Source organism: Thalassospira sp. CH_XMU1448-2 (assembly GCF_037027285.1).
GTDB lineage: Bacteria > Pseudomonadota > Alphaproteobacteria > Rhodospirillales > Thalassospiraceae > Thalassospira > Thalassospira profundimaris_C.
Window position 1 is genome coordinate 1 of sequence record NZ_JAYMEA010000006.1, and the last position, 115,343, is coordinate 115,343.

Annotated in this window: 112 protein-coding genes and 5 tRNA genes (1 of these 117 running past the window's edge); 53 read left to right on the forward strand and 64 right to left on the reverse strand. The window is 54.1% G+C overall.

All coding sequences use genetic code 11. The features are described 5' to 3' along the window. The 3 genes from WA318_RS17930 to WA318_RS17940 all read right to left on the reverse strand — a co-directional run. A partial coding sequence (locus WA318_RS17930; protein ID WP_336083349.1) for a GTP-binding protein occupies positions 1-400 on the reverse strand: 400 nt, incomplete at its 3' end. Positions 401-477: 77 nt separating this feature from the next. Continuing rightward, a tRNA-Gly gene (locus tag WA318_RS17935) sits at positions 478-551 on the reverse strand. A 37-nt stretch (positions 552-588) separates the two neighbouring features. Next, positions 589-673: transfer RNA gene (locus WA318_RS17940), tRNA-Tyr, on the reverse strand. Positions 674-869: 196 nt separating this feature from the next. Between WA318_RS17940 and rlmB the strand changes: the two genes are divergently transcribed. After that, positions 870-1,742, forward strand: coding sequence for a 23S rRNA (guanosine(2251)-2'-O)-methyltransferase RlmB (gene rlmB, locus WA318_RS17945; RefSeq protein WP_336083351.1), 873 nt, complete (start codon positions 870-872; stop codon positions 1,740-1,742). A 98-nt stretch (positions 1,743-1,840) separates the two neighbouring features. Next, a tRNA-Thr gene (locus tag WA318_RS17950) sits at positions 1,841-1,917 on the forward strand. Between the two features lie 62 nt (positions 1,918-1,979). Here WA318_RS17950 and WA318_RS17955 read toward each other — a convergent pair. The 8 genes from WA318_RS17955 to WA318_RS17990 all read right to left on the reverse strand — a co-directional run bounded on the left by WA318_RS17955 (position 1,980) and on the right by WA318_RS17990 (position 8,482). After that, positions 1,980-2,387 (reverse strand): GFA family protein, encoded by a 408-nt coding sequence (locus tag WA318_RS17955; protein WP_114099349.1) that lies wholly within the window; start codon positions 2,385-2,387, stop codon positions 1,980-1,982. Positions 2,388-2,650: 263 nt separating this feature from the next. Continuing rightward, positions 2,651-3,523, reverse strand: coding sequence for an isocitrate lyase/PEP mutase family protein (locus WA318_RS17960; protein WP_181850367.1), 873 nt, complete (start codon positions 3,521-3,523; stop codon positions 2,651-2,653). A gap of 18 nt (positions 3,524-3,541) precedes the next feature. Beyond that, positions 3,542-4,813 (reverse strand): TRAP transporter large permease, encoded by a 1,272-nt coding sequence (locus WA318_RS17965; RefSeq protein WP_114099348.1) that lies wholly within the window; start codon positions 4,811-4,813, stop codon positions 3,542-3,544. Beyond that, positions 4,810-5,298 (reverse strand): TRAP transporter small permease, encoded by a 489-nt coding sequence (locus tag WA318_RS17970; RefSeq protein ID WP_336083354.1) that lies wholly within the window; start codon positions 5,296-5,298, stop codon positions 4,810-4,812. The genes WA318_RS17965 and WA318_RS17970 overlap by 4 nt, the downstream gene beginning before the upstream one ends. A gap of 222 nt (positions 5,299-5,520) precedes the next feature. Then, a complete protein-coding gene (locus WA318_RS17975) occupies positions 5,521-6,510 on the reverse strand; it encodes a TRAP transporter substrate-binding protein (protein ID WP_114099346.1) in 990 nt (329 codons plus the stop codon). A 300-nt stretch (positions 6,511-6,810) separates the two neighbouring features. Beyond that, positions 6,811-7,362 carry a GNAT family N-acetyltransferase gene (locus WA318_RS17980; RefSeq protein ID WP_336083356.1) on the reverse strand — a complete coding sequence of 184 codons (552 nt, stop codon included), beginning with the start codon at positions 7,360-7,362 and terminating at the stop codon, positions 6,811-6,813. Between the two features lie 21 nt (positions 7,363-7,383). Next, positions 7,384-7,938 (reverse strand): helix-turn-helix domain-containing protein, encoded by a 555-nt coding sequence (locus WA318_RS17985; protein WP_114099344.1) that lies wholly within the window; start codon positions 7,936-7,938, stop codon positions 7,384-7,386. Positions 7,939-8,077: 139 nt separating this feature from the next. After that, positions 8,078-8,482: a RidA family protein gene (locus WA318_RS17990; protein ID WP_336083359.1), complete on the reverse strand. Its 405-nt coding sequence runs from the start codon at positions 8,480-8,482 to the stop codon at positions 8,078-8,080. Between the two features lie 143 nt (positions 8,483-8,625). On the opposite strand from WA318_RS17990, the gene WA318_RS17995 reads away from it, so the two are divergent. Next, a complete protein-coding gene (locus WA318_RS17995; RefSeq protein ID WP_336083361.1) occupies positions 8,626-9,228 on the forward strand; it encodes a TetR/AcrR family transcriptional regulator in 603 nt (200 codons plus the stop codon). A gap of 79 nt (positions 9,229-9,307) precedes the next feature. Here WA318_RS17995 and WA318_RS18000 read toward each other — a convergent pair whose 3' ends face one another. Then, positions 9,308-9,646, reverse strand: coding sequence for a rhodanese-like domain-containing protein (locus WA318_RS18000; RefSeq protein ID WP_336083363.1), 339 nt, complete (start codon positions 9,644-9,646; stop codon positions 9,308-9,310). A gap of 604 nt (positions 9,647-10,250) precedes the next feature. On the opposite strand from WA318_RS18000, the gene WA318_RS18005 reads away from it, so the two are divergent. The 3 genes from WA318_RS18005 to WA318_RS18015 all read left to right on the forward strand — a co-directional run bounded on the left by WA318_RS18005 (position 10,251) and on the right by WA318_RS18015 (position 15,318). Beyond that, positions 10,251-12,197 (forward strand): PrkA family serine protein kinase, encoded by a 1,947-nt coding sequence (locus tag WA318_RS18005; RefSeq protein WP_114099340.1) that lies wholly within the window; start codon positions 10,251-10,253, stop codon positions 12,195-12,197. A 194-nt stretch (positions 12,198-12,391) separates the two neighbouring features. Beyond that, positions 12,392-13,729 (forward strand): YeaH/YhbH family protein, encoded by a 1,338-nt coding sequence (locus WA318_RS18010; protein WP_336083366.1) that lies wholly within the window; start codon positions 12,392-12,394, stop codon positions 13,727-13,729. Then, positions 13,726-15,318, forward strand: coding sequence for a SpoVR family protein (locus WA318_RS18015; protein WP_336083368.1), 1,593 nt, complete (start codon positions 13,726-13,728; stop codon positions 15,316-15,318). The genes WA318_RS18010 and WA318_RS18015 overlap by 4 nt, the downstream gene beginning before the upstream one ends. Positions 15,319-15,400: 82 nt before the next feature. On the opposite strand, the gene WA318_RS18020 is transcribed toward WA318_RS18015, so the two are convergent. Then, positions 15,401-16,237, reverse strand: a complete 837-nt coding sequence (locus WA318_RS18020) for a transporter substrate-binding domain-containing protein (protein WP_114099337.1) — start codon at positions 16,235-16,237, stop codon at positions 15,401-15,403. A gap of 90 nt (positions 16,238-16,327) precedes the next feature. Between WA318_RS18020 and WA318_RS18025 the strand changes: the two genes are divergently transcribed. The 10 genes from WA318_RS18025 (at position 16,328) to WA318_RS18070 (ending at position 26,588) form a co-directional block, all read left to right on the forward strand. Beyond that, a complete protein-coding gene (locus WA318_RS18025; protein ID WP_336083734.1) occupies positions 16,328-17,278 on the forward strand; it encodes an amino acid ABC transporter permease in 951 nt (316 codons plus the stop codon). A gap of 409 nt (positions 17,279-17,687) precedes the next feature. Continuing rightward, positions 17,688-19,220, forward strand: coding sequence for a multicopper oxidase family protein (locus tag WA318_RS18030; protein ID WP_336083371.1), 1,533 nt, complete (start codon positions 17,688-17,690; stop codon positions 19,218-19,220). Continuing rightward, entirely contained in the window at positions 19,220-19,561 is a 342-nt protein-coding gene (locus tag WA318_RS18035) for a c-type cytochrome (RefSeq protein ID WP_336083373.1), read from the forward strand. The genes WA318_RS18030 and WA318_RS18035 overlap by 1 nt, the downstream gene beginning before the upstream one ends. Continuing rightward, the gene (locus WA318_RS18040) at positions 19,561-20,256 is read left to right on the forward strand and encodes a phytochelatin synthase family protein (protein ID WP_336083375.1); all 696 of its coding nucleotides are present in this window, start codon (positions 19,561-19,563) and stop codon (positions 20,254-20,256) included. Before WA318_RS18035 ends, WA318_RS18040 begins: the two co-directional genes overlap by 1 nt. Then, positions 20,253-20,711 (forward strand): hypothetical protein, encoded by a 459-nt coding sequence (locus WA318_RS18045; RefSeq protein ID WP_114099332.1) that lies wholly within the window; start codon positions 20,253-20,255, stop codon positions 20,709-20,711. The genes WA318_RS18040 and WA318_RS18045 overlap by 4 nt, the downstream gene beginning before the upstream one ends. Continuing rightward, complete coding sequence (locus tag WA318_RS18050; RefSeq protein ID WP_336083378.1) at positions 20,711-22,315, forward strand: GMC family oxidoreductase; 1,605 nt, start codon at positions 20,711-20,713, stop codon at positions 22,313-22,315. Before WA318_RS18045 ends, WA318_RS18050 begins: the two co-directional genes overlap by 1 nt. Further along, a complete protein-coding gene (locus tag WA318_RS18055; protein WP_336083380.1) occupies positions 22,312-23,736 on the forward strand; it encodes a hypothetical protein in 1,425 nt (474 codons plus the stop codon). The genes WA318_RS18050 and WA318_RS18055 overlap by 4 nt, the downstream gene beginning before the upstream one ends. A 150-nt stretch (positions 23,737-23,886) precedes the next feature. After that, the gene (gene znuA / locus WA318_RS18060; protein WP_336083382.1) at positions 23,887-24,951 is read left to right on the forward strand and encodes a zinc ABC transporter substrate-binding protein ZnuA; all 1,065 of its coding nucleotides are present in this window, start codon (positions 23,887-23,889) and stop codon (positions 24,949-24,951) included. After that, positions 24,911-25,606: a DUF1007 family protein gene (locus tag WA318_RS18065; RefSeq protein ID WP_336083384.1), complete on the forward strand. Its 696-nt coding sequence runs from the start codon at positions 24,911-24,913 to the stop codon at positions 25,604-25,606. Before znuA ends, WA318_RS18065 begins: the two co-directional genes overlap by 41 nt. Further along, complete coding sequence (locus WA318_RS18070; RefSeq protein WP_336083386.1) at positions 25,554-26,588, forward strand: nickel/cobalt transporter; 1,035 nt, start codon at positions 25,554-25,556, stop codon at positions 26,586-26,588. Before WA318_RS18065 ends, WA318_RS18070 begins: the two co-directional genes overlap by 53 nt. Positions 26,589-26,647: 59 nt before the next feature. Here WA318_RS18070 and WA318_RS18075 read toward each other — a convergent pair whose 3' ends face one another. The 4 genes from WA318_RS18075 to WA318_RS18090 form a co-directional block, all read right to left on the reverse strand. Then, a complete protein-coding gene (locus tag WA318_RS18075) occupies positions 26,648-27,082 on the reverse strand; it encodes a DUF7282 domain-containing protein (RefSeq protein WP_336083388.1) in 435 nt (144 codons plus the stop codon). Between the two features lie 119 nt (positions 27,083-27,201). Next, a complete protein-coding gene (locus WA318_RS18080) occupies positions 27,202-27,930 on the reverse strand; it encodes an anti-sigma factor (RefSeq protein WP_336083390.1) in 729 nt (242 codons plus the stop codon). Continuing rightward, positions 27,927-28,469 carry a sigma-70 family RNA polymerase sigma factor gene (locus WA318_RS18085; RefSeq protein WP_336083392.1) on the reverse strand — a complete coding sequence of 181 codons (543 nt, stop codon included), beginning with the start codon at positions 28,467-28,469 and terminating at the stop codon, positions 27,927-27,929. Before WA318_RS18085 ends, WA318_RS18080 begins: the two co-directional genes overlap by 4 nt. A gap of 136 nt (positions 28,470-28,605) precedes the next feature. After that, on the reverse strand, positions 28,606-29,475 hold the full coding sequence (locus WA318_RS18090; protein WP_336083395.1) for a LysR family transcriptional regulator: 870 nt from the start codon (positions 29,473-29,475) through the stop codon (positions 28,606-28,608). Positions 29,476-29,662: 187 nt separating this feature from the next. Here WA318_RS18090 and WA318_RS18095 point away from each other — a divergent pair, with 187 nt between their 5' ends. Continuing rightward, positions 29,663-29,941 (forward strand): DUF1127 domain-containing protein, encoded by a 279-nt coding sequence (locus tag WA318_RS18095; protein WP_336083397.1) that lies wholly within the window; start codon positions 29,663-29,665, stop codon positions 29,939-29,941. Between the two features lie 190 nt (positions 29,942-30,131). Here the strand turns inward: WA318_RS18095 and WA318_RS18100 are convergent, their stop codons facing one another. Next, on the reverse strand, positions 30,132-31,001 hold the full coding sequence (locus tag WA318_RS18100) for a LysR family transcriptional regulator (protein WP_336083399.1): 870 nt from the start codon (positions 30,999-31,001) through the stop codon (positions 30,132-30,134). Between the two features lie 147 nt (positions 31,002-31,148). Here WA318_RS18100 and WA318_RS18105 point away from each other — a divergent pair, with 147 nt between their 5' ends. Then, complete coding sequence (locus WA318_RS18105) at positions 31,149-31,409, forward strand: DUF1127 domain-containing protein (protein ID WP_114099324.1); 261 nt, start codon at positions 31,149-31,151, stop codon at positions 31,407-31,409. Positions 31,410-31,509: 100 nt separating this feature from the next. Beyond that, positions 31,510-32,307, forward strand: coding sequence for a hypothetical protein (locus tag WA318_RS18110; protein WP_336083402.1), 798 nt, complete (start codon positions 31,510-31,512; stop codon positions 32,305-32,307). 110 nt (positions 32,308-32,417) lie between these two features. Here WA318_RS18110 and WA318_RS18115 read toward each other — a convergent pair whose 3' ends face one another. From WA318_RS18115 to WA318_RS18140, 6 genes are all read right to left on the reverse strand, one after another. After that, positions 32,418-33,059, reverse strand: coding sequence for a bifunctional 4-hydroxy-2-oxoglutarate aldolase/2-dehydro-3-deoxy-phosphogluconate aldolase (locus tag WA318_RS18115; RefSeq protein WP_336083404.1), 642 nt, complete (start codon positions 33,057-33,059; stop codon positions 32,418-32,420). 23 nt (positions 33,060-33,082) lie between these two features. Next, positions 33,083-34,021 carry a glucokinase gene (gene glk, locus WA318_RS18120; RefSeq protein ID WP_336083406.1) on the reverse strand — a complete coding sequence of 313 codons (939 nt, stop codon included), beginning with the start codon at positions 34,019-34,021 and terminating at the stop codon, positions 33,083-33,085. After that, complete coding sequence (edd, locus tag WA318_RS18125; RefSeq protein WP_336083408.1) at positions 34,021-35,853, reverse strand: phosphogluconate dehydratase; 1,833 nt, start codon at positions 35,851-35,853, stop codon at positions 34,021-34,023. The genes glk and edd overlap by 1 nt, the downstream gene beginning before the upstream one ends. A gap of 5 nt (positions 35,854-35,858) precedes the next feature. Next, positions 35,859-36,578, reverse strand: coding sequence for a 6-phosphogluconolactonase (gene pgl / locus WA318_RS18130; RefSeq protein WP_114099320.1), 720 nt, complete (start codon positions 36,576-36,578; stop codon positions 35,859-35,861). 70 nt (positions 36,579-36,648) lie between these two features. After that, entirely contained in the window at positions 36,649-38,136 is a 1,488-nt protein-coding gene (gene zwf / locus WA318_RS18135) for a glucose-6-phosphate dehydrogenase (protein WP_114099319.1), read from the reverse strand. A gap of 550 nt (positions 38,137-38,686) precedes the next feature. After that, the gene (locus WA318_RS18140; protein WP_114099317.1) at positions 38,687-39,154 is read right to left on the reverse strand and encodes a hypothetical protein; all 468 of its coding nucleotides are present in this window, start codon (positions 39,152-39,154) and stop codon (positions 38,687-38,689) included. Positions 39,155-39,517: 363 nt separating this feature from the next. On the opposite strand from WA318_RS18140, the gene WA318_RS18145 reads away from it, so the two are divergent. The 4 genes from WA318_RS18145 (at position 39,518) to WA318_RS18160 (ending at position 44,584) form a co-directional block, all read left to right on the forward strand. Beyond that, positions 39,518-39,649 (forward strand): hypothetical protein, encoded by a 132-nt coding sequence (locus WA318_RS18145; RefSeq protein ID WP_255355705.1) that lies wholly within the window; start codon positions 39,518-39,520, stop codon positions 39,647-39,649. A 719-nt stretch (positions 39,650-40,368) separates the two neighbouring features. Beyond that, positions 40,369-41,658 carry a polyhydroxyalkanoate depolymerase gene (locus WA318_RS18150; protein WP_114099316.1) on the forward strand — a complete coding sequence of 430 codons (1,290 nt, stop codon included), beginning with the start codon at positions 40,369-40,371 and terminating at the stop codon, positions 41,656-41,658. Between the two features lie 201 nt (positions 41,659-41,859). Next, positions 41,860-43,710 (forward strand): monovalent cation:proton antiporter-2 (CPA2) family protein, encoded by a 1,851-nt coding sequence (locus tag WA318_RS18155; protein ID WP_336083416.1) that lies wholly within the window; start codon positions 41,860-41,862, stop codon positions 43,708-43,710. 133 nt (positions 43,711-43,843) lie between these two features. Further along, the gene (locus WA318_RS18160; protein WP_336083418.1) at positions 43,844-44,584 is read left to right on the forward strand and encodes an SDR family NAD(P)-dependent oxidoreductase; all 741 of its coding nucleotides are present in this window, start codon (positions 43,844-43,846) and stop codon (positions 44,582-44,584) included. 8 nt (positions 44,585-44,592) lie between these two features. Here the strand turns inward: WA318_RS18160 and WA318_RS18165 are convergent, their stop codons facing one another. The 4 genes from WA318_RS18165 to WA318_RS18180 form a co-directional block, all read right to left on the reverse strand. Then, entirely contained in the window at positions 44,593-45,207 is a 615-nt protein-coding gene (locus WA318_RS18165; RefSeq protein ID WP_336083420.1) for an NUDIX domain-containing protein, read from the reverse strand. 21 nt (positions 45,208-45,228) lie between these two features. Next, positions 45,229-46,017, reverse strand: coding sequence for an alpha/beta fold hydrolase (locus WA318_RS18170; RefSeq protein ID WP_336083422.1), 789 nt, complete (start codon positions 46,015-46,017; stop codon positions 45,229-45,231). Positions 46,018-46,180: 163 nt separating this feature from the next. Beyond that, on the reverse strand, positions 46,181-46,342 hold the full coding sequence (locus tag WA318_RS18175) for an RSP_7527 family protein (protein ID WP_181850366.1): 162 nt from the start codon (positions 46,340-46,342) through the stop codon (positions 46,181-46,183). A 509-nt stretch (positions 46,343-46,851) separates the two neighbouring features. Beyond that, the gene (locus tag WA318_RS18180; RefSeq protein ID WP_336083425.1) at positions 46,852-48,369 is read right to left on the reverse strand and encodes an NAD-dependent succinate-semialdehyde dehydrogenase; all 1,518 of its coding nucleotides are present in this window, start codon (positions 48,367-48,369) and stop codon (positions 46,852-46,854) included. A gap of 194 nt (positions 48,370-48,563) precedes the next feature. Between WA318_RS18180 and WA318_RS18185 the strand changes: the two genes are divergently transcribed. Further along, positions 48,564-49,028: a c-type cytochrome gene (locus WA318_RS18185; protein WP_336083427.1), complete on the forward strand. Its 465-nt coding sequence runs from the start codon at positions 48,564-48,566 to the stop codon at positions 49,026-49,028. Positions 49,029-49,196: 168 nt separating this feature from the next. On the opposite strand, the gene WA318_RS18190 is transcribed toward WA318_RS18185, so the two are convergent. Then, positions 49,197-49,898 (reverse strand): cytochrome b/b6 domain-containing protein, encoded by a 702-nt coding sequence (locus tag WA318_RS18190; protein WP_336083429.1) that lies wholly within the window; start codon positions 49,896-49,898, stop codon positions 49,197-49,199. Between the two features lie 303 nt (positions 49,899-50,201). On the opposite strand from WA318_RS18190, the gene WA318_RS18195 reads away from it, so the two are divergent. From WA318_RS18195 to WA318_RS18210, 4 genes are all read left to right on the forward strand, one after another. Then, positions 50,202-51,470 (forward strand): imelysin family protein, encoded by a 1,269-nt coding sequence (locus WA318_RS18195; protein WP_114099308.1) that lies wholly within the window; start codon positions 50,202-50,204, stop codon positions 51,468-51,470. A 97-nt stretch (positions 51,471-51,567) separates the two neighbouring features. Further along, positions 51,568-53,031 carry a di-heme oxidoreductase family protein gene (locus WA318_RS18200; RefSeq protein WP_336083432.1) on the forward strand — a complete coding sequence of 488 codons (1,464 nt, stop codon included), beginning with the start codon at positions 51,568-51,570 and terminating at the stop codon, positions 53,029-53,031. 45 nt (positions 53,032-53,076) lie between these two features. Then, a complete protein-coding gene (locus WA318_RS18205; RefSeq protein WP_336083434.1) occupies positions 53,077-54,204 on the forward strand; it encodes an imelysin family protein in 1,128 nt (375 codons plus the stop codon). A 36-nt stretch (positions 54,205-54,240) separates the two neighbouring features. Beyond that, positions 54,241-55,380: a DUF1513 domain-containing protein gene (locus WA318_RS18210; protein WP_336083436.1), complete on the forward strand. Its 1,140-nt coding sequence runs from the start codon at positions 54,241-54,243 to the stop codon at positions 55,378-55,380. A 432-nt stretch (positions 55,381-55,812) separates the two neighbouring features. Here the strand turns inward: WA318_RS18210 and WA318_RS18215 are convergent, their stop codons facing one another. The 8 genes from WA318_RS18215 to WA318_RS18250 all read right to left on the reverse strand — a co-directional run bounded on the left by WA318_RS18215 (position 55,813) and on the right by WA318_RS18250 (position 63,325). Next, entirely contained in the window at positions 55,813-56,571 is a 759-nt protein-coding gene (locus tag WA318_RS18215; protein WP_114099305.1) for an IclR family transcriptional regulator, read from the reverse strand. A gap of 45 nt (positions 56,572-56,616) precedes the next feature. Next, positions 56,617-57,003: a RidA family protein gene (locus tag WA318_RS18220; RefSeq protein WP_114099304.1), complete on the reverse strand. Its 387-nt coding sequence runs from the start codon at positions 57,001-57,003 to the stop codon at positions 56,617-56,619. Between the two features lie 15 nt (positions 57,004-57,018). Further along, complete coding sequence (locus WA318_RS18225; RefSeq protein WP_114099303.1) at positions 57,019-57,786, reverse strand: amino acid ABC transporter ATP-binding protein; 768 nt, start codon at positions 57,784-57,786, stop codon at positions 57,019-57,021. Positions 57,787-57,796: 10 nt separating this feature from the next. Then, a complete protein-coding gene (locus tag WA318_RS18230) occupies positions 57,797-58,414 on the reverse strand; it encodes an amino acid ABC transporter permease (protein WP_336083442.1) in 618 nt (205 codons plus the stop codon). A 53-nt stretch (positions 58,415-58,467) separates the two neighbouring features. Beyond that, entirely contained in the window at positions 58,468-59,130 is a 663-nt protein-coding gene (locus WA318_RS18235) for an amino acid ABC transporter permease (protein WP_114099302.1), read from the reverse strand. A 27-nt stretch (positions 59,131-59,157) separates the two neighbouring features. Beyond that, a complete protein-coding gene (locus tag WA318_RS18240) occupies positions 59,158-59,994 on the reverse strand; it encodes a transporter substrate-binding domain-containing protein (protein ID WP_114099301.1) in 837 nt (278 codons plus the stop codon). Positions 59,995-60,272: 278 nt separating this feature from the next. Beyond that, complete coding sequence (locus WA318_RS18245; protein WP_336083444.1) at positions 60,273-62,696, reverse strand: heavy metal translocating P-type ATPase; 2,424 nt, start codon at positions 62,694-62,696, stop codon at positions 60,273-60,275. Positions 62,697-62,884: 188 nt separating this feature from the next. Beyond that, a complete protein-coding gene (locus tag WA318_RS18250) occupies positions 62,885-63,325 on the reverse strand; it encodes an ArsR/SmtB family transcription factor (protein ID WP_114099364.1) in 441 nt (146 codons plus the stop codon). A gap of 180 nt (positions 63,326-63,505) precedes the next feature. Between WA318_RS18250 and WA318_RS18255 the strand changes: the two genes are divergently transcribed. The 5 genes from WA318_RS18255 to WA318_RS18275 all read left to right on the forward strand — a co-directional run bounded on the left by WA318_RS18255 (position 63,506) and on the right by WA318_RS18275 (position 65,818). Further along, the gene (locus WA318_RS18255) at positions 63,506-64,060 is read left to right on the forward strand and encodes a DUF2975 domain-containing protein (protein WP_336083447.1); all 555 of its coding nucleotides are present in this window, start codon (positions 63,506-63,508) and stop codon (positions 64,058-64,060) included. Beyond that, entirely contained in the window at positions 64,060-64,269 is a 210-nt protein-coding gene (locus tag WA318_RS18260; protein ID WP_114099298.1) for a helix-turn-helix domain-containing protein, read from the forward strand. The genes WA318_RS18255 and WA318_RS18260 overlap by 1 nt, the downstream gene beginning before the upstream one ends. Before the next feature lie 105 nt (positions 64,270-64,374). After that, positions 64,375-64,791, forward strand: coding sequence for an MAPEG family protein (locus WA318_RS18265; protein WP_336083450.1), 417 nt, complete (start codon positions 64,375-64,377; stop codon positions 64,789-64,791). 105 nt (positions 64,792-64,896) lie between these two features. Continuing rightward, positions 64,897-65,652, forward strand: coding sequence for an SDR family NAD(P)-dependent oxidoreductase (locus WA318_RS18270; RefSeq protein WP_336083452.1), 756 nt, complete (start codon positions 64,897-64,899; stop codon positions 65,650-65,652). A gap of 13 nt (positions 65,653-65,665) precedes the next feature. Further along, a complete protein-coding gene (locus tag WA318_RS18275) occupies positions 65,666-65,818 on the forward strand; it encodes a hypothetical protein (protein WP_336083454.1) in 153 nt (50 codons plus the stop codon). Between the two features lie 61 nt (positions 65,819-65,879). Here the strand turns inward: WA318_RS18275 and guaA are convergent, their stop codons facing one another. Continuing rightward, a complete protein-coding gene (gene guaA, locus WA318_RS18280) occupies positions 65,880-67,433 on the reverse strand; it encodes a glutamine-hydrolyzing GMP synthase (protein ID WP_336083456.1) in 1,554 nt (517 codons plus the stop codon). Positions 67,434-67,723: 290 nt separating this feature from the next. On the opposite strand from guaA, the gene WA318_RS18285 reads away from it, so the two are divergent. Next, on the forward strand, positions 67,724-68,041 hold the full coding sequence (locus WA318_RS18285; RefSeq protein ID WP_336083458.1) for a hypothetical protein: 318 nt from the start codon (positions 67,724-67,726) through the stop codon (positions 68,039-68,041). 203 nt (positions 68,042-68,244) lie between these two features. On the opposite strand, the gene WA318_RS18290 is transcribed toward WA318_RS18285, so the two are convergent. The 6 genes from WA318_RS18290 to WA318_RS18315 all read right to left on the reverse strand — a co-directional run bounded on the left by WA318_RS18290 (position 68,245) and on the right by WA318_RS18315 (position 75,587). Beyond that, positions 68,245-69,582, reverse strand: coding sequence for an RsmB/NOP family class I SAM-dependent RNA methyltransferase (locus tag WA318_RS18290; protein WP_114099362.1), 1,338 nt, complete (start codon positions 69,580-69,582; stop codon positions 68,245-68,247). A gap of 212 nt (positions 69,583-69,794) precedes the next feature. Continuing rightward, on the reverse strand, positions 69,795-71,261 hold the full coding sequence (gene guaB, locus WA318_RS18295) for an IMP dehydrogenase (RefSeq protein WP_336083460.1): 1,467 nt from the start codon (positions 71,259-71,261) through the stop codon (positions 69,795-69,797). Between the two features lie 252 nt (positions 71,262-71,513). Further along, positions 71,514-72,851: a methyl-accepting chemotaxis protein gene (locus tag WA318_RS18300; RefSeq protein WP_181850362.1), complete on the reverse strand. Its 1,338-nt coding sequence runs from the start codon at positions 72,849-72,851 to the stop codon at positions 71,514-71,516. Continuing rightward, positions 72,826-73,350: a PAS domain-containing protein gene (locus WA318_RS18305; RefSeq protein WP_336083463.1), complete on the reverse strand. Its 525-nt coding sequence runs from the start codon at positions 73,348-73,350 to the stop codon at positions 72,826-72,828. Before WA318_RS18305 ends, WA318_RS18300 begins: the two co-directional genes overlap by 26 nt. 176 nt (positions 73,351-73,526) lie before the next feature. Continuing rightward, positions 73,527-74,333 carry an RlmE family RNA methyltransferase gene (locus tag WA318_RS18310; RefSeq protein WP_114099287.1) on the reverse strand — a complete coding sequence of 269 codons (807 nt, stop codon included), beginning with the start codon at positions 74,331-74,333 and terminating at the stop codon, positions 73,527-73,529. Between the two features lie 63 nt (positions 74,334-74,396). Further along, on the reverse strand, positions 74,397-75,587 hold the full coding sequence (locus WA318_RS18315) for a Ppx/GppA phosphatase family protein (RefSeq protein WP_336083465.1): 1,191 nt from the start codon (positions 75,585-75,587) through the stop codon (positions 74,397-74,399). Positions 75,588-75,830: 243 nt separating this feature from the next. Between WA318_RS18315 and WA318_RS18320 the strand changes: the two genes are divergently transcribed. The 3 genes from WA318_RS18320 (at position 75,831) to WA318_RS18330 (ending at position 76,568) form a co-directional block, all read left to right on the forward strand. Continuing rightward, positions 75,831-75,904: transfer RNA gene (locus WA318_RS18320), tRNA-Gln, on the forward strand. A gap of 81 nt (positions 75,905-75,985) precedes the next feature. After that, positions 75,986-76,059, forward strand: a tRNA-Gln gene (locus tag WA318_RS18325). A gap of 116 nt (positions 76,060-76,175) precedes the next feature. Beyond that, complete coding sequence (locus WA318_RS18330) at positions 76,176-76,568, forward strand: GFA family protein (protein WP_114099286.1); 393 nt, start codon at positions 76,176-76,178, stop codon at positions 76,566-76,568. A gap of 12 nt (positions 76,569-76,580) precedes the next feature. Here the strand turns inward: WA318_RS18330 and WA318_RS18335 are convergent, their stop codons facing one another. The 3 genes from WA318_RS18335 to WA318_RS18345 form a co-directional block, all read right to left on the reverse strand. Next, a complete protein-coding gene (locus tag WA318_RS18335) occupies positions 76,581-77,252 on the reverse strand; it encodes a 5-formyltetrahydrofolate cyclo-ligase (protein ID WP_336083466.1) in 672 nt (223 codons plus the stop codon). A 129-nt stretch (positions 77,253-77,381) separates the two neighbouring features. Next, positions 77,382-77,588: a cold-shock protein gene (locus WA318_RS18340; protein WP_008892097.1), complete on the reverse strand. Its 207-nt coding sequence runs from the start codon at positions 77,586-77,588 to the stop codon at positions 77,382-77,384. A 360-nt stretch (positions 77,589-77,948) separates the two neighbouring features. Next, complete coding sequence (locus WA318_RS18345; protein WP_336083470.1) at positions 77,949-78,734, reverse strand: hypothetical protein; 786 nt, start codon at positions 78,732-78,734, stop codon at positions 77,949-77,951. 271 nt (positions 78,735-79,005) lie between these two features. On the opposite strand from WA318_RS18345, the gene WA318_RS18350 reads away from it, so the two are divergent. Both WA318_RS18350 and WA318_RS18355 read left to right on the forward strand, forming a co-directional pair. Beyond that, positions 79,006-80,031: a GGDEF domain-containing protein gene (locus WA318_RS18350; protein WP_336083472.1), complete on the forward strand. Its 1,026-nt coding sequence runs from the start codon at positions 79,006-79,008 to the stop codon at positions 80,029-80,031. Positions 80,032-80,234: 203 nt separating this feature from the next. Then, entirely contained in the window at positions 80,235-81,269 is a 1,035-nt protein-coding gene (locus tag WA318_RS18355; RefSeq protein WP_114099282.1) for a hypothetical protein, read from the forward strand. A gap of 90 nt (positions 81,270-81,359) precedes the next feature. On the opposite strand, the gene WA318_RS18360 is transcribed toward WA318_RS18355, so the two are convergent. Both WA318_RS18360 and WA318_RS18365 read right to left on the reverse strand, forming a co-directional pair. Continuing rightward, positions 81,360-81,683: a hypothetical protein gene (locus tag WA318_RS18360; protein WP_336083475.1), complete on the reverse strand. Its 324-nt coding sequence runs from the start codon at positions 81,681-81,683 to the stop codon at positions 81,360-81,362. 118 nt (positions 81,684-81,801) lie between these two features. Continuing rightward, the gene (locus tag WA318_RS18365; protein WP_114099280.1) at positions 81,802-82,425 is read right to left on the reverse strand and encodes a LysE family translocator; all 624 of its coding nucleotides are present in this window, start codon (positions 82,423-82,425) and stop codon (positions 81,802-81,804) included. A gap of 627 nt (positions 82,426-83,052) precedes the next feature. Here WA318_RS18365 and WA318_RS18370 point away from each other — a divergent pair. Further along, a complete protein-coding gene (locus WA318_RS18370) occupies positions 83,053-84,603 on the forward strand; it encodes a 2-isopropylmalate synthase (RefSeq protein ID WP_336083478.1) in 1,551 nt (516 codons plus the stop codon). A gap of 85 nt (positions 84,604-84,688) precedes the next feature. Here WA318_RS18370 and WA318_RS18375 read toward each other — a convergent pair whose 3' ends face one another. Further along, the gene (locus WA318_RS18375; protein WP_114099278.1) at positions 84,689-85,537 is read right to left on the reverse strand and encodes a LysR family transcriptional regulator; all 849 of its coding nucleotides are present in this window, start codon (positions 85,535-85,537) and stop codon (positions 84,689-84,691) included. 134 nt (positions 85,538-85,671) lie between these two features. Here WA318_RS18375 and WA318_RS18380 point away from each other — a divergent pair, with 134 nt between their 5' ends. The 7 genes from WA318_RS18380 to rodA all read left to right on the forward strand — a co-directional run bounded on the left by WA318_RS18380 (position 85,672) and on the right by rodA (position 93,715). Next, on the forward strand, positions 85,672-86,601 hold the full coding sequence (locus tag WA318_RS18380; protein WP_336083480.1) for an MBL fold metallo-hydrolase: 930 nt from the start codon (positions 85,672-85,674) through the stop codon (positions 86,599-86,601). A gap of 92 nt (positions 86,602-86,693) precedes the next feature. Next, positions 86,694-87,608 (forward strand): alpha/beta hydrolase family protein, encoded by a 915-nt coding sequence (locus WA318_RS18385; protein ID WP_114099276.1) that lies wholly within the window; start codon positions 86,694-86,696, stop codon positions 87,606-87,608. 182 nt (positions 87,609-87,790) lie between these two features. After that, positions 87,791-88,831: a rod shape-determining protein gene (locus WA318_RS18390; protein ID WP_008892088.1), complete on the forward strand. Its 1,041-nt coding sequence runs from the start codon at positions 87,791-87,793 to the stop codon at positions 88,829-88,831. Between the two features lie 122 nt (positions 88,832-88,953). Then, entirely contained in the window at positions 88,954-89,952 is a 999-nt protein-coding gene (gene mreC, locus WA318_RS18395) for a rod shape-determining protein MreC (RefSeq protein WP_336083485.1), read from the forward strand. Next, positions 89,949-90,464 (forward strand): rod shape-determining protein MreD, encoded by a 516-nt coding sequence (gene mreD / locus WA318_RS18400; RefSeq protein ID WP_114099274.1) that lies wholly within the window; start codon positions 89,949-89,951, stop codon positions 90,462-90,464. Before mreC ends, mreD begins: the two co-directional genes overlap by 4 nt. 167 nt (positions 90,465-90,631) lie before the next feature. Further along, complete coding sequence (mrdA, locus tag WA318_RS18405; RefSeq protein ID WP_114099273.1) at positions 90,632-92,548, forward strand: penicillin-binding protein 2; 1,917 nt, start codon at positions 90,632-90,634, stop codon at positions 92,546-92,548. A 3-nt stretch (positions 92,549-92,551) separates the two neighbouring features. Next, a complete protein-coding gene (gene rodA, locus WA318_RS18410; RefSeq protein ID WP_114099272.1) occupies positions 92,552-93,715 on the forward strand; it encodes a rod shape-determining protein RodA in 1,164 nt (387 codons plus the stop codon). Positions 93,716-93,728: 13 nt separating this feature from the next. On the opposite strand, the gene WA318_RS18415 is transcribed toward rodA, so the two are convergent. The 3 genes from WA318_RS18415 to WA318_RS18425 form a co-directional block, all read right to left on the reverse strand. Then, positions 93,729-95,180: a GGDEF domain-containing protein gene (locus WA318_RS18415; RefSeq protein WP_336083488.1), complete on the reverse strand. Its 1,452-nt coding sequence runs from the start codon at positions 95,178-95,180 to the stop codon at positions 93,729-93,731. 52 nt (positions 95,181-95,232) lie between these two features. Continuing rightward, entirely contained in the window at positions 95,233-96,315 is a 1,083-nt protein-coding gene (locus WA318_RS18420) for an ABC transporter substrate-binding protein (protein WP_336083490.1), read from the reverse strand. 348 nt (positions 96,316-96,663) lie between these two features. Continuing rightward, entirely contained in the window at positions 96,664-96,864 is a 201-nt protein-coding gene (locus WA318_RS18425; protein WP_114099358.1) for a hypothetical protein, read from the reverse strand. Between the two features lie 305 nt (positions 96,865-97,169). Between WA318_RS18425 and WA318_RS18430 the strand changes: the two genes are divergently transcribed. Then, positions 97,170-98,321: a M24 family metallopeptidase gene (locus tag WA318_RS18430; protein ID WP_336083493.1), complete on the forward strand. Its 1,152-nt coding sequence runs from the start codon at positions 97,170-97,172 to the stop codon at positions 98,319-98,321. 67 nt (positions 98,322-98,388) lie between these two features. Here WA318_RS18430 and WA318_RS18435 read toward each other — a convergent pair whose 3' ends face one another. Further along, positions 98,389-98,724: an Hpt domain-containing protein gene (locus tag WA318_RS18435; protein WP_336083495.1), complete on the reverse strand. Its 336-nt coding sequence runs from the start codon at positions 98,722-98,724 to the stop codon at positions 98,389-98,391. An 80-nt stretch (positions 98,725-98,804) separates the two neighbouring features. Then, positions 98,805-99,839 carry a phytanoyl-CoA dioxygenase family protein gene (locus tag WA318_RS18440; RefSeq protein WP_336083497.1) on the reverse strand — a complete coding sequence of 345 codons (1,035 nt, stop codon included), beginning with the start codon at positions 99,837-99,839 and terminating at the stop codon, positions 98,805-98,807. Here WA318_RS18440 and cobD point away from each other — a divergent pair. Next, complete coding sequence (cobD, locus tag WA318_RS18445) at positions 99,826-100,920, forward strand: threonine-phosphate decarboxylase CobD (protein WP_336083499.1); 1,095 nt, start codon at positions 99,826-99,828, stop codon at positions 100,918-100,920. The genes WA318_RS18440 and cobD overlap by 14 nt on opposite strands. A 6-nt stretch (positions 100,921-100,926) precedes the next feature. Here cobD and WA318_RS18450 read toward each other — a convergent pair whose 3' ends face one another. After that, complete coding sequence (locus tag WA318_RS18450) at positions 100,927-102,525, reverse strand: sigma-54-dependent transcriptional regulator (protein WP_336083501.1); 1,599 nt, start codon at positions 102,523-102,525, stop codon at positions 100,927-100,929. A 168-nt stretch (positions 102,526-102,693) separates the two neighbouring features. Here WA318_RS18450 and WA318_RS18455 point away from each other — a divergent pair, with 168 nt between their 5' ends. Continuing rightward, positions 102,694-102,999 (forward strand): STAS domain-containing protein, encoded by a 306-nt coding sequence (locus WA318_RS18455; RefSeq protein WP_336083503.1) that lies wholly within the window; start codon positions 102,694-102,696, stop codon positions 102,997-102,999. 3 nt (positions 103,000-103,002) lie between these two features. Further along, on the forward strand, positions 103,003-105,066 hold the full coding sequence (locus WA318_RS18460; protein ID WP_336083505.1) for a SpoIIE family protein phosphatase: 2,064 nt from the start codon (positions 103,003-103,005) through the stop codon (positions 105,064-105,066). A 17-nt stretch (positions 105,067-105,083) separates the two neighbouring features. Here WA318_RS18460 and WA318_RS18465 read toward each other — a convergent pair whose 3' ends face one another. The 4 genes from WA318_RS18465 to WA318_RS18480 all read right to left on the reverse strand — a co-directional run bounded on the left by WA318_RS18465 (position 105,084) and on the right by WA318_RS18480 (position 109,055). Then, positions 105,084-105,695 carry a hypothetical protein gene (locus WA318_RS18465; RefSeq protein ID WP_336083508.1) on the reverse strand — a complete coding sequence of 204 codons (612 nt, stop codon included), beginning with the start codon at positions 105,693-105,695 and terminating at the stop codon, positions 105,084-105,086. Between the two features lie 163 nt (positions 105,696-105,858). Next, complete coding sequence (locus tag WA318_RS18470) at positions 105,859-107,811, reverse strand: putative bifunctional diguanylate cyclase/phosphodiesterase (RefSeq protein WP_336083510.1); 1,953 nt, start codon at positions 107,809-107,811, stop codon at positions 105,859-105,861. 166 nt (positions 107,812-107,977) lie between these two features. Next, positions 107,978-108,367 carry a TfoX/Sxy family protein gene (locus WA318_RS18475; RefSeq protein WP_336083512.1) on the reverse strand — a complete coding sequence of 130 codons (390 nt, stop codon included), beginning with the start codon at positions 108,365-108,367 and terminating at the stop codon, positions 107,978-107,980. Continuing rightward, positions 108,351-109,055: a helix-turn-helix transcriptional regulator gene (locus WA318_RS18480; protein WP_114099263.1), complete on the reverse strand. Its 705-nt coding sequence runs from the start codon at positions 109,053-109,055 to the stop codon at positions 108,351-108,353. Before WA318_RS18480 ends, WA318_RS18475 begins: the two co-directional genes overlap by 17 nt. 125 nt (positions 109,056-109,180) lie before the next feature. Between WA318_RS18480 and WA318_RS18485 the strand changes: the two genes are divergently transcribed. Continuing rightward, on the forward strand, positions 109,181-109,618 hold the full coding sequence (locus tag WA318_RS18485; RefSeq protein ID WP_114099262.1) for a VOC family protein: 438 nt from the start codon (positions 109,181-109,183) through the stop codon (positions 109,616-109,618). A 75-nt stretch (positions 109,619-109,693) separates the two neighbouring features. Here WA318_RS18485 and WA318_RS18490 read toward each other — a convergent pair whose 3' ends face one another. Next, positions 109,694-110,326, reverse strand: a complete 633-nt coding sequence (locus WA318_RS18490) for an alpha/beta family hydrolase (RefSeq protein ID WP_336083515.1) — start codon at positions 110,324-110,326, stop codon at positions 109,694-109,696. Positions 110,327-110,651: 325 nt separating this feature from the next. Here WA318_RS18490 and WA318_RS18495 point away from each other — a divergent pair, with 325 nt between their 5' ends. Next, a complete protein-coding gene (locus WA318_RS18495) occupies positions 110,652-111,698 on the forward strand; it encodes an AbrB family transcriptional regulator (RefSeq protein ID WP_336083516.1) in 1,047 nt (348 codons plus the stop codon). Positions 111,699-111,703: 5 nt separating this feature from the next. Here the strand turns inward: WA318_RS18495 and WA318_RS18500 are convergent, their stop codons facing one another. From WA318_RS18500 to WA318_RS18510, 3 genes are all read right to left on the reverse strand, one after another. Further along, positions 111,704-113,137 (reverse strand): methyl-accepting chemotaxis protein, encoded by a 1,434-nt coding sequence (locus WA318_RS18500; protein WP_336083518.1) that lies wholly within the window; start codon positions 113,135-113,137, stop codon positions 111,704-111,706. Positions 113,138-113,369: 232 nt separating this feature from the next. Continuing rightward, positions 113,370-114,290, reverse strand: a complete 921-nt coding sequence (locus WA318_RS18505) for a DMT family transporter (RefSeq protein WP_336083519.1) — start codon at positions 114,288-114,290, stop codon at positions 113,370-113,372. A gap of 165 nt (positions 114,291-114,455) precedes the next feature. After that, a protein-coding gene (locus WA318_RS18510; protein ID WP_336083521.1) for a fumarate hydratase crosses the window boundary here: on the reverse strand, positions 114,456-115,343 show its 3' portion. It continues 729 nt past the right edge of the window; the window shows 888 of its 1,617 coding nt (coding positions 730-1,617); its start codon lies beyond the right edge, outside the window; the stop codon is at positions 114,456-114,458.

Sequence of the window (115,343 nt, forward strand, 5' to 3'; positions counted from 1 at the left end):
ACACGACCAGTGCCGGAACGCCAACCTGACGTGCAAGCAGGATGTGCTCGCGGGTCTGCGGCATCGGGCCATCTGCTGCCGAAACAACCAGGATGCCACCGTCCATCTGTGCCGCACCAGTGATCATGTTCTTGACATAGTCAGCGTGGCCCGGGCAGTCGACGTGCGCATAGTGGCGGTTTTCGGTTTCATATTCGACGTGCGCGGTCGAGATCGTGATACCACGAGCTTTCTCTTCCGGTGCCTTGTCGATCATGCTGTAGTCCTGGAACGAAGCGCCACCCTGTTCTGCAAGAACTTTGGTGATCGCTGCGGTCAGCGTGGTTTTACCGTGGTCAACGTGGCCGACGGTGCCAACGTTAACGTGCGGTTTTGTACGCTCAAACTTTTCCTTGGCCATTGCCCTCAGATCCTATATCCGAACCAAAAAAACACGTAGTAACCCACCGCACGAGCCGACGGGTTGCATAATAAAATTGGAGCGGGTGAAGGGAATCGAACCCTCGTCGTAAGCTTGGAAGGCTTCTGCTCTACCATTGAGCTACACCCGCATATTTCTATCTGCGAGCTCTCGCGAGGGCGAGAGAGTGGTGGAGGGGGCAGGATTCGAACCTGCGTAGACTAAGTCGGCGGATTTACAGTCCGCTGCATTTGACCGCTCTGCCACCCCTCCATCAGGGTCTTAACGCCGTCCGGGTTTTGAGCCCGGCCTCGTTGCGGCGAGGGAGGGAATACGGTGGAGGGGCATGTGTTGTCAACAGCAAAAAAAACACGAAATCGTATTTCCTTTCCTATATGTTCCCCAAGCTCTGCTTTCAGAGTCAAACAAAGTGCATTCAGTTCCTTACGGCCCGGAGGTTTCCGCCATTATGTCGCGTCGCAACAAATCACGTTCAGGAAATCGTCACCCCGGTGACGTCGGGCAGGACAACCTCCCGCAAAGCGATGAAAACCGCGAAGGTAATTCGCGCCGTGGACGAAAGCGCGGTCGCGACAGCGGACCGTCGGGCGGAAATTCACGCCTGATTCTCTTCGGCCGCCACCCGGTAATGATGGCAATTGCCAATCCGCAACGCACGATTCACAAAATCTGGGCGACCGAAAATGTGCGCGACGAGATTAACGCAGCCCTCGCCGATGCCGAACGCACCGACGTCGCCGTTGATTCCGCCGGGCGTACCGACCTTGACGAGATGTTGCCGCCGGGCACCGTCCATCAGGGCATGGCCATTCATTGTGCCCCCCTGCCCCAGCTGTCGGTCGAAGAACTGATCGCTGACCACCGGGATTCGGAACAGTGTACGGTACTTATCCTTGATCAGGTAACCGACCCGCATAACGTGGGCGCGATTCTTCGAAGTGCAGCCGCCTTTGGCGCGTCAGCCGTTATCGTACCGGACCGTCACGCACCGCCTGAAACCGGTGTCCTCGCCAAGTCGGCCAGTGGTGCACTTGAAACCGTTCCCTATATTCACGCAGGCAACCTCAACCAGACGCTTGAAAAACTTAAAGCAGCCCATTTCTGGCTTGCCGGGATGGACGGATATGCCGAACAGACTCTGGCCGAGGCCAAGCTTCGTGGTCGCGTGGGAATCGTCATGGGGTCCGAGGGTGAAGGCCTGCGTCGTCTGACGCGCGAAAGCTGTGACTTCCTGGTCAAGCTTCCGATGTCTGATCGCATCGAAAGTCTCAACGTTTCCAACGCCGCCGCGGTTGCCCTTTACGAGCTTTATCGCAAGTAAACAGCACCCCGATTTGCCCCGAAGCAGGGGGATGTAAATTTCCCTGCTTCAAAGTCTTGCAATCATCTGCGGCCCGGATTATGTTTCGCGCCGCTCGAGCCGGCATAGCTATAATTGGTAGAGCAGCTGATTTGTAATCAGAAGGTTGGGAGTTCGAGTCTCTCTGCCGGCACCATTTAAAGAAAACCCCGCAAGCCGATGGCTGCGGGGTTTTCTTTTGGCTTCGATAAATCTCAGCTATCCGGGCATTCCCGCCACCTTTGTGACCCGTTCAAGCCCATCATCCCAGTTGGCCTTGCTGCCCGTCATGATGTGCGCATCAGGCACATTGGTGACCGGGGTATCAAGGCTTCCTGCTGGCACTACAACCAGTTTGCCGCCCATCTGTTCGCCTGGAACCGCAGAGCCACACGCCGAACAGAATGATTTCGCATGACGGGTTCCGGGCAAGGTGAAGGATGTAACCTTGTCTTTTCCGGTAAGCCAGCTGAGCTTCGCGCCTTGTGAAAACAGGTTGGCCGCATGCGCGGAACCCGTGTCTTTCTGGCAATATTTACAGTGGCACAGGAAAAAGGCATCAAAAGTGCCTGTTACCTCAAATGTCACCTGCCCGCACAGGCAGCTTCCGCTGTGTTTCTCGCTCATGATTTCCCTGCTTCGATCTGCCCTGCCCAATAGCCACAGGGTTGTTCTTTTCTTGTCGCCAACAACAACCGGTGATCGACATTTTAAGACATCACTTAGTGACTTGGTATCCCCTTCCCCTGCCCGCTATGCGGCAAGAAAGACCGTTCCAGTCATAAGTGTGCTCCGGATTCGTTAAAACGGCGCTGGCGGTCCATACAAACGCTCAGGGCGACGCAATCCTTCCGGTGCGTCGCCCTGAAACATTCATTCAGTCTGCGTGCCTAACCGTCGCGACGCGACGAAGCATAGCGTTCCGATTCTTCATAATATTCGTCGAACCCGATACGATTGCGCAGATCAGCCCAGTTCATCAGCTTGTCATCACGCGGTTGCCCTGCCTTCATGGTCTGCAAGGTTTCAACCATCGCCTTCATCGCTGCTGCCATCAAAGACAGAGGATAAGCCGCGATCTGATACCCGATTTCCTTAAGCTCTGCGGGTGACAGATCCGGGGTTTCTCCACCTTCGACGATATTGGCCATTTTCGGCCCCGGTAGCTCGGCGCAAAGGGTACGCATTTCATCAACAGTCTTCGGCGCTTCGACAAACAGAATGTCGGCCCCCAGTTCCTTGAACTTTGCCGCACGGTCAATTGCCTCGGACAGGCCGTGCTGATGACGGGCATCGGTGCGCGCAAGGATCAGGATATCTGCCCCGGCTTCGCGGGCATCAACGGCGGCACGAATCCGGTCGAACGCCTCGTCACGGCCGACCACTTCCTTGCCCTTGGTATGACCGCAGCGTTTTGGAGCCAGTTGATCCTCGATCATCACCGCGGCACAGCCTGCCTTGGCAAAGCCGGTAACCGTGCGTCTGACATTCATGGCATTGCCATAACCGGTATCGCCATCGCCAATCAGCGGAATCGAGATGGCATCAGTAATGTTGCGGGCCTGGTCAAGAACCTCGCCATAGGACATCAGGCCAAGGTCGGGCGCACCGATCCGGGCCGCAGATGTCGCGAATCCTGACATGAAGGTCAGAGCAAACCCTTCCTGTTCGATCAGCTTGGCAGAAAGCGCATCAAAACAGCATGGCATGGTGATCAGATCGCCGGTGGCCAGCAGCGCACGCAAACGATCCGCAGGTGTCATTATATGTGTCATCAGTCTTTACAGTTTGAACGGAATATAGAGTGCAAGGTCGTGCCAGACATAAAGAATGGCCGCACACAGGAACATCAGCATCAGGAACGGTGCCACACCACTCGCGACCTCACCCAAGCGGGCCTTGGCCACAGACTGGATGACATAAAGATTCAGGCCGACGGGCGGTGTAATCAGGGCACATTCGACCATGATCACCATATAGACGCCAAACCAGATCGGATCGAAACCAAGCGCAAGGGCCGCTGGCAACAGAACCGGCGTCATGATCAGAACCATTGATAATGCTTCGAACACAAGCCCCATCACCAGAAGAACAGCAGTTACAACCAGAATGAAGCCAAGGTCGGTATCTATGCCCTGCGTGATCATCATCGAGATGTCTTGAGGGATTCGATAGAGCGTGATCGCCTTGCCAAAGATTTTTGCCCCGGCAATGATCAGAATGATCGCAACCGTGGTTGCCATACTGTCAAACACTGCCTTTTTAAGCGCATCCCATGTCAGAACCCGCATGATCGGGCCGGTAATGATCAGCGACGCGGCAAATCCGATTGCGGCGGCTTCGGTTGGCGTAAAGGCGCCTGAATAGATCCCCGAAATAATCAGAACCGCAAGAATGACAGACGGCAAAGCCTTAAGCGTTGCACGACGACGTTCTGCCCAGCCCTGTTTGGGTTCGCTTTCCTGTCCGCCCATACGGGCATAGATCATCGAGAAAATAATAAAGAAGACCAGCAACGCGATCCCCGGCCCGATTCCGGCAAGGAACAGCGAGATCACCGATTCTTCGGTCACAAAACCATAAATGATCATCGGAATCGATGGCGGGATCAGAATGCCAAGCGTGCCACCCGCAGCCAGAAGACCATAAACGAACTTCTTGTTGTAGCCGCGATTGATCATTTCCGGAATGGCGACCGTCCCGATGGTCGCAGCGGTCGCAACCGACGAGCCCGAAATAGCCGCAAACACGCCACAAGACAGAATGGTTGCAACCGCAAGCCCGCCCGGCCAATGCCCAACCCAGGCACTCACCGCCGCAAACAGGTCATTGCCGACCCCCGCACGCAGCAGGATGTTCGACATCAACAGAAACAGCGGCACCGCCAGAAGGATAAAGCCATCAAGGGTGGAAAGAACGGCTTGCGGGGCCATCAGTGGCGAAAAGCCGCCCAGCAGCAACATCGCAAGACCAAGGCCGCCAAGGGCAAAGGCAACAGGCACGCGCATCAGCAAAAGCGCGAACATTGCTGCAAGGGTCAGAAGAATGGTCATTCATGTGCCCCTTTCGGAATTTCCTTGCCGCGCAGAAGGCCGACAATTTCAATAACGGACTGCACTGCGAGTAACGCAAATCCAAGTGCCACCGGCAGCTCTGCCACCCAAGCCGGAAGATCAAGCATCGTGCCACTGGTCCGGCCGCGCTCGTAACTTTCGTAAAAGATTTCCCAGCCCTTGAAAGTCACCATTACCGAAAAGGCAAAGATGCAGGCCATGGCGGCAATTTCGATGCCACGCTGAACCGGTTCGGAAAACAGTCGGGTGACAGCATCCACCGAAATATGGCGACGTGCTGCCAAGGCCCAGGGCATACCAAGCAACGCGCCCCAGATCAGGCAAAGTTGCGAAAGCTCTGCCGCCCAGATCGTCGGACGGACAAAGAAATAGCGCGCAATAACTTCATAGGTCAGCATGCAGCCAGCCAGCACAAACAGGATGGCCGCGACCCATGCCAGACACAGCATTAATCGATCAAACATCTTAAAAACGAATGCCGTTGCTCAGGTGCAAATGATTGTGCGGCCCGACAACAGTCATCTCCTGATCTCAAAGGGGGCGGAAAATCATCATCGTCCCAACCGGCCGGGCGACACTTGGCCGGAAATATGGCCTTGAAGCCCGGGATCAGGACGATGATGCGATCAGATCAAAGGCGATCATCGGGTCATCACACGTCAAACCTGTGATGACCCTTTTGATGATCAGAATTTCTGGGCAGCTTCGAAGACCTGTTTGCCGAGGTCACCGGTATGGGCAAGGAATGCCTCGTAAACCGGTTTGGCAGCTTCGCGCCACGCAGCCATTTCTTCCGCAGTCGGATTGTAAATGGTCATGCCGTTCGCTTTGGCTTCTTCATATGCAGCAGCCTCAATTGCCGTCATGCGATCACGAACATCATTTTCGGCATTCACTGCCGCGGTCGAGATGATGTCACGCTGTGCATCGGTCAGGCCGTTCCAGAAATCGGTATTCACAACCACGATGAATTCAATGTCAGCGTCGTTGGTGGTGGTGACGGTGTCCATGACTTCCCAAAGCTGACGGGATTTGACACCCGACATGCCGGTCATGCCAACATCAACCGTGCCGCGCTGATAAGCGATATACTGCTCGGATCCGGAAATCAGGGTCGGTGCACCGCCAGCTGCAGAGATGAAATCACCCTGCGTTTTGGAGAAGACGCGAACTTTTTGACCTTTAAGGCCATCCGGGCCTTTGATCGGGCCGCCATTCGACAGCATGATCGACCCGCCATAAGCCTGCCACCACAAAACCGTCGCACCGGTTTCAGCAATCGCGGCATCAAGCGGCGCGCGGACCGGAGAATCCGGGGAAACGGCCTTGCGGACCTTTTCTTCGTTATCAAGAAGGAACGGCTGATAGAAAACGTCAACAGCCGGAACATCACCAACATAGCGGGTCAGCGACGCCACACCCATTTCAATGGCACCCGAACCGACAGCAGCGGGCACTTCCTTGTCTTTGTAAAGCTGGGCTGAGTCGTAAATCTGAACTTCGATGTCGCCGTTCGATTTCTGCTCGACCTCGTTCTTGAACATCAAAAGGTTCTGGCCAAGGTGGCTTTTCATTGGCAGCTGCAGCGAAATGCGCAGGGTCAGATCAGCCGCGTGAACCGCACCGGAAAAGCCGACAGCCGTCATCAGGGCCGCCGCAAGGGCAAATTTCTTCATAATGAGCTTCCTCCAGGAACTTTTATTCTAATTCTTTATGCCGGACGGCAAAGATGCGCCTATTTTCCGTTGGCATTCAACATCTTTTGCGTTCGACAGTGCTCCTATCAGAAAACCCTTAGTGCAACGCACAAGACCCTGAAGCATGGGAATTAAAAGGAATATCGGGAAAGAATTCAGAAATTTGTCGCAATGCAAAATTGCGAATTCTACCGGCAACTTACCTGCATCCTTTGGCCCTGGCATGCCAGAACCGGCATATTGGATACAATTTCGGGAATCGCCCGTAGTATCAAAAGGCTAGTCTTTCAGGCGCTTAAACATAATTGTGGTTGCGCTGAGCTTGTCGGAAAACGGATCGCGGGCATAGTCCGGGATCACCCCGGCAGTTTCAAAACCAAGGGACGTATAAAGCCGTTCGGCACTGTCCCCTGTGCGGGTGTCGAGTGTCAGCAAACTGCGTCCCAGCTCCCGGGCACGATCTTCTGCCGCCAGCATCAATTCCCTCGCGATCCCGCGACGCCGGCAATCGGGGCGCACCATCAATTTGCTGATATCGCCACGATGGGCCTGATTGGGCATGGTGTCGCAGTCAAGCTGTACGGTGCCGACAATCCGGTCATCGTCAAGGGCCGCAAAAAGTGTTCGTCTGCCACCGGCCATGGCCGGAAGAGTCCGGTAGCGCCAGAACGCCACGGCTTCGCTGATCGGGAACGGCTCAATAAAGCCGATACTCGCCCCGTCATGAACGCAGGCATGGAGCATCTCGCCAAACTGATCAAGACGAGCCTCAAGCGTGTCTGCATTCAGGCGCACAATCAACGGGGCATCAGTAATTTCAGATTTGGTCATGGTGGCGGACTTCCCGGATGGTCATTCGACAATAAACAGGTGATAGCGGGCACCGGAATGCCTGGGGGTCTGGAACACATTGCCACCGCGCAACTGATAGCGCAGGCAATCCCCGGCCTCCAGATTGTGGCTCTGGTGATTGACCTCCATGATCAATTGGCCCTCAAGCATCACCAAATGATGTTCCAGCCCGTCACGTGGCGTCCCGGCATATTCGATCCGCGTATCCGCATCGATTTCGACTTCAAGCACCTCGCCCGACAGATTGCGCGATGTGGGTGAAACCAGACGGCGACGATATCCGGTTTCCGGATCGGTCCAGACCTCCTGACGGGCGCGTGTGATCAGCGGGATAAAATCCTCTTCGACCATTTGCATCAATCGCGACAGAGTGACACCAAAGGCAACGCAAAGCTTGCCAAGAACACTTGCCGTCGGACTGACCTCGCCATTTTCGATGCGTGATAGACTGGCACGGCTAACGCTGCTGCGTTTTGCCAGCTCATCAAGCGACCATCCCCGTTCCGAGCGCAGGGATGACAGGCGTGCGGCAAGTCGTTTTTCGATGTCGTCCATCTTTCATCTTTGATCTCAATAACGGGATATTTTTCCATTTACGAGAAATCGTCAAGGTAAAAAAACCGGCCCCGCCTTATCAATACGGGGCCGGTTCACGCATTGGTCCGTCTTGTTTCGATGCAGTCAGATTGCCCAATCAGGCATTTGACGCGGGAATGCGGGCGATCACCTTGATTTCGAAATCAAAGCCGGCAAGCCAGTTCACGCCAACTGCCGTCCAGTTCGGATACGGGGCCTTGTCAAAGACAGCCCCTTTTACATCCATGATATCTGCAAACTGGTTTTCCGGATCGGTATGAAAGCTTGTGACATCAATGATGTCCGCAAGACCGCATCCGGCAGCGGCAAGGATGGCCTTGAGGTTTTCAAATGCCAGCGCGACCTGTTTTTTAAAATCGGGCTCAGGCGTGCCGTCTTCACGACTGCCAACCTGACCCGAGACGAAAAGCAAGTCACCGGATCGGATGGCCGGGGAATAACCGTGTGCGTCGTAAAGCGCATGACAGTTTGGCGGAAAGATTGCTTCATTTGCGAGGGTCATGAGGACCTCCTTTTCAGGAAAATTCAGAGTGTATGGTGTTTTGATCTCATTTCAGATACGCTACGTATGTGAAATGAGAGATACTCACATACGCAGCGTATGTCAATTAATATACGCCGCGTATGTCAAACTCGGAGTGCCTGATGGCTGCCAAAACCCGTGCTGAAAAAATGGAAGAAACCCGCGTCAAGCTGATCGCCGCAGGACGCAAGGCCTTTGCCGAAAAGGGATATGTGAGCGCATCAATGGATGAACTGACTGCAACGGCCGGTCTGACGCGTGGCGCGCTTTATCATAATTTTGGGGACAAGCTCGGACTGCTTGGGGCCGTGGTCGATGAAATAGACTCGGCCATGGCCCAAAAGGCCAAGGACGCGGGTGAAGCAGCAGGTGGCGGCTGGAACGGGCTTATTGCCGAAGGCCGCACCTATATTGAATTGGCACTTGATCCCGAAATACAGCGCATCGTTCTTCGCGATGGCCCGGCGTTTCTGGGGGATCCGTCACAGTGGCCAAGCCAAAACCGCTGTTTGCAGGCAACAATCAAAACCCTGAACGAGCTGGCAAAGAACGGCGCAATCAAACCGGTTGATATAGAAGCACTCGCCAGACTGCTGAATGGCGTTGCTCTTAATGCTGCACTTTGGGTCGGGACAAGCGAAGATCCGCAAGACACACTTCACAAGGCCATTGCGGCCTTTGAGTGCCTTGCATCAGGTGTCTTGGTAAAGCCTGCCTCAGAATGACGCCGGCCTGAAACGGGGCGGGAAATTCGGGGCGGTCACGTCACATTCCACCCCCTGCCCCGTCAAAAGAACGGCAGGCTTATTTGCCGCCCTCAAGATCAAACCCGGCACGCACCCAACTTTGAATGCCCCCCTTAAGGTTGCTGACCGCGCAATCGACATGGGCCAGAACGGCATTGGCCGCCCCAAACGAGCGTTGCCCCACCGCGCAGACAAAAACCAGATCGGTGTCCTGTTCGTCGGTCAGATCAACAAGGGCCGCAATATCAAAATTCGAGGTCGGCATATTGATTGCGGTTTCGATATGGCCGGTTGCAAATTCATCGGGCTCACGGACATCGATCACGGTCACACTTTCCTGCCCGATCATAAGATCGAGTTCATGCGGTTCGACAAACTTTACGGCACCGTCGGTCATTTCATTTTCCCTGTCTGGCGGTCCTCGCCGCCACTGTTCTGACATTCCTGATCAGGGGCAGTGATAGCGCCGGGCAATCGGCTTGTGCAAATGCAAAATAATTTTGCCTCCGCGCATGACGGGCAAGCTCCTTGCTGACAGCCTGCCTTGGTCACTCAACCGTGATCAATCTGGCGGAAATTCCTTGGATAATACTTATGTCTTACCTTGCGGAACCGATTGCAGCTTCCCAAGTCAATTATAAGAACATTTTACAGTGGCGACGATCATGGTCATCCCGACAGGTTGGCGCCCGTTCAGGTCTTAAGTTGATCGAAAGGGTTGCCGCAACGGGGCCCAAATACCGCAACCCAAAGTAGCAAATATTCAATTGTGAAATGGCAAAGACAACAGCTTCAAACTCTTGGCATCTTCTGCCGCACATTAACCTTAAGCTAAATACAGTTCGTTAGAATATTTACTGTCAGGCAAATGCATCGAAACGACTTTTGCTGACGTACACAGAATCAGGCGGCCGCAATCAGGTCTGCTGCACCGCAAAACACGCAGGACAGGAAACGATAGTTCGACACCAGAGAGATAACGTTTGAAAGGAGACCGCGCCATGGCTGAAGAGAAGGATATCTTCGAGCTGTATGCGGAAGGATATGACGGAAAGCAAGAAACCGAACTGACCATCCGTGACTACCTCAATCTCTGTCGCGAAGATCCAACGGCCTATGCCTCGGCCGCTGAACGCATGATCGCAGCGATTGGCGAGCCGGAACTGATCGACACGTCGACAGATTCCCGTCTTGGCCGCATTTTCCTAAACCGAACCATCAAACGTTACCCGGCTTTTGCCGATTTCTTCGGAATGGAAGAAACGGTCGAACGCATTGTCGGATTCTTTAAATACGCGGCCCAGGGGCTTGAGGAACGCAAACAGGTTCTCTATCTGCTTGGCCCGGTTGGCGGGGGCAAAAGTTCACTGGCCGAACGTCTCAAGGAACTGATGGAACGAGAACCCATCTATGTTTTGAAGGCCGGTGATCAGATCAGCCCGGTTTTCGAAAGCCCGCTTGGCCTGTTCAACCCCGCAAAAATGGGCGATGCCATCGAAGACAAATACGGCATTCCCAAACGTCGCCTCACGGGGCTTATGTCGCCCTGGGCTGTTAAGCGCCTTGACGAATTTGGCGGTGATTTGACCAAATTCTCGGTCGTCAAACTGATCCCGTCACGTCTGCGCCAGATTGCCATCGCCAAAACCGAACCGGGTGATGAAAACAATCAGGATATCTCGTCGCTGGTCGGCAAGGTCGACATCCGCAAGCTTGAATATTACAGCCAAAATGACCCGGATGCGTATAGCTATTCCGGTGGTTTGAACCGCGCCAACCAGGGCATTCTTGAATTCGTCGAGATGTTCAAGGCGCCGATCAAAATGCTGCATCCATTGCTGACTGCAACGCAGGAAAGCAACTATATCGGCACGGAAAACCTCGGCGCGATCCCCTTCCAGGGTCTTATCCTTGCGCACTCAAACGAATCAGAATGGCAGACATTCAAGGCCAACAAGAATAACGAGGCCTTCATTGACCGTATCTCGGTGATCAAGGTGCCCTATTGCCTGCGGGTCACCGAAGAAACCATGATCTATGAGAAGCTGCTTCAGGGATCAGAGCTTGAACAAGGGGCCTGTGCGCCCGGAACGCTCAAGATGCTGGCACAGTTTTCCGTCCTGTCGCGGTTGCAGGAACATGAAAACTCGAACCTTTATTCCAAGATGCGTGTCTATGACGGCGAAACATTGAAAGATGTCGACCCCAAAGCCAAATCCATGCAGGAATACCGCGATACGGCCGGTGTGGATGAAGGCATGGATGGTATTTCAACCCGCTTTGCCTTCAAGGTGCTTTCGGAAACCTTCAACCATGACACCCTTGAGGTCGCAGCCGACCCCGTCCATCTGATGTATGTCCTTGAACAGGCGATCCGGCGTGAACAATATCCGGAAGAACGTGAAAAGGACTATATGGACTTCATCAAGTCCGAACTGGCCCCGCGTTATGCCGAGTTTATCGGGGCGGAAATCCAGAAGGCCTATCTCGAAAGCTATTCCGATTACGGGCAGAACCTGTTTGATCGTTACGTATCCTATGCTGATGCATGGATCGAGGATCAGGACTTCAAGGATCCCGATACGGGTCAGCTTCTTGATCGCAAGATCATTGATCAGGAACTTTCGAAAATCGAAAAACCGGCGGGCATCGCCAATCCGAAGGACTTCCGTAACGAGGTCGTCAAATTTGCCCTGCGCGCACGCGCCAATAACAAGGGCAAAAACCCGGCATGGACGTCTTATGAAAAACTGCGCGATGTCATCGAAAAACGCATGTTCAGTCAGGTCGAAGACCTGCTGCCGGTGATTTCGTTCGGCTCGAAAAAAGACAGCGATACCGAAAAGAAACACAACGAGTTCGTCAAACGCATGATCGATCGGAGCTATACCGAACGTCAGACCCGTCGTCTGGTTGAATGGTATATGCGCGTGAACAAGGCCGGATAAGCCACGCCCTCGGCTTTCCGACCCTGCCGGGCGGTTTCTCCCTTGTCCGCCCGGTCTTTATCCCGTCACAGGATGGGCAAAACCGGCCCACCCTGTGACGCCCAAGGCCCGGACGACCTGCATTTTGCACCATAAAACCCGTTGCAGGGATGCGCCCCGGTCCATGGACGAGATCGCCAAGGATGTGACTGCCCATGCTTTATATCGTTGACCGCCGCAAGAACCCGACAGGCAAAAGTCTTGGCAACCGACAGCGTTTCATGCGCCGGGCCAAGGCTCAGATCAAAAAAGCTGTCGAAAACACCATCCGGTCGCGTGGCATTACCGATATCACCAGCGGCGATCAGGTCACCATTCCCGGAAAGACCCTTAAGGAACCCGGTTTCCACCATGCCGGACGTGGCGGCAATCGCAACTATGTCCTGCCCGGTAACAAGAAATTCGTTCAGGGCGATCGCATTGCGCGCCCGCAAGGCGGGGATTCCGGGGCTGGCGGATCGCAGGCAAGCCCGGATGGCGATGGCGAGGATGATTTCCAGTTCACACTTACCCGTGACGAGTTCCTTGATATCTTTTTCGAAGACCTCGAACTGCCGGACCTTTTGAAAAAGAGCCTGAAACAGACCACCGCATTTCGCAATGCGCGCGCGGGATTTTCGGTCGAAGGAACCCCGGCCAATCTCAGCCTTGTGCGCACCATGCGCAATTCACTTGCCCGGCGGATTGGCCTGAGACGCCCCAAAACTGCCGAAGTCCGCGAACTGGAAGAAAAGATTTCCGCCCTTCAGGACAAGGCCGAAAAGCGCCCCTCAGGCAAACTGACCAAGGCTGATGAAGATACATTGCATGGATTGCTGGCCGATCTGGAAGAAGCCAAACGCCGCATGAAGGCAATCCCGTTCATTGATCCCATCGACACCCGCTATAATCAGTTTCAGCAAATCCCCGATCCCAACACGCAGGCTGTGATGTTCTGTTTGATGGATGTTTCGGGTTCGATGTCCGAACAGATGAAGGAACTGGCAAAGCGGTTCTTCATGCTGCTGCATCTGTTCCTGCATCGCCGCTATGAACATGTCGAAGTGGTGTTCATTCGCCATACATCGCGCGCGTCCGAGGTGGACGAGGAAACGTTTTTCTATTCGCGCGAAACCGGCGGCACCATCGTTTCCACCGCGCTGGAAGAAATGAAAAAGGTCCTTAAGGATCGCTATCCGACCGATCAATGGAACATCTATGCCGCACAGGCATCCGATGGTGACAACTATTCCAATGACGGGGTGAAATGCACCACCCTGCTGGCCGAAGACCTTCTGCCGAAATGCCAGTATTACGCCTATATCGAAATCACTGACGAACGCGAGGCCGAGATTTTCGCTGCCGCCGAAGGCGAAACCGCGCTTTGGAAGGCCTATGCCCCGCTTGCCAGTCACAATCCGCGCTTTGCACTTAAGCGCGTGACCAAGGCATCCGACATCTTCCCGGTATTTCGGGAACTCTTTGCCAAAAACCGCACGGAGGCCCGGGTATGAGCACCAAAGCCAAAACCAACGACACCCCGGCACCAGATACCAGCAAACTTCTCTTCACCAGTGCGGACTGGGATTTCGAAACGCTGAAATCGACCTATGACGCGATCGAGGAAATCGCGCTGAGTGAACTCAAACTGGATGTCTATCCCAATCAGGTCGAAGTCATCACATCCGAACAGATGTTGGATGCCTATTCATCGATTGGCATGCCGCTGATGTATCACCACTGGTCATTTGGCAAACGGTTCGTGCGCGATGATGTCATGTATCGCAAGGGTTATCAGGGACTGGCCTATGAGATCGTGATCAATTCCAATCCCTGCATTTCCTACGTGATGGAAGAAAACACCATCGTCATGCAGGCTTTGGTCATCGCCCATGCCGCGTTCGGGCATAACCACTTCTTCAAGAACAACTATCTGTTCAAACAATGGACCGATGCTGAAGGCATTCTGGATTACCTGCAATTTGCCAAGAGCTATATCGCCAAATGCGAGGACCGTTATGGCTTTGATGCGGTCGAGCGGGTTCTTGATGCAGCCCACGCCCTGATGGAACAGGGTGTGAACCGCTATTCGCACCCGGAAAAACCCAATCTTGCGGTCGAGCTTGAACGCGAACGCGAACGGGCGAAATACGAAGACGAGACCTATAACGATCTGTGGCGCACTCTGCCCCAGCCTGATCAGGGCGATCAGGATATGGACGAGCTCAAACGCAAAATGCGGATCGAGGAACGGCGTGCGCAGTTCGGCCTGCCGGAAGAAAACCTTTTATATTTCCTCGAAAAGAACGCGCCGTCCCTGCATGCGTGGGAACGTGAAATCATCCGCATCGTGCGCAATATCGGCCAGTATTTCTATCCGCAGAAACAGACCAAGATGATGAATGAAGGCTGCGCGTGCTATGTGCATTACGCGATCATGAACAGCCTGTATGACAAGGGCCTGATTTCCGAGGGTGCTATGATGGAATTCATCGACTATCATTCCCGCGTGGTGTTTCAGGCCGATTTTGACGATCCGCGCTATTCGGGTTTCAACCCCTATGCGCTGGGCTTTGCCATGATGCAGGATATCCACCGCATCTGCATTGACCCGACCGAGGAAGATCGTAAATGGTTCCCCGATATTGCGGGCAATAATGAACCTGTGGAAACGCTCAAGGAAGCCTGGGCGCATTACCGCGATGAAAGCTTCATCCTTCAATTCCTCTCGCCCAAGCTGATGCGTGACATGCGGATGTTCATGATCGACGATCAGAACACCACGCCGCATCTGGAAGTCGCCGCCATCCATGATGACAATGGCTATCGCAAGGTCCGCCGGTCGCTTGCCAGAATGCATGACATTTCAGTGCGCGAACCCGACATGCAGGTTGTCGATGTTGATATTCGCGGCAACCGCCAACTTTATATCCAGCACACCGAGCATGACGGCATCCGTCTTGAAAAATCCGACGCCCAGATGACGCTTGGCTATATCGGGCAGCTTTGGGGATATGGTGTTACCCTTCAGGCGGTCGATTACGAAACCGGCGAAATCCTTCATGAGATGAGTTACACACCAGAAGATCTGGCCGGTAACTGATATTCGTCTTTCACACAGCTCAAACGAAAAGAGCCGCCCTTGGGCGGCTCTTGGTCATTGAAAACGGCGTCTCTGGATGTGATCACTTCACGGTGGTCAAATCCACACCAAACCATTTCTCCGAAAGCACCTTAAGCGTTCCATCGGTCCGCATGGCATCAACAATCTCGGTAATTTTTGCGGAAAATTCCGGGTCGCCCTTGTCCACTGCAACTGCCAGCGGTTCATAAACAAGCGGTTCGCCCACCATACGGAACGGCATGTTGTTTTCAATCGCCGCCGTTGCGGTCGGAATGTTCGAAAGAACCGCATCGACACGCACCCCATCGCCAAGACGCAAATCGTCAAAGGCCATGCCATCAGACTCATAGGTCTGAATACGACCCGGCGTGACTTCATATTCGAACGGTGGCACACCTTCGACATCCATCACCAGCTTGTGGTTCAGATAGTCTTCATAGGAACAGGCTGCACAAGCGCCAACAACCTTGCCGTCAAGATCCGATGCCTTCTGGTAGGTGGCATTGTCCTTGTGCGCGACGAGGATGGCCGGGGTGTAATAATAGACCGCCGGGAAATCGAGAACTTCGGCGCGGGCCTTGGTCGGGGTCATAGAACCAACTGCAATATCCCAACGACCGGCCCAGTTACCGGCAACCTGTGCTTCCCATGACGGCGTGACAGGTTTGAATTCCGCGCCAAGCCGTTTGGCAATTTCGCGGGCAACTTCGACATCAAAACCGGTCAGCTGGTTATTTTCATCGGTAAAGGCGACTGGCGGGTAACCGTCTGCCGTTGCACCGATCAGTGTTTTGGTTTCCATGACCCGGTCAAGCGTTTCACCGGCATGCGCAGGTACAAGCGGTGCCACAACCATCGCCATTCCTGCCAGAAGCATCTTTGTTGCGTTAAAGTTCATTTCACTTGGCTCACTTTTTGTGTAGTTCTGTCGATCTTGTATACAATTTAATGAAATTTGTCAGCGCCGATGAATATGCCCGTGTCCGAAATGCAACCGACCCCGCCGATGCCCCATAAACCGGGCTGGCCGCTTGGCCTGTTTTCGGGAATATGTGCCACAATCCTTCTTTCGGCGCGCCCCGGCCTGTGGTTCGGCTTCGACAGCTACGGGGCAGATATCGCACTTGCCATCGTGGGCGGCATCATTCTGTGGACGCATTTCAGGCTTTTGCACCGCCTTAACTTCAAGCTGCAAACAACCATCATCTGGGCAGAGCTGCTGGCACTTTTCGCCACCTTCTTTCTAAGCTTCGATCTCAGCTTTGAGTTCATCGGGTCGCGCATTCCCTATTTGCTTGGCTTGCAACTTCAGGGGGATTTCATTCAGGGCGCGGTCCTGACCCTGTTCATTTCCCTGATTTCAATTTTCTGCGCCACCCTGCTTGCGCTGTTTGCAGCGCTTGGCAGATTGTCAAAAAGTGGTGTGTTTTTTGGTCTTTCGACCTTTTACACCTCGTTCTTTCGCGGAACGCCGCTGTTGCTTCAGGTCATGCTGATCTATCTTGGCCTGCCACAGATCGGGATTGTCCTGTCGGCGGTGCCTGCAGGCATCATTGCGCTGTCGTTATGTTATGGCGCCTATATGGCCGAAATTTTCCGCGCCGGCATCGAAAGTGTCCCCGAAGGCCAGACAGAAGCAGCCCTGTCACTGGGATTGAAGCCCTGGCAGGTGATGCGTCTGGTTGTTTTGCCACAGGCCTTGCGCCTTGTGATCCCGCCCACCGGCAACCAGTTCATTTCGATGCTGAAAGATTCCTCGCTCGTCTCTATCATGGGTGTTTGGGAGCTGATGTATCTTGCTCGCACCCACGGACGATCCGAATTCAAATATATGGAAATGCTGATTTCGGCAGCCATAATCTATTGGGCTATGTCGGGAATATTTGAGTATATCCAAAGCCGGATCGAGAAAAAACTGGGCAAGGGTGTGCGCGTCTAACCCGCTGTTTGATCCGTGATGGTCATCCGGAAATCCGCATCAACTACAGTCGCGGATTTTTCGTTACGCATGCGGAATTCATCTATTGCGGTCAGACGATTATCCCTAATTGGATCAAACTACCGTCTCGCAGGTCGCCTGTTCGCTCTGAAATGGTAGGCGAGATATAAACTTAACAAACAAACCCCAACCATTGATTGATAGATTGACCAAAATGGCTAAAATGTTTTTGGTTCGATTTTAAGAATAATTGTTCTAAATCAGCCCGCTGTGACAGCTGCCACAGCGCACAACAGCGAAGGTTTATATCTTCGTACAAGAACCAGCCCTCAATCGCAGGGCCAAGAATAATTCGGGCATGAAGCAAACCGGTTCCCGAATACAGCCGGCTTGTTGAGGGAGACAATAAATGGTCACGCGTCGCGGACTCTTGAAGGGGTCGGCCGCAGCAACCCTTGCTGCTGGCATTGGACCTTTGCCATGGCTGGTATCGCCATCCAGCGCCATGGAAACAGTTACAAGCAAATCACCAGTCGGCATTTCGGATGATCTGGCAAATCCGATGGAAATTCATTCGGTTAATGGCCGCCTGAAAGCCGATTTTTATATGGAGGCAACCGATTACACGTTGCCCAGCGGCCCGACCAAACTTCGCATATTCAATGCATCCCTGCCCGGTCCTACCTTGCGTCTTAAACCGGGCGATACTTTGGAGCTGGCATTTGAAAACCGCATGCCGCCCAACAAGGATGCCCGCAAACCGGTCGTAACCAATGTGCCCAACCGGTTCAACACAACCAATGTCCATTATCACGGTTTCCATGTCAGTCCGCGCGGGAACAGTGACAATGTCTATCTTCAGATTGAACCGGGTCAGAGCTTCAACTATGTCGTTCAGCTACCGGTCGATCATCCTGCCGGTAACTACTGGTATCATCCTCACCGCCATGGATCGGTTTCAGCCCAGATCGCATCGGGTGCAGCGGGCATGGCCATCATCACCGGAACCCTTGATGATGTGCCCGAAATTGCCGATGCCATTGAACGTGTTTTGGTGCTTCAGGCGCCAATCGCCGGAATTGACGGATTGCTTGAAAGCGAAAAGCCGATCTGGCCGCTTGATGCCGAACGTGATTTTCTGGTCAATGGCCAATACCGTCCGAAAATCTATATCCGCGAAGGTGAAGTTCAGCATTGGCGCATCCTTAATGCCGGGGATGCGCAGTTCATACCTTTGCGAGCGGACGGACTAGAAATGCATCTGGTCGGCCTTGATGGCAATCCATTGCCAATGGCCCAACAGACCGATGAATTCACCCTTGCACCGGGCAACCGCGCCAACCTTTTGATCAAGGCCCCCAAGACAGGCACCTACGCCCTTAAACGCCCAGCCTTCATGCAGGGCAAGGCCAGCCTGCCAGAAGAACATCTTGCCGATATCATTGTTGTTGCCGCAAACGATCCGCGCATCGCACCGGGCATCAAATTCGGCAAGGAGATTCCAACCGGCGAACTGCCCAAAAATGAAATCCTGACGGATATCAGTGCCGATGAAGTCACCGTGAAGCGGAAATTCGTTCTGGGTGTCAAGGATGTCTCGGGCTTCTTTGATGACACCGAATTTACCATCAATGGTCGGGGATTTGATCCGCGCCGTGACGATGTGGTGGCAAAACTGGGCGCGGTCGAAGAATGGACTTTGATCAATACAACGCCCTTCCCCCACCCGCTGCACATTCACGTCAATCCGTTTCAGGTCATCGACATCAACGGCGAACCCGATACCCGCAAACCGTGGATGGATACGATTGCCGTGCCTGCGGCAGGCACCGTTACCTTCCGCACCCGGTTTGTCGATTTCACCGGGCGCTATGTCATGCATTGCCACATCCTGCCCCATGAAGACACCGGCATGATGATCAACGTCAATATCGAGGTATGATGATGCGATCCCTTATTCACCGCACCAAAGGTGCAGCAGCCATCGTGATCGCATGCTCGGTCTTTGGCATCACATCGGCCAAAGCCGATGACAGCAAGAAAGCCGAAATGCCGGTGGCGGCGTCACAATGCCTGTCGTGCCATGGCACCAATGGCAACCCGGCACTCAAGGATGTTCCGATCCTTCTCGGCCAGCAGCCGCTTTATCTCGAAAACGCCATTCGCGCCTATCAGGAAGGCCGCCGCACCGGTGGTCAGGCGCTGGTTATGCATGAAATCGTAAAAGATCTGAGCGATGCCGATGTAAAGGCCATCGCAACCTGGTTCGGAGGGACTCAATAATGAAACGCGTTATTCTGCCTGCCCTTGCGGGCCTCATGATGATCACCCCGCTGGCATTTGCCAATGCAGACGAACTGATCTATCTGACCGATGCCAAGGGCACCGAGATTTTCAAGGATGCCGAATTCACTGGTCCTTATTTCGAACTGGCAAGCTATCTTGAAAGCGAACATATCCTGACTTTCTGTGGCCCGGCGAGTATCGCTGCCACCATGAACAGTCTGGGTGTTAAGCGTCCGCAGCCCTATCGCCTTTATCCTTGGGGCTTCTTTACGCAGGAAACGGTTTTCACCCCTGAAAACCAGAAGGTCAAATCCTATGCCATGGTCGAACATGACGGCCTGATCCTGAGCCAGATTGCGACCTTCTTCGAAAATCTTGGCGTGAAGGCCAAATACCACCACGCCAATAATTTCGACGAAGCATGGCTGCGCGATACGATCAAGGCAACGCTTGCCGATCCAAACAAGCGTCTGGTTGCCAACTATTCACGCAAACCGATCGGTCAGGTCGGTGACGGTCATGTATCGCCGATTGCCGCCTATGACGAAGACACCGACCGTGCACTGGTACTGGATGTTGCCAAATATAAATATCCGCCCGTCTGGATGACGATTGCTGATCTGCGCACCGCGATGGCAACGATTGACGATGGCTCCAACAAGGCCCGTGGTCTGGTCGTGGTAAGCAAATGAATATTTCGCGCCGCGCCCTGCTGGGATCGATTTCGTTGCTGCCTCTTGCGCCGGTTGCCGCCCGCGCGCAAGGGTTCGGTGGCAATGCAGCCTTTTATGACATCGTCCGTCAGATCGGCGGGATTGCCGATATCTCCGACCATCTGATGGACGCTGCCAATACCGAGTTTGTCGCAACTTACGGTGAACTTGCGCAGCGTAACTTTGTCTATGCCCTGCGCACCGGTTCGGTTTCTGATCGCATCAAACAGGCAAGTCCTGCAATTCAGGAACAGGCCGCCTTCATCGCCCGCCTGCTTTATACCGGCGAAGTCATGCGCGATGGTGCCTATAAGGCGGTTTATTATCCGTGGTGTCTTGGATGGAAGTCCCTGACATTTGCCACCGCACCGGGAACGTGCGGCGGACCGGCCTTTGGTCACTGGGCCCATCATCCGGTTGCGGGGGACATGTGATGGAAGCAACTGTCGTCATTATCGGATCGGGCATGGCAGGATCGCATCTGGCCTTTAGCCTTGTGCAGAAAGGCATTGATGTCATCATGCTTGAGGCCGGGCCTAAACGCAGCCGGGCCGAAAACCTCAAGACCTTCTATGAAAACCCGGTCAAGGGGCCGCAATCGCCCTATCCGTCACAGCCTTATGCGCCACACCCCGAAGACGGGAAATATAACGATTTCTACGTTCAGGGCGGACCCGATCAGTTCATCGGGGCCTATTTGCGCCTGTTTGGCGGGACGACCTGGCACTGGACCGGCTTTGCCGACCGCCTGCGCCCGCATGACTTCAAGATGAAATCGACCTATGGCGTGTCACGTGACTGGCCGATTGATTACGATCTTCTGGTTCCCTATTACGTCGAGGCTGAAAAACGCTGGGGCGTTGCGGGCGATCCGGATTATCCATGGGGTGCTCCGCGCGATGGTGCGCCCTATCAGATGCAGCCGATCCCGATGAGCTATATGGATCAACAGGTCACAAAGGCGCTTGATAAGCTGGGACTGCATTCCGCACCGTTTTCCCATGCCCGCAATTCCGAGATTTATGACAATCGACCGGTGTGTTGTGGCAACAATACTTGCGTTCCGATCTGTCCGATTGGCGCAAAATATGATGCATCTGTTCATGCTCAAAAGGCCGAGGACCTTGGCGTACGCGTCGAGACAGAAGCCCTTGTGACCTTTATCGAGGTTGGCGCGAACAAGAAAATCACCCGCGTAAAAGTCCGCAAACCGGACGGATCGGAATTCTGGGTCAGTGGCAAATATTTTGCCGTCTGCTGCCACGCAATTGAAAACCCGCGTCTTCTTTTGAATTCGGCACAGGAAACAGCCCCCAACGGGGTTGCCAACAGTTCCGATGCGGTTGGCCGCAATCTTTTGACACAGGCCAATCAGGACAGTTGGGGCATTCTTGATGAACCGATTTTCCCCTATCGCGGCCCGCAACAGACCGGTGGTCTGGTGGAACTGCGCGACGGTGCATTCCGGTCGGACTATGCTGCGGTTGGTACCAGCTTCATGAATGATGGCTGGTCGGGTAATTCCGATGCGACCAATCTGGCCAAGGATCTGATCAAGAAAGGCATGTTTGGTCAGGAACTGGCCAAAACCATTAATGACCAGATATCGCGTCACTTGCGTCTTAACAGCTCGGCCGAGGTGCTGGCCAACTGGAACAACCGGGTTGAACTGGCCGATGAAAAGGACAGTTCGGGTATTCCACGCCCCAAAGTCACTTTCACGTTGGATGACTATACCAAAAAGGGTCTGGCAAACGCGCTTGAGGTCAACCGCAAGATTTTTGCAGCCCTTGGCGTGAATGACATGCAAACCGATACGCCGTATCTGTCCAACGCGATTATTGGCGGCACCACGATCATGGGAACCGATCCGAAGACCTCGGTCGTATCGCCCGATCTGGTGACCTATGATCACGACAATCTCTATATCATCGGGACAAGTACCCATGTCACAACCCCGGTCAATGCTCCGTCCTTGACCATCGCGGCACTGGCAATCCGTGCTGCCGATCATATGGCCGACGCATTGACCAAATGACTTCACCACTCAAGCAACTGGTACTGATTGAAACGGCACTTCTGGGCCTTTTCATTCTTCTGGGTAACGGACTTCGGTCCGTTGCTACCATGACGGTTTCTGTTTCTCAGGGCGAATTTGCCAGCTTCCTGAACATATCGGTCGAACGCACCGACATCCTGATCGAGGTTCTGATTGGCGGGGCGGTCATGGCGCTTGCCATTGCCCCGTTTGTAATCAGCAGCAAGACCGCACGTCGCGTTTGCATTGCGACAGCTTCGCTGGCAAGTGCCTGCTATGCCGCCGTCGGTTTGACCATGCATTGGGACCCGACACTATCGGTGCGCGAGATCATTATTCTTGCAAGCTTCTGTCTGGGCGGCTTTGCCATTTCGTTCTTCGCCCCGCTGGCACAGCTTGCCATCAGTCAGGCGAAAACCGACCGGGAAAAGTCCCTGCTGACAACAATCTGGACTGCGGCCCAGCCGATTGCCTTTTTGATCGCCCCGCAGCTTGTCAAATATGTCGCCTTTGATGTCGGAACCGGAAACTATTTCCTGATCCTTGCGGCATTACCCATGCTGTTCCTTGTCATCATGCCCGTCGTGATGAAGGCGGCAGATCATCATGCGCCAGACGAAACCACGCCAAAGCCCAAGACAAACTGGAAACCGGTTATCCTGTTTCTGCTTGTAGTGATTTCGTTCGAAGCCTGGACAACAGCCAACAGCTTTGCCGGTGTCGAGAGCATGCTGGGTCTTGGCCTTATGGCTGTATTCCTTGCCTTTGCCATCTGTCTTTATCTCGGCGCACGTTCATGGATCCCGCGCGATGCCAATCTGCCCTCGGATGCAATTTTCCTGCTGGCGGTTTTGTTCATTCTCGAAATCCCGACCACCGGCGTCTATGACACCGCCTATCTTGTCCGGCATCTGTGCACGTCATCACTGATTGATGACCGCGCCACACTCGGTGCTGCAAGTCAGGTATTGATGGTTTTTGGGGCCGGGGCCTTGATTGCACGCAATCCGCATTGGCGGGAACGGCTTTGGCTGATTGCCATTCCATGTCTGATCATCTCGTCGATTGCGACAATCTTCTATCCTTATCCGGCAACCGATGCGCTTCTGTTTTATTGGACCAAGATGCTTTCGAGCATCGGCATAGGGATTGCCACCACGCTTGTCGTCAGTGCCGTGATTGCATCGGCGAATGGTAACAAGCTGATCACCCTGGCTCCGGCCTTTGTGATCATGTTCGGAACCGAAGTCGGGATCGAACTTCTGGAAATCACCTTCCAGGTTTCAAAGCTTGCCGGACTTGATGTCACCAAAGCCTATCAGATGGTGTTTGTCGTACAGGTCGCTGCCGTGTTGCTGGCAACGGTTCTATTGATCTGGCGGCACTTTGCGCCCATGACCAGACCGGCGGCTGCCGCCTGATACATCTTGGTATTGGTTCATTTCGGTCGATGATTATGGCCGGGCTTGGCGGAAAAAGTCGCCACCCGGTCATTTTCCCCTTGACCAAATGTTATGATATAACATAACAAACATTAACTCATCCCTCCTGCAATGAACCGGATTGAACACATGCCCTCCTTCCCCCTTGCGCTTCGTCGTTTCCTTTTGGCTGCCCCGCTGATTGCGGCCGCCCCGATGGCAATGACCTATATCCCGTCTGCTGCGGCTCATGGCGATGACGCGCCAAAGGTTGTGACATCCATCAAACCGATCCACGCCATCACCAGCGCCATCATGAAAGATATTGGCGAGCCGCTTCTTCTTCTTGATGGTGCATCCTCTCCGCATTCCTATTCCCTGCGCCCAAGCGAGGCCCGAGCACTGAGCGAGGCCGATCTGGTGGTTTATGTTTCTCACAGCCTTGAAGGTTTCCTGGAAAAACCGCTTGAGACTCTTTCAAAGAACAGCCATCAGCTTGAACTGATTGCGACCGAGGGCCTTGCCCTTCGCAAGATGCGTGAAGGCGGCACGTGGGAAAATCATGGTCATGACGATCACGACGAAGATCACGGCCATGACGACGATCATGGTCACGATGAACATGCACATGATGAAGACCACGATCAGGATCACGATGCGCACGGTGAAGAAGATCACCATCATGAACATGGTGGTATTGATCCGCATATCTGGATGGATCCAGCCAATGGTGCAAGCATTGCAACGGCAATTACAGATGAACTTGCCGAAATCGATCCCGAGCATGCCGATGACTATCGTGCCAATCTGAAAACGTTACTTGCAAGCCTGACGTCACTTGGCAATGATCTACGCCAACAGATCGCCCCGATCCAGAGCAAGCCCTATGTCGTGTTTCATGATGCCTATCAGTATCTCGAAACCGGATTTGGCTTGAATGCGGTCGGGTCGATCACGGTATCGCCTGATCAGAAGCCCGGAGCCAAGCGCCTGCATGAAATCGAAGACAAAATCCGTGACACCGGTGCCGTCTGCATCTTTGCCGAACCGCAATTCCGCCCGGCAGTTGTGCAGGCCGTTGTTTCCGATACCGGTATTCGCAGCGGAACCCTTGACCCGCTTGGCGCGGAAATTGCTGCCGGACCCGATGCCTATCAGGAAATCCTTCGTCAGAATGTCGGCGCCCTTGTCGACTGCCTTGGCAACGCTTCGTAAATCCTGCGCGACAGTGCTGGTTGCCGGCTTCGCTTTGCTGGCAACCAGCGTTTCGGCGTTTGCCCATCCCCATGTCTGGATTGATGCCAGCGCCGAATTCCTGTTCGAGAAAGACCAGATCACAGGCATTCGCATTCATTGGGTGTTTGATGATCTGTTCAGCATGACGCTGATGGACGAGTTCGACCAGAACCACGACACGCGGTTCTTTGGCGATGAAAACACCAATCTGCGCGATAATGCCTTTGCCGCACTGGCAGAAGTTTCCTGGCTGACACATCTGCGCCGCAATGAAGAGCTGGTGCCATTTTCCGGCGCATCGGACTTCAAGGCCGATGTTACCGATGACCGGCGTGTCAGCTATGACTTCAAGCTGGACCTTGAAAGCCCGCTTGATCCGAAAAAGGACACAATCAGCCTGTCTGTCTATGACGCTGAATATTATATTGATGTCGCTTTCACACAGGTCGACCCCATCCTGTTTTCCGGGGTCAAGAATCTCTCCTGCCATTTCGAGATGAGCGAAGATGAAAAGAATCGCATCTATTTTGACCTTGTTGCGCCGATCCGCGCCGATCTTGTTTGCGCGGGCAAGGTGGCAGATGGCGGCAATGCTGGCAGCCTTGCTCCTGGTGATTTCGTTCGGGTCGATTAATCCGGCCAATGCGCAGTCGGCCAATCTTCTGGGTCGCGGCAGCAATGATAGCACCAACACAGCTCAAAACCCGTCATCTCCCGCGCAAGATGAAAGCCTGATTTCCCTGCCCGGCTGGCTGTCTGATCTTGTTGGTCAGACAATTGTCATTCAGACCAAACTCAACCGCGAAATCACCGCCACCCTGCGTGATGCCAAATCTGATCGCAGTATCTGGCCGGGACTGATGATCATTGCCCTTTCCTTTGCCTATGGCGTGTTTCACGCCGCGGGGCCCGGTCATGGCAAGATGATTACCACCACCTATTTCCTGTCACGCGATGCCGGATGGAGACAGGGGGTTGCCATGGGCAGTCTTATCGCAGGCGTACAGGCGGTAACCGCCATCGTGCTGGTTGGTGGCTTGACCCTGATCCTTAATCTTGGCCCGGCGGCAATCACCCAAAACGGTCTGGTCCTTGAGGCTGTTTCATATGCCCTGATTGCGGGTCTTGGCGCGTTGATGTGCCTGCGCATTCTGCAGGGACGGGATGATTGCTGTGATCACGGCGAACACACCCACCATGACCATCATCACCACGCGCATGAACATCAGCACGATCATCAAGACACCGGGCACCATCATGCCCACAGCACCGCTGCACCGGCTCAAACGCGCTGGCAGATGATTGCAAGCGGGATCGTTGTTGGCCTGCGCCCCTGCACGGGCTCTATACTTGTGCTGCTCTTTACGATGGCAAACGGGATGTTTCTGATCGGCATCGGGTCGGCCTTCGCCATGGCCCTTGGCGTTGCCCTTACCATCAGCCTGATCGGACTTGCCGCCATTGGCATCCGGACCGGAACCCGGCATCTGTTTCATCTTTCTGACGGGGCAGCGGGGATCATCCGGCGCGCCGTCGGCTTTGGCGGGGCTTTGATGATCACATTGTTCGGGGTGATGCTGTTGCTGGCATCAGCAAGGCAACTGGGCTGGCTTTAAACGATAACAGCCCGCACGGTTGACACCATGCGGGCTGCTGGCATTCCTGAGCGGATGCGTTACCGGGCGCTGACAACCTTCATCACCAGTTTGCCGTCCGGCTTGATCGGCCCATCTTCCTTCGCACCGAGGGTATATTCAAACACACCGGTTTTCATGCCACCGGCCTCGGAATGAACCATCAGCATCAGCATCTCGCCGGATTTGACCGGCTCCTGCAGAATGGCCGCGACGTCCATATTCTCGCCCTTCTTGATCGGGGCATAACCCACAACCGGTCCCGGCTTCATGTCGCTATCGGTGCGGTGAACAACCAGCCAGCCATTTTCACCAGCCATGATTTTTGACGCGGTGACAGTGCCGCCCGACATGTCCTGATCCATGGCATCGACCATCGGCCCCATCGCAAATGCTGCCGAACTTCCGGCAAAAACAACCCCGGCACCAAGCAGCATGGCACCAGCAAACCCCGTCGCCTTACGTTTGAACGTCATGTGAAGTCTCCTTTGCTTTTGAATGTGAACACGCCTTTTGCGGTTCGCTCGTCTGGTGCGTTGATCGCACACACAAGAAGCTACGCAGACAATTCAATCGGGTTTCAAAAAGGTGATTTTTAATGCGCGACCGGGATCAGATGTCCGTGAATGGCCGGTCCGGTCGGAAGTCCGGTCGGCGATCCCCCGACCGGTTCAAGACTGATCCCGAAGGTCGCCTTGCGCAGCATCGCCGGGGCGAACTGACCAAGTTGCTTGGTGGTCGGGTTTGCAACATTTTCCAGAAGTCCAAGCGATTGTGGCTGTGGCCCGGTTTCATCGGTAACGATCCACAGCTGATAGGTTTTGCCCTCGGGAACGGTTGCCTCGACCGGACGAATGGTGACCTCGCGGGTATCAAGATCGACACTCATGACAAAGGCCGGCTGGGTGTCATCACGATGGAACACGGCGACAAACTTGCCATCGGCAACGGGCAAGACCGGATCGGATGTGAACACCGTTATCAGAAGCCCGGCTGCTATCGCAGCAGAACCCAAAGCACCGAGACGCCAGATCGCAAGTTTGCGTTTAAGAGCCGCGAAATCGGCAATCCCCGGCACAGTTCGGGCAATCTCAATCCCCTCTGCATCAATCCGGCTTCGAATATTCGCAAACAAATTTGCCGAGGGTGCGACAGCTTCGTAATGGGTGTTAAGTGGTGACAACCGGCTTTCCCAAGCAATAATTGCCGCCTCAAGATCAGGTTCATTGCCCCGGCGCGCATTCACGGCATCGCGTTGCCGGGCGTCAAGCGTCCCGAGCACATATTCCGCCGCCAGCATGTCCTTGTCTTCGTGATCGGTCATGATCCGAGGCATTCCTTTAATTGTCGCAGGCTGCGATGCAGCCAGGTCTTGATCGTTCCCACTGGCTGGGCAAACCGTTCAGCAAGTTCGGCGCGCGACCAGCCTTCAAGATAAGCCAGTTTGACCATTTGCTGACGATCATCTTCCAAGCCGCCCAGACAATGTTCAAGTCGACGGACTTCACCGGCCCGCGCGACTTCTTCAAAAACGGTATCTGTCGAAGCAAGTGTATCAACATCCACTTCGTCAATGTCGGCTTCCGGACGTTGGCGCCTGACAATATCAATTGCCCGATTGCGGGCAATCGTCGCCATCCATGTGATCACCGATGCGCGTCCCGGTTCAAAGTCGCCCGCCTTCTGCCAGATGCGGACATAAATATCCTGAAGAGCATCCTCGCTTTGGGCGCGGTTTCTCAAGATACGCAGAACGATGCCAAAAAGTTTCGCGGAGGTGGCATGATAAAGCTGCTCGAAAGCATCCCTGTCGCCATTAAACGACAGCTTAAGGAGGTTTTCCAGATCCCGGGTTGTCGTCATAACCACCCCCTGCAACATGCGATAGACCGGATCTCAACGCATGATCAAAGACAAACCGGGACAAAATCCCGGAACTGCCTTGTCTTACGCTGATTTGCAGGAACCTGATCAATTCAGGCAGGAACAAACTTGATCTTCAGGATTTAAACTCTGCCGGGATGTTTTCGGTTGCCCTGATGAGGGCATCCATCACCATGCGAACGCCGGGCGATCTGCGCATATCGGGATGTACCACAAGCCAGACCGGCTTGCTGACTTCACCCAGTTTGTCGTCAAAGATCATCTCAAGGCGATCATCAGAATCGGCCATATAGCGCGGCAACAATCCAAGGCCGTGCCCCGCAGCCACAAAGGCAAGGACTGTTTGCGTGTCATCAGCCTTTACACGCATGGGAAGCTTGGCATCAATCGTTTCCCAGACCCAGCCTTGCTGATAATCGCCAAAGGTATTGCGCCCGTCACTGCAAAATTCCCAATCCTTGCGGGCGACCCGGCTCGTATAGCCCTTGGCAGCGTAAATGGCAAAACGCAGATTTGTCAGCTTGCGCACGATCAGGCCACTTTGGTCGGGCGTTGCCATGCGGACCGCCACATCGGCCTCACGCCGGGCCAGATTGGCAATCACGCTGGATCCCAGAATTTCATATTCGAGATTTTTTTGATCGCGCAGCAATTCGGCCAGGCGCGGCGCAAACAATAGCCTTCCGGCCGCTGGCGGCACCGCAATCCGGACCACACCATGTGCGGTTTCATCCCCGCGTGCCTGACGTTCAAAGGCCAGAACATCTTCCTCGATGCGGCCAGCCACGGGGACAAGGTTTTCCCCGGCATCGGTCAATTGCCAGCCGGTAGCCAAACGGTCGAAAAGACGGGCACCAAGATCGGCTTCAAGGGCCTCGATCCGTCGGGCGACGGTTGTGTGATCCTTCCCCAGACGGCGTGCTGCCCCGGAAAGGGTGCCAGCCTGCGCAACGGCGACAAAAAACCGCAAGTCGTTCCAGTTCATTTATCACCCCTTACAAGCAGTCAATCGAACAATCTCACGCATGACCGCCTTCCCTATCGCCCGGAGAGCATCAGAACAACTGCGCAAATTTGCACAACTATAGCGCATTTTATCGGAGTTCCATCGCGTTTTTGCGCATGCCATTGTCACTTCATCAAAACAGCCCACACGATCAAGGAGCGTCAGAATGGCTATTTCAAACCAGATCGATTGCAATCCCGTCGTTGGTTGCGTTTCGACAAAATCCATGCCCGAGATGACGGCGCAATGCCACACATCCCCGTCCTCGCGCCCCAACACCACCAAGGGTATTGGCGCTATCATCCGGAGCATTCTTGATGCCGTCATATCATCCTACAAACGCCATCAGAGCCGGGCGGACCTGAACCGTCTGAGCGACGATCAACTGCGCGATATCGGTTTGGAACGCGAGCATGATGGCCATATCATCCAGTCGCGTTTCTAAGCAGATCAAAGCGGCCAAAGGTCCGATCCCTGGTAATTACTTGCTAGTTCCCGGGTGTTTCCCTGGCAATCGACACGCTTTGATAACCGTCATCATGCCGATAGGGGTATCGACATGATGACATGTGCCTCCCTCAGGCATGAAAAGGCTCCCGTCCTGCGGGGGCCTTTTACCTGTTTGATCCGGATGACTAGACCTGAAATTCTTCGGATATTTCGTCAGCGGCCTTGATCAGCGCATCCATCACAAGCCGCACCCCCGGCGATCTGCGCATATCAGGATGAACCACCATCCAGCCGGTTTCACGGCTTTTACCATCAATATCGGCATGGATCAGTTCAAGTTGTTGATCCCTGTCGCCAAGATATCTGGGCAAAACGCCAACGCCGTGACCCGCAGCAATAAACTGGCGAACTGTTTCGGTATCATCTGCGCGAAACCGGCATGGTAATTCCCGGCCCAGAACATGGCGTACCCATTCCTTTTTCGAGGCGCCATAAGCGGTATCCTCATAGCCACAGAATTCCCAGTCACGCTTGGGAACCCGGTCGCGATAACCCACGGCGCCATAAAGCCCGACACCAAGTTCCACCAGTTTGCGGGTGATCAATCCCGGTTCGCGCGGGGTGACCATGCGTACGGCAATATCGGCTTCACGCCGGGCAAGGTTGACGATATTGGCCGCCCCGATGATTTCAAATTCCAGACCCTTATGCGCTGTTAGCAGCCGGGCAAGACGCGGGGCAAACAACACACGCCCTGCAACCGGCGGCACCGATATGCGCACCACCCCGTGGGCAGCTTCATCGCCTTTGGCCTGTCGTTCAAAGGCAAGAGCCTCTTCCTCGACCCGTTCGGCAACCGGCACAAGGTTCTGTCCCGCTGTTGTCAGTTGCCAGCCGCGCGGCAGCCGGTCAAACAGTTTGGTTCCAACATCAAGCTCAAGGGCCTCGATCCGGCGGGCAACGGTCGTATGTTCCTTACGCAACCGGCGTGCCGCCCCGGAAAGACTGCCCTCGTCGGCAAGAACAAGGAAATAGCGCAGATCATTCCAGTTCATCTTTGCACCTTATCTGTCGTCGGCTTTTGAGTTCTGATTATTTTTGCACATTAAATCTGCAAAACAACCGAATTCCTGTTTTATTTTGCATATGACAGGATCGAACCATCAAAGATGCAACTCAACCAGAAATATCAGGAGGCCATCATGGCTCATCAGATTTCTGCACATTCTGCCCGGTTCGATATTGCAACAGACCCCATTGCCAAACGGATGCCGTTCGGCGCGCTGTTCAACCGGATTGTCAAATATTCGGTTGAAGCCCGCAAACGCAAGAACCAGCGCGAAGTTCTCAGCACCCTGAGTGATGCACAGCTTCTTGATGTCGGTCTGGAACGCAAATTTGATGGTGAACGCTGGTATGTTGACCGGATTTCAAAAGAGCTCCCCGCCCGCAAAATCCGCTAACCGCCTCGCTGCCACCAGCAAAAAAAGGGACCCGTTCGGGTCCCTTTTTATGTGTATAATTTAGATCAAACTATGCAGAAAAAACAATCAGGGGAAAAATTTGAACACCGTAGATTTATCCGTACCTCAGTACGACGAAGTAGTCGAAAAACACAACATCGAAATTTTAAAGGCACCTGGAGACCTCGTCGTCAGGAATGGAGACCTAGCAACTACGGCTTGGGGTGACCTAATGTTGAACAACGAATACTACAGTTCATATTTCAAGTTTGTTCAAGAATGGAGATTTAATTACCCAACTCAACGCCTTTTATTTTCAAACGTTATCTCTACCACTGAGACGGAAAACATAGAAAAGCAACTTGAGTCCGCCCTTCACGATATCCATCAGGCAAAAAGAGCCAACAGATTTGCAGAGGATATCAAATATGACAAATGGCACAGCACTTCAGAGATGCAAACTGCATTGTTTGCTTCGAGAAACATATATGCGGGAGCGATCATCCTTTCATTGGATAAGTTCTTACAAGCGTTACGTAAAAATATTAATGCGACCTACTATGAATGGGTAACATCTGGACCACAATTCAACGGCCACTCGATTGGAGAAGCATTTCAAGCTTCTGCTAATAACTTAAGGCACAATGAGGAATGGCAGGTAACTCGACCGCCAACCAACCGGCAACTTACATCCATAAAAATTTTGTCTGATATACTGCAAGAACCGCTAAACGAGGAGAATGGTTATCAGCACCGCCTTAGTCGAGACATATCTTCTGAGATACTTTTGACTGTCAGTGAAGGAGATTTCGACATATTGGAACAGCATCTCTTCTCGTTCACCAATCAGCTTGTCGACAACGCTTATCAGCGCAATCTCAGCGATGAAAAGGCCTAGCTATTAATATCCAAACGGCAAGCAAAGCGATCAACTAAGAACCACCCTCCGACAAAAAAGGGCCCCCTGATTAGAGCCCCTTTCTAAGATATCTGTACTGGTATCAGAAATCACCCGCGCAGGGCATTGACTCGGTCGGTTGCTTCCTGCGCCAGCCGGGTGATGGTTGCCCAGTCACCGGCCTTGACCGCATCCTTGGGCGCGACCCACGAACCGCCCACCGTGATGATGTTTGGCAGGGCCAGATAATCGGCCAGATTGGACAGCGACACACCACCGGTCGGGCAGAATTTAACCTGTGGCAGCGGACCTGAAATCGCCTTGAGCATTGAAACACCGCCCTGCTGTTCTGCCGGGAAGAACTTCAATGTGTCATAGCCATGATCCATCAGGTTCATGATTTCGGACGGCGTCCCGGCACCGGGAAGCAACGGACATCCGGTATCCGCAGCAGCCTTGAGCAAGCTTTCCGTATGGCCCGGCGAAACAGCAAAGGCACAACCGATTTCGGCCATGCGTTCCATCTGTTTGGCATTGACCACGGTTCCGGCACCGGTGATGGCATCAGGGACTTCGGCGATGATGCGTTTTATGCTTTCCTCGGCTGCGTCGGAACGCAAGGTGATTTCAAGCACCGGCAGACCACCGCCAACCAGTGCCTTGGCGAGCGGCACGGCATCGTTAACATCTTCGATCACCAGAACCGGCACCACCGGGGCTTTGGACAGAATTTCACGCGATGAAAGGCTCATAAACTATTCCTCCAGTTTCCCGGTCAGGCCGTCAAAATCTTGGCGCAACCGAGCAGGGCCGGGTATTTCGCCGTCATCAGGCGCACCGGCACATCATTCATCAAATCATGGAAACGGCCCTTGGCGATCATGCGCTCTTTCAGGCCGCTTTGTTTCATATAGTCGGCAATGCGCGGGCCGATGCCGCCACCGATAAAGACCCCGTCAAAGGCACCAAGCGTCAGGACAAGATCCCCTGCAACCCCGCCCATGAACAGGCAGAACCGTTCCAGCACCTTAAGGCAAAGCGGGTCACCATCCATAAGCGCACCATCGACAACCTCGGCTGCGGTTTTGGGGACCACCGTAACACCATCAATCGCCGCCAATGCACGATACAGGTTTTCAATCCCCATGCCCGACAGGATACGTTCGGCCGACACACGGCCCAGTTCCCCGGTCAGGAATTTGACGATCTCATAATCAAGATCGTCAACCGCAGGCAGGGACACATGTCCGCCTTCGCCCTGAATTGGCAACCAGTGCCCTTCATGGGGCAGCAATCCCGACACACCAAGCCCGGTTCCGGCCCCGATCACTGCCAATGGTAATCCCGGGCGTCCGGGGCCATCAAACAGCGTGATCAGGTCTTCGTCGCCCAGATACGGTACCGACATGGCAAGACCGGTGAAATCATTGACCACAACAAGGCGGTCCAGATTGAATTCGGCCTTGAGTGCCTTTTTGGAAAACACCCACGGGTTATTGGTGAACTTGATCGTATCGGCCATGGCAGGGCATGCCACCGCGACAGCAAATTCACGCAAATCCGAACAGTCGGTCTTGACCATAAAGTCCCGCATGGCATCGCCGATGGTTGCATATTCGCGCACCGGCAATGTCATCGGTGTATGGGGATTGCCGGCCTCGTCCAGCCAGGCAAAGCGGGCATTGGTCCCGCCGATATCACCAACCAGCATCATTACGCGACTTCAGCCTCCCCCGGGAAGGCGGCACTGGCACCCAATTCTGCCAGACCAACATGTTCGCGGAACACACCGAACATTTCACGGCCAAAGCCGTCCTGATGTTCGGCCTTGTTGTCAAAGGTCGCGAAATCACGCTTTGCCAATTCGGCCTCGGTCACGTTCAAAAGCAACTCGCCGGTTTCAGCATCCAGACGGATGATATCGCCGTCTTTGACCTTGGCAATCGGGCCATTCATCATGGCTTCGGGCGTCACATGAATGGCAGCCGGAACTTTGCCCGATGCACCAGACATACGGCCATCGGTAACCAGAGCCACCTTGTAGCCAAGATCCTGAAGCACGCCCAGCGGCGGGGTGAGTTTATGCAGTTCCGGCATACCATTGGCTTTCGGCCCCTGGAAACGCACGACACAAACCACGTCACGATGCAGCTTACCTTCCTTGAAGGCATCCATCATCGCTTCCTGGGATGTGAACACCGCTGCTGGCGCTTCGATCACGCGGTTTTCCGGCTTAACAGCAGATACCTTGATCACCGAACGGCCAAGATTGCCCGAAAGCATACGCAGACCGCCATCGGCACTGAATGCCTTTTCGGTCGGACGCAGGATTTCTTCATCATGGCTGTTTGCCGGGGCATCTCGCCATGCAAGCTTGCCATTATCAAGATACGGCTCGGTCCCATATGCGGCCATGCCACCGTTATGGATGGTTTCGAGATCCGGATGCAGGATGCCGTTTTTCAGAAGATCGGAAATCACAAAGCCCATGCCACCCGCAGCGTGGAAATGGTTCACATCGGCCTGACCGTTCGGATAAACACGGCACAGAAGCGGCACAATACGTGACAGTTCGTCAAAATCGTCCCAGCGCAGTTCGATACCGGCCGCCCGCGCCATGGCGGGCAGATGCAGGGTATGGTTGGTCGAACCACCGGTCGCAAGCAGACCGACGATGCCGTTCACAAAGGCCTTTTCGTCAAGAATCTTGCCAATCGGGCGGTAATCGTTGCCAAGCTTGGTGATCTGAAGGGCGCGACGTGCGGCCTCTTCGGTAAGCGCATCACGCAGTTCGGTATTCGGATTGACAAATGCCGCACCGGGAAGATGCAAGCCCATGACTTCCATCAGCATCTGGTTGGAGTTTGCCGTACCATAGAAAGTACAGGTGCCCGGGCTGTGATAGGATGCGGTTTCGGCCTCCAACAGTTCCTTGCGACCAACCTTGCCCTGAGCATAAAGCTGACGAATGCGGGCCTTTTCATTGTTTGGAAGCCCCGATGGCATCGGACCGGCCGGGACAAACACCGCCGGAATATGGCCATAGGAAAGCGCGCCCATGACAAGCCCCGGCACGATCTTGTCGCAAACACCAAGATACAGCGCGCCATCAAAGACGTCGTGAGACAGGGAAACCGCCGTCGACATCGCGATCACGTCGCGCGAGAACAGGCTAAGTTCCATGCCCGGACGGCCCTGTGTCACGCCGTCACACATGGCCGGAACGCCACCGGCAACCTGTGCGGTTGCGCCAGCTTCAAACACGGCCTTTTTGATCAGGTCCGGATAGACACCAAGCGGCTGATGGGCCGAAAGCATGTCATTATAGGACGTCACGATACCAAGATTGGCACCCTCGTCCCCATTGATGCGGGCCTTTTCCGCCGCACCACAGCCTGCCGAGGCATGGGCAAGGTTACCACAAGACAGCGAAGAGCGATGCGGGCGATCAGAAGCTGCTGCTTCGATCTTGGCAAGATAGGCTTCGCGGGTTGGTTTGGAACGCTCGATAATGCGTTTTGTAATCTGTTCTATTTCACGTTTCATGGGGCTCAGCCTTTCGGGTTCTCGGCGCTCCACCACAGATCGACGGGGACGTCAGTCTGCTGCAAAATTGCGCGAACTGGCATCTCTTCGATATCTGTGCCGTTTTTCGCGGTTTCAAAGGTCGACCATTTGGACTGTCCGGTAATATGGATACCTATATACCGGGCGTTAAGGATGGCGGGTAAAGTCATGCTGATGCGCGGGACCGGGGATACGGTCGGGCGTGCCGCAGCGACCACCTCGCCATGTTCGGGATAAAGCCCCTTGCGCAGGGCTTCGGGCGTTGAGGACGGGAAAAGTGATGCGGTATGACCGTCGTCCCCCATCCCCAAAAAGACAATATCAAGCGGCCAGTGCATTTCGGTGCGCAGACGGGCGCTAACCGTTGCAATTGCGTCTTCGGGGTTGCTGTCGGATGTTTTCAGCGACACAAAGCGCGCATTCTGGGCTTCGTTGATAAACAGGTTATCGCGCACCAGCTTCTCATTGGACTGGTCATCGTCAAGCCCCACCCAGCGATCATCGCCAAGGGTGACGGTTACCTTTGACCAGTCAAGGCGCGCGGTTGAAAGGGTCTGGAAAAGCGGCTTGGGGAACCGGCCACCGGCAACAGCAATGCTGGCATGGCCACGGGTGGCAATGGCAAATTCCAGCCGCTCGATGGTTTCCTTGACCATTGCCGCAAGCATGTCATCGCCGCTTTTGAAAATGCGTTCGTTAATCATGTTCTCTTCCCGAATTGGGGTCATGGGGAATATGTGGCACCCCGGCATCAAAGCCGGGGCAACATCATTCCTAGAACCCGGCTTCTTCGTTCCAGGTCCGTCCATCACGTTCAATCAGCGCAATGGCTGCTGACGGGCCCCACGTTCCAGAAGTGTAGCCTTTGGGCGTAACATGGTTGTTCTGCCAGGCTTCCTGAATGGCATCGACCCACTGCCAGGCGATGTCCTGTTCGTCACGACGCACAAACAGCGTGTTGTTGCCATCAATCGCATCAAGCAACAGACGCTCATAGGCATCCGGGCTTCGGCCACCAAAGGCCTCGGCGAATGACAGGTTAAGCGCCGTCGGGCGCAAACGCACAAGCCCCGGACCCGGGTTCTTGTTGTTCAGAACCAGATGGATACCGTCATCAGGCTGCAGGCGCAGAACCAGCTTGTTGGCCTGATAGTTGGTCATGGATTTTGCCAGCGGGAAAATCTGGTGGGGCACGTCGCGGAACTGGATCACGATTTCCGAATGACGTTTCGGAAGGCGTTTCCCCGTGCGCAGATAGAACGGAACCCCGGCCCAGCGCCAATTATTGAGCTCTGCCCGGATTGCGACAAAGGTTTCGGTGGTGCTATCGACATTGGCACCTTCTTCTTCAAGGTAGCCCGGCACTTCCTTGCCACCGACAGCGCCCTTGCGATACTGACCGCGCACGGTTGCGGTATCGATATTGGCATCCGTGATCGGTTGCAGGGCCTTAAGGACCTTGACCTTTTCATCACGCACCGCGTCCTGATCAAGGACATAGGGCGGTTCCATCGCAACAAGGCACAGCAACTGCAACATATGGTTCTGGACCATGTCGCGCATCGCACCGGCATCGTCATAATAGGACCAGCGCCCTTCGACACCGACTTCCTCGCCCACTGTGATCTGAACGTGATCGATATGTGCACTGTTCCAGAGCGGTTCGAACATCGCATTGGCAAAGCGCAGAATCATCAGGTTCTGCACCGTTTCCTTGCCAAGATAATGATCGATACGGAAAATCTGGTTCTCGTCAAAGACATCACCGATCTGGCCGTTGATTTCACGGCAGCTTTCAAGATCGTGGCCCAGCGGTTTTTCAAGCACGACACGGGAATTCGGTGTGACCAGACCAACCTTTTTCAGGTTAAATGCCATATCGGCAAACAACGCCGGGCTGGTCGAGAAATAATAGACACGGTCACGATCAGGCTGATCGGACAGTTTGTCATACAGAAGCTTGAAGCCCGCCTCGTCATCGGCAGAGACCTGCACATAGCCGATGCGGCTTGCGAATTTGGTCCAGATTTTGGCGTCAAACTCGCCCTTGGGGATGAATTTTTTCCCGGCTTCTTCCAGCTTGGAGCGGAATTCCTCGTCGCTATGTTCGCTGCGCGAAGCGCCAAAGATGCGGGTTTCATCATCGAAACGCCCGGTACGTTCCATTTCATAGAGTGCGGGGAACAATTTCCGTAACGCCAAATCTCCGGTCCCACCGAAAATCACGATATCAGCGATACGATGCTTAAGCCTTTGTCTCATTCTGCCCTTAGCCTTCCAACGTTTCCTTCCCGTCGCCAAGGTGGGACCCCGGATCAGATGATCCTGGCAGGCTACCGGGACACGGCATTTGCCGTGATAACAACATCGGGTTTTCCCGATGCGGCTTGTGCTTTCGCCCTTCTGCACAGATATGGACAGGCCATACATGATGCAAAGCGGGCATATTCGGGATGGTAAACATGATGCATTTCTGCGTCTGAAACATTTCCGGCGGGCAAGCACCCATGGCAATGTTTGAATGTCTGACCTTCCCGACCATTCCAGACAGCGCTGCTGTGTCCTGATCAGCAAGGCTGCGAAGTGACGGCTTTAGGCGCACTGTTACACGATCTCTGGGGGCAAGACCACTGCGATCAAACGCAAAACCGGTCGCTTTACCGGAATCTGGTTGAACCGTAACAATTTGTTGCGAAACACGTTCCACAACAGCCGAAATCAAGTCCAACAATACAACCTTACAGCACGCAGATGTAAGAAGAAAAAATCAACTATTTGAGTCATTAAAAAAAATCAGTCACAGGGTTTAGATCTATGCCGCCGTAACCACCACGTAAATGACCGCCCAGATTGCGCAGATCCAAGAGGAGATTAGGCAGCCTGCAGCTACAAACTTCACCCGGTTATTGAGCCAGTAGTAGAATTCTACACGCGACTCATATTTGAGCGCTGATGGCTCGGATGTGTTCACCAACGCAAAGTATTCTTTGGCAACCTTGGGATCAGCATAAATCTGACGCTCCATCACAATCTGGCACATCCACCGGCACCCCAGAAAACATGCACCACCGATACCAGCTAGGCCAATTGCCAGACTGAATACCAGAGATATCTCCTGTGTTACCAATCTCTGCGTGGCTGCATTTGCGAGCAATCCCAAAGTAGCGCCCGAGGCGATGATGCCAACTCCAAGAAATTTCATATACTGCTCCCACAGGAAGCAAAGCTTATCTGAGTAGAACTCGACTTGCGCTTCGGTCAGTTTACTGTCCTTGCCCATACACCACCTCCAGTTTGAGACGCACCGTTTTAAATTTCTAAAGTATGCATAAAGGCATAACAAATTCATAGCGCCCGGATAAGGCCAGTGTTCCCTTTTCAAGCCGTATATCCCGCCAACCGTTTCAGAAACATGAGGACTCGCGCAGAAGCGAAGTTTTCTGCGCCCTCTGTTCAACCCGAGTCTCAACAATCCAAGCAGATGTTCTCATTCACCCGCCAAAATGAGAACATTTAAGATCGACATAAAATCGTTTATTTTCAATAATATAAAGACAATCATCCCAATTTGTTCCAATTTTGTTCTTGCAGGAACAAAATCAGAACAGTATGTTTTCCCCAGACAGATTGAGGAGGACATCCCATGCACAAATTGATCGAAAACCCGACCCGCCTGAATGAGCTTTGCAGCACCGTTGCGATTGTCGGCAGTACAGGTTTCTTCCTGTTTGTGATCGCCTTGGGCATGGCACAGAGCCTTCGCGGTCTTGTCTGAAAAGTTCCCTATTGAAATCGACTTGAAATCTGTGAGGCCCGGACCTTAAGCCACCGTCGCTTTAGTCCATCACGGGCATCTGGCCGGCAGGCAACCCCGCACCCAAACCCTGTCCCGCCTGTCGGCCAGAGCTTCCCCAATGCCCGTATTCCCGATTGGGCCTCAGTTACCGCCTATAATGTACTCCGCACGACTTGGCGCTGCCATTCCCCTGGCAGTGCCTTTTCTTTTGGCGGCACACAGCATTGGCTAAGGATTCGGAAAGCAAAACCGGATCGACACCGGATCGACAGACGAGTCTTCTGGCGCTTCGACCTTGCGGGTTTGACAGCGGCGCTGACGACCATTTCAAGCTTAAAACACTTATTGCAACGCAACAACTTACGCTGCATTGCAAAATTTAACTCGACAGAACGCCCAAATTTCGTTTGAATCAAAGCAGAAAACGATAATTTGGACTTTCATCATACTTTATGGCTATTGCAAGTAAGCTTAACTATCGTAGGCTTCGAAGCAATTATGGGATTTCTGTTGCCAGGATATTCGCACCCTTTGCGATCTATCGGACACGCACCAGTCAAAACGGATGCTGCGCACAGAACCCCGAAAAGACCAAATCGCATATCGCAGAACAACTGCCTTGCGACAAGAAACAGGATGAAAGCCGTAACCAGGTCGGTGGCGATGCCCAATGGTCCGTCACCCGGGAGTGAGAATAAATGCTGTATCACCTTTACGAATTGCAGCACGCCACAATAAGCCCGCTTCGCATGGCAGCCGATGCCAGCAAAAAGTGGCTGCGCAATCCGGCAAACCCGTTGTCCTATACCCATCAGGGTCGGGCAGCTGCCGCAGCATGTGACGTGTTCACCCATTTCACCCACCGTTATGGCAAGCCGGAATTCGGTTTGGAAAGCACGGTTATTGATGGCGAAACGGTTCCGATCACCGAAGAAATCGTCCATAGCGAAGCTTTTTGCGACCTGCTGCATTTCAAGCGCGAAACCGACCACCTCAAGACCCAGCCCGATGACCCGCGCGTGCTTCTTGTCGCGCCGCTTTCCGGGCATTTTTCAACGCTTCTACGCGGCACGGTCGAGGCATTGCTTCCCGATCATGATGTTTACATCACTGACTGGATTGATGCGCGTACGGTTCCGGTCCATCAGGGCCACTTCGATCTTGATAGCTATATTGATTACCTGATGCGCTTCCTGCGCAAGCTTGGCCCGAACACCCATATGATCGCGGTGTGTCAGCCCTCTGTGCCGGTCGTTGCCGCCGCCTCCCTGATGGCTGCCGGTAACGAGAAATGCCAGCCTGCATCAATGACGCTGATGGGTGGCCCGATCGATACCCGCGAAAACCCGACCGAGGTCAATAATTTCGCCAAGCAGCACAGCCTTGACTGGTTTGAACACCACGTGCTTTCGCATGTGCCCCTGCCCCATGCCGGTGTCATGCGCCGTGTCTATCCAGGCTTCATGCAGCTGGCCGGTTTCATGAGCATGAACTGGGACCGCCATGTATCGGCCCATCACGACATGTTCCTGCATCTGGTTGAAGGCGACGGCGAAAGCGCTGATGCAAAGCGGTCTTTCTATCAGGAATATCTGGCAGTCATGGATATGACGGCGGAATTCTATCTGCAGACGCTTAAGGTCGTGTTCCATGAACACAGCCTGCCCGAAGGTACCATGCGCTGGCAGGGTGTCCCGGTTGATCCGTCTGCGATTACCAAAACTGCCCTTCTGACCGTCGAAGGCGAGCGCGACGATATTACCGGCATGGGCCAGACCCGCGCGGCACACAAGCTGTGCAGCAACCTGCCCGACAGCATGCGTATGCATCACCTGCAACAGGGTGTCGGCCATTACGGCGTCTTTAACGGTCGTCGCTGGCGCGAACAGATCAGCCCGCGCATCAAGGATTTCATCCGCCGTCACGATCATGAGGGCAAAGGCGCGCGCAGCGCACCCAATGTTACCCATATCAACGCGGCTGAATAATCGCGCGTCAGCCAGACCAATGATCAAAAGCCGCCCCGTAAAACGGGCGGCTTTTTTGTTTGGTGCTCTCCAGATTTTTCCCCTGATATGTAATGCCTGACAACAGCCCCAAAGCCCTTCTAAAAAAGCCACCAAAAGCTTGATGCTTATGCGAGAATGCCGTGTTTGATCATCCCGCTTGACCGTGCCGGAGCCTCCTTGATGGAAATTCTGTCCTCTGCTTTCATCTATCTTGTAGCTGCCGTGATTGCTGTGCCGATTGCCCAGCGTCTGGGTCTGGGCTCCGTCCTTGGATATCTGATTGCCGGTGTGATGATCGGCCCGGTTCTGGGCATCGTTGGCGCCGAAGCCGCCGACCTGCAACACTTTGCCGAGTTTGGCGTTGTAATGATGCTGTTTCTTGTCGGTCTGGAATTGCGTCCGGCGATGTTGTGGTCGATGCGCGGACAACTGATTGGCCTTGGTGGTCTTCAGGTACTGGCAACCACCGGCCTGATTGCCGCGGCCTGCATGGTGTTCGGGCTGGACTGGCAGCAATCTGTTGCCATCGGCATGATCCTTGCCCTGTCATCAACGGCGATTGTTCTGCAAACACTTGGTGAAAAAGGCTGGCTTGGTACGGTAGGAGGCAAGAGTTCGTTTGCGGTTTTGCTGACACAGGATGTTGCCGTGATCCCGATGCTGGCAATCATCCCCCTGCTTGCGGTGACAGCACACGGATCAGGTATCGCCCATGATACCGGGCATGGCGGCATATTGCTTGATCTGGTGCCGGACTGGGCGCAACCCGTTGTGATTATCGGTGCGATTGCCTCGATCGTCATTGGTGGACGCTATCTGATCCAGCCGATCTTTCGCTTTATTGCCAAATCACACTTGCGCGAAATCTTTACTGCGGCGGCCTTGTTGCTGGTGGTTGGCACCGCACTTTTGATGAATGCAATCGGCCTTAGCCCCGCACTTGGCACTTTCCTTGCCGGTGTCGTGCTGTCTGACAGTGAATATCGCCACGAACTTGAAAGCGACATTGAACCGTTCAAGGGACTGTTGCTTGGCCTGTTTTTCCTGACGGTTGGTGCTGGCATCGATTTCAATCTGTTCTTTGATCAACCCGGCACCCTGATCGGTATTGCCCTTGGCATCATGGCGGCGAAGTCTGTTGTGCTGTTTGCGATTGCAACGGTTGTCCGCATGTGTGGCGCGGACCGGATGCTGTTCTCGCTTGGTCTGGCACAGGCCGGGGAATTTGCCTTTGTGCTGTTTGGCATGGCCTATGGTGTCGGGGTATTGCCATCCGAACTTGCCCAGAAAATGACACTTGCCGTCGCCCTGACAATGTTTCTGACCCCGGTTGCGTTTATCATTCACGAGCGTTTTCTTGCGCCGCGTCTGGTCAATACCGGTACACGCGAGGCCGATAAAATCGAAGCTCCTGGCGATATCGTTGTCGCGGGTATCGGCCGTTTTGGCCAGATCATCACCCGTCTTCTGGGTACCAATGGCTACAATGTCGTGGTTCTTGACCACGATCCCGAACTGATTGAACGGCTTGGCCGGGTCGGGTTCCGCGCCTATTTCGGGGATGCAACACGCCCCGATCTTTTGCACACCACCGGTATTGCCAATGCCAAGCTGTTTGTGGCCGCAATCGATGGCCGTGACAACCTGACCGAACTGGTGACACACGTCGCCAAGCATTATCCAAATGTGCGCATTCTGGCCCGCGCCCTTGACCGCCATCATGTCTATGAGCTTGAAAATGCCGGGGCCCATTGCGTCCAGCGTGAAACGTTTGAAAGTGCGCTTAATCTTGGACGCGACGCCCTTGTCGAGCTTGGCCTGTCGCCAGCACGCGCAGATCGCAAGAAAACGGCTTTCCGCAAACATGATTTCGAAACGCTTGAAAAACTGCGCACCCGCTGGAACGAACATGGCGTTGACAAAGGCTATATCGACACCTTGCGCGCCCAGAACGAGACATTGTTTGAAATCATGCGCGACGAGCGCGGGGAACCTGATGAAGCCCCTGATCCACAAGCACAACAGCACTGATCACGCGAAAACGGGTCGGGCACCTGAAGCCATAAACGCATAATCGAAGGTCCACGCAAAGCTTTCCCGGCTTATATTGAACCATGCCTGAGACGGGCGCGTATCAAGTCGCGCAACAAGCCAAAGGCATCCCATGTCAGAACAGAACACCTTGTCACTTGAGACATTCCCCGAAAACCAGATCGCCATCGTCATCGGTGCGACCGGGGGGATTGGCAGGGCATTTGTGACCCACTTGAAAGTATCCGGGCACTTTGCCCGTGTTCTGGAATATGGACGGAAAACCGAACCGGGTCTTGATTTCGAAAATGTGGAAACCGTTGCCCGCTGTGCCGAGGATGCCAGGCGCCAATCGGCTGATCTGGGATGTGACATCGTTCTGATCATTGATGCGACCGGCTATCTGCATGACGAGGTGTTTCAGCCCGAAAAGTCCCTGAAACAGATCGATGCCGACTATATGGCCAAGCAGTTTCAGATCAATGCCATTGGTCCGGCCTTGCTGATGAAGCATTTCTGCCCGCTTTTAGCACGCAACGGAAAGTCGGTTTTCGCAACCCTTTCAGCCAAGGTTGGCAGTATTGGCGATAATCGGATGGGCGGATGGTACGGATATCGTGCGGCCAAGGCCGCCCTGAACCAGTTGGTCAAGTGTAGCGCCATTGAACTGGCCCGGAGCAAACGTGATGCGGTCTGTATTGCCCTGCATCCCGGCACGGTTGATACCGGACTTTCCGGTCCATTTGCAAAATCGGGCCTGAATGTTCAAAGCCCCGAGCAGGCTAGTGCAAACATGCTGGCCGTGATTAACAACCTTGCTGCGGACAAGTCGGGTGGTTTCTTTGCCTATGACGGACAGGAACTGCCCTGGTAGGCACGCGCCTATTCGAACAATCCGGTCAAAAGCGCATGCTGAAGCAAGATGATTGTCTTGGCATCGCGGATCCGCCCATCAGTGATCATCGGAAGAACATCGTCATAGCTGACTTCAAGAACGTGGATGTCTTCACCCTCGTCCCTTAGGCCACCGCCGTCTCCTTCGCGGTGATTGCGCGTGACCTCGGCAACGAACAGATGCAGACGCTCAGTCACGGAGCCCGGGCTCATGAAAAGGTCAAAGACCTTTTGCGGCTTGCCGATACGATAACCTGTTTCTTCCTCGACCTCTGCAATGACGGCGGCAGCGGGATCGCGATCATCAAGCAGGCCAGCCGGCACTTCGATCAGCATGCCGTCCGAATTGCCATTCACAAAAGACGGCAACCGGAATTGCCGGGTCAGGATCACTGTCCTGTCCGCACGGTTATAAAGAAGAATACCCGCCCCGTTGCCGCGCTCATAGGCTTCGCGCGTCTGGTGCTGCCATGTCCCGTCGGACCGTTTCAGGTCAAAACTGACGCGATAAAGGTGATACCAGTTGTCAGACAGACATTCGATATCATCAATACGCACATGGTCCTGGTCGGGGATCAACCAGCCTTTGGGCAGATCTGACATGGTGTCTCCGGCTTTTGCGAACTAGCGGTTCAAAAATGCAGACAGGGTCAAAAGAACCGCATCGGGCTTTTCGGCATGTACCCAGTGGCCCGCCCCCTTGATGCTGGTAAAGGCGGCCTTGGGAAACAGCGATTTGATATGATCACGATCATTGGGATCGACATAGTGGGAATTCGCACCCGAGATAAACAGAACATCACCGTCATAGGAACCGGTTACATCGCCCTCGGGCCAGCCAATAATGTCAGCAAGATGGGCAGCCATGGCGTCAATATTGACCTGCCATGACATTTTGCCGGTATCCTTGTCTGTCGTGACATTCTGGGCGAGAAACTGACGGATACCCTTTTCCGAGACACCCGATGAAAGGGCATCTTCGACCTCGGCACGGCGGGTCACCGCATCAAAATCGACACCGCGCATTGCACTGATATAACCGGTGTAATCGTGTTCGTAGCGAACCGGGGCGATATCGACGATCACCAGATCAGCCACCAGACCGGAATCTTTCGACAGCGACAGCACCATCGATGCCTTCCCCCCCATCGAATGCCCGACCAGATGAACCGGTTTACCAGAAACATCGCGGATCAGTTCGGCAAGGTCGGACGCCATTGCGGGATAGGTCATTTCCATATCCCAGTCTGACCGGCCATGGTTGCGCAAATCCGCAGTCACCACGTGGTATTTTTCCGCCAGACGCCGGGCAATCGCGGTCCAGTTCCGGGCCTGCCCGAACAGACCATGGACAATCACAATGGTTCCATTGTCGCGATTTTCTTCACCAAAGGCATAATGAGCGAGTTTCATAAGAACCAGTTTCTCCGGAATTCAGGCGGGATATTCCCCCTTAATAACCGGCTCGGCTCCGAAGGTGAAGCATACATACGAAAACACCCCCGCATGGGAGGATTGCGGAGGTGTTTTTCAAGATACCAGACGAACTGGCACCGGAATTCTTTGGAGGGCGAACTTATGCGCCAGCCGGTACGCCGCCATGCGGCTTACGGTTTGCACCGAACAGTGCAGCAACCTTGCGAACGACTGCCAGAAACATGCTGCGCATTGCAGCCGCACGGAGATGTTCTGCTTCGCGCTGCAGGGCAACCAGGTCATAATCACGATACATTTTCATGTCCGTTTCCTTTCAAAAGCATCCCGCGCATATCGCGTCTGGGTTTTGCGTTACATTCTCTGAAAACCGGTGTACGCCTGTTTTTACATTCCCACGAGAAGAGATTCCTCACTCCACCCATGCACGTTATGCATAACGTGAAACATTACCGCCACAATTACCGCATGCGCATAACGCATGAATGTATCATGACAAATAACAGCTTCGATTTGCTGGATATTTTCAAAAAGCCTCTGCTTCAAGCGGACATCAGAACTGGATTAATTAGAGATTTCTGCCCTGTTCAGAGCCTCGTTTCCATAAACCAGTAGAAGAAACCATGCGAAAAACAGCTTTGGCCACCGCGATTTTTTTGCCAAATACGTTAAAATCATCCGTTTTTTTCGCCGGAGTCCGACCAAACAATTTTGCATGGCTTTGTCAAAAGCAAAAAACGGCAAAAGCCAGGAAGGCAATTGCCGTTTTCCGATCTGTGATTTGAGCGGTATTTGGGGTCGCGTCAGTCCACACTAACCAATCGCGTAATTGAGGTATTTGGGTTCAAGATATTCCTCAAGCCCCCAATGACCGCCTTCGCGGCCCTGTCCGCTTTCCTTTACCCCGCCAAAAGGCGCGCCTTCATGGCTGGTGGTGCCATCATTGATCCCGACAACACCGGTCTCAAGACGATCAGCAATCCGCTGAACCCGGCCGATATCACGGCTATAAAGATAGGATGACAGGCCGGTGCGCACCCGGTTGGCAAGTTCGATCACCTCATCCTCGGTCGAGAAACAGTAAATCGGGGCGACCGGGGCAAACAGCTCCTCGTCAAAACAGTCAGCATCATGGGGAACATCCGTCATCACCAGCGGACGGACGAAATGTCCTTCGCCCGGCATCTCTGCGCCATAAATCAGTGTCGCCCCGGCTTTCTGGGCATTCTCGACCAGACGTTTGACCTTGGCCACCGCCTGACGATTGATCAGCGGGCCGATATCCGTTCCGGGCACGAAGCCGTTGCCGATGGTCTGTGCGTTGCTTGCTGCAATGAACTTTGAAACGAATGCCTCATAGACACTGTCCTGGACAAAGATGCGGTTGGCACAAACGCAGGTCTGGCCGCTGTTACGGAATTTCGAAATCATCGCCCCGGCAACCGCGGCATCAATATCGGCATCATCCATAACGATAAAGGGTGCATTGCCGCCAAGCTCAAGCGACAGCTTTTTCATGGTGGGCGCACATTGCACCATCAGCCGTTTGCCAACTTCGGTCGACCCGGTAAAGGACAACATCCGGACGCGTTCATCGCCTGTCAGAGCCTCGGCAATCGGTTGGGGAAGCCCCGTCACCACGTTAAAGACCCCGGCAGGAAAACCCGCCTGCTCGGCAAGCTTTGCTGCGGCCAATGCCGAAAGCGGCGTATCTTCGGCCGGTTTGACAATAACGGTACAGCCTGCTGCCAGGGCAGGCGCACATTTGCGCACAACCATGGTCAGCGGAAAGTTCCATGGCGTGATTGCCGCCACCACGCCCACCGGATGCTTTTGCACCACGACACGGCGGTCGCGCTGGGTGGCCGGCATGGTCTGACCATAGGCGCGCTTGGCTTCTTCGCCATACCATTCGGCATAGGCAATTGCCCCGATCACTTCGCGCAGGGCCTGATCATAGGGTTTACCCTGCTCAAGCGTGATAAGGGCAGCCAGGTCTTCCTGATGGGTTTCAAGCAGATCGCGCCAGCGCCGCACCATGACAGCGCGGTCCTTGGCCAACAGGCGCGACCAGCCCGGAAAGGCATCATGGGCGGCATCGATTGCACGGCGCGCCTCGGACGTACGCATGAACGGAACCGCCCCGATGACATCGCCCCGCGCAGGGTCAATGACGTCAAGGACCTCCTTGCTGTCGGCATCCTGCCAGACACCATTGATATAGGCACGTTTCAGGTCCCAGTCGCGGATAAGACTGCGCGCACGCGCACGGCCTTCGCGGATGGCAGTTTCATTGGCGGTCGAAGCATCATGTGGGGCGGCGGTCGACATATCTGGTAGTTCCTTTGACGCATGTGTCGAAAAAATCTTTCTACTCACGCGCTTGTGATTCCGGTTTTAGGGGCGCAACTGGGACACTAAGCTGAGCGACAGGCATGAAGCAACAAGATGCTTCCAAGAGAGAAAAGAAACAAACGCCTGTTTCGCGATCAGAGAGACCACGCAAACGACAATAGAGAGAAGCCATGAAGCACCTTGTTACTGCAGGACTGTTCGGCGCGATGATCGCCGCGGGCAGCATCATGCCGATCAATGCCAACGCTGACGAGATGATGGATAATGATGCCGTACAAAACCGCCAGATGTTGATGGACGGGATTGGCGGCGCCATGGGAACACTTGGATGTTACCTTAAGGGACAATGTGATCTTCCTGATCCGGTCTTGCGCAATCTTGCCAATGGCATTGCCTTTGCCGCAGCAAGTGCCCCGGCCGCCTTCGAACCCCAAACAACGGGTGCGACGGTAAAAACCACCGCGACCGAGAAAGTCTGGACCGACTGGGATGATTTTTCCGGTCGTTTCCCGGAACTCAGGGAAGCAGCCCTTGCAGTGGCGGCAGTTGCCGGTGACAAATCGGCAATGGGTGCAGCGATGGGTGATCTTGGCAAGACCTGCAAAGGATGCCACGACACCTATCGGTCGAAATAATCATATCTGTCTCGCCCTTACCCCGGGGCAAGTGTCCCTGATCCGGCTTTTTCTCCCCCCTGCTGATAGCTCAGCACACCAAAATCCGGATCGGGGGCATATAATCAAAAAGGCCACTAGCGCATCGCACTGGTGGCCTTTGATTTTCATGCTGTGACACGAACAGTTCTAGCCGCGCGCAACCGTAACCATCCCCCAGACGATCAACCCGCAAACAATCAGGATCGCAATTCCGACAACCGGGGACGCAAAGCGGATTTGTGCAAATCTGGCTGCCAGCTCTACCGGCACCGTTCGCACACCTGTTACCATCGCACCAATCAGGTTTTCACGCTTTGCCACCAGATAGAACAGGGCTGCAAAGACATGCAGCCCGACCATTACGTAAATCAGATTGATATTGGTGCGATGGATCCAGTTCATGATGCGCGCGACATCGGAACTGACATGAGCAACAAGCGGCCCGTCAAAGAACAGGAAGGTGTCTTCGCTGGCAAAAAGACCACTGATCGCCTGAATAGCGACCAGAACGATCAGAACCACAACCATCCAGCCCCCGGCCGGATTATGCCCGGCATAGGTCAGTTCAGCCATCGAGCCAGTCGGGATTTTAACCGCATATCCGATGACCTTGTCCGGTCCCTTTATAAAAGACCCGAACCGCGCGTTCGAACTTCCGACAAATCCCCAGATGATGCGAAACAGAACAAGTGCCAACACGCTGTATCCGGCAATGGCGTGGATATCGATCATCAGTTGCCGGTTGGTCCACCATGCGGTGACAATGGCCACAACCAGTGCCCAGTGGAACAGGCGCACCGGGAAGTCCCAGAGTTTGACTTTCTTTTGATCTGACATCTGATGGCTCATCTGGTCCCTCCTGGCGTAACGAAGTTCTGGTCCGGTCTGTTGCACAGCTTAAACTGATAATGCCCTGCCATTTCTTTAAGACCAGATCAATTTGCGGGTATCACATTCAAAAAACGTGAATATTTCGCAACAAACCCATTCTTCAATTGAAAATCATTATCATAAGCAGTATCACTTGGACTGAAAGCATCTGGATCGGGGCGAAGATCGGGGACCAGATTTCTTCGTTTGCAAAGATTCACTCGCCTTTTGATCCGCAGGGCACTGCCCTTGGCTCACTTTCAGGGATAGATGGGAACTCCTATGAAAATCGCAAAAATTCTCGGGACGGCCGCTTTGGTTTCGACCCTTGGCGTGCAGGCCTATGCCGCACCGGGCGCCAAAGACGTTCTGACGACCTATGCCGATATCGCACATGCCGGTTACGAAGACTCACTGATCACGGCCAAGAAGTTACAATCCGCAATTGATGCACTGATCGCGCAACCCTCGGCAGAGACCTTTGGCGCGGCAAAGTCTGCATGGCTTGCGGCACGGGTACCATATCAGCAGACCGAAGTTTATCGTTTTGGCAATGCCATCGTCGATGACTGGGAAGGCAAGGTAAATGCGTGGCCGCTTGACGAAGGTCTGATCGACTATGTCGAAACCGGCCTTTACGGCGAAGAAAGTGAAGAAAACCCGGCCTATACCGCTAATGTCATCGCAAATCCGAGCCTGAACATTTCAGGCACGACCATTGATGCATCGATCATTGATGCCGCCCTTCTTGAAGACTTACATGAAATCGACGATGTCGAATCAAACGTTGCGACCGGCTATCATGCGATTGAATTCCTGCTTTGGGGTCAAGACCTTAACGGGACCGATGCCGGTGCCGGTGCACGTGAATGGACCGACTATGCAGGCGGTGATGCGTGCACCAACGATAATTGCGACCGCCGTGGCGCATATCTCAAAGCGGCGGGCGAGCTTCTGGTATCCGATCTGGAATGGATCACCGAACAGTGGGCCGATGGTGGCGAAGCACGCGAAACCGTTCTTGAAGGTGATGGTGTTCCGGGCCTGACTGCGATTGTGACCGGTATGGGGTCGCTGTCTTATGGCGAACTGGGCGGCGAGCGCACCAAGCTTGGTCTGCTGCTTCATGATCCGGAAGAAGAGCATGATTGCTTCTCGGACAACACCCACAACAGCCACTTCTATGACGCACTTGGCATCCAGAACGTTTATCTTGGCCGTTACACGCGCGTTGACGGTTCTGTCGTTGAAGGTCCGGCACTTTCCGATCTGGTAGCAGCCAAGGACGCCGCCCTTGATACCGAACTGCGCGGCAAGCTTGCGACGTCGGTTCTGGCAGGCAAGGCCATGGTTACCCGTGCACAGGGTGGCGAACATTTCGATCAGCTGATCGCCATGGGCAATGACGACGGCAACGCTGTTGTTCAGACCTTTGTTGATGCACTGGTTGATCAGACCAAATCGATTGAACAGATCATTGCTGCTGTTGGCATTGACGGCATTGAATTCGAAGGCTCTGACAGCCTCGATAACCCGTCTGCAGTCAACTGAGCCTGATGACTCGACACCTGCCTTGATGGCACTGAACGGCGGGGGATTCAGTCTCCCGCCGTTTTGCTTTTACAATAATTATAAGACCAAAATCGTCATGAAACGTTTCGTTCCTGCCCTGCGCCATCTTGCCTTATCCGGTCTTGCCGTGATGACGGTTAGTGCCCTGATCCCGACAGCCTTTGCCCAACAGGTTGATAACCCTGCCTTTCCGGGGGGCAATACCAGTTGGCCAAATGCCGACGGGCGGAATGTCTTCACCCATTATTCAGCCAATATGACCTTTGAAAAGCGGCTTGATTTCAAGCTTGGCGAGGCCCTTTTTCAAAGGCTTTGGGTCACCGCACCGACACGCACCAAAACCGCAGACGGTCTTGGCCCCCTTTTCAATTCGCGGGCCTGCAATGGATGTCATATACGCAATGGTCGCGGCCATCCGGTTGACGTAAACAACCCCGAAGAAGGCGCAACATCCATGTTGCTGCGCCTTTCGATCCCGCCGCAAACAGCCGGTCAGCTACGCGATCACCTTGATGGCGAGATCGCAGCCATTCCCGAGCCGGTCTATGGCGGCCAGTTTCAGGATTTCTCGGTCCCCGGTATTCATGCCGAAGGACGGGTGAAGGTTACATACCAAAACATCAATATCGACCTTGCAGGAGGTGAAACCGTCACCCTGCAACAACCCGATTACCAGATGACCGATCTTGCCTATGGGCCGCTTCATCCTGATGTGATGGTTTCGCCACGCCTTGCCCCGCCGATGATCGGGCTTGGATTGCTCGAAGCCATTCCTGACGAGCTGCTGCTTGCGCGCGCTGATCCGCAAGACGCTGATGGCGACGGGATTTCCGGCCGGGTCAATCATGTCTGGGATATTGCCAAGGGACAGCTTGCCATCGGGCGGTTTGGCTGGAAGGCAGGAATGCCAAGCCTTGACCAGCAAAACCAGAATGCGTTCCAGTTTGATGTCGGATTATCCACCCCGCTTTATCCCGATGGATCAGGCGATTGCACCAGCGCCCAAACGGCTTGCCTGAACGCACCGAACGGCAATGATCCGGAATTTGAAAATCTTGAAGCCCATTCGCAGGTCACTGACCTTGTGCTTTATTACACCCGAAACCTTGCCCCGCCGGTGCGCACCAATGCTGATGATGCGGATGTCGTGGCCGGGCAGAAGATTTTTGACTCCATCGGCTGTGCATCCTGTCATACGCCCCGTTACCAGCTTCCGGAACGCAGGGATATGACGGAGCAATCCGGTCAGGTGATCTGGCCCTATAGCGACTTGCTTCTGCATGACATGGGCGAAGGCCTTGCAGATCATCGGCCCGAAGCCCAGGCATCAGGACGCGAATGGCGGACACCACCGCTTTGGGGACTGGGGCTGGCCAAACAGATCGATCCGCGTGCCGGTTTCCTTCATGACGGCCGGGCACGAACCATCCTTGAGGCCGTCCTGTGGCATGGCGGCGAAGCGGAGCCTGCGCGCCATTCTGTCACAATGCTGCCACCATCCGAGCGCAGGAAACTGCTTGCGTTTCTAAAGTCGCTTTAAGCCTGTATAAGTGTTTCAAATCCCGTGAGTATTCGGAAAAGACATATGCCGCAAAAATCGTTCTGGCGTATCACGCTGCTTTCAGTCACGACCGTACTGGTTACCGGTTTTGGTGCGCCTCCCGCCCATGCCGATATCCCCGACGGGAAATACAGTGCCGTATTGTCGCATCTTCTGAATACGGTGATGCCGCCCAAGCTTGATGAATTTCATGACGCGGCATCAGAGCTGACCAAATCCATCAAGGATTTCTGTGCCGATCCGGATGCAGATGATCTCAAAGACGTTCAGAACGAATTCAATAGTGCGATGGATATCTGGCAGGAAATCCAGCCCTGGCGCATGGGGCCACTGGTTGCCAATGGCCGGGATCAGCATATCGAATATTGGCCCGACAAACATGGTACTGCTGCACGGCAATTCCGGAAACTGCTGTTTAGCAAACCGGCAAGCTATACCGATCCGGCCCAGCTTGCCGAAGCAAGTGCGGCCCTTCAGGGGTTCCCCGCACTTGAGGAAGTCCTGTTTGATGACAAGAATGCCGACCATCTGAGCAAGGGTGACGAAGACGGTGTCTTCCTGTGTCAGTATGGTTCAGCCATTGCCACCAATCTTCAGACCATCACCGGCGAGCTGCTTGACGAATGGCCGGAATTTGCCGAAGCCATGAGCACAGCAGGCCCCGACAGCATGGATTACCCGACGGCGAAATTTGCCGCGACCGATCTTTATCGCGCCCTCCATGAAGGTTTGCTGATTATCTCGGCCCAGAAGCTTGGCCGTCCGCTGGGCGAAAATGAACAGGATGCCAAGGCCAGCCGTGGCGAAAGCGAAGTCGCCAAGCGGTCCTTGCGCAACATTGTCCATAACCTGACTGGGCTATTTGCCATTTATGACGGCAAATGGGGTGATGTCGGCACCGAGGGTGCGGGTATGGCATCGCTGATCGACAACAGCCTTCTGGATCGGTCCTTCCGCCTGAACTGGCAAACCGTCATTGACGCGGCAAATAACCTGCCGCCGTCAATCGATGAACTGCTGGCGCAGCCAGATGGCTATGCCAAGCTTTCCGAGTTCAAATCGCAGATCGATTTCCTGATTACGCTGGTCGAGAACGACATTGGCGGCACCACCCAGCTTGGTGGCGGTTTCAATGCGCTTGATGGCGACTGAGTAATCAAAGCGGAGCTCTCATAACCGGAGAAGAAAATGAGACATCAACGTCGCGAGTTTTTGAAACTCATGGGTGTTGGCGGGGCATTTACCCTTTTGCCGCTTGATATCGCGCGCGCGGCAAGCACTCCGGCCATCGAAGACCGTGCGGTCTATATTTCCGCCAGTGCCGGGAATGCCGATGATTACTATGTCAGCGCCTTTAACGCGTCGGGCAAGATCCTGTTTGAACAGGCTCTGCCGGGGCGTGGTCATGATATCGGTTTGCGCCCGAACCATGTTGATGTGGCAGCGGTCGAACGTCGCCCGGGTCTTTACGGCCTGATCCTTGATCGTCATACCGGCGAAGTCCGCGCCAAGCTGCATTGCCCGGAAGATCGCCGGTTTTATGGTCATGCGATTTATTCCAACGATGGACGTTTTCTTTACATCACCGAAAACGATTTTGATCATGCGCGTGGCGTTGTTTCGGTCTGGGATGCCAAGGATGGCTATCGCCGGGTGGCCGAATTTGACAGTTATGGCACCGGCCCGCATGAATTGCATCTGATGCCCGGTGGCGAACAGCTTGTAATTGCCAATGGCGGGCTTCACACCCATCCCGATTTCGACGGTCGTACGCCGCTTAACATCGATTCCATGGAACCCAACCTGTCGATCATTGATCGCCGCACCGGCGAGCTGATCCATCAGGCCGCGCTCAAACATGACTGGCATCAATTGTCGATCCGCCACCTTGATGTCTCAGCCAATGGCACGATTGCCGCAGGCTTCCAGTATCAGGGCGAGATTAATGATCAGGTCCCGCTTGTCGGTGTCTGGCAACCGGGCAAGGAAATCCGCCCGATCGAGGCACCTGACAATGTGCAATATCGCATGCGCCAATATTGCGGGTCTGTGCGCTTTGATGCGTCTGGTCAGGTCTTTGGCATTTCCTGCCCGCGTGGCGGGCTTGTCACATTCTGGGATGCTAAAACCAATGACTTCCTGACCCATATCGCGGCCCCGGATGGCTGTGGTCTTGCGGCAACGGACCGCCCCGGCGAATTTGTCGGCACCAGCGGCCTTGGTAATGGCTGGCGCATGGATGCGATTCGCCGTAAGCGCGTTGAATTACCCGACGCTTCTCATAAATCGCTGCATTGGGACAATCATTTGCGGCGCATAAGCACCTGATATCCCGATCCTTGAAACCCGATAAAACCCGCACATATGTTGCGGGTTCTATGCTTTCCAGGGCTTTAAAACCGCAGAAAACCGGCAGATTAACCAACTGTTTTTGTAGGGATAATTTGGCAACACCGTCATCAACCAAAAATCTTTCGCAAATGAGAACGATTTTCACTTGCGTTCCGATTTTCCCTCGCCTATAACAGGTCTCGACACAGCCCGCGAATGCAACCCATTCGCATTTTGTCCCCAAAATGGCTTGTCTCTCAACCTACGGGTCCTCTCTCCCCGTAGGCCTCTCAAGGTGGTAAAGCGGTGGTTATCGATGCGGGAAACGATAACCGCCGCTTTCTCTTTTCCGGATATCTTTATCTTTGGCAAACGGCACGCAATAGCGCCACGCCCCTGAACCTGTAAGGTTGCAGGGTGATCGCCGTTCTAGCTGCCTTGTGACAGTTTCATGCCTGCGGTTTGCAGCGCATTCTTGTAAAGCTGATAATTCTCGCGGGCATCTTCCTTGGGGGCGACGATACAGACGGTCGCAGCACAGATACCCTTGCGGTCATAGACCGGTGCCGCAAAGCAATGGGTGAAAGTATCAACGATGCTGTCAAACGAGAAAAACCGATCAATATGCGCCTTGCGGATTTCCGCGATATAGGCGTCAACATCCATCCGGGTGCCATCAGGAAGAATGAAATCTTCTTCGGGGATCAGGTCCCGAATTTCATCGTCACTCAGATGGCCCAGCAACAAGCGGCCCGATGCGGTCCAGGGAATGGATGTGCGTTGCCCGACATCGGCCTTGATGCGAAACGGACGGCTGCCTTCGCGCTGCAGGGCGACGGTGTACTTGCCGCCATCAAGCATACAGAACTGCGACGTTTCCTTGGTGCTGGCGGTGATTTCATCAAGCACCGTGGCGGCCTGACGGGTCAGGTCGAAATAGTCGCTATAGGCCAGTCCGAGGAAATAGACACGACGCCCGAGGAAAACCGATCCGTTCGCATCGGTAACCTCAAGCATACCGTGATCCAGCAAAGTGCCGATCAGGTCATAGATCGTAGATGTTGGCGCACCAAGCGCCTGGGCGATTTCAGCGGGACGCTGGGAGGTTCTGACATCACGCAGATGATCAAGAATATCAAACGCACGATCAATGCCGCGCGCACGTTTACGTGTCTGACCTTCTTTCATAACCCCCATCGCCCCGCTTAAATCATGTCTTATTATTCAACTAGCTTATGCCTTACGAAAGGCAATGCAGTCGACCTCAACTTTGCAATCAACCACCATTGAGGATTGAACACATGCACGCGCCGGGGGATTTTCGCCAAAATATTCTTCGAAAACGCCGTTGAAGCTCCAGAAATCCCGGGCATCGTCAAGCCATACGCCGATGCGCATGATATCGGCCTTGTCATAGCCGGCATCCTCGACAATCTTCAGCATGTTCTCGATCGCGATGTGCGATTGCTGGACAATCCCGGTGCCGACGACTTCGCCGTCACGCATCGGTGTCTGTCCTGAGACATAAAGCCAGCCGTCGGCTTCTGTGGCCTTGGCAAATGGCAGTGTTTTCTGCCCGCTGCCTTTGCCTTCGCCAACGCCATGTCTTTTAATGCTCATAAATGATCTCCTGATTCAGATTTCGGAATTTGCAAGGAAGCCCTGCAATCGTTCGGTTTTGGGCGCACCAAAAATCTCGTCGGGGGTGCCTTCTTCGTGAATGCGCCCCTGATGCATGAAAACGACCTTGGTCGAAACGTCGCGCGCAAAGCGCATTTCATGCGTCACCAGCAACATGGTCATCCCCTCAACCGCCAGATCGCGCACCACGGCAAGAACCTCGGCGACCAGTTCGGGATCAAGGGCGGATGTTACTTCGTCAAACAGCATGATCTGCGGGTTCATGGCGATGGCGCGTGCAATTGCAACACGTTGCTGCTGCCCGCCTGAAAGCTGACCGGGATAATGATCGCTGCGTGCAGCCATGCCCACACGTTCAAGCCACTTTTGGGCAACTTCACGTGCTTCGTCCTTTGGCATATTTTTGGTCTTGATCAGACCCAGCATCACGTTACGGATGGCAGTCATATGCGGAAACAGATTGAACTGCTGGAACGCCATGCCGGTCATCGAACGCTGGCGGGCCACTTCGCGTTCTGGCAAACGGCGGCGTTGCCCGGCACCATCTTCGCGATAGCCGATTTTTTGACCGGCAAGCTCTATCGACCCTTTTTCGAAGTCTTCAAGCAGGTTCACACAGCGCAGAAGTGTTGTTTTGCCCGAACCGGAAGACCCGATCAGGGAAACAACGTCGCCCTGCTGCATCGTAAGATCGATACCTTTGAGAACCTCGAGTTCACCAAAACTCTTGTGAAGACCGGAAATAGTCAGAATTGGGGACATGATAGCCTCATTAAGGGATCGAAATGCGACGCTCGACGGCACGGCCGGCTTGCTCGATCACGAAGTTCAAAAGGAAATAGACAAAGCCTGCGAACAGATAGAATTCGAGACTGAGATATGTACGCGCAATCACCTGCTGGGTGGCCAGCAACAGCTCGACCACACCGATGATCGACAGCAATGTCGATGCCTTGACGATCTCGGTTGCGGTATTCACCCAGGTTGGCAAAATCTGGCGCAAGGCCTGTGGCAGCAGGACATAGACAAAGGTCTGCATAAAGGTCAGGCCGATTGATTTGGCGGCCTCGGTCTGTCCGACCGCAATCGCCGACAACGCCCCGCGCACAATTTCACCGACATGGGACGAACAAAACAGCGTCAGCGCCAGCACCCCTGCCTGAAATGCTGTCAGGTCAACACCGACCACCGACAGAATGTAAAAGCAGGCAAGGATCAGAACGAAAACAGGCGTCCCGCGCAGAAAGTCGATATAGAGCCGCACGATAAAGCGCAGCCAGCGCTGCCCGTATGTCATTGCCAGACCAACAAACACGCCCAGAATGGTGCCAAGCACAACCGACGAGACCGATATCAGAATTGTGTCGCCAAGCCCGTCCAGCAGGTTCATCCGGGCATTCCACAACTCTGTAAAGAAAAGAGAGAAATTCACCTGAAACCCTTTCAACGAGGAACAGCAAGACGCTGTTCAAGACGGCGCAACAGCCACGCGATCACATAGCAAGCCACGACATAAATCATCGACGCCACCATCCAGGTTTCGATCACCCGGAAACTTTCGACATTGATCTTGCGGGCATAGAAAGTCAGATCGGGCACCGCAATTGCCGCCGCCAGCGAGGTATCCTTGAACAGGGAAATGAAGTTGTTCGAAAGCGATGGCAAAACGTTACGGAACATCACCGGAATGATGATGTTGGTCTTGATCTTGAATTCGGTCAGACCAATCGCCAGTCCGGCTTCACGCAAGCCTTTTGGCAAGGCAACAAGCCCCGACCGGAATACCTCGGCCAGATAGGCACCGGCATAAATCGACAGCGTGAAGATAAAGGATGAAATCTTGTCGAGTGCGATGCCCAATTGCGGCAGGGCAAAATAGCAAAACAGGATCAGCACAAGGATCGGGGTATTGCGGATTGCGGAGACATATCCCCCCGCAATCCAGCGCAAAATCTTGTGGCGGGACAGCATCCCGAAAGCAGCAAGAAGACCAATCAAGCAGCCGATCGCAATCGACACAATGGCAAGAAACAGTCCCAGACCAAGTCCCTGAGCCAGAAGTTCCCAATTGCGCCAGATGACGTCAAAATTGAAATCGTAATTCAAAACAGTTCTTTCAGGATGCTGAACGCGTTACTTGTACTCGACAGGGAAGCCGATTTTCGGCACGGCCAGTTCTTCACCGAACCAGGTCTTGAAGCTTTCAGCATAGAACGGGAACTCAACACCGGTCATGCCTTCATGAAGAACGGTGTTAACAAAGTTCAGCCAACGCTGATCACCCGGTTTAACGCCACAGGAATAGCTCTGCGGGTTCCAGGCGTAACCTGCATCCTCGTAACGGCCCGGGTTCTGAACCATGAACCAGCGCAAGGCCGACTGATCGGTTGCGGCGGCTTCTGCACGGCCTGAATTCAGGGCCTGATACATCAGATCAACGCTGTCATACTGGTCGACTTCTGCTTCCGGCAGGGCCGCATGGACCATTTCTTCGGCATAGACGTTCTGAAGAACCGCCACGGTCACATCATCACCGGCTGCTTTCAGCGCGTCATAGTCGGCATAGTCGCCATTTGCCATCAAAAGCAGGCCAACGCCTTCGCGATAGTAAGGAATGGTGAATTCGATCTGCTGGGCACGTTCCGCAGTGACGGTCATGAACTGGCAGGACAGGTCAACCTTGTCGGTTACCAGGTTCGGAATACGGGCATCACCAGACTGCTGAACATACTGGATTTTATCCGGGTCACCGAACAGCGCCTTTGCGACAAGACGGCCCATGTCAACGTCAAAACCCTTGAGCGTGTTGTCGCTGTCCATGAAGTGCCAGGGCGGGTTGGTCGAACCGGTCCCCAGAACAAGATAACCACGATCAAGCACTTCCTGAAGCTTGCTTGCTTCCTGTGCCATGGCAGAACCGGCAGCAGCCGTCATCACCGTCGCAACGGCGAGCGTTTTAATAAAAGTCATCTTTTGTCTCCGCGTTTTAATGAGCCACACATGCTGGGTAGTTTCTTAAATTCCGTTATAGCGGAATTGATACCGTTGTTTCGGATTTAAACTAGCAGCGTTTTTTAACGGGAGTCAATTTCGTTTTGCCCCGCCAGCGCCTTCCCGTGAAAATTTCGGACATACAGACAAAGAAAATGCCGCCGTCTGTATCCACAGACTGGCGGCATTTTCCTTTATTCATCCCTGTTCGAACCAGTCTCTGAAACCGGTAGAAATCAGAGGATTACAGCATCTGACTATCTCGCTTTGCGCAAGGCGACCAGAAGCCTCAGACTGTTGATCGTGACCAGAACGGTCGCACCGGTATCGGCCAGAACCGCCAGCCACAATCCCGTCAACCCCGTGATCGAGGTCACCAGAAAGACTGCCTTAAGCCCCAGCGCAATCGTGATGTTCTCGCGAATGACACGGCGTGCCGCACGCGATAGCTTGACCAGATTGACCACATCGCCAAGACGATCCTTGACCGCAACCGCATCGGCGGCCTCAAGTGCGATATCCGTTCCCCCACCAATCGCGATCCCGACATCAGCAGCCTTTAGCGCCGGGGCATCATTAATTCCGTCACCAACCATCGCCACCGGGCCAGAGCGTTTGGGATCGTCGCGCAGGGCCGAAAGCGCGTTAAGCTTGTCTTCGGGCATCAATTCCGCACGGTAATCCATGCCCAGTTCAGCAGCCATCCGCCTGGCAACACGGGTGGCATCCCCGGTCAACATCACAGGTGTAATGTTAAGCCTGTTAAGTTCGGCAAGGGCGGCCTTGGCATCCGGGCGCGCAACATCACGCAGCGCCAGGGCACCAATGACCATACCATCCTTGAGGATCACAACCGCCGTACTGCCTTCTTCCTCTTGCGCTGCAAGCCAGTCAGCAATCTCACCATCAGGCGTTACGCCAAGACGGGTTGCCGCCCCCACCTGATAGATCACACCGTCAATCTTGCCTTCCACCCCTGCTCCGGCAATGGTTCTGGCATTGTCGATCACCGGCAGTTCAAGGTTCCGGTTTTCCGCGGCCTGCACCACAGCACGGGCCAGCGGATGGGACGTCACGGTTTCAAGTGCCGCAGCAATGGTCAAAAGACCGTTCTCTCCATACCCATCCGTGGTCTTGATCGCCGCAAGTTTCGGTTTGCCTTCGGTCAGGGTCCCCGTCTTGTCAAACGCCATGGTGCGAACCGCCCCGATCAGCTCAAGCCCGGCACCGCCCTTGACCAGAAGTCCGATCCGGGTGGCACGCGCCAATGCGGATGTCACCGCCGCCGGGGTCGAAATCACCAGCGCACAGGGGCAACCAATCAGCAACAATGCCAGACCACGATAAATCCATTCATCCCATGACTGGCCAAACACAACCGGCGGAATAACAACTGTCGCCGCCGCCAACGCCATAATAATCGGGGTATAGATGCGGGCAAATTTGGCAACAAACCGTTCTACCGGTGCCTTGTGTTTTTCGCTTTGCTCGACCAGTTCGATCACGCGATCAAGCATGGTTTGCCCGGCTGCGCGGGTCACTGCCATCCGAACCGGACTGTCGGTGACGATGGCACCGGCAAAGACTTCGTCACCTTCCTTGCGATAGACCGGCACGGACTCACCGGTCAGGTGGCTGTTGTCGACCTCGGCCGCGCCGGAGGCAATTACCCCATCAGCCGGAATACGTTCACCGGGACGGATTTCGACGATATCGTTTTGCGCCAGTTGTGCAGGGGAAACAGTTTCAAAGCCGCCATCACGCACCAGACGTGCCTGTTCAGGTGCCAGCTTCATCAGGGCCTTGACGCCACTTCGCGCCCGCCCGGCCGCAACACCTTCAAGCCGTTCACCGATGGCAAACAGCAAAACAACCATCCCGGCTTCAAGACTTTCGCCAATGGCCACAGCCCCGATAACCGCAACCGACATCAAAAGTTCGATCGAGAAGATGGCCCCACTTTGTGCAAGCCGCAGCGCTTTCTTCATCACCGGCACGGCCGCAAGGATCGAAGCAATTGACATCGCATAGGGTGACGTTGCCGGCACCAGCGCACCGGTCGCCCCGCCCAGCAGCAGGAAGATAGCGGCAAAGGCGATTTCGTCATTCTCTGAAGACCATGGCGCATACCAGCGCGCTTTTTGCGCGTCGACCGGATTGCCATCCTGACCGAGAGGGCCTTGGTCCTGGCCGGACTTGGTATCGGAGCAACTGCTCGCCCCGCAGCAAGAAGCTTTTGCCAAAGTGTCCATGCTGCCCGGAACCGGCTTTTCCTGTGCCGGATAGCCAAGTTTGGTCAGCATGGTTGTGATGTTGTTGCGGCTGTCGGTATGGGCATCATCAATGCCCAGAGTTACGGTTTCGCGCATCATCGACACATCCACGCAAGACACACCGTCAACTTTGCCCAGTGCGGTTTCGATCTTTGCCACGCAGGAACCGCAATCCATACCAGAAACCTGCCAGTGGTAATGACTTACAGCGCCACCCTTTTTAGCAACGATATCGCGTAAGACTGCATCTTCGTCCGCATTGACCGGAAGGGACACAGAGATCCCCTGACCGTCACCGGTAATGCCGTGATCGGGAACTGCCTTGTTCAAGGCATCTATCAGGCTTTCCCGACACCGTCCACAATTGCCGATCGCCGGAATATCGTCCCATTTTGCAACGAAGGACATTTAGTCACCTCATAAAGATCAAATTTCTATTCATATGTTATATTCAAACTAGGATTCATATGTTGGTCTGTCAAGAATATTCAAATGATGATTTGAATATTAAAATCGCACATGCCCGTTGCCCGGCTTTGACACCAACATAGACACTGGTAAACCCAGTCAAACAGCTGAACTAAAAACGAAAAAAATCAGTCGTGGGTGACATGCGCAAAAACATCGCGCACCACGCGCGAAATATGCTCGTCATCAATCTGATAAAAAATATGCCGTCCGCGCCGCTCGGACGCCAGAATCCGCTGATCGCGTAAATGACGCAGATGATGGCTGCAAAGCGATTGCGACATGTTGGTCGCATCTGCCAGTTCGCTCACCGTTTGCGGTTTTTCCATACAGCGCAGAACCAGTTGCAAGCGCCCGGCATCCCCCAGAAGCGAAAAGATTTTTGCTGCCGCCTCGATATGGGGCAAAGACAAATCCGCTCCCACCGCGCGCGATGCATCGCGCGTTACGGCCTCGCCCTGTTCGGTGCTCAGGCCAAGACGGGCCGCAGTATCGCATTCCTGACAGTCATTTTCTGCGCGCGATGACACGGGCTTGGCGATCGGGGAACTGGTTTTGCTTTCTGACATGGCCCTTATTTTCCATGCCTGCCCGGCCATGGCAAGGGGAACGATCCACTTATGCCAGCATTCTTACACTGAACGCCCCCCGAATACGGTTTTAATATTGACTCATTTCGATAACTTATTCATGTTTTACATGAACTTTATAAATCGATTCGAGAACACCCACATTCAGGAGCCCCACAAATGACGACCGCAACTAAACCTGATACCCTTCAAAACGTGCGTCGCCTCAGTACCGTTCTGTATTGGGGATGTGCGCTTGCCATCATCTTCCAGTTTTTTGTCGTTCCGATCATCTGGTATGTGCCGGGCTGGATTGAAACCAGCAGCAGTCAGATGACGGTCAGCATTGCCGATCTTCATGCTCTTTCCGGCTGGCAGAAATACGCCACCATGCTGGTCATGATGATCCCTTCCCTGATCATGGCTTACGGGCTCAATCATCTGCGCAAGATGTTCAGGGCCTTTTCCCGTGACATCATTTTCCAGCCCGCGCCAATCAGGCACCTTAAGGTCTTTGGTGTCGCGCTTTTGGTGCAAACACTGGCCAAACCGCTGACCGGGGCTGTGACATCGGTTCTGGCGACCTTCCATCGTCCGGCGGGTGAAAGAATGTTGTCGATCGGGCTTGGCAATGCCGAGGCCAGCACCCTTTTCCTTGGCGCTCTGATTATCGTGATTGCCTGGGTTCTTGGCGAAGCAGCCCGGATCGACGATGAAAACCGGAGCTTTGTCTGATGGGGATTGTTGTCCGACTTGATGTGATGCTTGCCACCCGCAAGATGAAATCCAAGGATCTTGCTGCCCGGATCGGCATCAGCGAACAGAATCTGTCGCTTTTGAAATCGGGCAAGGTACGCGGCGTGCGGTTTGAAACCCTTGCCGCGATCTGCAAGGAACTGGAATGCCAACCCGGCGACCTTCTGGAATTTGAAGACGACACCTGACCCCTACACAGCGCAGCAAGCGCACGGCATATTCCCCTCGCCCTTGATCCAACCATGCAGTTTCAGACGTAAGTCGATTAATGAAACAGCATGGTTGGATATCTGGTGACGTACGAACTTTTCACTCTATTGCTTAATGCGCTGATCTGCCTTGGCCTGCCATGGATGTATAACTACGCCTATGCCATGCAACCCGGTGTTGGCGGCAAACGCCTTATGGGCAATCGCGATATGTTGCCCGAACGTACCGGTATTGCCGCGCGTGGCCTTCGCGCCCATCAGAACCAGCTTGAAAATCTGGTTCCCTTTGCGATCATTGTCCTTTGCGCACACGTCATCGGGGCTTCCAACACGGTCACGATTATCTGCGCCACCCTTTTCCTGATCGCCCGGATTGCACATGCCGGGTTTTACATTGCCGGTATTACCCGGCTGCCGGGCGTCAATGGCGTACGATCCATCGCCTATTTCATCAGCCTGTTCTCGATGCTGGTCTATGCCGCCCAATTGTTTTGGCATTAGAGTTTAACCCGTGCTTGCTGCCTGAAGAATGTTTTGCCTAAATGACGTCAAGCGATGGCAACATGTCGCACAAACAGCAAAACACTTCAGGAGAGGAAGCAATAGATGTCAAAGAAGATCGCCCTGGTCACCGGTGCTGCACGCGGAATTGGACTGGCCACCGCCAAACTGTTTATCGCTCAAGGCTGGCAAGTCGCGATGATCGACCGTGACGGAGATGAATTGCTCAGCGCCTCTGCCGATCTTTCCGATGCCAAACCGTTTATCTTTGATGTCTCGGTTCCCGAACAGGTCGATCAAATGATCGCCGATGTGCTTGCGGCATTCGGCCAGATTGATGTGGTGGTGAACAATGCCGGGGTGGCCGATTTCCTGCCGGTCGAAGAAACCAGCTTTGCCACCTGGCGCCGGATCATGGAAACCAACCTTGATGGCGTCTTCCTTGTCTCGCAGGCCGCTATTCCGGCGTTGAAGCAAACCAAGGGGGCGATTGTCAATATCGGCTCGATCTCGGGCCTTCGCGCGTCAACCCTTCGTGTGGCCTATGGCACATCAAAGGCCGCAGTCATTCACATGACCAAACAACAGGCCGCCGAACTTGGCGAATATGGCATTCGCGCCAACTGCGTCTGTCCCGGCCCGGTCAAAACCAAACTGGCGATGGCGGTGCATTCACCTGAAATCATCTCGGCCTATCTTGATGCCATGCCGCTTGGCCGATACGGCACCGAAAATGAAATCGCCGAAGTCATCCATTTCCTTTGCTCGGACAAGGCAAGCTTCGTGACCGGTCAAATCGTTGCCGCAGATGGCGGATTCGAGACGACCGGTGTCGGCCTGCCTGCGCTCCGCCGAAAATAAAGGCCATGCAACCATGCGCCCGCTTCGCCTGATCATCGCATTGACCGCCATACTGGTCCTGTCATCCTGCCTGACCTTCAACTGGCAACGCAGTGTCCAACAGGTCCTGTCAAATGCGTGTAACTCCACAGGCGATTGCGGGTCGGATGGGCCCGGCTCGAACTAGCTCCAAACAAAAACGGCGCATCCACTGGACGCGCCGTTTGGTGTTTCCGCTATCGGAAAGCTTATTCCCACTCGATGGTTCCCGGTGGTTTCGATGTGAAGTCATAGGTGACACGATTGATGCCATTGACTTCATTGATGATGCGGTTGGCGATGCGGCCAAGCAGTTCCGGCGGGAACGCATAGAAGTCCGCCGTCATGCCATCGGTCGAGGTGACCGCACGCAGCGCGCACGCATAGTCATAGGTACGACCATCGCCCATCACGCCAACGGTACGCACCGGAAGCAGAACGGCGAATGCCTGCCAGATGGCGTCATAAAGACCGGCATTGCGGATTTCTTCGAGATAGATCGCATCAGCCTTGCGCAGAATATCAAGCTTTTCGCGCGTAATCGGCTGGCCCGGAATACGGATCGCAAGACCCGGTCCTGGGAACGGATGACGACCAACAAAGCTGTCAGGCAGGCCAAGTTCACGACCAAGGTCACGGACTTCGTCCTTGAACAATTCACGAAGCGGTTCCACCAGCTTCATGTTCATGCGTTCCGGAAGACCACCAACATTGTGGTGCGACTTGATGGTGACAGACGGGCCACCGGTGAAGGACACACTTTCGATCACATCCGGATAAAGCGTTCCCTGTGCCAAGAAGTCTGCACCACCGATTTTCTTGGCTTCTTCTTCGAAGGTTTCGATGAAGAGACGGCCAATGGTTTTGCGTTTTACTTCCGGATCGGTTTCGCCTTCGATGGCACCGATAAAGGTATCGGACGCATCAACATGGACCAGCGGGATGTTGTAATGGTCACGGAACAGCGAAACGACCTGATCGGCCTCGCCCGAGCGCATGAAACCATGATCAACAAACACGCAGGTCAGCTGATCGCCAATCGCTTCGTGGATCAGAACCGCGGTGACCGAGCTGTCAACACCGCCCGACAGACCACAGATGACCTTGCCGTCACCGACCTGTTTGCGGATTTTCTCAATCGCGTCGTCCTTATAGGCATTCATCGTCCAGTCGCCAGAGCAACCGGCAACGCCATGCGTAAAGTTCTTAAGGAGCTGCGCGCCATGCGGGGTATGGACCACTTCCGGGTGGAACTGAACCGCATAGAATTTCTTTTCGTCATTGGCGATGGCGGCAAACGGTGCGCCTTCGGATTTGCCAACTACGCGGAAACCATCAGGAAGCGCATCAACGCGGTCGCCGTGGCTCATCCAGACCTGTTCGCGTGCGCCAGCCGCCCACACCCCGGTGAACAGCGCGCAATCTTCGATCACGTCGACAAAGGCACGACCGAATTCACGATGATCGGATGTCGCGACCTTGCCGCCAAGCTGGTTGACCATGGTCTGCTGACCATAGCAAATACCCAGAACAGGCACGCCCAGCTCAAACACCTTGGTCGGTGCTGACGGTGCCTTGTCCCAATGGACAGACGCCGGGCCACCCGAAAGGATCACGGCCTTGGGGCCATATTCATCAAGGAACGCATCCGAGATGTTATTAAAAGGATGGATCTCGCTATAGACACCGCTTTCACGCACGCGACGTGCAATCAGCTGGGTGACCTGGGATCCGAAATCAATAATCAGCACGCGATCAGTCATCGGGCCGTATCTCCGTCGAAGATGGGGTTGCGCCGTACATACGCCAAACCATCGAGATGGGCAACCCGGCGCAGGTGGTCACCCAACGATGCATTCAAAAAACTTTTGCCCTTAGCCCAGGCATTTGGAGGAGATTGCGGCGTTTTTGCGCGCAACTCCCCCTGAAAACCCCACAATTGGTCCCTTTTTCCTTCGCAATGGGCGTGCATTATCCCAATCAACGGAACGCGGGAAACAACGCGTCCGACCATGAGCAACGCACTTTTGATCAATGCAAGGGACACGAAATCATGAGCACTTCCAAAGGTAGTAAAATCGCACTCGCTGTCGCTGGTCTTATTCTGGTTGCCGGTACAGCAACCGCAATCGCAATGACCCAGAAGGACGGCGGTTCGGCCCTGCCGATCTTTGGCACTGAAGAAAGCGCACCGGCCGAGAAGTCCGAAACCATGACCCCGGCCAAGCCGAGTGCCGAAATCGGCGAAAGCCTGAAGACCGGCCCGGATGCCCAGGACGACGACATTCCGGGCATGAACAATCTTGAGAATTCCGAAGGTTTGGACAAGCCGACTACCATCTTTGATGGCGCGACCGAAAAAGCCGAGTAACCGGTTTTCCGTCGATATCGGGCCAACACCCGAAAGGCCGTGGCACCGGCAATTTGCAGAAGAGTCCATCAACGCAATATTGCGTTCACGGTGAAACAAAACTGGCCCTGCGGGGATCGCTCGCAGGGCCTTTTTCTTTGCAGGCAGATTAAGGGCGGCAAAGGTTTTGGTCTGGTTTCCATATGCCTTGGCCGCCATTGCCATTACTTTACCTTGCCTTTGGCCGTACGTTCAAACACCGCCACAAAGAACCCGTCCGTGCCATGAACATTTGGCGACAGGCGCAGCCAGGGCTTGTCCTTGCCGCCCGGAACCGGAACGGATTTCGGTGCATCGGGCCAGATTTCGCTGATCGGAACCGGTCGGAAATCCTTGCGATCGCGCATAAAGGTTTCAATCAGGCGTTCGTTTTCTTCGGGCATGATCGAGCAGGTCGCATAAATCAGACGACCGCCCTTGGTGACCTTTGCGGCACCGGCCTTAAGGATCTTGCTCTGCTGCCCCATAAGGGTGCGCAGGTCGCGCTGACCGATACGCCAGCGCAAAGCCGGGTTACGGCGCAACGTTCCAAGACCGGAACAGGGCACATCCAGCAACACGCGGTCAAAGAAACCGGATTTGTTACGCAACCAGCTGTCACGTTCATCGGCAATGATGCGCTGCTGGATGCAATCGCCCGCACCGGCGCGGCGTGCACGCTTGCGGGCATTATCCAGTCGGCCACCATGGGTATCACAGGCAAGAATACGACCCTTGCCGCGCATGTCTGCCGCAAGACCAAGCGTTTTGCCGCCACCGCCCGCACACATATCAAGCACGGTCATGCCCGGTTTGGCATCGACCAGCTTGACGCAAATCTGTGATGCTTCGTCCTGAATTTCGATCAGACCGTCTTTATAGGCCGCCGTGACCAGCATATTCAGGCCAAGCGGCAGACGCAGACCATTGGGTGCAAACGGGGTACGCTCGATATCCTTGATGCCGTCTGCTTTAAGCGACTTGATGGCATCTTCGACCGTGCCGCGCAGACGGTTGACGCGAAGATCAAGTTTGGCCGGCTGGTTATAGGCTGCCATCTCCGCCGTAAGGTTTTCGTGATGAAGCTTCATCAGTTCGGCATAAAGCCATTTCGGCAGTTCGGTTTTAACTGCACCGGGCTGGGCATCATGATCAAGGGTCTTGTCAGACAGCTTGTTGATCAGGTGCTTTTCATTCGGATGCAGGGTTTCCGGGCAGAATTGCTCTCCACAGAACCGGTCGGCGATTTCGGCAGTTTTCAGGCCATCATGCAACACCAGATCAGCGATCATGCGTGCGCGGCCATCCTGAAACTCGTATCCGACTTCTGCCAGCCACCAGCCCAGACGGGCCTGATGACGGATCAGGTTATAGAAACGTTCGCTGATTTCACGGCGATCGCCACCGCCGATATAACGGCGTGATCCGAAATAACCGGACACAACGCGGTCTGCGTCGTCTCGGGTATGGGTCCAACCGTCGTAAAGTTCAATGACGGCCGCGATACGTGCACCGGGTTTCAAAGCGAATTTCCAACCTGTTTTGCGGGTGTTACTGCTGCTTCGGATATGGGAAGCGCGAACACGCCTTGCGATAAATACGATAAAAAAGACGATGACGGCAGGAAAGCCTGCCGTCACCCGAATTCTTGCGCCGCTCTTATCATGGCTTGGCCCTTTCGCCAACAGCGTCAAACGCAAGGCAGCCAAGCCAATCAAAAAGCGAAGCGTTCCGTCTAGCTGCCCGGACGATAGTTCGGGGCTTCGCGGGTGATGGTCACATCATGGGCGTGGCTTTCGCGCAGGCCCGCATTGGTGATGCGAACAAACTCGGCACGTTCACGGAAATCGGCAAGCGTTGCCGAACCGGTATAACCCATGGACGCCTTAAGACCGCCGACCAGCTGATGAATGATCTGGCCTGCCGGACCTTTGTAAGGAACGCGGCCTTCGATGCCTTCGGGAACCAGTTTCAGGTTATCCTGAACATCCTGCTGGAAGTAACGGTCAGCCGAACCACGTGCCATCGCACCAACCGACCCCATACCACGATAGGACTTATAGGAACGGCCCTGATAGAGGATGACTTCGCCCGGTGCTTCGTCCGTACCGGCCAGAAGCGAGCCCACCATGCAGGTGCTCGCACCCGCTGCCATTGCCTTGGCGATGTCACCCGAGAACTTGATCCCGCCATCTGCGATAATCGGAATATCAAGGGTATGGGCCATTTCGGCACAATCCATCACAGCTGTAAGCTGCGGAACGCCAACACCGGCAACAATACGGGTGGTGCAAATCGAGCCCGGACCGATACCGACCTTGACAGCATCTGCACCGGCTTCGGCCAATGCCTTTACCGCAGCAGCGGTTGCAACGTTACCTGCAATGATCTGGGTGTCGCCGACTTTTGACTTGATCTGTTCAACCGCCTTGATCACGCCAGCCGAGTGGCCATGGGCAGTATCAATGACCAGAATATCAACACCGGCTTCGACCAGAGCCGTAGCACGTTCAAAGCCTGCTTCGCCAACGCCGGTTGCCGCAGCAACACGCAGGCGACCGCTTTCGTCCTTACAGGCATTCGGGTGCAGCTTGGCTTTCTCGATGTCCTTGACCGTAATCAGGCCGGTGCAACGATAGGCATCGTCAACAACCAGAAGCTTTTCGATACGGTGCTGATGCAGAAGTTTCTTGGCTTCGGTGGTATCGACATTCTCGGTTACCGTCACCAGACCTTCGTGGGTCATCAGTTCGGAAACCGGCTGTGCGCGGTTCGAAGCGAAACGAACATCACGGTTGGTCAGAATACCGACCAGTTTGTTCGAACCACGTTCAACAACCGGAATACCGGAAATGTGGTTCACATCCATAAGATCAAGCGCATCTGCCAGCGTCTGGTCCGGGTGGATGGTGATCGGGTTAACAACCATGCCCGATTCGAATTTCTTTACACGGCGAACTTCTTCGGCCTGCTGAGCGATATCGAGGTTCTTGTGAATAACCCCCATGCCGCCATGCTGCGCCATTACAATCGCCATTGCACTTTCGGTTACGGTATCCATAGCCGAGGAAAGCAGCGGGATCTTCAGGTCAATCTTCTTGGTAATGCGGGTATTGGTCTGCACCTGAGCAGGCAGCACTTCGGATGCTGCGGGTTTGATCAAAACGTCGTCAAACGTCAGGGCTTCTACAATGCGGGTCATCTGGCCACCTCGTTAATCTGAGTTGGCGCGGAATTTATACATGTTATGCCCCAAATGCCAAGTTTTCCGCACCCATAACAGCCCTGTGATTTTATTGATGCTTTATTTTGCGCATTCCGTTAGAAACTGGTCGATGGGACTGCTGACAGGCTGGTCAGTCACACTGTTCTGATTAAACAATAGCCATCACCCCGAATTTCCAGACATAAAATCCGGTTTCGCCAAGCGCACAAGACTTGCGCGGAACCTCAACTATGCCTGCTTGGCGGTTTCTTTCGCACGGTCATCAAGAACCTGGCTGATAAAGTTCCGAACGTCACCATCAAGTGATTCTGCACGCCCTAACAGGCCTGTCGCCTCGTTATGCAGCGTGACCAGAACTTCACGGGAATCATTCGTTCCCGAAGCAACATGTCCGACACTGGTGACAATATCACGCATGCGGCAGACAGCTTGCTCGATACGATTGCTGATCTCGTTCACCGCGTCGGTTTGCTCACGCGTTGCGTTGGCAACAAGGCGCGCACCATCATCGATTTCGTTAATCTTTTCACTGATATCTCGAACAAAGGCCACCGCTTCGCGGGTCATTTCCTGCATCTCGCCGATTTCACGAATGACTTCTTCGGCCGCATGACTGGACTGATTGGCAAGGTTTTTGACCTCGGACGCAACAACCGCAAATCCCTTGCCAGCTTCGCCTGCCCGCGCAGCCTCGATCGTTGCATTCAGCGCCAGAAGGTTCGTTTGTTCGGCAACATCGGTAATCAATTCGACTACGCCGGTTACGCGTGTTGCCAATGCATCAAGACGTTCCATATGCTCGGCAGCTGAACGGGCCCGTTCGACTGCGGTTTCAGACAAGGTCGCCGAACCGTCAATCTGGCTCCCGATTTGCTGGATCGACCCACTGAACTGCTCGGTAGCCGTTGCTATCCCGTCAAGCGCAGCACTGCTTTCTTCGGCCGCCTTTCGCATCTCGGCAGCCTGATCGGCAATTCTGGTGACATTTTGCGACAGGAAGTCTGAATTTGAACTCAGGCTTCGCGCACTGTTGGACAAATCACCAACAACAAGTTTGAGATCATCACCAATCCGCCCTGCACTGCTGCGGAACGTTTTGGTCTGAACATCCATAATCTCGAGTGCGCTATTGACCTTCTCGGCATAGCCGACCAGATCACCGCGCAATCCGCGCGGGACGATCTTGCGGTAATAGTCGCCTCTCGACGCACAGTTCATTGCCGCTGCGGCTTCCTTGGTAAAGGCCTCGGTCAGATCAAGCAGCTGGTTGACCGCATTTTGCATGTTTGCAAGCTTGCCGCGCTTTTGACGATTGGAAATGCGGGCATCCATGTTGCCATCTGCAGCAGCAAGAACGGTATCGCACAATTCATCAAGATAACGCTGCTGGCGATAGATGGTCAGCCCCCCCGACACACAGCAAACCGTCAGCAATCCGCCAAGCACCGGGATCGCATAGGCCATGAGTTCAGGAACTGCGAACACAGACGAAACTGTCAAAAGCCCAAGGCACCAGCACACCGCCAGCACCAATCGCAGGTTAGAGAGTGAAAACAAATTGATCATAATCGATGCCTGCTTCCCCCAAAAGCTTGCCGACCATCGCGGTTCCCCGCGCCATTCCATCTTTGCGATTTCGTTCTTTTGCTTCTTCTTTGCAAAGGGCCGCATATAGCGGAATGACTTTTTCAATTGCATCGCGTCGCGGAACACGACGGTTGGAATGATACCCGATGATTTTGCCCTGCGGCCCGAAGGTCGGCGTCACGTTGGCGAGAACCCAGTAATGGTCGCCGTTCGAGCAACGATTGATGACATAGGCAAAGATCTCGCGCCCGGCTTCGATGGTCTGCCACAACAACGAAAAGACACATCTTGGCATATCGGGATGGCGGATAATGCTGTGGGGCTGACCAAGGATATCTCGTTCGTGATATCCAGCCACCCGCAAAAACACATCATTCGCATAAGTGATCCGACCTTTAAGATCGGTTTTTGACACAATAATTTCATCTACGTCGAAATGACGTTCGACGCCGGTCAAGAACAGACTGTCTTGTTTCATCAGACACACCCCACTCTAAGGACCGTCCCCGAACGGCCCCTATTTCCCACAATCATTACGTTGCAGATTTAACTGCAACTATAACCTGTAAAGTCTGCGAGCTGGTTTGATGTAGCGCAAGCGAAAACGATTATTTGATTTTCCCGTTTCAATATCGAATGACGGCAAATCAGTACCTATTCAACAGGTGACCATCCATCACCTTCGCCAACTTCGGCATTCTTGATATCGTCTTCGGCATTGTTCTGACCACGGAAGCCGGTCGCGATCAGATAGGCCTCCGGGCTTTCGGGACGCGAAGCCGGTGGCTTGGCATGTTTGGTGACGCGGAAGTTCTTTTTCACACGATCAAGAAGATCGTTTTCCGTGCCGCCCTTGAACACCTTGGCAATAAAGATGCCGCCCGGCGCCAGCACTTCTTCGGCAAACAAAAGCGCATGTTCAACCAGATCAATGATCCGGATGTGATCGGTCTGACGATGCCCGGTGGTTTCGGGCGACATGTCGGAAATCACCGCATCAACCGGGCCATCAAGGGCGCGTTTGATCATGTTGGGTGCTTCGGGATCAAGGAAGTCGGCCTGCAAACAGGTCGCCCCCGACAGGCCTTCCCATTCGAGAATATCAAGACCAACAACCTGACCACGTCCCTGTTTGGAGCCGACCATGTCAATGGCGACTTGCGTCCAGCCACCTGGTGCAGCACCAAGGTCAACAATGCGCATGCCCGGACGGAGCAAGTCGAACTGGTTGTTGATTTCAATCAGCTTGAAAGCCGCACGCGACCGATAGCCAAGGCGCTTGGCTTCCTGAACGTAGGGATCATTGAGCTGACGATCGAGCCAGCGCGTCGATGACAGTTTCCGTCCCTTGGCACTTTTGACACGTGTGCGCAGGCCACGCCGCGCACCGGTATCAATGGCTGCAATGGCCGAACCCTTGCGGCGGCGCTGCCCGCCTTTTCCGCTGCGATTTTCGCTCATGATCTTTCCTGAACTGAATTCTGTTTTGGCCAATGACCTGTCGGGACGTTCTCGTCTGACCGATCAGGATGTGGCCGGAATATGCGACACTGTATGACGGCGTGCGTCGCACGGGTCAATAGCATGACCATCCGCACGCATCAAATCGACCAAAATACCTTCGCGCAGGCCCCGATCAGCGACCTTGAGTGTCGCCAAAGGCCAGATATCGCGAATCGCGGCGAAAATCGCAGCGCCCGCATCCATCAATTCTGCACGCTGATTACCGATGCAGGGATGGCCCTTGCGTTTGTCGGCTTCCATCCGGAGCAGAAGCTCGGTCACGCGTTCGGCATCATCAAAGCGCAATTCCGATCCGTCGACCTTGTGACGCTCATAACGTTCAAGACCAAGCGCAATGCCGCAGAACGTCGTTACAGTGCCCGACGTACCGACCATCTGCACCTTGTCGTCATCAAGCATGTCAGTGCAGCAATTGCGCTTGGCAAATTCTTCAAGACGCTGACGGATTTCGGTACGCATGGCCTCAAACCGTTCGCGCCGTTCCTCAACCGAGGCATAGCGTTCGGTCAGGCACAAGACACCGCAAGGCATCGAAAGCGTTTCAATGCACTGGGTCTTCCCCGTGCTATCGACCTTGATCCAGCATATTTCCGTACTGCCACCGCCAATATCAAACACGACGGCATAGGGGCGCTCATCAAGAAGGGCCGAGCAGGCCTGAAGTGCCAGACGGCTTTCTTCATCGGGATTGATAATATCAAGGGTAATGCCGGTTTCGTCCTGAACACGACGGACGAATTCGTCCCGGTTATTGGCCGTGCGGCAGGCCTCGGTCGCAACAGCACGCAACCGTGCGCCCGGATGGCGACGCAATTTCTTGGCACAGACACGCAGCGCATCAATCGCGCGTTCCATCGCCGCTTCGCACAGATATCCCTTTTCGCGCACGCCCTCTCCCAGCCGGACAACACGTGAAAACGCATCAATCACTTTGAACCCGTCATTACACGGACGCGCAACCAGAAGCCGGCAGTTCGAACTGCCAAGATCAATCGCTGCATAAAGCGGGGCGGTGATGCAATCAACCATGCGCGCAGGTTTGCCGCGCTCGCCAGGCACCTGAACGGCCTGGCCGGGTTTTGGCATTGCGGGTTTCTCGGGCACATCAAGCACCGCATGGTCACCCATGGCAGCGCCGCCTGCGGGGCTTTCTGCCCTGTGCGAGTTGCTATGGGGATTAACCTGCTTCACCTTCTGAGAACCTGCCTTTTGTTATCTGCTCAATCTGTATCGGGGATCATCAAGACATTTATATGACGATCCTGCGAATCAGCTATATGAGTGTAACGACAATCCCCGACAAGGCAAATCCCGTATGCAGTAATCGCATGGTTGAACAAATCGAAACAAAAAAGGGGTTGCCAAAACCGGGCGGGTTTAATACATAGCGCCCCACGCCATGACACATCGCGTGTCGGGCGGACCAAGTTTTCTTGGGGAATAGGTTAATGGTAGACCCGCGGACTCTGACTCCGCTAGTCCTGGTTCGAGTCCAGGTTCCCCAGCCAACTTTGCCGGACGTCGCAATGGCCCGAACATTGCGCATGACATGCGGTCCGGGATATAAATAACGCACAGCAAGATACTGCTGGGGAATAGGTTAATGGTAGACCCGCGGACTCTGACTCCGCTAGTCCTGGTTCGAGTCCAGGTTCCCCAGCCACTCTGCCCTTCCTGAACACATCCCTTGATATCCTGACATTTGCGCGCTGGCGTTTGCACATGAACAGCTGTTCATTGTAAAGCTTGGGGGTTATTGCATTTTTCAGGAGACGGAAGATGGATCGCGTCACAGGCGGCTGCCTTTGCGGCAAGGTTCGGATTGAGGCAACCAGTACCCCCTATCGGGTGGGGTTGTGCCATTGCCTGGATTGCCGCAAGCACCATGGTGCGCTGTTTCATGCCTCTGCCATTTTTCCGCAAAACGCAGTAACCGTCACCGGCAACACCAGTTCATTTGAAGGACGGCATTTTTGTCCGACCTGCGGCTCGTCGATTTACGGCCACAGTGACGACGAGATCGAAATCAATCTGGGTATCTTTGACGCGCCAGACCAGTTTGCCCCGACATATGAACTCTGGACCATCCGGCGTGAAGGATGGCTCCCCTCCTTCCCGCTCAAGCACAGCTACGAAAAAGACCGGCCATCGTCGCGCCGTAACGAGGATTAGGGCGCAGGTAGTCTAGCTGCACAAATGACAGGGCGGTGATGACTGATCAGACTTGCCACCCGCCGGTTCCGCCCGATCTGTTACAAACCGGACGCCTGCATCTGTAATCAGGATGTCGACCGGTATGTCATATTGGTGTGGTTTGATGTCCTCGATGCCGGTCGCCTCGAACCCGATCCCGACCACCAAAGGCTTGCGGGGCATGATCGCAAGAGTGCGGTCAAAAAAACCACCACCATAACCCAACCGGTACCCTGCCCGGTCGAACCCGACCAGTGGCGCCAACAGTACATGAACAGGAACTTCGTCACTGTTTTGCGGTTCGGGAATCCTGGCATATCCCGGTGCCATTTCACTGTCACGCGTCCAGTTATGAAATACCATCGGCTTGTCCTTGCCCGATACCACTGGCAAGGCAGCATTGCCGCCGCTATCAAGATGGCTTTCAATAACCGGGCGCAGATCAATCTCGTTCTGGATTGGCCAGTAGAAGCCGACAGTGGCCTTGGGGCGCTCTAAAAGGAAAGCCTTGAAACTGGATCGCACCAGGTCCGAAAGATGCCGGTGCGTTTCCGCATCCAGTGTCGCGCGCCAATCGAGCAACACCCGCCTGATGGCTTGTCGCCACTCGGACTGGCTTTTTTCATCCTCGGATGACGGTGGGGCGGGAAGATCAAGGCTCATGGACGTTACACACTGTTTTCGGGTTTCTCGGAACGGAAAGCCTACAGCAAAACCCCATAAACGCATAACGCGCCGGGAGCCCGGCGCGTTAACGGTTGTCAGCAAAAAAGCTGCAAGCCAGATAGAAAATTAGAGAATGGCGAGTTCTTCTGCCGACATGCGGCCATTGCGACCTTCAATCAGCTCAAACTGAATCTTCTGCCCTTCATCAAGTCCCTGCAGACCAGCACGCTGAACAGCGGTGATGTGCACGAATGCATCTTTTCCGCCTTCGTCCGGGGTGATGAAGCCATAACCCTTGGTCGCATTGAACCACTTAACCGTTCCGGTAGCCATATCCGTAGTCGTCCTTAGTTTAGTAAGCGCACCCCCGAAGAAGGAGATGCTAGAAAGAGTCCCTGCACCACACCCATAAAGAGCACAATTACTTTCAACTTGAAGGCAACCATGCACATGAAAGATGCACTGCATCGTTTCAACAATTACGCGAATTTCGGGCTTAGTGCAATGGATTCATGTATGAAGTTCGATTTTCGGCATCGGATATTCGCTGTCGATCATGTAATTTCCTATGGTTGAAAATTCAAAACCACTCAACACCCATAGATAAAACCGCGGCAACCGGGAATGTCCATAATGGCTCCAGCCTGCGACACTCGTTTGGAAAAATCTGACCCATCCATTCCAGACCCATGGTCAATAGGACATGAAATGACGCAGCAATTGATGACTTCCGGGAAGATTTTCAACACGTTCACGTTCGGTGTCCATGCGCCTGTCAAAGCTCGACAGAAAGCTGCGATTTTCCGGCGTATCATGGCATTGCAATGTCAGCACAACGACATGAACCGGCGGGAATGGCATTTGCTCGATAAGCGGGTCTTCGTCAAACAATCCGGCATGCGCAACAAGCACGTCAATCCTGCCAACCCTGACCAGTTCAGCGCCCTGCCTGATGGTACGTAACCCATACCATTCAATCGGTTGAGCAAAGGGCATTTCGAGCTTTGGCAAGGTTGCAAGATATCCTACCGTAATCACATTGCGATCCAGCAAGGTATCTCCGGTCCGTCCGAATATTACCAGTTCGAACAGAACATCATGTCGGGAAATGATCGATCCTTCGAGCGCCCGGTATCCTTCGGCGACAATACAATCAAGGTTTCCCTGATCATAAAGGCTCATCATCCGGTCGAACGGCATACCATCATGCCAGTCCATATCCGGCGACGCCACCAGGACATTGTAAAACCGGGCTTGCTGCGAGGACAATGTCGAAAGCCATGTCGGCGTTACATGCACGACATTTCCGACCCTGATATGCGCGCGGTTTGCGCCTGACGGCGCAGGTTCTGACGCCATCGTGGTTGTGATCGAGAACACACCACAAACAATGACCACAATTGTCAAAGCAACAGTGCGGAACGACAAGATCAACACCATGACACCACCATGAAGGTAAACTCCCGACAGGGATAACATGTGGCATTCTATATCTTTCAGTTCAAGAAGCCGTTATCTCGTAATGCCTTAACGGCCTCTTTAAAAATGAATGTCTGATTTTGTCATGATTTGTTCGACGGTTTCACGTGACATTGCCCTACAATTAGATGGATTATGGAACAATGAATCCAGAATGCGTCGAAACGGCGCATGCACGAGCGCAAAAACATCAGATCATAAGATGCAATAAAGACGAACCGGGACACCGAAAATACTGAATGGGAACGACTTTCGGATCGGAATAGATCAAGTGACAGCGACAACCAAGATCGCAAACCCGCGTGATATCGCGCATACTGTCATGGCGCTGATAAATGAACTTAACCTGCAGCCAACGCCACAGGTTTATCACGTGTTTTATAGCTACGTTTCAGATGAAATTCCCGAACTGTGCCAGCTCCTCAAGGTCCTGATCAAAAACACACAGGAACTCGATGAAGAAACCGTTTTTCGGATTTATCACAAATATCTTGGCTCACATGCGATGGAACAGCACATCAATCAGGGTGTCGAAGGTCTGCAGGCCGCCGTCGAACGTGTCGAGGAAGCAGTTCATTCCGTGATGCGGGATACAGAACTGTTCTGTGATGAATTTGACAGCGCATCCCAAAAGCTTTCATCCGATGATATCACCCTTGATGATGCACGCTCTGTCAGCCGCGATCTTTCGGGGACATCTCAAAAGGCACGAGAATGCTACGGATCATTCAATGGCAGTCTTGACGAATATCACAAGGAAGTGCGCCGGGTACGTAACGAACTTGAACTGGTGCGGCGCGATGCCCTGACCGATACACTGACCGGCATTGCCAACCGCAAGAATTTCGACAATTCGCTGCGTGATGCCGTGACCACCACAATGGAAACCGGGGCACCATTATCGTTACTGATGATCGATATCGATCATTTCAAAGAGTTCAATGACAATTTCGGACATCGGGCTGGTGACGGGGTTCTGAAAGCCGTCGCCCGGGTTCTCGTCAGTTCGACCAAAGGGGCGGACACCGTTGCGCGCTATGGCGGCGAGGAATTCGCCGTGATTTTGCCCAATACCACGAAAGAGAATTCTGAAAAGCTGGCAAACAAACTCCGTGAAAACGTCTCGACACAGCGCATTATAAACAAGAAAACAGGCAAGGATTTCGGTAAGTTAACCGTTTCTATTGGCTTGACGTCCTACCAACTAGGGGAGAATATACTTGAGTTTGTTGACCGCGCAGACAAAGCCCTTTATCTCGCGAAACAGGATGGCAGGAACACCTGCGTTCTGCAGTAATTCAGTGGTATAAGGCATCAATGCAGTCGTTTCCGGCGACAAAATCTCTGACACAAGAGAAAACCGGAACGAAGAACAAGCAGGTAGACATCGAGCCAACACACGTGTCCTGACAAGTCGAAATGACAGGTTCGAGCCACTTACAATCGACCCTGTAATGCACAACATAGAAGTGCAAAGGCTTTGCGGGGCGGAGCAACCGAATGAAGACACCTAAGACCGAACGCAAGATCGAGCTTGAACACAAGATCTTCAAAACGTTCGACGAATGCCACTTCCAGAAGTCTGATATCTCAGACGAAGCTCTCTTTGTCCTTAAAATGGCAGAGGGATCTGTCGTTTCATTGCCTTTGCGCGCCATTTGCCGCGAATTCGACATTGACCCTGATTCCAAGGATGGCGACCTCATCAGCCTGATCGACCAGGCCCTGAATTTCGTTAGTGTGTTGCGCCCCGGCGACAATCTGCCACTGGAAGTTCTAACTGGCGAAGCATCATGGGAAGTCGACGAGGAAAATCAGGCAATCGCCTATAACCGTATCACCATGCAGCTCGTGACCTGGATGTCAGGAAGTGAAGAACTCATTACTGACCCGGACGAGCTGATGCAGATCGCCGAAGATCCGAACACCAAGAAAAAGATCAACCAAGCCTTTGACGAGGTTGCCGAGAAACTCGGGTTTGGCAAGGAAAACCGCGAGGAAGTCGTCAATCTTGTCCATCAGGTTGCCGACGAGTTGTCCTATATCGAAACGCTGCGCGTACGGTATCGCAAAATCCTGACGGTCGATCGCAAGATGCAGGAACTTCGCCGCATCTATGCCCATGAAAAAGGCGTTCTTGAGACCGTCACGCAGGCCATCCGGCTGCTGGATGACGCCAAAAGGAAGTTCGAAAACACCTTTGACGAGCTTGATGCCAATACCGGTGAAATCATGTCGGTTCTGCGTAACTTCACGTCACAGCGCCAATATATCCGTAGCAAGCGAGACGATCTTTACAAGCGCCTGCGCGCCTGGCAACCGCTGATTATTCAGTGGGAAGAACTTGAACTTGAACGTGGCCCGCAGGCAGTGCGTCTGGTCAAGGATACATACCAGTTCCTTGCTCCACGCTTCATGAAGGTCAAGGAATGGCTGCTGATCACCAAGATGCAGGACGGCGTGTCGGAACAACACAGCTTCAAAAATGAAGATGAACGCATGGGCGCGCTCAAAGGCAAAATGATGCAGTGGTAAACACCACCCTCATCCTGCCCGGCGAATGTATAAAAGGCGCGAACACACTTTTCGCGCCTTTATCTTTTCGCTGTCCGGGAAAATGTCGGGTCAGTCACCGCTCATAGTGATCTTCAGCGCCACATGATCGTCGATCACAGTGATTGCCTTTGCTGAATTCGCAGGCACCGGGACTTTCCGATCAATACAATAGGCAATCATCGCCGCAGCAAGTTCCGCCCCCGATGTCGGCACAATGGTCTTTCCACCCTCGTCCGAGGTAATCGTCATGCGGGCGATAACGTCCTTTGATCTTTGAATTTCAAAACTGCTGATATGCCCGGCTGGCAATGCTTTGCCAGTCCTTCGACCATGCGCCAAAAGTGCCTTGATCAATTCGCCATCTTCAAAAACGATACAGCGTATCTCGCGCATAGCCAAATATCCCACAACAGTTGTTTGATTACATATGATTACACTGCACCCAAAAAACAAACTTCAACTTTGTCTTATGGATGCCAGTCAATATCTGAGACCAAACAGGAAGCTGTTCTCAACTGCTCGCAAGCCAGACACCGACCCCGATCATCAGGGTACCGGCGACCCGGTTCAAGACCCGGACATTGCCGCTTTTTTCAAGGAAACGACGTAAGGAGCGGCCGCCAGTTGCATAAAGCGTCATGCAAATCAGTTCGGTCACCAGAATGATCGCGACCAGAACCGAAAGCTGCGGGGCAATGGCATGCTGCAGGCTGATGAAGGGAGGCAACAGAGAAATCATGAACGCCCAGCCCTTCGGATTGGCAATTGCCGTAACAAAGCCCTGCGTGATCAGACTGCCTGCCGTTGCGGTTTTGGCACCTTCGACTTCGGCCGAAAGGGCCATGCGCCCGCGTGAACGCCACATCTGGATACCAAGCCAGGCCAGATAGGCCCCGCCCACATACTTGAAGACAGCAAATACCGCCGGATATTGTAACATCACGGTGGCAACCCCCAGTGCGGATGCCACGACAACAATGCCAACGCCGACCAGTTCACCTGCCATCATCCAAAGCGTACGGCGCAATCCGATGGTCATGCCAAGTGTTAACGCAAGGGTCATGCACATACCCGGCGTGATTGACACAAAAAATGCCGTCGGGATAAAGGCCCCGATCAAGGACAGACTGACCATGAATAGTTCCTGTGGCTGCAGTGGTGCGCGATTCTGATGGTCATTCTGTGGGGCACGACCAGATCAGGACAAAACCACTACCCGATATCCGAAATTCCGACCAGCATCTTTTTGGTATAGCGGAAATACCAACATATGCGCGCGCAGCGATCATCGAAAACCGGCATCAGCACCTTGAAAACAGGCCGATATCGTAGCTGTTTTCGGCACCCTCGCTAAATTCCACCCTAAAAAGACACGAAAAGGTACAAAAATTACTTGACCCGAACCGGTCGTCCGACGAAATTGGGGCATCGCCAGCTATGACTGGCACCAAAGCCAATTGATGAAGACCGATGACCGCAGACATTTGCAACATTGATGCATATGCCGACCGTGCCGAAGCAAAAGCTTTCGGTGGCGTTGTGCTGTCTGCCCTAAACCTTCTACTCGGTCTTATTGGTCTCGCAGCCCTAGGCTCGCTACGACTTACTCGCCCCTGAGCGAAACATGACGGCCCGGATCACAGGACATATAGTCGATCCATTTGCCGCAGCTCAGGGGAATAAAGTCGCGCCAGACGGCCCGCACTCCTTCCAGACAGAATTTATATACCGGGCAATGCCCGTTTGATCAGGAAACAAGACAATGGCTAGTGCAAACGACAATCGCGTCATCATTTTCGACACCACCCTGCGTGACGGGGAACAGTCCCCGGGTGCATCGATGACGCTTGATGAGAAGCTGCGCGTTGCGCACGCTCTGGCAGAATTGAAGGTCGATGTTATCGAAGCGGGCTTTGCCATTGCATCAAATGGTGATTTCCAGTCCGTCAACGAAATTGCCAAACAGGTCAAAGGCCCGACCATCTGTTCGTTGGCCCGTGCAGCCAAAGGCGACATTGAACGTGCTGCCGAAGCACTGGAACCAGCCGAAAACAAACGCATCCACACTTTCATCTCCACCAGCCCGCTGCATATGAAATACAAATTGCAGATGGAACCGGAACGCGTTCTGGAAAAAGTCATTGAAAGTGTCACGCTGGCACGCAAATTCACCGATGACGTCGAATGGTCGGCAGAAGACGGCTCGCGCACCGAACATGACTTCTTGTGCCGCTGTGTCGAAGCTGCCATTGATGCAGGCGCAACCACGATCAACATCCCGGATACTGTTGGTTACACCACACCGACCGAATATGCCGATCTGATGACCATGCTGTTTAACCGCGTGCCGAACATCGACAAGGCAATCCTGTCGGTTCATTGCCATAACGATTTGGGCATGGCTGTTGCCAACTCTATCTCGGCAGTCAATGCCGGTGCCCGTCAGATTGAATGCACCATCAACGGTCTGGGCGAACGTGCCGGCAATGCTGCACTCGAAGAAATTGTGATGGCAATCAATACCCGCAATGATGCCTTCCCCTTCACCACGGGCATCGACACCACCAAGATCATGAATGCATCGCGTCTGGTTTCGGCCGTGTCGGGCTTTGTGGTTCAGCCGAACAAGGCGATTGTTGGCGCCAATGCCTTCGCCCACGAAAGCGGCATCCATCAGGACGGTTTCCTGAAAAACTCCGAGACCTATGAAATCATGAAGCCGGAAACCATTGGCCTGAACAAATCAAGCCTGGTTATGGGCAAGCATTCCGGTCGCCATGCCTTCCGCGAGAAGCTCAAGGAATTGGGCTTTGCCGATCTGGGGGACAATGCGATTGAAGACGCTTTTGCCCGCTTCAAGGATCTGGCCGACAAAAAGAAAGAAGTCTATGACGACGATATCGTTGCACTGGTCGATGACGGCATGCGCGATAACGAACATATCAAGTTTGTTGGTCTGACGGTTACCTGTGGCTCCAAGGGTCCGCAGACAGCCGAACTGGAACTGAGCGTTGATGGCGAAGTTCGCACCGCCAAAACCACCGGCGACGGGCCGATTGATGCGACTTTCAATGCGATCAAGGCAATCTATCCGCATGACTGGCGTCTGAAACTCTATCAGGTGCATGCTGTGACCGAGGGCACCGATGCCCAGGGCACCGTAACAGTCAAGCTTGATGGCGAGGACCGCACGGTGGTTGGCAATGCATCGGATACCGACACCGTTGTCGCATCCTGCATGGCCTATGTGACCGCCGTAAACAAACTGATCGAGAAAAGCAAAAAAACCGCCCCTGATGCCATGGCATCCTGATCAGGTTTCTTGAACTTCTTAATGTAAAGGGGCGGCCTTCGGGTCGCCCTTTTTAATTGACTGTGCCGTGCGCGATCCAAATGACCTATTTGAACTGGTCAACCAGATGATCGATAAACAATCGCACACGTTTGGGAAGCTGGCGGCGACTTGGCATCACGATATAAAGGGCAAGGGCCTCCAGCTCGACCGGGCATGTAATCTGAACCAGCTTACCCTTGGCAACATCATCAGCACAGCCACTGATGGGCAAGATTGCTGCAAGCGCGCCCTTGGCGGCAAGACTGCGCGCCAGTTCAAAATTCCCGGTACGAATTGGCGGCTCGGACAATTCAAGCCCCGGATCACTTACCGATTGCAGGACATTGGCATGATCCAGAATGGGCAAGGCGGGCGTTGTCCCCTTTGACCACATATCGTCCGGAAACGTTCCCGGACGGGCAAAAAGCCCCATCGGTTCAAACCGCAGGCGCCGCGCAATCAAGCCATCGCGGCCCGGATGACGCCCGCGCAAGGCAATGTCATAGTTCTCGCCCACCAGATCAACAGTCTGGTCACTGACATTGACCACAAATCTGACATCCGGGTAATTGGCACGAAATGATGTGATCTGCTCAGCCAAAAGCATTTTGGGATAGTCGACCGGCACCGAGATCCGGATTTGTCCGGATGGCACTGCATATTGGGACAGATCCGCCTCGCCTTCCTGCAACAGGGCTACAGCCGCACGGCAATGATCAAGATAGCGTTGCCCGTCATCGGTCAAGGACACCTGTCGCGTGGTTCGATGCAACAGGCGCACGGCAAGATGCTCCTCCAATGCTGCGACGCGCGCCGTAACCGTAGAACGCGGGACCGATAACCGGCGCGCCGCAGCGGCAAAGCTGCCTGCGTCTGCAACCTCGATGAATGTCTGAATTTGTGAAAAGTTCATCGCGATATTTCACCTCAACCGCGATCCATTGTCCATTTTTTTCAGTTTATTCATTCAACATTACCCGTCTTTATTGGATGAACACTTCATTCGTAAGGTGCCGTATCATTTGTTTCGATCCAAAGAGGTGCCTGATGAAAAGACGCAACTTCATGTTATCCGGCCTTGGTGGCCTTGGCGGCATTGCCGCAGCGGCAACGATTGCCCACACTGCGGGGGCCAACACCCCGTCACGGGTACCAGCCACCCCACGCCTTGCAATTTCCTGGCTGGGTGGTGCAACCATGCTGATCAAGTTTGACGACCTTACGATCCTGACCGACCCGACCTTTGGCGAGGGTAAGGAAGCCTATTTCATGCCCGATCCGAATGCGATGTTCGACCTGAAAACCGGACCCACGCCACGTTTTCATGCCCGGAACACACCATTCCCCGGCGTTGATGTTTCGTCCATCGACTTGATGATGCTCAGTCACCTGCACGAGGACCATTTCGATCAGAAAGCCGAGGCAACGATCCCCAAAACACTTTCTACCATCGTGCCGCCGGCGGACGCAGACAAGCTGGGCACCAAGGGATTTACCAACCAGATCCCCCTTGATTGGGGCGTCAGCAAAACGATCGCGACCGACAATGGAAAGATCAGTATCAGGGCGATCCCTGCCCATCATTCAGCCAATCCGCAAGTCAGTGCCATGCTTGGCAAGGGTAACGGCTATTGGCTGCGGTTTGAATCCGGCAACTGGAAAAAAGACGTCTACTGGACCGGCGATACATTCGCCACCGAGGAAGTTCTTGCGAGCATTCGCCGCATTGGACAGCCCGATATTCTGATCCCGCATATGGGTGCGGTTGGCGCCACCGGCCCGCTTGGCCTGATCAGCATGGGCGCAAAGGAGGTTCTTGAACTGGCAGGCCTGCTGGGGAACCCGAACGTTCTTCCGATCCATCATTCAACCTTCCCGCTTTACCTTGAGCCGGTTTCACATCTGATTGCGCAAGCGGACATCGCGCATGACCGAATTGATCTGATCGCCGAGGGCAGCACCATCGAATATATCTAACCCTTGGTCGAACACCCACACCCCTTTCGTGTAAATAGCCCCCAACCACCCGATGTGGTACGATTGCGGATATTTGCGAAAGGGGTTTGACCATGACCGGACCAAACACGCCTGACCGTACCGCAACGATTTTCCTTATTGTTGGTATGATGCTATGCCTGACCTTTGGCATTGTGTTGATCCCGGCACACTCGGCTGCACAAACGCCTGCGGCAGTGTCGGTTACGATCCCGTCCCTTCCCTATCCGCTAAGCGGTCTGCGCAAGCGCCTGATTGATCAGGGCAAAGCGGTCCCCGATGTCGATGTCACCCTGCAATCCAGCATTCCGGCGCAATATTACGGCCCATCCGAAGACATGCCGGGTTCTGCAAACAAACACGCTGCAATCGTTGCCCTTCCCGATTGCGACGACCACTTTCCGCTAGACTGGATAACAACTTTGCAAACGGCGGGGATCAGTGTTCTTCTGATCTCGCCGGGGCAAGCCCATCCGGCACAGGATTATTGTGGTGGGGGACAGCTTCAAAACCCCAAACACGGTTTGTCATTCTGGGCGTTTGATGCCCTCAGTGCGCTTGACTATCTTGCCAGCCAAAAAGATATCGACCCGGATCGCATTGCCGTTTTCGGTTATGGCTACGGTGCGGGTGCGGCACAACTCGCAATCTATCGCGATGGCCATGCCAAACATTACACCAACCGGTTTCGCACCCTGATCGGGTTGCGTCCGCAATGCATGTCGGAAATGAACAATTTCGTCCCCAGTCTTTTGATCGGGGTCAGAAACGATCCGTTCAATCCACCTTCCTGGTGTAAATGGCGGATGGATCGCGACCTGACAGATGACCGGGCGCCGGTGCGCTTCGAGATGGTCGAAAGCGGCGAAATAATTGAAAAACAAGCGACTCGCAAAGAGCTGAAAATAGAAACAGGGTCTCCAACAATCGCACTTGTGACCAATTTCCTTGCTGAAACCGGATTTACAGAAAAACAGCGACAAAATTGAATTAATCCGCCAAGACCATATTCCTGATCATGTTTTTCCACCCTTATTTCAGGAAAATTACGCGCCTTAATTATTCCTCAATCCCCTGCGCAGATTATTCGTGCATCGGCTTGTTCCTTGCGCTATCAAAGCCGGTACATTCGTATTCAAGATTTTACTATTAACCGGGGCATAGGGCAGGAATGTTTTCCAAGCTTCTTGGGGTTTTATCCTCCGACATGGCGGTGGATCTGGGCACCGCGAACACACTGGTTTACGTTAAAGGACGCGGCATCGTCCTGAACGAACCATCCGTGGTGGCCATTACCGACGAAAAAGGCAAAAAACAGGTCCTTGCAGTTGGTGAAGAAGCCAAGCAAATGCTCGGTCGTACCCCGGGGTACATTCAGGCGATCCGCCCGTTGCGTGACGGTGTTATTGCGGAATTCCACATCGCCGAAGAGATGATCAAGCACTTCATCCGCAAGGTCCATAACCGTCGCAACTTCGCGAGCCCGGAAGTCATTATCTGCGTACCTTCCGGTTCGACCGCAGTTGAACGCCGCGCCATTCAGGAAAGCGCTGAAAGCGCTGGCGCGCGCAAGGTCTGGTTGATTGACGAACCGATGGCAGCTGCCATCGGCGCGGGTCTTCCCGTCACCGAGCCGACCGGCTCGATGGTTGTTGATATTGGCGGCGGCACCACCGAGGTCGCTGTTCTGTCGCTGGGCGGTATCGTCTATGCACGTTCGGTCCGCGTTGGCGGCGACAAGATGGACGAGGCGATCATCGCCTATATCCGTCGCACCCATAACCTTCTGGTCGGCGAAAGCACCGCCGAACGTATCAAGAAGGAAATCGGTTCGGCCTGCGCTCCTGATGATGGTGATGGTGCAACGGTTGAAATCCGTGGCCGTGACCTGATGAATGGTGTTCCGAAAGAACTTCTGATCTCTGAACGCCAGATCGCAGAAAGCCTTGCAGAACCGGTCTCAGCCATTATCGAGGCTGTAAAGGTCGCCCTTGAGCAGACCCCGCCGGAACTGGCCGCAGATATCGTCGACAAGGGCATTGTCCTGACCGGCGGTGGTGCAATGCTTGGCAATCTTGACTATGTCCTGCGTCACGCAACCGGTCTTCCGGTTTCGATCGCAGACGATCCTCTTTCCTGTGTTGCGCTCGGTACCGGTCGCGCACTCGAAGAGAAAAAGATGCTTCGTAACGTTCTGCACACTGCCTACTAAAATTTGACGATAAAAGTCATCACCGGGTCGTATCCACACTGGACGCGACTCGGTGATTTCGTTATGGTTGAATATCCCGTTCGGGATTTAAGACGACCTTTTGGGAAATTGCGGGGAATACATTGGCACAGCATGGCGGTCCGCAGCAGCGAATCTTTTCGCCGTTACGCACGGCGCTTCACCGCTTCGCTTTTATATTGCTGATCTTTACGGCTTTCGGACTGATGCTTCTGGGCAAGGCTGATACAGTTCTGATCGAACGTATCCGTGCCGCATCTGCCGATCTTGTATCCCCGGTCATGAATGTCATTTCCCGTCCTGCGGCCAGCATCAATGAACTGACCGACAAGATTTACAATCTTGCTCATCTTTACGAAGAAAACGAACGCCTGCGCCGCGAAAACCAGCAGTTGCTGGCCTGGCAGCAGGCAGCGCGCAACCTGTCGCATGAAAATGTTCGTCTTCGTGAACTTGCGCGTTACACCAATCCGCCTGCCCTGCATCTGGTCACCTCGCGGGTGATTGCTGACATGGGTGGCGCTTATGCGCACAGTGTTATGATATCGGCCGGATCGCGTGATGGTGTTGCCAAGGGGCAAGCCGTTATTTCCGATGAAGGGCTGGTTGGCCGCGTTGCAGAGGCCGGTTATCAGGCATCGCGTGTTCTTCTGATCACGGACATCAACTCGCGCGTACCGGTCATTGTTGAAAACTCGCGTGATCGCGCATTCCTGTCGGGTGACAACACCAACCGTCCGCTTCTGACCTTCCTGACCGCAGATGCGGCTGTCGCCCCCGGTGATCGCATTCTGACATCGGGTCATGGTGGTGCCTTCCCGCCGGGTATCCCGATTGGCGTTGTCTCGTCGGTTTCGGAAAATGCAGTGCGCGTCGCCCCATTGTTCCGCCGTCATCAGCTGGAATATCTGCGCGTTGCCGATTACGGCCTTCAGGGCATTCTGAGCGAAAAACGCATCCGCGAAAGCCAGTCTCCGGTCAACCATAACGATACCCAGCTCTCACCTGACATTCCCATGGGTGTTGGTGTGGTACCGGAAAACCCGGCCCCGGAAAATGCGCCTGCAACATCGAACGCTCCTTCAAACGGGGCGACCCCGTGAAACCCGGCGTCTGGCATCGACTGGACGTTGTCGCGCGTGGCCTTTTTCCAGCTTTCAGCGTTTTCGTCCTTTTACTGATCAACCTGCTTCCTGTCAGTGTTCCGTTGCTGGCAACCGCGTCACCGGCCCTCGCCCTGATGGCCGTATTCTACTGGTCAGTGAACAGGCCTGATCTTTTGACAGCCGTTGCCGCCTTCCTGCTTGGCCTGCTTCAGGATCTTTTGATGGGGCTGCCGCTTGGTGTCAGTTCACTTGTCCTGCTTTTGGTACAGACCGGATCGGCCAGTCAGGGACGTTTTTTCCATAACAAGCCATTTAGTGTGATGTGGTGGGGTTTTGCCCTCGTGGCGATCCCGGCATTTCTGGTGCAATGGCTTTTAAGCTCAGCACTGATCGAGGCTTTCTTGCCCATAAAGGCAACCATAATCAGTTATGTCCTGACGGCAGTTCTGTTTCCCATTGTTGCCTGGGCGCTGGCCCGTGCACAAAACAGCCTTCTGCGCTATGTGTAGGACAGCAGGCAAGCTTTGAAGCCCTGTGCAAAATTGATGTTTTGGCAACGCCTATCGGATATGCTTGAACAAGATGGTTTCCAAGTTCTGCCAACCGGGATAAAACGGGCAGAAATCTGCAGTTTCGAACTGTAACGACGCGTCTAAAAGACAGGTATTCTTCGCCCATGTGGCATCGCGACTCAGACAGATTCAGAATGTTCACCCGACGCGCCCTTATGCTCGGTGCTGGCAAGGGTGTTTTGCTGACCGGTCTGGCTGCAAGGATGTATTACCTGCAGGTGCTTGAAAGCGACCGCTACCGCACGCTGGCCGATGAAAACCGTATCTCGCATCGATTATTGCCACCGCCGCGCGGATTGGTCACCGACCGATTTGGTGAACCGCTTGCGATCAATCGTCAGAACTATCACATCATGATCGTGCGCGAACAGACACCCGACGTGCGTCGCACACTTGAAATTCTTGACCAGATTATCGAACTTGGCCCTGACACGATTGAACGTGTTGAACGGGATGTGGCACGTCGCCGTTCCTTTGTACCTGTCACAGTGCGTGACAATCTGACATGGGATGAAGTCGCGCGTGTCGGGGTAAATGCCCCTGACCTGCCCGGTCTGATCATTGATGCCGGACGGTCGCGCGACTATCCCGAAGGACCGCATCTGGCCCATACGCTGGGTTATGTTGCCGCAGTATCGGAAAAGGAACTGACAGGCGATCCGTTGCTGGAACTGCCGGGCTTTACCATCGGCAAAAGTGGCGTTGAAAAGGTCTACGATCTTGCACTGCGCGGGACAGCTGGCACCAGCCAGGTCGAGGTTAACGCACTTGGCCGTGTGATCCGAGAACTTGAACGCGAAGAAGGCGATAGTGGCAACACGGTTGTCATGACGCTTGATCTCGAGTTGCAACGCTACGCCAATCAGCGTCTTTCGGATCAGGAAAGTGCATCGGCCGTCGTCATGGATATCCATAATGGCGAGGTTCTCGCCCTGGCATCGCACCCGACATATGATCCGAACGCCTTTACCAACGGTATTTCGCACAAACTCTGGAACAGTCTGGTCAATAACCCCTATGCGCCGCTGTCAAACAAGGCGGTGAACGGGACCTATGCACCGGGGTCGACCTTCAAGATGTGTGTCGCACTTGCAGGTCTTGAAGCCGGGATCATTTCACCGAACCAGAAATTCTTCTGTAATGGGTATCTTGATCTGGGCAATGCCCGTTTCCATTGCTGGAAACGCGGTGGCCACGGCTGGATGAACATGCATGACTCGCTCAAGCATTCCTGCGATGTCTATTACTATGAAATATCGCAGAAAATCGGTATCGACCGGATTGCTGCCATGGCTCACAAGCTTGGTCTGGGCGAAGAGACCGGCATTGATCTGCCGAATGAACGAAGCGGCCTGATCCCGACCAAAGACTGGAAAGAAATCCAGCTTGGCAAGCGCTGGCAGGGTGGTGAAACCCTGATTGCCTCGATTGGTCAGGGCTATGTTCTGGCTACGCCACTGCAGCTCTGCACCATGACCGCGCGATTGGCATCGGGCAAGGCCGTCAAACCGCATCTGACACGTGATCACGTGACACCTGATGGTGTATCCAGTCGCGAAGCCGAAGAATTCCCCGAACTTCAGGTCAGCCGCGCCAACCTTGCGCGTATTCGCGACAGCATGAACGGCGTGACCAACGAGATACGCGGCACAGGTTATGGTGCGCGCATCAAGACCGAGGGTATGGAAATGGCGGGCAAAAGTGGCACCAGCCAGGTCCGCCGTATTACGATGCGTGAACGTCAGACGACCGGTGTTCTGGGCAATGATGAATTGCCATGGAAATATCGTGACCATGCATTGTTTGTTGCCTTCGCACCGGTTGATAACCCGCGCTATGCCTGTAGTGTCGTGGTGGAGCATGGTGGCGGTGGTTCGGGTGTTGCCGGACCAATTGTTCGTGACCTTTTGCAAAAGGCACAGGAACTTCAATCTGCGCGTCAGGGTATCTCGGCTGCCAACCTGCCCAACAGTGCGCAATTGCGGCCACGCACAGCCCAAAACAACGAGAATGAGGGCTGATCCATGGCCATGAGCAAATATCGCATTGGTGAAGATCCCGATTACGTTCCGATTGGACGCCGTCTTCTATTGTTGAACTGGACGCTGGTTCTGTTGATTGCCGCCCTGTCCGGGATCGGCTTTGCCATGCTTTATTCCGCTGCCAACGGATCGCTCCAGCCTTGGGCCGAACGTCAGATGATGCGCTTTGCTGTAGGCGCAGTTCTGATGATTGTCATAGCGGTCACCGATATTCGGGTTTGGCTGAAACTTGCGTATTTCTCTTACTTTGTGGCGCTTGTGCTTTTGGTTGGTGTCGAAATCAAGGGCGATATCGGCATGGGCGCACAGCGCTGGATCAATCTTGGTTTCTTCCAGCTGCAACCGTCAGAACTTATGAAAATCTCGCTGGTGCTTGCTCTGGCCCGCTATTTCCATGGGCTGACGGTCGAGGATACCGGGCGTATCACACTCCTGATCCCGCCTCTTTTGATGGTTCTGGCACCAGCGGCACTTGTTCTGCGCCAGCCGGATCTGGGAACGGCCCTGCTGCTGATCGCCGGTGGAGGTGTTATTTTCTGGCTGGCCGGAGTTCGCATGTGGAAATTTGCGCTTATTCTGGGCAGTGCCCTTGCCGCAATTCCGATTGGCTGGCAGTTTCTTCGCGATTATCAGAAGAACCGCGTTCTGACCTTCCTTAACCCCGAAAATGATCCGCTGGGCGCCGGGTATCACATTACCCAGTCAAAGATCGCATTGGGTTCCGGGGGATTATTTGGCAAAGGTTTCATGCTGGGTTCGCAAAGTCATCTGAATTTCCTGCCTGAAAAGCAGACCGACTTTATCTTTACCATGCTGGGCGAGGAATTCGGGCTGGTTGGCGGGCTTGCCCTGCTTGCACTTTATGCGCTTGTCATTACCTATGGCTATATCATTGCCCTTCGCTGCCGGAACCAGTTCGGACGACTGGTCGCGATCGGGGTGACATCGACCTTCTTCCTTTATGTCTTTATCAATATCGCAATGGTAATGGGCCTGATCCCGGTTGTCGGCGTTCCGCTGCCGCTGGTGTCCTATGGTGGCACGGTGATGATGACCATTCTGGTCAGTTTTGGTCTGTTGATGAGTGTGTCAATTCACCGCGACATCCGCATTTCCCGTCAGGGGAATGACGACGGGCGCAACTGATATCAACCGGCAGTCAGGCGTCCGAATAGTCCGGGATTTGCCTGAAGTCGCATTGTTTGCAGCGATTTCGGCCATTTTCCTTGGCCTCATAAAGCGCGCGATCAGCCAGAGAATACATAACACTGGAAATATCGCTGTTTTCCCAGTCCTTGAGGCTTTCGATATACCCGCGGATATCTGCATCAAACAATTTCAAGCTTTGGCTGGACGGCAATCCGGCTACACCAAAACTCGCGGTAAATGAAACAACATTTCCCCCGAACGACACCGATGCATTTTCAAAGGCCACGCGCAGTCGCTCTGCCAGTTTAAGTGCCCCAGAAATTTCTTCCCCCGGAAGCAAGACAGCGAACTCCTCGCCGCCCATACGCGCAGGAAGATCAATCTCGCGCACGGTTGCCCGCATGATCCTGGACAACTCAACCAGAACCGCGTCGCCAGCCTGATGGCCATAGGTATCGTTAATGGACTTGAAACGGTCAATATCAAGCAGGATGATTGATACTGGTGTATCGCGACGACGCCATGTTGAAACAGCTTCTTCAAAACGGGCCAGATATGATCGCCGATTGGGCAAGCTTGTAAGTGAGTCGGTTGATGCCTGCACTTCAAGCTTTTGCATGGCCTCTTTCAGCTCGTCGGTGCGTTCAGCAACCCTGGCTTCAAGATTGACATTGGCATCCATCAACTCATCGCGTGCCTTGCGCAACTGACCAATCTGTCTCCGGATGACGCCAAAAAGTCCTACTGTCACAGATCCCAATAACTGAATTTCGTCATCATACCTGTGATATGGCGGCATTTCCAAGGGCCGCGTGTCATCTGACGGGTCGGACCGGACCAGATAGTTCGCCAACTTCACCAACGGGCGCGATAAAATATAATAGCTCAGCGCGGCAAACATGAAGGCCATCACGACAGCAAGCACCATTGTTGTCAGAAATGACCATGACAACCTTGACATAAAGGCGCTTGTAAAAACCTGGGGATTGTAAACGACAACCATTTCGCCAACAGTGGCTGCGGGCCTTTGTTCGGGGTCTCGAACCGGAACAATAACGGTTTGAATGCCACCATACATTCTATCCCCCCACAGGCTGGTCGGAATTTCACCGGCAGGGCGTTCTCTGTCAAAAAAGATACCGTCTTCGGCATTGAGCAAGGTGACGCGCTGAATGGAACGCTGGTTCATCATGCCGCGTGCCATCACGTCCGCGAGTTCTCTGTCACGCCGAAGAAGCGACTGGACAGCCACGGGCACGTTGGACGACGTAACCCTTTGATTGCTTTGATGATAAATTTCCGCGAGCCATTGATAATCGTGATAACCGCGTAGCACAACGATCATCAAACCGAGCCCAAGGGCGAGAAGCATCGAATATTTAAGCTGACGGGCAGCAATTGTACTACCCAGCTTCAAACCGGCCAGCATATCGTTATGCGTTTCGTCCAACTTCTTTGGCAAGCCAGCTTCCCTCATTCGCGTAAGGTCGTTCTTTTCCGGACGCTTTTGCTTTTTATTGGCGGTGGCTCTGCGTCAAAAGTCCGAACTGATATTCGGACCGGTTGGGTGAATTGACAAGACTAAACCGGGAAAAATCTATTTTATTCCAATCCCGTGAAAACAGAACATCGCCAAACTCGGGCAGGTTTGCACGCGTAACAGCTTCCATTCTGAAAGTTATTTCGGGAGTGTCTTTCAAAATTGCAACATCGTTAATATAGTCATGCAACAGCACCATGACCCAGGCCCCGGCAAAGAAATGTCCGCCATGGGTTAATGTCATTTGATTATTCAGGACAGCTGCCAGCCCCTCTCTGGACCAGTTCAGACCACCAATGACAACATCCTGTCCCGGTATTTTTCCAGCTGCTTCAAGTGCCGCAATCGCCCCCAGAGCAATATTGTCATTGGCAGCCCAAACCGCATCTATACATCCACCCCGTTTTAACCAGGCCTCTGTCTGTCGATAAGCCTCGTCATACGACCAGTTCGCGACCAGTCGGCGCTGTTCATCAAGGACAGGATAGCGACTTAGGGCATGATCAAGTCCGGTAAGACGTTCCAGTGAGGCTGGCGTTTTCCGGTCACCAGCAATCGACAACAGACACAGTTTCCCTGGCAACTGATCACCATTAACCGCACGTGCGCCGTCAATCAGGGATTTTGCAATATCATAGCCTGCCCGTTCGTTATCGGGGGTCAGGGTCAGGATCCAGTTTTTTATGTCTTTGCGCGGCCGACCATACGTGTCTTTTTGGTCCTCGGTCAGGTCATTGAGCAACATGATCACAGGTATGCCGCGCTGTTCTGCCTCCAGCACAATACGGGTTCCCTGCTGATGCTCGTTCACGGCGATAATGAAGTCAGGCGGCGGTTGAAGCGCAAATGCCTTTTGCGCACTTTCAACCATCATTTTCCAGTCCCGGTCGCTGTCAAACACGATCAGTTCATAACCAAACTGATCGGCTGCAGCCTGCATGGTATCGCGAACATCCTTCCAGAAGCCGCGATCACCATATCCCGGATTGATAAAGGCCACACGAATATGGTCCGGCTGGCTTTCGTTTTGGTCTGCGCGGGCCTGAATCGATGCCATGGCAAAGAACAGTCCTCCCCCAAACAGACACAAAAAAATCCCGCGCAATTCCCGTTCCCCGACGAAATACCATCCAAGGCCAAGTAAAAATTTCAGCCATCCATACGACCGGATAGTGAATTTCGCCTCAAAGGTCAATCAGACTGCGCAAGTTTACTTTAGAAAATCCATAATATTTACTGATTTGCCACATGCCACCGCTCTAAATCCAAGTGAACCCACTGAATTATATTATCTTTCTTTGAGGCACAACATAACCGCGCAAACAAGGATTTACCTCGTCTGATACTTGCAACAGTTGCTGGATTGTTGATCAGATTGCGTTCGGCCTGATGCAGGCAACCGGATTTATGGCGCGCCGGACTGGGCGCGGCTCAGTGCCCGCGCGAGCTCTTCATTGCTCATATTGGCGCGATCTTCAATCCCTTGCTGTTGTGCAAGATGATAAAGGTCATCCCGGCGCCATTTGTTATAGTTCGGCTTTTTATAAGGTCGGAACGCAGACGTTTCCCGTTCTGAATTTCCAGAGAGTTTGTTCAAGCTCGCCACTCTTGCCTCCTTTATGGGACGGTCACAAGCAATCCCGGCACATTTCTCTCCCCCACCTGTAATAGTGCCGTCATATTTCATTTAGGTGGGTTTGCTGAAATTTCTATTCCCCACTCGACGATTTTACAGGCTTTTCTCGGGAAATATCTGATTACAAAGGAAAAATAACTAGTGGTGGCAAGACAGCCCCAATCAGACAATTACAATTTGTCATCAATTTAATGTTGAATTGTCATTTTTACTATTTGCCCTGAAAAATCTCTGCTAGCATCGCTGCAAACAAACACACATCAGGGATAAGTCTCATGGCACTGCATTTTGAACGCCAGGAACTGGCAAACCGCCGCGCCCGCACAATTGAAAAGCTCGAAAAAGAAGGGCTGGACGGGTTGTTGATGTTCCGTCAGGAAAGCATGTTTTACCTGACCGGATATGACACATTCGGTTATGTGTTCTTCCAGTGCCTTTATCTGGGCGTTGATGGTCGCGTCGCGCTGATCACCCGCGCCCCGGATTTGCGGCAGGCACAACATACCTCGGACATTGAAGATATTCGCATCTGGGTCGATGGCCCGAATGTCAATCCGGCCTTCCAGCTGCGTGACATGCTTGCCGAATTCGGCTGTTCCGGCAAGAAACTCGGCGTCGAGTATGAGGCCTATGGCCTGACGGCAGCCAATGGCAAAAAGCTCGAAACCGCTCTTGATGGTTTCTGTTCGCTTGAAGATGCTTCCGGACTGGTGTCCGAACTGCGCGTTGTCAAAAGTGCCGCCGAACTTGATTACATCCGCAAGGCCGCCGAACTGGCCGATGATGCATGGGATGCTGCCCTTGATACAGTCCATGCCGGTGCCTTTGAGGGCGATATTCTTGCCGCCATGCAAGGTGCCATTTTCTCGGGTGGTGGCGATTATCCGGGTAATGAATTCATTATCGGGGCCGGGCGGGATGCCCTTCTGTGCCGGTATTTCACAGGCCGCAAACATATTGGCGAAACCGACCAGATCACGCTGGAATGGGCCGGTGCATATCGCCACTACCATGCGGCAATGATGCGCACAATCCCGGTTGGCAAGGCCCTGCCGCGTCATATCGAAATGCACAAGGTTGCAACTGATGCGCTGGTCGCCTGCCGCGAGGCGCTCCGCCCCGGTGAGCCAATTGGCAAGGTCTTTGATGCCTATGCCCGGGTATGTGATCAGGCGGGGATGCAGGCCCACCGGCTTAATGCCTGCGGTTATTCAATGGGAACGACCTTTGCACCGAACTGGATGGACTGGCCAATGTTCTATCATGGCAATCCGGTCATTGCCGAACCCGGTATGGTATTCTTCCTGCACATGATCCTGATGGATAGTGAAACCGGGATCGCAATGTGTCCGGGCCATTCGGTGATTGTCACCGAGACCGGCAATGAAAGCGTTTCCCGCCACAGCGTCGATCTGATCACACGTTGATCTTGAATATCACAAGGACAACCAGTTCTGGTTGTCCTTGCTTTTGGCACCCGGCCAAAAGAACCGATCAGCTTAATTCCGCCATCATGGCCGCAACGCTGTCTTCCACCAGCTTGTCGAGTTCGGCAATGCGGGCATGAAGCCCATCCCCGTATGTCCCGTCATATTTTTCCAGATCACGTGCCGCATCCGCCAGTTTAAGGGCCGCCATATTGGCCGCCATACCCTTTATGGTGTGGGCTGCCCGATACAATGTTTCGGCATCACTATTATTTGCGGCCTCGATCAGTCGGCTGCGTTCTTCCTGATAGGAAGCAGGTAACAGACCAACCAGCGTTGCAAATTGCTCCTTGCCTACTGCGGAACAAATCTCTGCAAACCGGTCCTTATCGATCAAATCCATACCTGCCTCTTTTTTTATCGGGCACCAGAAACACCCAGCAACCGCAGCGCTTCTTTGCTCCACCAGCAATCTTTGGAATATTAACCGACCCTGTTGCCAGAACAAAGCTCCAGAACTGCATTGGCCCAATCCACCGTCCTGGCCTCAATGTCCTGCATGTGCCGGTATTTTTCGAACTGGCTGGCTATCAGAACCAGACGTTTTTCAAATGCCGGGGGCTGTTCAAGGCTTAAAAGTTCCTCGGCAAGAGGATCAAATGCCGCGTTCTGGAATTCAAGAGACAGGCTGATCCGGGGTTCGGTCGCATGTATGCTCGCCCGGCTTCCCCAATGATATAAATCCTGTCGCCAGCCCATCACCGCACCGGGGCCCGCCGGAAGTGCCCTGACATCCTGTAAGACAACATCTTCCGGCTTGGCGACCGGCGTCTCATAACGCCTTTCAAAAGAACGCGGCAAGACATACATGCACCCGTTATAAGGCGTCGCGTTGCTCAGCGGCACCCAAAGCGACAGGCTGATCAACATGTCATCACCAATCGCACTTTCGCCCTGATAGTCGCGATGGGGCGGCCAGCCCCGCCCGCCATCTGCCGGATTGACATGCCATGCCCAAAAATGCGGAAGCAACGCGATCCGGTCACCAAGGAAGTGACTGAGCAACGGTCGAAGACGCTGAAAAACCTGCCATGCCTCGTCATAAAGGTAAATCATCGCTGGTGGCAGGTCATTGGCCACAAGGGTTTCGATCCCCTGACGCAGCTTGGCGAGTTCATCGGCGGGAAGAACATCGTCAATCAGGAAATACCCCTCGTCCCAAAAACGGTCCGAAAGTGCACCACCGTCAAATCCGCCATTCCCCGCTCCAATTTCCTCGATCTTTGCAAGGGCATCGGTTGCTTCCGAAATCGATAACTGCGGATTAAGCTGCTGCCAGGATACGGGCAGAATGGCGTTTTTCGGTGTGATCATCGACAAATGTCCGGTATTGAAGATGGCCGGACGATACGCAGCACGGATCGCATTGGCAAGTCCCGTTCGATCATGGCAAAACGTCCCGGAATTAAGACTTTGCCCCTTAAAAATCAGGTTTGGCACATCTATGGTATCGAGCAACACCCCGCATCAGCCACAAGCTCCGATCAATCATGGCGGGGCGATAGATGCCGCTTCACGAAAATACGGCATCCCCGCTGAAGACTGGCTTGATCTGTCAACCGGGATCAATCCGGTGGGCTATCCCGTCATCGATATTGCCACCGCCCATTGGCAACGTTTGCCATTAGCGTCCGAGCTTGATCGGTTGAAACGTGCAGCTTGCGATTATTATGGTGTCCCTGCACCGGATTACATGGTCTGTGCACCGGGCACACAGGCGCTTATTCAAACCATCCCTTTCTGGATCAGGGACCGGATCGACATATCAAAGGTTCACATCATGGGGCCGACCTATGGCGAACATGCCCGGTGCTGGACACGGGCCGGGCATGACTGCGCCCCCCATGAAACGGCATCCGGTGACCGTTTTGATGCGACCAAGGAAATCCTGCGATCTGCGGCCCCCGGCACCATTGTAATCATTGTTAACCCCAACAATCCGGATGGCGGCATCCTGCCCCCGTCTGAAATCGCGGCGCTCTCCGAACTTGCCAAGCAGGCGCGAAGCTTTCTGATCGTTGATGAAGCCTTCATGGATTGTCAGCCGGACCAATCGATCTGTCCGATCATTGGTGACTTGCCCAACACGCTTGTCCTGCGTTCATTTGGCAAGTTTTTCGGGTTGGCCGGGGTCCGGTTGGGATGCGTTGTTATGGCACCCGACCTTGCCGCTGGCTTGTCCGAACGGATCGGGCCGTGGGCCATTCCGGGCCCGACCATTGAAATTGCCAGGCGCGCCTTCGGGGATCAAACCTGGCAGAACCAAACCCGGTCCCGATTGGCAAGCGACGCTGTGCGACTGGATGATCTGATCGGCGCAAATTCGACCTTGACCCTTTCCGGGGCGACCGATCTGTTTCGCTATTACGATGGTGCGGATTGCGCAAAACTTGCCGACCATCTTGCCCGATACGGCATTCTGGTACGTCTGTTTGATCATGATCACAACAAGGTCCGCTTTGGCTTTCCCGGCACCGAGCCGGAATGGCAGCGTCTTGTCAGCGCACTTGATGACTGGAAAAGCCGGGATCACGCATAGGCACTTTTACAGGCCGTTATCTTCCCATGATTGCTTTTTGCGATAGATCGTTGACGGACTGACGCCAAGTGCATCGGCTGCCCGCGGGATCGATCCGCCACACCGTTCAATCGCCTCTTCAATCGCCTGCTTTTCGACCTGCCAAAGCGGCCGGATTTCAGAATATCCCAGTCCATTGTCGCTTAGCCCACGGGGGGCCATGCCGGTACGGTCACCCGATGCCGTGCCAACACCGACAAGCTGGCTGTTTTTTCCCGTCTGATGGTTTTCGACAACCTTTCGCATCTGGCGCGCACCGGCGAGAAAGGCCAATGCCTCGGGGTCGCCTTCCCACAACCGGCCAGTCCCGCCTGTTTCGCGCGAGACCACAGGATGGGGTGGCGGGGCCTCGATCGTCGCGGATCCGAAATGGTCATCCTCGGTACCGCTATTAACCGGGCGCGGCACCATCGAAAGGGTAACTTCCGTCCCGTTATTGAGAACAACGATGTTACGGATGATGTTCTGAAGCTGGCGGATATTCCCCGGCCAGGTATAGCGCGCAAACAGGGCCGAGACTTCGGGGCTGAACTTTTCGAAATCACGCCCTTCTTCGCGGGTATAGCGTTGCAGGTAAAAATTGGCGATCTGCAGGATATCGTTATCGCGATCACGCAAGGGCGGCATATGAAGCGGGATCACATGCAGACGGTAGTAAAGGTCTTCGCGGAACCGTCCGGTGCGCACTTCTTCAAGCGGGTCACGGTTGGTTGCGCACACAAACCGGACGTCCACGGTTTCAAGCGAACTGCCACCAACCTTCTGGAATGTTCCTGTCTGAATGAAACGCAGAAGTTTGGTCTGAAGATCCAGATCCATCTCACAGATTTCATCAAGAAACAGCGTTCCACCCTCGGCCCGATGGGCTGCACCCTCGCGATCAGAAACGGCACCGGTAAACGCCCCTTTGACGTGACCGAAAATCTCGCTTTCCATCAGGTCTTTGGGAATGGCACCACAGTTAAGTGGAATGAACGGCGCCTTTGCACGTTCGGATCGGCGGTGAATGGCTTCGGCTGCCAGCTCCTTGCCCGTCCCGGACTCTCCGGTGATAAAGACGGTCGCTCGGCTTGGCGCGGCATTTTCGATAATGCGATAGATGTCGCGCATGTTTTCCGAACCGCCAATGATGTCGAAATACATCTTGTCGGTTTCTGTTTCGACCAAATCTGTGTTCGGGCTGTTGGAAATTGATGGCATTCCAGCCAGTGCCTTGGTCACGGTTTCGCGCAATTTATCTGCTGTGAACGGTTTAAGCAGAAAATCCCAGGCTCCTTCGCGCATGGCCTCGACCGCGACATTGACCGACCCGTGGGCCGTAATCACCACAACTTTGCAATCAGGGCTGATCTGTGCGGCGGCGCGCAATACTTCGCGACCGTCCATATCGGGCAAAACAAGGTCAAGAACCATGGCATCAGGCGGATTTTGGTTCAGACGTTCTATGGCATCTGCGCCCGTCACGACATGATCAACCAGATGACCATCCGCACGCAGGTAGTCCTGATACACCCGCGCAAGCGATAATGTATCCTCAACAATTACAATGCGTGCCTGCTCTGGCATTTTCTGGTTCATGTCCCGATATAGCCACTATAGCCCAGCATACTGATAGCGCCGTGCCCGTCACAACGTCTAACATTCTTGCAGTGGCATCCTAAAGCATACACAATCAGACTTAGGTTAAAAAAGGTATAGTTTTTACGACGTTACCCGCTGCCAGGAGTATCAATTTTGAACTACAAGACAGAATGCGCCAATGGGACCACGACAGTCGAACTTGGTGGACGCTTTACATTTGGTGACCATTCCAGTTTTCGCAAACTGATTGAAGAAATCCGGACCCACGGATCAAGCACCTATGTTCTGGATGTCGCTGCGGTGGAATTCATTGATTCGGCTGGCCTCGGGATGTTGCTTCTCGCCCGTGACGAAGGCGAAAAGACCAATACCACAGTCGTCATTCGTGGCGCACAGGGACAGGTCAAACGCATGCTTGAAGTCGCCCGGTTTGATACCTTGTTCAAGCTTGAGAACTAATCCATGACCGCTGGCAGAGAAAGCCGCATGAACCCGTCCATCGCCGTTGCCCAATCGCTTGCCCTTGATGATGTGGATGCGTTTATCGCCAGCAGTGCTATTTGGGAAATGCCCGAAAACCGCTCTGTCAGATATACATTTGGTCAGACACCTGAGGATTTTTCCCACAGCAATCATTTCTCTGCCTGTCTGGTCCCCCCTGACGCCAGCCGCGAATGGCTTGGCGCACTGACCAGACTGAATTGCGACGTCTTTGTCGAATGTTCCCGCGAGATAGATCTTGCCGATATTGCCCCTTTGATCAAGCAACAAGGTGGCAACAAGAACACCCTGTCCATATGCCTGTCGACGCGAAGCGCCTATTACCTGCCCGTCGCCCGGAAATTTGTAACCGCACTACGCCATCGGGAACTCATTGGCGAAAAAATCGCCCCGACAGTCGAGATGGCTGTACAGGAAGCCTTTGCCAACTCCCTTATTCACGGCAATCTGGAACTCGACACCAGCGGCCATCTGTCGATGGACAGCTTTACCGAACTGGGGGAAGAAACCAAACGTCGCCTTGCATCTGGCAAACATGGCGGGCGGGCCATCCTGCTGACCGCACGCAAGCGCAAAAACGGCCATATCGTTATTTCAATCAACGATCAGGGAAATGGCTTCACACCACCTGCCGACTCCTGCCCAACCAATGTGGCAGGTCGCAAAACGACCTTCGGACGGGGACTGCCATTAATCAGAAGCCTTTGCCATGCGGTGAATTTCTCCCGTGACGGACGGAGCATAGAACTTGAATTTGATCAGGAAGGCACTGAATTCCCGTCCTCATCGACGCCTACAAATGCCCGACTGACAAGCCAGCCGGCTCACGAAACCGATGTCGATATTCGCAATCCTCAGAACGCGACCATTCTGATTGCCGATGACACATTGCTGTCACGCGAAATCATCGCGTCCTACCTGCGTGCAGAAGGCTTTACCAACCTTGCATTTGCCAAGGACGGTGAGGATGCCATCGAACAGGTCCGGAAACACAATCCCGATCTGATCATTCTCGACATCATCATGCCGAAACTCGATGGTTATGGTGTCTGCAAGGCGCTGCGAGCCAATCCGGATTTTGCCGAAACCCCGATCATCGCCCAGACAGCGCTTGAGGAAAATGAGGGCCGCACACGGATTTTCGATGATGGCGCGACCGACCTGATTCTTAAACCGCTTAACAAGGCGGAACTGATTGCACGTACCCGCATTCACCTTGAAAACCGCCTGCTGGTCAAACAGCTTCAGGCATATCAGGAAAGAACCCGGTCCGAACTGACCCTTGCCCGCGACATGCAGGAAAACCTTAACCCGGCGCCTGAAAATTATCGCGGCACCGGACTTGATTACGGATTACGGATCAGCGCCACCTTCCAGATGTCATCCGAGCTGGGCGGTGACATGTGGGGACTGGTGCCAATTGATGAACATCGGCTCGGTGTTTACATTGTTGACTTTGCCGGTCATGGCCTGGGTGCAGCATTGAACACTTTCCGTCTGCATTCCCTGATCTGGTCCGATCAGCTTCGCGACCGTGAACCCGGTGAGTATCTTGAAAACCTTAACCGCCATCTCAAGGGCCTTTTGCCCGTCGGGCAATATGCCACCATGCTTTACGGGGTCATTGACCGGGTTCGGGGCAAGTTCACCTATGCCAGCGCTGCCTGTACGTCACCGATCCTTGGCAACAGCCTCACAGGGCAAGCGCGCTATCTTGACGGGTCGGGTGTTCCACTGGGTGTCATTCGTGATGCACGCTATGAAACGCGAGAAGTCAGCTTTACGGCCGCCAACTTCCTGCTGCTTTATAGCGATGCGCTGATTGAAACCACACTTGATGATGGGCAGTTCCTGAGCGAGGACAAGTTGCTTACAATGCTGCGTGAAACCATCATCGAAAACCGCAAGGAAATTGATCTGGCAGCCCAGATTGCCGATCAGTTCATGGATCGCGCCCCGGCCAAACTTTCAGATGACTTTACGATTGTGTCCCTGCAATCGACACCGATCCCCTGCGCGATCTAGCCATGTCGAACCGGTATTCAGGAATGATAGCGCGCCCGTCCGACGCTTGACTGGACCAGATCGCCAAACGGTTCATCCTCACCCCAGACAAACTGGGTGCGATCAACTGTTGGCTCGGGACGTTCACGGATCACGATGTCACGTTTGGATTGCAGACGCCCGGCAATCACGGTCCGCACCAGATTTGCCAGTCCCTTGCGCGCACCGGCATGATCAGGTTCCGCTGCAAGAACCGCCCCCAATTGATCAAGTGCCCGCATCTTGTCACGGCACCCGAGAAGATCGGCGGCAAGAACCCGCAATTCTCGCGCATCGGGTCGCAGGCTGATCGCAATTTCAAGATGTTCCAGTCCGGTTTCCCGGCGGCCGGTTTGAAGATAAACCCGCGTCAGGCCCAGATGTGTAGATGCGTCAAGATCATCAAGCAGCAAAGCCCGCCCAAATGCATTCAGGGCCAAATCCCCCAGACCGAGGTCAAGCAATACATGCCCAAGAACCCGAAGCCGGGCTGGCTGACTTGGCAGACCATCAATCAGGTCACGTAATCGCGCACGAATTTCCGGCGCAAGATCAATCTCGCCTGCAAATGCGATATGCTGTGACTGCGAAACCTGTGTCTGCGACGACATTGCCAGATGCCCCGTTCCCGCCAAAAATCGGGATCGGCAGTCAGTTTTGACTGAAATTTGAGATCCCGCGTGAAACAGATTAACGCCATCTGGTTGCGGGAAGATTAACCGGGTCGTCTCAAAAGTCGTTTGGCATCTTTATAAATGCCGGGAAGCGGCGCAGTCAGGATTTAAGGCTGTCAGATAAAGGCATCAGGTGTGGTTCGGGCGCGGGCCTGGCAAAGAAATAACCCTGCATCAAACAGCCACCAAGTACGGTGATCTCGTCGCGCTGATGTTCGGTTTCGATACCTTCAAGGACACAATCGATCCCAAGATTTGCACACATGTCGATCACGGTTTTGACAATCCGGCGGCTGCGTTCATTGCCGGGAAGCGGCGTGATAAAGCTGCGATCAACCTTAAGCACATCAAATTCCAGCTCATGGACGTAACGCAAACTGGAATAGCCGATCCCGAAATCATCAAGGGCAATACGCGCACCATGTTCACGCAAATATCTAATGCTGGTCCGTGCAGCGGCAAAATCACGCAGAAAGGCCGTTTCGGTGACTTCAAATGTCAGTCTGGCCGGGTCAAGTTTGCGGTTTCTGATCTGTTCGATCAGCCATTCGACCGTGTCAGACAAAACAATGTCACGAGCTGACAGGTTAAAAGATACCGCAACCGAATTCGGCCAGTGCATCATATCGGCCAAAAGTTTTTCAAACAGAACTCTGGTCAGAAGATTCACCTGACCGGTTTTTTCTGCCACCGGGAAAAATGTCCCCGGCGACACCCGTCCCATCAGGACACTGTCCCAACGTGCCAGTGCTTCGACCGAAACAACGTTACCCGACTTCACATCAAAGACCGGTTGATAATGAAGGGTAAGTTCTTTTGAAAGGTCGGCTTTGCGCAAAGCCTGCTCAATCTGGGAATCATGCCTGATCAATGTTTCATGATGGGCCGCAAATAACACCGGTTCACCCGGGCAGTTCTTCTTGGCGTGATACAGGGCGAAATCGGCGCGCTCGAACAATCCATTCGAACTGCGTGCAACATTGGGGTAAGTCGCAAAACCCAACGATGCAGAGACCTGAACTGTAATCGTACTCAGCGTAAAAGGCTGATTAAGTGCCTTACAAAGATGATGACCAAGCTCGATCAGCTCGATTGCATCACCCTGTTTGGTCAAAACGGCACCAAACTCGTCCCCGCCCAGTCTGGCAAGAAGCGTATCCTCACCAAGTATCCGCCGCAATCTTTCACCGGCCTGCATCAAAAGCTCGTCCCCGGCCGGATGTCCATGGACGTCATTAACCGGCTTGAACCCGTCGAGATCGATCATCGCAACAGCAAATGTCTTCTCTGGCTCCGACCTTTTGACCATTTCATCAAGATGAGTGAAAAACGCACGTCGGTTTGAAAGACCGGTCAACGGATCAATCAGGGCAAGAGCTTCGTTTTGGCGGGAAAGCTCGATTGTTGTCTGATGCTGTTCTTCAAGATCAAGCTGGGTATCAATGAGTCCGGCAAAATTGGCATAGAAGCTTCGAATGATCTGGATGATCATCACCGAAACCAGCGCCATATTGACCGCGATCGCGACATAGACCTCGTTGCCGCTCAATCCGAAGAACATCACAAAGGTGCCAAGCACAATCACCACGACAAGCATTGCCGCAGGCGGGAAGTTCACCAGACAGAAGATACAACCAACAACCGTGATCGAGATGAAATAGGCGACATGCCCCTGTTGATAGGCATCGCCATAATCGAACATTGTAATCGCCCAGGCGGTAAACAGAACCGAAACCGTCGCAGCAAGCACCCTTATCCGGCGCAAATGACCCAGGCACACACTGATATCATCAATGTCGACTCTTGCCCGGCTCCAGGCTATTGCGCGGGCGATGCACACAGTCCCCAGAACGATCACGGCGTAGACCGTCAGCCAGTCCGGTGCATCACCATAATGCGTATAAGCCAGTGCCACCGCATTGGCGAGCAACAGCATGTAAAGCACAGGAATTTGGCGTGACAATGCCTGGACCTGCGCACGGATCAGCTCCGGTTTTTCAGTTTGGATCTTGAAGATATCGGCAACATGTTGCCAGAACTTGCCGACTGCCACGAATCAGGAACCCAATACATTCATTGTCATAGCGAAATACTACACACAATTTATATTAGACAACATACCCTGATCTGCCCATGCGCTGCAAACGCACAAATTTCAACGCATATTGGCGATGACACATCCCGCCCCGGCAAAGAATTGGAAAATTCGCGCAGCCTTTCTATTCCGTGGTTTTTTGTTTTTGCCTGACGGGGTTCCTGTTGCGGGTCTTGGCACCTTTTGCTGCCTCTGCCCTGTGTGCAGCGCCGAGAGCCATATGGGCAAACTTCATGAGTTGATCGGTGTCATCGAACCATTCGCCCGGCACTTCGAAATAGGACAGGTGCGCGCGTCCCGACGGCACAAGAAACGGCTCCATTCCCATGGCTTCATAGGTTTCGCTGGTTTGCGCATCGCCTTTGAAATAGGCCACATCATCGAAAATGATCGCAAAGAACAAGCCGTTGCAATAAAGCCCGAAGCCGCCAAACATCCGCTTCGCCCGAATGTTTCCCAGCGGGGACAGAAGTTCCGCGAAGGTCAGAACAAACTCGTTATCGACCGATGCCATTGAGTATCTCCCCCTCGACGCCCTCGGAAATCAGATAGTCCCGCAATGAACGCCCCGGCACGGGTCGGTATTTGTTGGTGGAAATTTCCATACCGCGAATACGATCGGCACGGAAAACCCGAAAGGCCTCGCGCAACTCGCACCAGCACGCCAGCAACCATGTGCTACCGAAAAACAGCATTCCCAAAGGCCAGACACGTCGTCTGGTTTCATCGCCCTTGGCATCGGTATAGTCGATATCAATCAGGTTACGTTCCCGAATGGCACGTCTGAGGTCTGGCATCGAAATCGCGATTGGTTCCTGAGCAATTTCCGCCACCGCAATCGGCACGCCGCCAATCAACCCGCGCATTTTCTCGGGCAAGACGGCCTCAATCTTGGTCAGCGCATCGCCTGCGGCCCGTGCCATTTGCGGATCGGTCCAGCTTTGTACCATGCGTGCGGCCACGACCAGTGCCTCGATCTCGTCGGCATCAAACATCAAGGGTGGCAGGTCATATCCATCACGCAGGATGTAACCAACGCCCGCCTCGCCCTCGACAGGAACACCTGACGCAGCAAGGTCGCGGATATCGCGGTAAATGGTACGTTCGGAAACTTCCAGTTCCTCGGCCAAGTCACATGCCCGGCACAGTTTCCGGCGGCGCAAGATTTGGACAAGGCGAAATAGTCTGTCGGCCCTTCTCATGATCACTCCTTCGTCATCCTGCCCTGAAAATTATCATACCGCTCCTGACAGGCTCCTGTCAGGAGGGATGTGTAATTATTGCGAAATCGGGACAGGACCCAAACGCCAATGTCAGGAGAAAGACAATGAAAGTCACCAATTCCTATCCAATCATCATCACCGACAAATTCACTCAAAGCCGCGCCTTCTATAAGAAGCTCGGCTTTACCCCCGTCTTTGATGGTGACTGGTATTGCCAACTTGTCTGGGCAGATTTCCCATCCGTCCAGCTTGGCTTGATGAAACCGGGTCACGAAACCCAGCCCGCCATTTTCCACGCCGCCACCCTTGGCGAAGGCAGCGTGCTTTGCCTTGAGGTTGAGGATGCCGGTCTGGCGGCAGACGAATTGCGCGATGCCGGTTTCGACTTCGCCCTTGAAGTCCGTGATGAACCATGGGGACAGCGTCATTTTGCCCTGCTTGACCCGAATGGCGTGCGTATCGATGTCGCAAGCCAAACCGGTCAGATCGCCCCGGAATATGCCCAGCATTTCCTTGATGATGCACAGGCTGTTATCGCCTGACCTCCTCGCGCCGGATATCAAACCCAATCGCCCCTGCATGAAAGCGACAGCCCGCCATCTGGCGGGCTGTTTTCATCAGATCAGTGTTTTGGCAAAGTCCGATATTGCGCTGGCCGCATCGGAAATATTCTGGCTTTGGGTTCGCCCGGAACTTTTGCGCGGCTTGAAATCATGTTCGCCATCTTCGACCCAATGCAGCCTGATAGCATCTGAAAGATCATAGCCCACCACCTCGTCAGGCGAGCCGAACGGGTCGCGCGTGCCATGACAAATCAGGGTCGGTGTCACAAGTTTTGCCAGATGCTCGGTGCGCAGGTTGTCAGGTTTTCCCGGCGGATGGAACGGATATCCAAGGCATACAAGCCCCGCCACACCAAGATCATCTGCGACCATGCTGGCCATCCGCCCGCCCATGGATTTACCCCCAAGGATCAGCATTTCCGGCCCGCCAAGCTGTGAAACGACCTCGCCCAGAAACGGGATCAAAACCGGCGCCCGATCCGGCCCGCGCTTTTTGCCATCCAGCCTGCGCTTGGCCATATAGGGAAATTCAAACCGCGCAACCCGCAAACCGCCTTTGGCCAGTGCCACCGCCATTTCATTCATGAACGGACTGTCCATCGGTGCCCCGGCCCCATGCGCCAGCGCGATGGTCAGCTTGGCATTCGCGTCGCCATCAAACAGGAAGTTGATCGGATCGGTGCTCATTGATGATCCCTTTGATAAATCGAACAATAGCTTTAAGTCATACGCAACGGGCACGCCCTGTCCAAGCGCAATCATGGTCTGACCGACTGGCCCGCGATATTCACCGCGCAAAGACTCTATTCTCAAATGATTATAAGGTTATAATTGCCAAACCCGCCCCGTCGACACGCCCCAATTGTCGAGCCATGCCGCGTCGCGCCACCCGCGATGATTTGTCCTTCACAATGCAAAGGCCATAATCGTGTCCTCAGAACGCCCTGAAACACCAGCCGCCCCGCCCAGAGAACGCATAGGACGGCTGCCAAAACCGGTTCAATGGCTATTGATGATAGCCGTATCCCTGGCTGTCTCCGTCGTTCTGCATCAATGGCATGTACCCGCGGCCCTTCTGGTTGGTCCGATGATGATCGGGATTTTGATGGGCACCAATGGCGCAACCATCACCCCGCCCAAGTCGCTTTATCTTGGCGCGCAATCGGTGCTCGGGGTCATGATCGGTGGTTCAATGACGATTGGCATCCTGACTTCCTTTGTGCAGGACTGGCCGCTGATCATTGGTGTAACGACCATGACCCTTCTTGCCAGCAGCTTTTTGGGCTGGATCCTTTGCGTCAAACAGGTCTTGCCCGGAACAGCAGGCATATGGGGATCATCGCCCGGTGCGGCCTCGGCAATGGTCATCATGGCCGAGGCCTTCGGGGCAGATGCCCGTTTGGTTGCCTTCATGCAATATGTGCGTGTGGTGATCGTCGTGGCCGTGGCTTCAAGTGTCGCCAATTTCTGGGTCGACCCGGCGGTCGCCGCCGCAGCCGCAGAAGCCCATCAATGGTTTCCGCCCCTTGATGCGACAGGTTTTGCCATGACGCTGGTGCTTGCTGCTGTTTGCTGTGTGCTTGGTGCGAAATCTCGTTTGCCTTCGGGCCCGCTTCTGGTGCCGATCATCCTTACGATGATCCTCCATGTCAGCGGTTATCTTGATGTGGTATTGCCCGAATGGTTTCTGGGCCTGACCTATGCAATGATCGGCTGGGTCATCGGGCTTAAATTCACGCCATCGGTTTTGCGCCACGCAGCGCACGCCTTTCCCAAGGTTCTGTTATCGATCGTGATGCTGATCGGCTTTTGTGCCGGGATTTCGGCCCTTTTGGTTATCTTCATGGATGTCGATCCACTGACCGCCTATCTGGCCACAAGCCCGGGCGGCCTTGACTCCGTTGCCATCATTGCGGCCAGCACCAATGTCGACCTGTCCTTCATTCTGGTCTTGCAGGCAACCCGGTTCTTTATGGTTCTGGCTTTTGGGCCACCCTTGGCACGCCTGGTGGCAAGGCGCACAGCTCATCTGACCAAGCCGGATGGCGAAATTATCTAGCTCGCCTAAAGCGCAAGAATTTTGCCGACAAAACCTTCAACCCGGGCGCTGAGCTCGGCCCCCTGTGTTTCAAGGTTTCTGGCGGCATCTCCCAGTTCGGATGAAACCGTATCGGTGTGTTTGATCGCATTGGTGATTTCAACAACGCTGTCTCCGACAGAGCGTGCCTCGCCGACTGCAACACTGGCATCTGATGCAACCGAGATACAGATGCCAGCCTGCTGTTCGGTTTGCGATGCTGTGGTTTCAGAGCGCGCCTCAAGATCATCCATGGCCACTGCGATCTGATCTATATCGCCACCGGCCTTGGCAATTGCGTCAAGCATCGCACTCATCCAGCGCGAAATTTCGTCCGTCGCGCTGGCCGATTGCCCGGCGAGTGCCTTGACCTCCTTGGCGACAATTGCAAAGCCTTTGCCCGCTTCGCCAACACGTGCGGCCTCGATCGAGGCATTCAGTCCCAGCATCTTTGTCTGTGCTGCAATCGCCGAGATTGATGACAACATCTTTTCAGCATCAGCCGCACGTTCCTTAAGGGACACAAACGTATCGCGCATATCACGGGCCTGCCGTCCGATTTCATGGGTGGTTCTGACGGTATCAGCGGCATCGGCTCCAACCAGAACCAGCTGATCTTTCAGGGTTTCCATCTGTTGGGCGACATTTTCAATGCGCGAAAGTGCCCGCTCGGCAGCCTGATCAATTCCCTGACTGCATACGCGGGTTTGATCCGAACTATCGCTCAGAATATCAAGCGCACTGCGCATCTGGCTGACCGCAGCCCCCAGCATCCCAACCGTCCCCTGAATCTGGCTTTCGAAGTCAGACGCCAGTTGTTCCCGCGATTTAAGAACCTGTTCGCGTTCAAGAATACGGGCAACCTGTCCGCCAACGAAACCCAGTAGTTCGAGCATCTCGTCATCAAGTTGTGCAACATCGGGGCTAAAGAATTCAATCACTCCTTCCGTCCGGCCAGCCAGCTTGACCGGCAAGGCGAAGCAACCGCGCAACCCGTTGCGTGCCGCAGACGAAGCGCGAAGAAAACCGTCCTTTTGTGTCACGTCCGGAATACAGACAGCATCACCGTTTGCCGCAACAGACCCAATCAATCCCTGTCCCAGTGCGAAAACAGTCTGTTCGGACTGAGCGCGAAAGTCCGCGATATCTGACGCGGAAATCGACGCGCTAACCGACCAGATTCCCGCAGACGACAACTGATCTCCGTTCCGCACATAGGCATGCCCGACCGGCCAGTTACAATATTCACAAACGGCACGCAGAATGTCGGCAATGGCTTCATTGCGTGCGGAGGCTTCATCAGCGACAGAACTTACCCTGCGCAACAGACGCAAAATATCAACCAGTGCCGTACCATTTGGCGCACGCTGGAAATCACGATCATTTTCGGGGGATACGGAACGAATGAAACCGGCAAACATCTGATAACTCCGAGGCTGAAACGGTTCGTGATCCCCAAAGGGCCCCGAACAGGTTGCGCAAGCCTCGTTGCCTGCCGATTTTGGAAATGCCAAGGCGCCGTTGCCTTTAGCTGCTGTTACATTAGCGTAATATTGCACACGCGAAAAGAACATTTCGCGTGTGCAATACAATTTACCGGCTTCAGGACTTCGTCACATTGATTTCCATTGTGAAACTGCCCGGACCTAGTGGTCAGATCTTCATCTTGCGAAACACACCAGACGCGACCATCACGCCAAGGATCACAAGAACCACGGCAAGAACCAGCGCAAGGTTGCCCTGCTCACCCAGCAGCACAACACCGCCAAGTGCGGTCAGTGCCGGGGTCATTGCGCCAAAGGCCGACGCACCGGTCGAGCCGATATGACGCACGGCAAGACCATAGGTAATGACGGCAACACACCCGGCCAAAAGCCCCTGTGCGGTCAGAAGCATCATGACATCACCCACCGGCGCATCAGCAAGCGTTGTCCCGGTAAACAGCGCAATAACCGCCATGATCACAAAGGACCAGAACCCGACAAAAGCCGCCGCTTCAAGCGCGCCAAGGCCGCTTTGGCGCATGGCATGGGTGTAACACGCCCACATAAACGCCCCGGCCGAAACAAGGCCGTAGCCAAGCAACATCTCACTGCTGATCGCACCGGCCGGTTTGAGCGCAACCAGCGACAGCACACCGACAATCACCGCGGCATATCCACCCAGACGCACCTTGCCCGGACGTTCGCCAAACATCACGACAGCTATCAAGACCGCCCAGACAGCCATCACGCCGGGCAACAGAATGCCAACATGGCTGGCTGGAACAAATTGAAGGGCACTGGCAACCATCAGGGTATAAAACGCCCCGGATCCAACCAGCATCAAAAGTCCGTTGGCAATCGAAAGCCCCTTGGGCCAGATGCCTTTTTTAAGCCAGATCGGGGCAAGCAACACAAACGGCACCACAAAGCGCAAAAGACCGATATCCACCGCCGTAAAGTTCGATGTCATGGCATAGCGGGTTGCAATCAGCCAACCGGCCCAGATGAAGACCGTAGCAAGGGCAGATGTCACACCGACAAGTCGGCTTTCCGTCGCGCTGGTGGCACGAAGCGCGGAAGTTTCAGACATAACAAGTTATCCGATAAAGGGTTGATTTTGCCGGAATCAGACCATTTTCACTGCCAGCGGGCAACCCCTTTGACCGGAGGTCAGCCATGCGTTGCGGCACAATAGAAAAACGGCGCAAGGTTTTCCCTGCGCCGTTTGTATTCTTTCAGGACGATCAGACTGAAATCAGATGCCGAATTCGGCAAAGAAATCATTGCCCTTGTCATCAATGACGATAAAGGCCGGGAAGTCTTCAACTTCGATCTTCCAGACGGCTTCCATGCCAAGTTCCGGATATTCGTGAACTTCGACCTTCTTGATGCAATCCTGTGCCAGACGTGCAGCCGGACCACCGATGGAACCAAGATAGAAACCGCCATACTTGTTACAAGCATCCTTGACGGCCTTCGAACGGTTGCCCTTTGCCAGCATCACGAACGAACCGCCAGCGGCCTGGAACTGCTCGACATAGGCATCCATACGGCCTGCCGTGGTCGGGCCGAACGAACCTGAAGGCATACCTTCCGGGGTCTTGGCCGGGCCTGCATAATAGACCGGATGGTTTTTCAGGTATTCGGGCATCTCTTCGCCGGCATCAAGGCGTTCCTTGATTTTGGCGTGCGCGATGTCACGGGCCACAATCACAGTACCGGTCAGCGACAGACGGGTTTTCACCGCATATTGCGACAGCTGCTTGCGGATTTCATCCATCGGACGGTTCAGGTCAACCTTGACCACTTCGTCTTCAAGATGCTCGTCGGTCACTTGCGGAAGGTATTTCGCCGGATCATGTTCGAGATCCTCGATGAAGATACCGTCCTTGGTGATCTTGCCAAGAATCTGACGGTCGGCAGAGCACGAAACCCCAAGACCAACCGGGCAGCTTGCACCATGACGCGGCAGACGGATCACACGCACATCATGGCAGAAATACTTGCCGCCGAACTGTGCGCCGATGCCCATTTCGCGGGTCATCGCAAGAACCTTCTGTTCCCATTCAAGGTCGCGATAGGCCTGACCATGATCGCCACCTTCGGTCGGAAGGTTGTCGTAATAACGCGCAGACGCCATTTT

What these genes read in the sequence shown, in the direction of transcription:
- rlmB (WP_336083351.1), top strand. Translation starts at nt 870, where the DNA reads ATGTCGCGTCGCAACAAATCACGTTCAGGAAATCGTCACCCCGGTGAC.
- WA318_RS17955 (WP_114099349.1), bottom strand. Translation starts at nt 2,387, where the DNA reads ATGAGCGAGAAACACAGCGGAAGCTGCCTGTGCGGGCAGGTGACATTT.
- WA318_RS17960 (WP_181850367.1), bottom strand. Translation starts at nt 3,523, where the DNA reads ATGACACCTGCGGATCGTTTGCGTGCGCTGCTGGCCACCGGCGATCTG.
- WA318_RS17965 (WP_114099348.1), bottom strand. Translation starts at nt 4,813, where the DNA reads ATGACCATTCTTCTGACCCTTGCAGCAATGTTCGCGCTTTTGCTGATG.
- WA318_RS17970 (WP_336083354.1), bottom strand. Translation starts at nt 5,298, where the DNA reads ATGTTTGATCGATTAATGCTGTGTCTGGCATGGGTCGCGGCCATCCTG.
- WA318_RS17975 (WP_114099346.1), bottom strand. Translation starts at nt 6,510, where the DNA reads ATGAAGAAATTTGCCCTTGCGGCGGCCCTGATGACGGCTGTCGGCTTT.
- WA318_RS17980 (WP_336083356.1), bottom strand. Translation starts at nt 7,362, where the DNA reads ATGACCAAATCTGAAATTACTGATGCCCCGTTGATTGTGCGCCTGAAT.
- WA318_RS17985 (WP_114099344.1), bottom strand. Translation starts at nt 7,938, where the DNA reads ATGGACGACATCGAAAAACGACTTGCCGCACGCCTGTCATCCCTGCGC.
- WA318_RS17990 (WP_336083359.1), bottom strand. Translation starts at nt 8,482, where the DNA reads ATGACCCTCGCAAATGAAGCAATCTTTCCGCCAAACTGTCATGCGCTT.
- WA318_RS17995 (WP_336083361.1), top strand. Translation starts at nt 8,626, where the DNA reads ATGGCTGCCAAAACCCGTGCTGAAAAAATGGAAGAAACCCGCGTCAAG.
- WA318_RS18000 (WP_336083363.1), bottom strand. Translation starts at nt 9,646, where the DNA reads ATGACCGACGGTGCCGTAAAGTTTGTCGAACCGCATGAACTCGATCTT.
- WA318_RS18005 (WP_114099340.1), top strand. Translation starts at nt 10,251, where the DNA reads ATGGCTGAAGAGAAGGATATCTTCGAGCTGTATGCGGAAGGATATGAC.
- WA318_RS18010 (WP_336083366.1), top strand. Translation starts at nt 12,392, where the DNA reads ATGCTTTATATCGTTGACCGCCGCAAGAACCCGACAGGCAAAAGTCTT.
- WA318_RS18015 (WP_336083368.1), top strand. Translation starts at nt 13,726, where the DNA reads ATGAGCACCAAAGCCAAAACCAACGACACCCCGGCACCAGATACCAGC.
- WA318_RS18020 (WP_114099337.1), bottom strand. Translation starts at nt 16,237, where the DNA reads ATGAACTTTAACGCAACAAAGATGCTTCTGGCAGGAATGGCGATGGTT.
- WA318_RS18025 (WP_336083734.1), top strand. Translation starts at nt 16,328, where the DNA reads ATGCAACCGACCCCGCCGATGCCCCATAAACCGGGCTGGCCGCTTGGC.
- WA318_RS18030 (WP_336083371.1), top strand. Translation starts at nt 17,688, where the DNA reads ATGGTCACGCGTCGCGGACTCTTGAAGGGGTCGGCCGCAGCAACCCTT.
- WA318_RS18035 (WP_336083373.1), top strand. Translation starts at nt 19,220, where the DNA reads ATGATGCGATCCCTTATTCACCGCACCAAAGGTGCAGCAGCCATCGTG.
- WA318_RS18040 (WP_336083375.1), top strand. Translation starts at nt 19,561, where the DNA reads ATGAAACGCGTTATTCTGCCTGCCCTTGCGGGCCTCATGATGATCACC.
- WA318_RS18045 (WP_114099332.1), top strand. Translation starts at nt 20,253, where the DNA reads ATGAATATTTCGCGCCGCGCCCTGCTGGGATCGATTTCGTTGCTGCCT.
- WA318_RS18050 (WP_336083378.1), top strand. Translation starts at nt 20,711, where the DNA reads ATGGAAGCAACTGTCGTCATTATCGGATCGGGCATGGCAGGATCGCAT.
- WA318_RS18055 (WP_336083380.1), top strand. Translation starts at nt 22,312, where the DNA reads ATGACTTCACCACTCAAGCAACTGGTACTGATTGAAACGGCACTTCTG.
- znuA (WP_336083382.1), top strand. Translation starts at nt 23,887, where the DNA reads ATGCCCTCCTTCCCCCTTGCGCTTCGTCGTTTCCTTTTGGCTGCCCCG.
- WA318_RS18065 (WP_336083384.1), top strand. Translation starts at nt 24,911, where the DNA reads ATGTCGGCGCCCTTGTCGACTGCCTTGGCAACGCTTCGTAAATCCTGC.
- WA318_RS18070 (WP_336083386.1), top strand. Translation starts at nt 25,554, where the DNA reads ATGGCGGCAATGCTGGCAGCCTTGCTCCTGGTGATTTCGTTCGGGTCG.
- WA318_RS18075 (WP_336083388.1), bottom strand. Translation starts at nt 27,082, where the DNA reads ATGACGTTCAAACGTAAGGCGACGGGGTTTGCTGGTGCCATGCTGCTT.
- WA318_RS18080 (WP_336083390.1), bottom strand. Translation starts at nt 27,930, where the DNA reads ATGACCGATCACGAAGACAAGGACATGCTGGCGGCGGAATATGTGCTC.
- WA318_RS18085 (WP_336083392.1), bottom strand. Translation starts at nt 28,469, where the DNA reads ATGACGACAACCCGGGATCTGGAAAACCTCCTTAAGCTGTCGTTTAAT.
- WA318_RS18090 (WP_336083395.1), bottom strand. Translation starts at nt 29,475, where the DNA reads ATGAACTGGAACGACTTGCGGTTTTTTGTCGCCGTTGCGCAGGCTGGC.
- WA318_RS18095 (WP_336083397.1), top strand. Translation starts at nt 29,663, where the DNA reads ATGGCTATTTCAAACCAGATCGATTGCAATCCCGTCGTTGGTTGCGTT.
- WA318_RS18100 (WP_336083399.1), bottom strand. Translation starts at nt 31,001, where the DNA reads ATGAACTGGAATGATCTGCGCTATTTCCTTGTTCTTGCCGACGAGGGC.
- WA318_RS18105 (WP_114099324.1), top strand. Translation starts at nt 31,149, where the DNA reads ATGGCTCATCAGATTTCTGCACATTCTGCCCGGTTCGATATTGCAACA.
- WA318_RS18115 (WP_336083404.1), bottom strand. Translation starts at nt 33,059, where the DNA reads ATGAGCCTTTCATCGCGTGAAATTCTGTCCAAAGCCCCGGTGGTGCCG.
- glk (WP_336083406.1), bottom strand. Translation starts at nt 34,021, where the DNA reads ATGATGCTGGTTGGTGATATCGGCGGGACCAATGCCCGCTTTGCCTGG.
- edd (WP_336083408.1), bottom strand. Translation starts at nt 35,853, where the DNA reads ATGAAACGTGAAATAGAACAGATTACAAAACGCATTATCGAGCGTTCC.
- pgl (WP_114099320.1), bottom strand. Translation starts at nt 36,578, where the DNA reads ATGATTAACGAACGCATTTTCAAAAGCGGCGATGACATGCTTGCGGCA.
- zwf (WP_114099319.1), bottom strand. Translation starts at nt 38,136, where the DNA reads ATGAGACAAAGGCTTAAGCATCGTATCGCTGATATCGTGATTTTCGGT.
- WA318_RS18140 (WP_114099317.1), bottom strand. Translation starts at nt 39,154, where the DNA reads ATGGGCAAGGACAGTAAACTGACCGAAGCGCAAGTCGAGTTCTACTCA.
- WA318_RS18145 (WP_255355705.1), top strand. Translation starts at nt 39,518, where the DNA reads ATGCACAAATTGATCGAAAACCCGACCCGCCTGAATGAGCTTTGCAGC.
- WA318_RS18150 (WP_114099316.1), top strand. Translation starts at nt 40,369, where the DNA reads ATGCTGTATCACCTTTACGAATTGCAGCACGCCACAATAAGCCCGCTT.
- WA318_RS18155 (WP_336083416.1), top strand. Translation starts at nt 41,860, where the DNA reads ATGGAAATTCTGTCCTCTGCTTTCATCTATCTTGTAGCTGCCGTGATT.
- WA318_RS18160 (WP_336083418.1), top strand. Translation starts at nt 43,844, where the DNA reads ATGTCAGAACAGAACACCTTGTCACTTGAGACATTCCCCGAAAACCAG.
- WA318_RS18165 (WP_336083420.1), bottom strand. Translation starts at nt 45,207, where the DNA reads ATGTCAGATCTGCCCAAAGGCTGGTTGATCCCCGACCAGGACCATGTG.
- WA318_RS18170 (WP_336083422.1), bottom strand. Translation starts at nt 46,017, where the DNA reads ATGAAACTCGCTCATTATGCCTTTGGTGAAGAAAATCGCGACAATGGA.
- WA318_RS18175 (WP_181850366.1), bottom strand. Translation starts at nt 46,342, where the DNA reads ATGAAAATGTATCGTGATTATGACCTGGTTGCCCTGCAGCGCGAAGCA.
- WA318_RS18180 (WP_336083425.1), bottom strand. Translation starts at nt 48,369, where the DNA reads ATGTCGACCGCCGCCCCACATGATGCTTCGACCGCCAATGAAACTGCC.
- WA318_RS18185 (WP_336083427.1), top strand. Translation starts at nt 48,564, where the DNA reads ATGAAGCACCTTGTTACTGCAGGACTGTTCGGCGCGATGATCGCCGCG.
- WA318_RS18190 (WP_336083429.1), bottom strand. Translation starts at nt 49,898, where the DNA reads ATGAGCCATCAGATGTCAGATCAAAAGAAAGTCAAACTCTGGGACTTC.
- WA318_RS18195 (WP_114099308.1), top strand. Translation starts at nt 50,202, where the DNA reads ATGAAAATCGCAAAAATTCTCGGGACGGCCGCTTTGGTTTCGACCCTT.
- WA318_RS18200 (WP_336083432.1), top strand. Translation starts at nt 51,568, where the DNA reads ATGAAACGTTTCGTTCCTGCCCTGCGCCATCTTGCCTTATCCGGTCTT.
- WA318_RS18205 (WP_336083434.1), top strand. Translation starts at nt 53,077, where the DNA reads ATGCCGCAAAAATCGTTCTGGCGTATCACGCTGCTTTCAGTCACGACC.
- WA318_RS18210 (WP_336083436.1), top strand. Translation starts at nt 54,241, where the DNA reads ATGAGACATCAACGTCGCGAGTTTTTGAAACTCATGGGTGTTGGCGGG.
- WA318_RS18215 (WP_114099305.1), bottom strand. Translation starts at nt 56,571, where the DNA reads ATGAAAGAAGGTCAGACACGTAAACGTGCGCGCGGCATTGATCGTGCG.
- WA318_RS18220 (WP_114099304.1), bottom strand. Translation starts at nt 57,003, where the DNA reads ATGAGCATTAAAAGACATGGCGTTGGCGAAGGCAAAGGCAGCGGGCAG.
- WA318_RS18225 (WP_114099303.1), bottom strand. Translation starts at nt 57,786, where the DNA reads ATGTCCCCAATTCTGACTATTTCCGGTCTTCACAAGAGTTTTGGTGAA.
- WA318_RS18230 (WP_336083442.1), bottom strand. Translation starts at nt 58,414, where the DNA reads ATGAACCTGCTGGACGGGCTTGGCGACACAATTCTGATATCGGTCTCG.
- WA318_RS18240 (WP_114099301.1), bottom strand. Translation starts at nt 59,994, where the DNA reads ATGACTTTTATTAAAACGCTCGCCGTTGCGACGGTGATGACGGCTGCT.
- WA318_RS18245 (WP_336083444.1), bottom strand. Translation starts at nt 62,696, where the DNA reads ATGTCCTTCGTTGCAAAATGGGACGATATTCCGGCGATCGGCAATTGT.
- WA318_RS18250 (WP_114099364.1), bottom strand. Translation starts at nt 63,325, where the DNA reads ATGTCAGAAAGCAAAACCAGTTCCCCGATCGCCAAGCCCGTGTCATCG.
- WA318_RS18255 (WP_336083447.1), top strand. Translation starts at nt 63,506, where the DNA reads ATGACGACCGCAACTAAACCTGATACCCTTCAAAACGTGCGTCGCCTC.
- WA318_RS18260 (WP_114099298.1), top strand. Translation starts at nt 64,060, where the DNA reads ATGGGGATTGTTGTCCGACTTGATGTGATGCTTGCCACCCGCAAGATG.
- WA318_RS18270 (WP_336083452.1), top strand. Translation starts at nt 64,897, where the DNA reads ATGTCAAAGAAGATCGCCCTGGTCACCGGTGCTGCACGCGGAATTGGA.
- WA318_RS18275 (WP_336083454.1), top strand. Translation starts at nt 65,666, where the DNA reads ATGCGCCCGCTTCGCCTGATCATCGCATTGACCGCCATACTGGTCCTG.
- guaA (WP_336083456.1), bottom strand. Translation starts at nt 67,433, where the DNA reads ATGACTGATCGCGTGCTGATTATTGATTTCGGATCCCAGGTCACCCAG.
- WA318_RS18285 (WP_336083458.1), top strand. Translation starts at nt 67,724, where the DNA reads ATGAGCACTTCCAAAGGTAGTAAAATCGCACTCGCTGTCGCTGGTCTT.
- guaB (WP_336083460.1), bottom strand. Translation starts at nt 71,261, where the DNA reads ATGACCCGCATTGTAGAAGCCCTGACGTTTGACGACGTTTTGATCAAA.
- WA318_RS18300 (WP_181850362.1), bottom strand. Translation starts at nt 72,851, where the DNA reads ATGATCAATTTGTTTTCACTCTCTAACCTGCGATTGGTGCTGGCGGTG.
- WA318_RS18305 (WP_336083463.1), bottom strand. Translation starts at nt 73,350, where the DNA reads ATGAAACAAGACAGTCTGTTCTTGACCGGCGTCGAACGTCATTTCGAC.
- WA318_RS18310 (WP_114099287.1), bottom strand. Translation starts at nt 74,333, where the DNA reads ATGAGCGAAAATCGCAGCGGAAAAGGCGGGCAGCGCCGCCGCAAGGGT.
- WA318_RS18330 (WP_114099286.1), top strand. Translation starts at nt 76,176, where the DNA reads ATGGATCGCGTCACAGGCGGCTGCCTTTGCGGCAAGGTTCGGATTGAG.
- WA318_RS18335 (WP_336083466.1), bottom strand. Translation starts at nt 77,252, where the DNA reads ATGAGCCTTGATCTTCCCGCCCCACCGTCATCCGAGGATGAAAAAAGC.
- WA318_RS18340 (WP_008892097.1), bottom strand. Translation starts at nt 77,588, where the DNA reads ATGGCTACCGGAACGGTTAAGTGGTTCAATGCGACCAAGGGTTATGGC.
- WA318_RS18345 (WP_336083470.1), bottom strand. Translation starts at nt 78,734, where the DNA reads ATGTTATCCCTGTCGGGAGTTTACCTTCATGGTGGTGTCATGGTGTTG.
- WA318_RS18355 (WP_114099282.1), top strand. Translation starts at nt 80,235, where the DNA reads ATGAAGACACCTAAGACCGAACGCAAGATCGAGCTTGAACACAAGATC.
- WA318_RS18360 (WP_336083475.1), bottom strand. Translation starts at nt 81,683, where the DNA reads ATGCGCGAGATACGCTGTATCGTTTTTGAAGATGGCGAATTGATCAAG.
- WA318_RS18365 (WP_114099280.1), bottom strand. Translation starts at nt 82,425, where the DNA reads ATGGTCAGTCTGTCCTTGATCGGGGCCTTTATCCCGACGGCATTTTTT.
- WA318_RS18370 (WP_336083478.1), top strand. Translation starts at nt 83,053, where the DNA reads ATGGCTAGTGCAAACGACAATCGCGTCATCATTTTCGACACCACCCTG.
- WA318_RS18375 (WP_114099278.1), bottom strand. Translation starts at nt 85,537, where the DNA reads ATGAACTTTTCACAAATTCAGACATTCATCGAGGTTGCAGACGCAGGC.
- WA318_RS18380 (WP_336083480.1), top strand. Translation starts at nt 85,672, where the DNA reads ATGAAAAGACGCAACTTCATGTTATCCGGCCTTGGTGGCCTTGGCGGC.
- WA318_RS18385 (WP_114099276.1), top strand. Translation starts at nt 86,694, where the DNA reads ATGACCGGACCAAACACGCCTGACCGTACCGCAACGATTTTCCTTATT.
- WA318_RS18390 (WP_008892088.1), top strand. Translation starts at nt 87,791, where the DNA reads ATGTTTTCCAAGCTTCTTGGGGTTTTATCCTCCGACATGGCGGTGGAT.
- mrdA (WP_114099273.1), top strand. Translation starts at nt 90,632, where the DNA reads ATGTGGCATCGCGACTCAGACAGATTCAGAATGTTCACCCGACGCGCC.
- rodA (WP_114099272.1), top strand. Translation starts at nt 92,552, where the DNA reads ATGGCCATGAGCAAATATCGCATTGGTGAAGATCCCGATTACGTTCCG.
- WA318_RS18420 (WP_336083490.1), bottom strand. Translation starts at nt 96,315, where the DNA reads ATGGCATCGATTCAGGCCCGCGCAGACCAAAACGAAAGCCAGCCGGAC.
- WA318_RS18430 (WP_336083493.1), top strand. Translation starts at nt 97,170, where the DNA reads ATGGCACTGCATTTTGAACGCCAGGAACTGGCAAACCGCCGCGCCCGC.
- WA318_RS18435 (WP_336083495.1), bottom strand. Translation starts at nt 98,724, where the DNA reads ATGGATTTGATCGATAAGGACCGGTTTGCAGAGATTTGTTCCGCAGTA.
- cobD (WP_336083499.1), top strand. Translation starts at nt 99,826, where the DNA reads ATGGTATCGAGCAACACCCCGCATCAGCCACAAGCTCCGATCAATCAT.
- WA318_RS18450 (WP_336083501.1), bottom strand. Translation starts at nt 102,525, where the DNA reads ATGCCAGAGCAGGCACGCATTGTAATTGTTGAGGATACATTATCGCTT.
- WA318_RS18460 (WP_336083505.1), top strand. Translation starts at nt 103,003, where the DNA reads ATGACCGCTGGCAGAGAAAGCCGCATGAACCCGTCCATCGCCGTTGCC.
- WA318_RS18465 (WP_336083508.1), bottom strand. Translation starts at nt 105,695, where the DNA reads ATGTCGTCGCAGACACAGGTTTCGCAGTCACAGCATATCGCATTTGCA.
- WA318_RS18475 (WP_336083512.1), bottom strand. Translation starts at nt 108,367, where the DNA reads ATGGCATCGGTCGATAACGAGTTTGTTCTGACCTTCGCGGAACTTCTG.
- WA318_RS18480 (WP_114099263.1), bottom strand. Translation starts at nt 109,055, where the DNA reads ATGAGAAGGGCCGACAGACTATTTCGCCTTGTCCAAATCTTGCGCCGC.
- WA318_RS18485 (WP_114099262.1), top strand. Translation starts at nt 109,181, where the DNA reads ATGAAAGTCACCAATTCCTATCCAATCATCATCACCGACAAATTCACT.
- WA318_RS18490 (WP_336083515.1), bottom strand. Translation starts at nt 110,326, where the DNA reads ATGAGCACCGATCCGATCAACTTCCTGTTTGATGGCGACGCGAATGCC.
- WA318_RS18495 (WP_336083516.1), top strand. Translation starts at nt 110,652, where the DNA reads ATGATAGCCGTATCCCTGGCTGTCTCCGTCGTTCTGCATCAATGGCAT.
- WA318_RS18500 (WP_336083518.1), bottom strand. Translation starts at nt 113,137, where the DNA reads ATGTTTGCCGGTTTCATTCGTTCCGTATCCCCCGAAAATGATCGTGAT.
- WA318_RS18505 (WP_336083519.1), bottom strand. Translation starts at nt 114,290, where the DNA reads ATGTCTGAAACTTCCGCGCTTCGTGCCACCAGCGCGACGGAAAGCCGA.